The following is a 115343-nucleotide window of genomic DNA, read 5'->3' as shown; positions in this document are numbered from 1 at the left end:
ACTACGAATTTAAAGAAAAATCATTCGGTTCGAGTGATGCCAGCAATTGAGACCCTATTAAGGGATTGTGATACTAGTCCTAAGGAATTGACTAAAATTGTGGTCGCTCAGGGCCCTGGATCTTATACAGGGGTTAGGATTGGTGTGACAATTGCGAAAACATTGGCGTGGACGTTGAAAATTCCATTATCGGCTGTTTCTAGTTTAGAAGTTTTAGCTGCTAATGGACGTTATTTTAACGGGTTAGTTTCGCCCTTGTTTGATGCAAGAAGAGGCCAGATTTATACTGGATTATATGAAATAGAAAATAATGTGTTAAATACAGTCATGGAAGATTGCAATATTCTATCCTCTGAATGGGCAATTCGATTAAAGGAATTAAAGCGTCCTGTTTTATTTGTTGGTCAGGATGTAGAAATTCATCGGGAAGCGATTACGAAAGTGTTAGGGAATTTAGCAGCATTTTCTCCCGTACAGTTATTTAACTCTCGACCAAGCGAACTTGCATTTATTGGCCTGAACAAGAATGAAGTGGACATACACCAGTTTGTACCGAACTATATTCGTATGGCTGAAGCGGAAGCTAAGTGGCTCGAACAGCAGGGGAAATAAAATAATAGGAAAGCGACCGATTATTATGAGTAAAACATTGACGTTTCGAAAGATGAAAACGGAAGATATCGACCAAGTGTTAAACGTAGAAAAACAATCCTTTACTTTGCCTTGGAGCCGGGAAGCTTTTTTTAATGAATTAAATCATAATCAATATGCTGTTTACATGGTTATTGAAGATGAAGGGGAAATTGCTGGTTATTGCGGCGCGTGGATTGTCATTGATGAATCGCATATTACCAATATCGCTATTTTACCTGAATACCGAGGGCAAAAGCTGGGTGAAGCTCTGCTTAGAAAGATGATTGAAATCTCAATTAGCATGGGCGTTGTAAGGATGACGCTTGAAGTTCGTGTTAGTAATGCAGTGGCCATTTCACTTTATGAAAAACTAGGCTTTCAAAAGGGTGGAATTCGTAAAAATTATTATACAGATAATCAAGAAGATGCTTATGTTATGTGGGTGAATTTTTCATGAAAAAAGATCAACTTATATTAGGAATTGAAACCAGCTGTGACGAAACTGCTGCAGCTGTCATTAAAAATGGAACAGAGATATTGAGCAATGTCGTTGCTTCACAAATAGAAAGCCATAAGCGGTTTGGTGGTGTTGTACCTGAAATAGCGTCCCGGCACCATGTAGAGCAAATTACAATCGTGCTTGAAGAGGCTTTGCTTCAGGCTGGTGTGACGTACGAAGATTTGGACGCTATTGCTGTTACAGAAGGTCCTGGGCTAGTAGGGGCATTGTTAATAGGTGTTAATGCTGCTAAAGCGGTGGCATTCGCTCATGGAATCCCGCTTGTTGGAACGCACCATATCGCGGGCCATATATATGCAAATAGACTTGTTCAAGAAATTCAGTACCCAGCCCTCTCATTAGTCGTTTCAGGAGGCCATACGGAATTGGTGCTTTTAGAGGAGCCCGGTTCCTTTAAAGTAATAGGGGAGACGCGGGACGATGCAGCAGGAGAGGCATATGATAAAGTAGCTCGAACTTTAGGACTTCCTTATCCAGGCGGTCCTCATATCGATAGGCTTGCACAAGAGGGTTCACCATCTTTGAAACTGCCTCGGGCATGGCTGGATGGCAGCTATGACTTTTCTTTCAGTGGGTTGAAATCAGCTGTAATTAACACTTTGCATAATGCAGAACAACGTGGAGAAAAAATTGATCCTAAAGATTTGGCCGCAAGTTTCCAAGCAAGCGTCATAGAGGTACTTGTGACAAAAGCTGTAAAAGCTGCTAAGGAATATGATGTGAAACAGGTGTTACTTGCAGGTGGTGTTGCCGCTAATAAAGGCCTACGGGAAGCACTAACTGAAGCCTTTATGGATTTACCAATGGATATTTCTATTCCCCCTTTATACCTTTGTACGGATAATGCAGCAATGATTGGTGCAGCTGCAAGTGTTATGTTTGAAAAAGGAAAGCGCTCTGGGTTAGATTTGAACGGAAACCCCGGATTAGATTTAGAAGTTTTCTAACGATAAAAAAGGCAGGATACCAAACTTCGGTATCCTGTCTTTTTTACATGTTTTAAAAAAATAGAATATTCTGTGGATAACGTTTTTTTATTATTCAAACCCGCTGTGTATAACCAATTGTTATGTGGATAAGTGCATAAGTTTCTGTGGATACTGTGGATAAATTGATTGAGTAGCTATTGAGTAGCAACTTGTTTGTGTATAAAAATGTGGATAACTTTTAGTGGATCTTTTCAAAACATCATGTAAAGACCGAGTTAAATAACTCGGTCCGATTGTTTATTCTTCTAATTCAGCCCATTCTTCAAGATGCTGATCTAAAGTTTCCTGTGCTTTATCAAGCTTTGTCTGAACTTCCATTACCTTTTCATGGTCTTGGAAGACGTTTGGGTCACAAAGGAGCTCATTATACTCGTTTATTTCAGTTTCGAGTAGTTCCATGGCTGCTTCGATTTCCTCGATACGGCGTTTTCGCTGGCGTTCTGCTTTTTTTGCTTCTTTATCAATTTTGTAGTTTGTCTTTTCGACGATTAGTTCCACAGTGTTTGATTTATTTTGTTGTTCGAGTGCTTCAATTTCTGCTTGCTCTTGTTTCTTCTCTACATAGTAATCATAATCGCCGAGAAACTCTTCATTGCCGTCTTTGGATAGCTCAATGACCTTTGTTGCAATTCGATTAATAAAATAACGGTCATGTGAGACGAAAAGAATGGTTCCTGGATAATCTATCAAAGCGTTTTCAAGCACTAATTTGCTGTCGAGATCTAAATGGTTCGTTGGTTCATCAAGAATTAAAAAATTCCCTTTTTCCATCATCATTTTGGCTAAAGCAAGCCGTGCCTTTTCACCACCGCTTAGTGTCGAAACGGTTTTCAATACATCATCTCCACTAAAAAGGAAATTACCAAGTACTGTGCGGATATCTTTTTCCGGTTTAAGGGGATATTCATCCCATAGTTCATTTAGTACGCGTTTATTAGAAATCAAATTGGCCTGTTCTTGATCGTAGTAGCTGACCTCGACGTTCGTTCCAAAACGGAAATCGCCAGAAATTGCAGGCAGCTTGGATATAATCGTTTTTAATAACGTCGATTTACCAACGCCATTTGGACCGACAAGGGCAATACTTTCTCCTTTTGTCATCCGAGAGTTAATATTATTAGATACTGTTTCCCTTTCATAACCAATAGCTAAGCTTTGAAGATGAAGTACTTCGTTTCCGCTTTGCTTTTCAATTTGGAAGGAAAAATTAGCAGATTTTTCGTCACCTTGTGGCCTGTCCAATACGTCCATCTTTTCGAGCTGCTTGCGCCTGCTTTGCGCTCTTTTGGTGGTCGAAGCTCTTGTGATATTACGTTGAACAAAGTCACGCAGTTTTTCGATTTCACCTTGTTGTTTTTCGAATTGCTTCATGTCCCGTTCATAATCTTCCGCTTTTCCTTCTAAGTAAGAACTGTAATTACCATAGTACTTTTTCATATTATTTCTTGAAATTTCATACACCTGGTTTACAACTTTATCTAGAAAATAGCGGTCATGGGAAACAATAAGTACAGCACCTTGGTAACTTTGTAAATATTGTTCAAGCCAGGAGAGAGTTTCGATATCCAGATGGTTTGTTGGTTCATCGAGAATCAATATATCGGGCTTCTTTAAAAGCAGCTTTCCTAATGCAAGCCGTGTTTTTTGGCCTCCACTCAACGTGGAAATGAGAGTGGAATAGTCAAAGTCACCAAACTGAAGACCATGTAATACGGAACGGATATCTGCTTCATATTGATAGCCCCCCTTTTCTTTAAAGGCTACCTGTAAAGTGTCATATTCATTTAACACCTTTTGGTAAAGTATTTCGTTATCAAAAGTGTCAGGTTTGGCCATTTCGGCCTCAAGTCGGCGCAGTTCTTTCTCTTGCTCTATTAGGTCTTTGAATACAGTCTGCATCTCATTCCAAATGGAAAGTTCGGATTCTAAACCTGTATCCTGTGCCATATAGCCAATAGTGACGCCTTTGGGTTTGATGATCTCGCCGCCATCATGGGAAAGTTGTCCGGCTATGATTTTTAGCAGAGTTGATTTTCCAGCGCCGTTTCGGCCAACTAGGGCAATTCGATCTTTATTTTGAACTTCGAGCTTCATATTTGATAAAATAAGTTCAGCTCCGTAATATTTGGATAGTTGATTGATTTGTAATAAAATCATAAATTTTCACCTCAATTGATTATTGTTAGTGTAACGTATTATAGTAATTATCGGCAACAGCTGAGGTCTAAGCAAAAACAAGCTGTTACATAATGTGGAATAATAGTGTATGATTTAGGAGGGGTTATTAATGGGGGACTTAACGCATTTTAATGAACAAGGCAGAGCTAAAATGGTTGATGTGAGTGCGAAGCCTGAAACCATTCGGACGGCAACAGCTCAATCGAGTATCTTATTGAACGATGAAATATATGAAAAAATCACGAACCAGAAAATGAAAAAAGGTGATGTTCTGTCAGTTGCACAGGTTGCAGGCATCATGGCAAGCAAAAATACATCCAATATAATCCCGATGTGTCACCCTATTTCTCTACAAGGGGTCAATATAGCCTTTGATTGGGTAAAAGAAGAACAAGGTTATAGGCTTAAAATAGAAACAGAAGCCAAGACAAAAGGGAGTACAGGTGTTGAAATGGAAGCGTTAACAGCTGCATCTGTGACCGCTTTAACTGTCTACGATATGTGTAAGGCTATTGATAAAGGAATGGTAATCGGGCCTACATTTTTAGTGGAGAAAACAGGTGGGGTGTCTAGTAGCGATTACAAAAGACAGTTGAATCAAACAGATAAAGAAGAATAAGTTTGAAAAGCATGTGTGAAGGCGGGGAAGAACGATGAACCATGACCCAAAGATACCGCAGGCAACGGCCAAAAGGTTGCCCTTATATTATCGATTTTTAAAGAACTTACATTCCTCAGGTAAACAAAGAGTATCCTCGGCAGAGCTTAGCGAAGCTGTAAAAGTTGATTCGGCTACAATTCGCCGTGATTTTTCCTACTTTGGCGCGCTTGGAAAAAAGGGCTACGGCTATAATGTGAATTATTTACTATCCTTCTTCAGAAAAACACTAGATCAAGATGAATTGACAAAAGTCGCTTTAATTGGAGTAGGGAATTTAGGGACCGCTTTTTTAAATTACAATTTTTTGAAAAATAATAATACAAAAATTGAAATGGCATTTGAAGTTTCTGAAGATAAGGTTGGAAAGCGAATAGCTGATGTGCCAATCTATCATATGGACCAAATAGATACGCTTTTGCAGGAAAATAATATTACAGCAGCTATTTTGACAGTACCTGCCCAAGTGGCTCAAACGATAACCGATCGTTTAGTTAAAGCTGATATAAAAGGAATATTGAATTTCACTCCTGCTCGGCTGACTGTACCGCCGTCCATAAGAGTTCACCACATTGACCTGGCTGTAGAGCTTCAGTCCCTCATCTACTTTTTAAAGCATTATCCTGTGGTAGAAGAAGTTGCATTAGAGGAATAAAAAAACGCTGCGTCTTCGCAGCGTTTTTTATTTTTTCCTCTTATTGTTTGCGGATTTAATTTTAAAGTGCATCATGATCATACGTAACCCTGACCCAAAGTCAAGAGTTGCAATAAGTACGAGTATGTAGGCAAAGACTCCCCATCCTGATGAATTGACGGTTTGGATTGCGATAGCCGTAAAAAGAGCCCCTAAGCCTGCATAGATGATACCGATAAATAGTGGTGATTGACGACGTTTCATAATAAACCTCCGATAAAGGCCTGTGCAGTATCTAGCATCTTCTCAATATCATCTCTATAAAACACTTGAAGGATGATAACAAGGGTATTCATTGCAATATGTGCCACCATCGACACAAGGATACGACCGGTTTTCGCATAAAGAAATGCAAAGGTGAAGCCCATTGCTGAATATAAAAGAAGATGTTCGAGTTCACCATGCGCCAAGCCGAAAATAACTGAGCTAATTAAAGCAGAAATAAAGAAATTAAAGCGTTTATTAAGTGATCCGAAAATGATTTTCCGGAAAAGGATTTCTTCCAAAATAGGTCCAATTACTGAAGTCACGAAAATGACCATTGGGACTTCGTATATGAGTGAAATAAGATTCTGCGTATTTTCAGATTCAGACTTCACCCCGAGCATTTGTTCAATGCTTCCAGCTAAGCTTTGAGCAATAAGAGCCAGAAATACACCTGCTATCGCCCACAATATAGACGTAGGGATTGAAGCTTGATTACGTGTGTCTATCCGTTCCCTCATATCTTTTCTCATCAAAATTAAAATCAGTGTTAGAGCTGCGAGAAAGCTGAATACAATCCAGTATGCTGCTGCTTTAACTTTGAGTTCATCAGCAGGCATTTCGCTTAAAGATCCAATCAGCATGAAAATAGGCATCCCAACAATACTGGATAATTGCATGGCTATGTAAGTGATGATGACGAACCAATATTCTTTTTTCAAAAATGAAAACTCCTTTTATTTAGTCCGCCATTTCTCTTATTACGGTCCTGACATGGGGACAATCTCTAAACGTATACTCCAAAATGGTATCAAATAATGAGACATAACTCCACTTAAACGTACGCATAAGAGAACATTTCATCTCCTTTGTTAAAAGAAACATTATCCTAAAGTAGTATACCCGGAATTTATCAGAAATTAATAAAAAATTTTCGATAAGATACTTGCAAAAAAGGCTCGGTTTATTTAATATTATAAATGTGTTAGCACTCGATGATGAAGAGTGCTAATAATCACAAAGCAAATTATCAAGAGAATATGAGGAGGTTGTTTCACTTGTTAAAACCATTAGGTGATCGCGTTATTATTGAACTAGTTCAATCTGAAGAAAAAACGGCAAGCGGTATTGTTCTTCCTGATACTGCAAAAGAAAAGCCACAAGAAGGTAAGGTCGTAGCAGTTGGTACGGGCCGTGTTCTTGAAAATGGCGAACGTGTTGCTTTAGAGGTTGCCCAAGGCGATCTAATTATCTTCTCAAAATATGCTGGTACTGAAGTGAAATACGAAGATACTGAATACTTAATTTTACGTGAAAGCGACATTTTAGCTGTTATTGGCTAATTATACATCATACTTAACTGAACGAAAATTTTCTTAAAATTTTAGGGAGGTACTTATAAATGGCTAAAGAAATTAAATTTAGTGAAGAAGCACGCCGCTCAATGCTTCGTGGTGTGGACGCACTTGCAGATGCAGTTAAAGTAACGCTTGGACCAAAAGGTCGTAACGTGGTTCTTGAGAAAAAATTCGGTTCACCGCTTATCACAAATGACGGTGTAACAATCGCTAAAGAAATCGAATTAGAAGATGCATTCGAAAACATGGGTGCGAAATTGGTTGCTGAAGTAGCAAGCAAAACAAACGACGTAGCTGGTGACGGTACAACTACTGCAACGGTTCTAGCGCAAGCAATGATCCGTGAAGGTCTTAAAAACGTAACAGCTGGTGCTAACCCAATGGGTATCCGTAAAGGAATCGAAAAAGCGGTTAATACTGCGATTGCAGAATTAAAAGCCATTTCTCAACCTGTTGAAAACAAAGAATCGATTGCACAAGTTGCTGCTATCTCTTCAGCTGATGAAGAAGTAGGCCAACTGATTGCTGAAGCTATGGAACGCGTTGGTAACGACGGCGTCATCACAATCGAAGAGTCTAAAGGTTTCACAACTGAATTGGACGTTGTAGAAGGTATGCAGTTCGACCGTGGATATGCTTCCCCTTACATGGTTACTGATTCAGATAAAATGGAAGCTGTTTTAGACAATCCATATATCTTAATCACGGATAAAAAAGTAACGAATATCCAAGAAATCCTTCCTGTACTTGAGCAAGTTGTTCAACAAGGAAAACCACTATTATTGATTGCTGAAGATGTAGAAGGCGAAGCGCTTGCAACTCTTGTTGTGAACAAACTTCGTGGAACATTCAATGCAGTTGCGGTTAAGGCTCCTGGATTCGGTGATCGTCGTAAAGCAATGCTTGAAGACATCGCAGCTCTTACAGGCGGCGAAGTAATCACTGAAGAAATCGGACTTGATCTTAAATCTGCAACAATCGAATCTTTAGGACGTGCGTCTAAAGTGGTTGTTACAAAAGAAAACACAACTATCGTTGAAGGATCTGGAGATACAGCTCAAATTCAAGCTCGTGTAAACCAAATCCGTGTTCAATTAGAAGAAACAACTTCTGAATTCGACCGTGAAAAATTACAAGAACGCCTTGCTAAATTAGCTGGTGGTGTAGCAGTAATCAAAGTCGGTGCAGCTACTGAAACAGAATTAAAAGAACGTAAACTTCGTATTGAAGATGCATTGAACTCTACTCGTGCTGCTGTTGAAGAAGGTATCGTAGCCGGTGGTGGTACAGCTCTTCTAAACGTATACAATAAAGTGGCAGAAATTCAAGCGGAAGGCGACGTAGCAACAGGCGTGAAAATCGTTCTTCGTGCTATCGAAGAGCCAGTACGCCAAATCGCTCACAATGCTGGACTTGAAGGTTCTGTAATCGTAGAACGCCTTAAAGGTGAAGCAGTTGGAACTGGCTTCAATGCAGCTACTGGCGAATGGGTTAACATGATTGCATCTGGTATCGTGGATCCTACTAAAGTAACTCGTTCAGCTCTACAAAACGCTGGTTCTGTTGCTGCAATGTTCTTAACAACAGAAGCTGTTGTTGCTGACAAACCAGAACCTGCTGGCGCTGGTGGCATGGGCATGCCTGATATGGGTGGCATGGGCGGAATGGGCGGCATGATGTAATAAAGCCGTCAATCCCTTGATATATAAGGGTTTGAGAGTGAAATGGTAACATTTTGCTAACATTGAGGATTTTAACGGAAGCTTCTCATAAGTTGAACAAACTTATGGGAAGCTTCTTTTTTCATTTCTTGAGTTACATAGAGATATACATTCTTTGTAATCAGATCATCGGTATGACCAAGTCTGTCCATAATTTGTTCAAGTGAGACATCAGCTTCTGCAAGTAGAGAAGGTATGATTAATCCCAATAATAATATAGTGTAATATCAGTTGGTCACGCCCAAAGCGAAAAAATCTAGACGAAAGGTTGTGGTAGGTGAAGCGGTAATTAAACTATATATTGAGTAGCAAAAAGTAATACGCTTCAAATGATAAGTAATTTTCCGAATGGGTCTTTTATTGAAAGTGAAATCATCCAAATTCGAGCTAGAAAGATAGATAAAGATTACTAGACCTATTGTATATCCATATGTTTGAATTAAATTCCTAAATCTTGACCATATGTACGCATTAGTTCATCAATTAACTCTTTGGGATTGTCAGTTGCAGTTGAAGCAATTGTTACTCCTTCCACTTCCTTCCCTCCATTTCGATTGATTTTTTCTAATTAACTCCAATAGTCAACATACTAAAATAGGGCTGCGGGCTTAGTAAACAATTAGGCTTAAGTTGGTTTACCTAATAAATACCATTTTGTATGATTACTTTGTACTCTCAATAATTATTCAGGTCAAGTCTACTAAGAAATCAGCATGTATAGTTTTTCAAAGGTTATTGTTTAAGATTTTCAACATCCATGCTTAGTGCTTGTTCTGGAAATGAAAAAGTTATAGAAATGAAAAAAGTTCATTAAGAGCCTTATTAATTCGAAAGTTTACGGAAATTATTCCCCTGAAGAAATGAGCAAGATTGATAGAGGCAAGGATAAAATAGAAAAAATTATCTATGTAGAAGGAGGAAAAATATTGTTTTTAAAGATGGTAAGGAATGATTTTGTCAGACAGAAAATTGTAACAATTTCAGTATTTGTATTTATCGCTATGGCAGTTCTTTTGGGAGCTAGTGCAATAAATAACATTGCCAATCTGATTCAGTCGATGTCGGACCTGCAGGAACGTGCAGTACCAGCTGACATTACGCAGATGCATTCCGGAGAATTTGATCAGGCAGAAATCGATAAATTTACAGAAGAACAGCGTGAGAATATAGCGATGCAGGAGACGATGTTTCTTCTGACTTTGGATGGAAGTAATATTCATTTCGGCAATAATCAAACGATGGCTGGAACTGTACAGGATATTTCATTTGTTGTACAGAATAAAAAATTCGATTTTATATTGGATCTGGATAATAAAAAGCTGGATGTAACGGAAGGGGAAGTGGCGGTTCCCATCTATTTCATGCAACAATATGACTTAAAAATAGGTGATACGATTACGGTGAAAAGCGGAGAGTATGAGAATGAGTTTGTCATTTCAGATTATGCAAGAGATTATGAGATGAACTCTTCCCTTACTTCTTCGAAACGGTTTGTTATTAATCAGGCAGACTATAATGAAATGCTTTTAAAGCAGGCCGGGGAACTGGAATATCTGATCGAATTCAAACTGCATGAAAACGGTGATTCTCAAGGACTTCAGACTGCATATATCGAAGGAGGTCTTCCAGCAAACGGTCCTACAGTCGGAGGAAAGATATTTCTGATGTTTAATGCCATGTCAGATGCGGCAGTTGTGATGGTCATTATACTTATCAGTGTTCTGCTGATTATTATAGCTTCGCTCTGTATCAGACTTACGTTTCTGGCAACCATTGATGAAGATTTAAGAGAAATCGGTGTGATGAAAGCAATAGGAATATCCAAAAAAGATATAAAAAAGGTATATCTTAACAAATACAGAGTTATGTCAGTAGTAGCCGGTATAATAGGCTATCTGCTTTCCTTTGCCGTGGTAAATCTGTTTAACGGTAATATGAGACTTTACATATCTTCGGATTTATCAGGAAACTTAAAATATGTACTATCTCTAATAGCTCCATTATTGGTATATTTCATGATTGTGATGTATTGCAAGAAAGTACTGAAAAGAATCGATAAGATTTCTGCGGTAGAAGCCTTACGGAAAGATTCTATGGAGCGTGGAAAGAACCAAAAATACAGTTTTCCACTGCTTAAGAACAAATTCTTCAGCACCAATATTTATATGGGACTTAGGGATGTATGGAAACGATTCAAATTATACAGGTTACTGTTCTTTATTTTTATCGTATGTACGTTTATTGTAATACTTCCTATAAATATTTATAACACCATGAATTCACCGGAATTTTCCACATACATGGGAATAGGAAAGTCTGATATGAGAATCGATCTTCGAAGGACCGATAGTATTACAGAAGATTTTAAAAAGCTGCAGGAAGAGCTGAAAAATGATTCGGATATTGAAAAGTATGCGGCCTACATCACAAGTTCCTACCAGGTCAAAAATGCGGAATCCTGGGACTATATGAATATTGAAACCGGAGATTTTTCCGTATTTCCATTAAATTATCTGGAAGGAAGAACACCGGAGGGTGAAGGAGAAATATCACTTTCCTTTGCCAATGCGTCAAAAGACGGATTAAACAAGAAAGTAGGAGATGAAGTAGCAGTAAAGGTTGGCGGGGAAGAAAAGAATTTGAAAGTAACTGGTATTTATCAAGATATTACAAATGGCGGGAAAACAGCAAAGGCGCATACCAGTCTTGGAGTAAATGATGAGGCCGTTCTTTGGTATATTGTGTACATGGATGTGGCTCAAGGCGTTGATATTCGTGAGAAAATGGACTACTACCAGAATGCCTATGATTCTACGCAGGTCAATGATATCAAAGAATATACACGGCAGACTCTTGGAAATATCATTGATCAGATGAGTACAGTTGTGATAGGCGCATTCGCCATTGCAGTAATCATAGCTGTATTGATCACGGCACTATTCCTTCGGATGCTATTATCAAAGGATATGTCTCAGATTGCAATCATGCGAAGTATGGGATTAACTTCTAAAAATATTAAACATCAATATATGGCAGGAACTATGATGGTACTGATATTGGGAATCATAGTTGGAGTGCTGGCTTCTAATTATTTAGGGGAGTTACTTGTAAGTATGGCAATGTCCACTATGGGAGCTGCAAAAATTGAATTTGTTCATGTTGTATGGCAGACTTGGCTGTTATGTCCGTTAGTGCTGATTGTAGTAGTCGGCTTTACGATATTTGTGTCCTGTAAGGTAGCCGTAAAAGATGATTTATCTGTCGTTTTAAGAAGTTAGAAGTACTGAAAAAAAAGGTTCGGGCAGGAAGTGTATCTGCTAAGGCAGAAGAAGTCTCCTGTGTGAAGACCCCTATGCAGATAAGAATGCAGATTCCTGAAAAAAAGCATTCCGGGGCGCCTCTGTGGAAATAGACTTTGATTTTAATATTTGGCATTGGAGGAATATAGATGAGCAATATATTAGAAGCAATAAGTATGAACAAAAAAGTAGAATTAGGAAAAGATAATGAGCTTCATATCTTAAAGGATGTAAACTTGGATATAGAAGAAGGTGAATTCGTATCGGTCATGGGGCCATCCGGAAGCGGGAAATCAACACTTCTTTATAATGTAAGCGGTATGGATAGAATTACTTCCGGCAGTGTGAAATTTAAAGACTGTGAAATTGGCACACTAAAAGAAGAAGAATTGGCGAAGATTCGACTGAATCACATGGGATTTATCTTTCAGGATATTAATCTATTAAAAAACCTGTCATTGATTGACAATGTTATGTTTCCTGCTCTTGTATCAAAAGACGCGGATAAAAATACGGTGTATCAAAAAGCAAAAAAACTGATGGAAATGACAGGAATTGAAAAGCTTGCAGATAATACGATCACTCAAGGCTCTGGCGGCCAGCTGCAGAGAGTCGCCATCTGCAGAGCATTGATAAATGATCCGGATATCATTTTTGGAGACGAACCGACCGGAGCATTAGATTCCAAATCGTCAGCAGACATTATGTCTATTCTGGCAGAGATTAATAATGAAGGGACAACCATCATGCTCGTGACGCATGATGCAAAGGTGGCAGCAAAAACCGAAAGAATATTGTTTATGGTAGATGGAAATCTTGTTGCACAGAAGAAAATGAGTAAATACGATAACCAGCATGACGATATTAAGAAAAGAGAAGAAAGCATTATGAAATGGTTAGTAGAAAATGGATTCTAATTTTTCATTGGCATTCGCATAAAGTTCATATGGAAACTTTATTTGGTAAGTTCGATAGGAAAAATGAAGAATGTTTGTAAGGAAAGACACGCTAACAATTTGTTAACACAATCAAGCAGAATATTTTGAGTGGTATCGAACCTATGCATATGGTTAAAAAAAATCAACCTCATCAACAGGCAAAGTCTGCCCAAAATGAGGTTGAATTCATTCGTAAGTTGTTCGGAGTAGCTGCTTAATCCCAAAGTTAACAGGATATTACCATTCTATGTTTCTATTTCATTATTTTTGCACTAGAACCTTCTAAACTCCCAACAAACTTTGACTTATATTGATGAGAATCTAGTTACATTCAAAATGCTTGCATTATTCATTATTTTTATTATAATACTTGTATACAAGTGTACTTGAACTCTACAAGAAGGTGAATTTATGGCTGAATCAAAGGAATTTCTTTATCCTGTAAAATGGCTTTCAAAAGCTTCAGCTGGTGATCGTGTAACATCCGAGCTTAGAATGCGTATTATTTCGGGGATGATTGAAAGCGGTACCATCCTGTCTGAAAATAAATTAGCTGCTGATTTCGGTGTCAGTCGCTCACCAGTTCGAGAAGCGTTAAAAATACTGGCATCTGAAAATATCATCCGATTAGAAAGAATGGGTGCGGTTGTCATTGGTTTAACAGAAAAAAAATATGCAGAAATATATGATGTACGGATACTCATCGAGACGTTTGTATTTGAACGTCTAGTGAGGATGGACACGAATGAATTAGTAATGGAACTTAGTAAAATACTGGAAATTATGAAAATCTCCATAAAATACCGAGATGCTGATGAGTTTTCCTATCAGGATGTCCTATTCCACGAAACAATTATTCGGTCGATCAATCATTCCTACATTCTGATGATCTGGGATAATTTAAAACCTGTGATGGAAAGTTTGATTCTTCTATCCATGCGTTGTCGTTTTAAAGAAAAGTATGAAGACTTTACACGGATCATAAATAATCATCAACTTTATATTGATGCGATCAAAACAAAAGATCGAGACCTCATGATTAAGTCGTTACATGAAAACTTTGATGATGTTCAAGAGAAAGTTGATGACTTATGGATGTCTCAACAGATGCTTTCAAAAGGAGTCGAACAAGAAAATGACTAGCTATATGTTAGGTGTAGACATCGGAACAACAAGTACAAAAGCTGTATTATTTACGAAAAAAGGCGATGTCATTCAGCAAGAGAATATTGGTTATCCTCTTTACACACCGGATATGGCAACAGCGGAACAAGACCCTGAAGAGATTTTTCAGGCCGTTTTGAAAGCCTTTTCAAATATAACGAAACAGCATTCAGATAAAAAGATATCATTTATTTCATTTAGCAGTGCGATGCATAGTGTTATAGCTATGGATGAAAATGACCAGCCGCTAACCCCTTGTATCACTTGGGCAGATAATCGCAGTGAAGCTTTGGCCCATAAAATAAAAGATGAATTTGATGGGCATGAAGTTTACAAACGAACCGGAACACCGATTCACCCGATGTCACCATTATCCAAAATCACCTGGATCGTGAATGATCGCCCAGAGATCGCAACCAATGTTAAAAAGTATATCGGGATTAAAGAATATATCTTTAAAAAGTTCTTTGATCAATATGTTGTCGATTATTCCCTTGCTTCATCTATGGGCATGATGAATCTCAAAAACATGGATTGGGATGAGGAAGCCCTAAGAATTGCTGGAATAACGCGTGATCAATTATCTGAACTCGTACCAACAACAAAGATCTTTAACAACTGTGACCCGGATTTAGCCAAACAGATCGGGATTGATCCACAAACATCTTTTGTCATTGGGGCAAGTGATGGTGTCCTTTCAAATCTAGGTGTAAACGCTATCCGGAAAGGTGAAATTGCTGTCACGATTGGGACAAGCGGTGCGATTCGAACGATTATTGACGAGCCGAAAACAGACGAAAAAGGAAGAATCTTTTGCTATGCCTTAACGGAAAAGCATTGGGTGATTGGAGGGCCGGTAAATAATGGCGGGATGGTCCTTCGCTGGATTCGCGACGAATTTGCTTCTTCCGAGGTAGAAACAGCTAAAAGACTTGGAATCGACGCTTATGAAGTCTTAACCAAGATTGCCGAACGTGTAAGACCAGGCGCTGATGGATTGTTATTCCATCCATATCTTGCAGGTGAACGTGCACCATTATGGAATCCAGACGTACGGGGTTCATTTTTCGGATTAACACTATCACATAAGAAAGAACATATGATTCGAGCGGCTCTAGAAGGAGTCATTTACAATCTATACACCGTATTTTTAGCCTTAACCGAATGTATGGACGGTCCGGTGACCCGAATTCAAGCTACGGGAGGCTTCGCAAGGTCGTCTGTTTGGCGGCAAATGATGTCCGATATCTTCGAATCGGAAGTGGTGGTTCCAGAAAGCTACGAAAGTTCATGCCTGGGTGCTTGTATATTAGGATTATATGCCACCGGGGAAATTGATTCCTTCGAAGTAGTTTCTGAAATGATAGGCAATACCCACAAGCACACACCGAAATATGATTCTGTAAAAGAATACAGGCAACTACTGCCGATTTTTATTAACCTATCAAGGGTATTGGAAAACGAATATACTCAGATTGCGAATTATCAAAGAAACTTAATAAATGCTACAAAGTAAACACATGGAGGAATTACAATGCCATTAGTTATTGTCGCTTTAGGAATTGTCGCTTTATTAATTTTAATAATGGGCTTAAAATTAAACACCTTTATTTCCTTAATCATTGTATCGTTTGGAGTAGCTTTAGCACTTGGGATGCCACTTGAGGAAATTGTCAAAACCATTGAAGCTGGATTAGGCGGAACACTTGGTCACTTAGCGTTAATCTTTGGACTTGGAGCGATGTTGGGTAAGTTAATCGCAGATTCAGGCGGCGCGCAACGCATTGCCATGACCCTTGTTAAAAAATTCGGTGAAAAGAATATTCAATGGGCAGTAGTAGCAGCATCATTTATTATCGGTGTCGCGTTATTTTTTGAAGTGGGATTAGTATTATTAATTCCAATCGTATTTGCAATTTCAAGAGAATTAAAAGTTTCGATATTATATCTTGGTATTCCAATGGTAGCGGCATTATCCGTAACACACGGTTTCTTGCCGCCGCACCCAGGACCAACAGTTATCGCTGGTGAATATGGTGCAGACATTGGTCAAGTTTTACTTTACGGCTTCATTATTGCGGTCCCAACAGTTATTTTAGCTGGACCAGTATTTACGAAGATAGCTAAAAAACTCGTACCTGCATCATTTACGAAAACAGGCAGCATTGCCTCTTTAGGAAACCAAAAATCATTTAAACTTGAAGACACACCTGGATTTGGGATCAGTGTATTTACCGCTTTACTTCCCGTTATTTTAATGTCAATTGCTACGATTATCACTTTGATGCAAAAAACAATGGGCTTTGAAGATAATGGTTTACTAGCAGCTATCCGTTTTATTGGCGAAGCCGGTACTTCCATGTTGCTTTCCTTATTATTTGCGGTCTATTCAATGGGATTAGCAAGAAAGATTCCAATGAAAGATATTATGGAATCTTGTACATCAGCAATCTTGCATATTGGAATGATGCTATTAATCATAGGGGGCGGCGGACCTTCAAGCAAGTATTGATCAACGGCGGTGTAGGTGACTACGTAGCTGAATTATTCAAAGGAACATCATTATCACCAATCTTGCTTGCCTGGATCATCGCGGCAATCCTGCGTATTTCCTTAGGATCTGCTACCGTTGCTGCCTTAACAACAGCTGGTTTAGTTATTCCGATGTTAGGTCAGACGGACGTTAACCTTGCTCTAGTAGTACTTGCTACAGGCGCGGGAAGTTTAATCGCTTCACACGTTAACGATGCTGGTTTCTGGATGTTTAAAGAGTATTTTGGTTTAAGCATGAAAGAAACATTTGCAACGTGGACCTTGCTTGAGACGATTATTTCAGTAGCTGGATTAGGATTTATTCTATTACTAAGCTTATTTGTATAGGCCTTTCCCGGCAGTAAATCCCCCACTTATGTAGGGATTTACTGCCTATTATTCTTACATAAAAGGAGCAGAATTAAATGTTCAATAAAATTGGTGTCATAGGTTTAGGGGTAATGGGCAGTAATATAGCTTTAAATATGGCTAGTAAAGGGGAACAAGTAGCTGTCTATAACTACACAAGAGATTTAACGGATCAGCTTGTTGCTAAATTGGACAGTCAGTCGCTCCATTCGTATTACGAAATCCAGGACTTTGTTCAGTCACTAGAAACTCCAAGAAAGATTTTTCTAATGGTGACGGCGGGTAAGCCGATCGACTCGGTGATCAATTCATTACTTCCTCATCTTGAATCAGGCGATATTATCATGGACGGCGGTAACTCCCATTACGAAGATACTGAACGCAGATATGATGAATTGAAATCTAAAGGAATCAGTTATTTAGGAATTGGTATTTCTGGTGGAGAAGTAGGGGCGTTAAAAGGACCTTCAATCATGCCAGGTGGAGATAAAGAAGCCTATGAAAAAGTAGCTCCGATTCTGACAAAAATCGCAGCCAAAGTATATGATAACCCTTGCTGTACCTATATCGGTCCAAAAGGAGCAGGTCATTTTGTAAAAATGGTACATAACGGGATTGAGTATGCAGATATGCAATTAATCGCCGAAGCCTATACGTTTTTAAGAGAAAAGTTGCATTTAGAAGTTAATGAGATTGCTGACATCTTTGAAACATGGAATCAAGGCGAACTGAAAAGTTATTTAATCGAAATTACAGCCGGGATTTTAAGGAAAAAAGATGAAGTAACGGGCTTACCCTTGATCGATGTGATTCTTGATAAAGCAGGACAAAAAGGCACAGGTAAATGGACCAGCATGCAAGCTATTAATAACGGAATACCAGCATCAATTATTACAGAGTCTTTGTTTGCTCGTTACATTTCCGCTTTAAAAGAGGAACGGATTAATGCAGAAAATATTCTAACAGGCCCTGAGAACGTTCAGCAAAAATTAGATGAAAATGAGTGGATTGACTATATTAGACAAGCATTATATATGGGAAAAGTTTGTGCGTATGCGCAAGGTTTTACTCAATATAAAATGACTTCTGAACTTTACGGTTGGGATTTGCCTTTAAAGGATATTGCGCTGATTTTCCGCGGAGGTTGTATCATTCGTGCAGAATTTTTAAACGTCATTAGCGAAGCCTATCAAGAGCAGCCGAATCTGGCTAATTTATTAATCTCACCATATTTTGCTGAAAAGGTTACAGATTACCAGGTAGGATTGCGAAAGGTTGTCTGTGAAGGAATAAATTCTGGTATATCGTTTCCATGTTTAAGTGCTTCACTTACTTATTACGATAGTTATCGAACAGGCATCTCAAATGCAAACCTTTTGCAAGCACAACGTGATTATTTTGGTGCACATACCTATGAACGACGTGATTTAGCAGGAGTCTTTCACACAAACTGGCAGTGATAGAAAGTGACAAAAGAAACAGTCATTTTTCAATAACCGTTCATGAATTTGAGATTAAGAAATTTGATAAACTCTTAAAAAATCAGTAAAAAAGTATAATGATTTCTTAATTAATTTAAGCAGAAATATACATAGCCAATTCAATGACTTTGTATATTTCTGCTTTTCTTTACAACATAAAAACCTAATTTACTTATGATACGGTTCACCGAGCTTAATATTATACTTATCAATAAAACACAATCCAATCTTTTATCAACAATCTGGCCCTTAACATAAAGGGGTTCTGCCGACAAAACGCGGATAATATACGTTAAGACAATTTAAAAGCCTGTTTTTTTATCGGCTATAAATGACTTTACTTCCTTCAAATCAAGATCAGTAACTTCTCCATTCCCTATAACATGATCAAACCCACAAGCTGAAACATTCAACCCAAGTAATAAAACAAGACACCCATTAAGAACCCTTTGAAAGCTCTTTTATTAATCTCCTCTTAGTTTTATTATAATAATATTGCACCTTTCACAGTTTTGCTGGGAGATTCAAATTCATAGACATAAAAAATCAAATCTTCTGTTCCTTCTAAAATGCCATCTTTTTCTTTAAACTCATTTATGCGTTTCTTTAATAATGCAGACTTGAATTCGATTTAAGGACTTTTTAATTTTCATGATAATCTCCTTCCGGTATAATGAATTAGGTTTATTTAAAAAATATGTACTCTCTTTTAATAGGGTGGGGCTTTTTTCGAATTTTTCATATAGTAATTTATAAAAAATTAATTTAAAATGCTCACCTGACATTGAAATATCATGACATTAAGTGAAGTTGTTTTAGGTGGCTATGGCCAAAAACGTTGGTATCATTACCTTGTTACTTCCTATTAAATTATTAATTGAATGGGCGGCATGATGTAATCATTGCTTAAATCCCTTGAAATATAGGGATTTAACGAGGATTTAGAAATGGATGCTCACCTAACATGTAAATATTTTTATAGTGAAAGTGAAGGTCTTCCATCAGTTTATTGAACTGCTGGGAGGCCTTTTCTTTCATGTAGTCAGTCGTATGAGCATAGAAGTTCATCGGTGTTTGAATATCTGTATGTCCTAATCGTTGTTGAATTTCTATCAACCCCACCCATGCTTGGCACGGGGCAAGGCGCCAAGACCGACCAGATGTAACACAAACAATGGATAAGGATGGATAGGAGATAGCGGCGGCTATGCAAGAGAAGGAAGGTAAGCCAATAGATGATCTAAAACGTATATGGAAGTAGAAGAAAGGAAAAGGAAATTTTATCGGTATCCCTAATAATTTCTGGATAGTCTACACTTATCTAGACAGAAAATTTAAGGTCAGGTAGACTACAGATACAACTAGTTATAGAAAAGAGGTCCGATATGCGACGTGATATTCAACTGAATGAACGAGCTTTCTCTTCCAAGGAAGTGGCAGAAGAAGTGGGGATTGCAACTCCCACTGTTCGAAAGTATGGTCAAATCTTAGAGCGGAATGGATATGAGTTTTTGAAAGATGGAGATCGACGTATCTTTGTTCAATCTGACATCGGATCGCTTATAGCGCTACGCGATACGGACAAGCCCCTAGACGATACAGCTAAAGACCTTGTATATCAACAAAAAGAAAGATTAGAAGGATCCTATGAAACAGAGGTAGCGATACCCGATACATATGAAGAAAATTTACCCCAGGACCCCAATCAATTAAAAGAGGTCTTAATGTTTTTAGTCAATGAACTCGCAGCCACACGTGAAATGAATGTCCAACTGACAAACGATATGTCAGAGCTTAAAACAAAGGTTTCCCGGCTCCAGCAAGATCATCATGTTATAAGTTCTAGTATTGGAAATTCAGCGCAAAGAACTAATGCTAAAATTGAACAATTAACTGAACAACAAAATAACCATTACGAAACATTGCTACAACAAGAAAAACAAAAAAGTGAACTCTTACAAAAAGAAATACAAAATATGCGGGTCGAACAGAAAAAAGAATGGACTTCCCAAAATGAGTTTAATAAACGTTTAGAAGAAGCGATACAAAAACGTTCAGAAAAATGGTGGGGGCTTTTCTCCATATTCAGAAAATAAGGCGACCGTTAAGTTTTTTTGCCCAACTGTGTAATGATTCTTGGAAGCAAATTATTGATGTAGAAACATTTGATAAATCTTTTTTAAATATATAATGATGGATAAAAGCATTGAGATGCCAATCCACAAAACTTTAATAAAAACATAGAGCCATATGATTCGCGTAGCTGAAACACAGAATTTAAGAAAGAGTATTTTAACTTTACAGGATTTGGTACCTGCTATGTAAGAGCTCGGCGATACCAATGTATTGACGTTCTAAAGGCAAACGAAGGCTCAATTGAAATTCATTGGAGATTTGTTTAAGCGATATGCAACTAAAACAAAATACACAAGCAAGCAAAAAAGGCATGCTTGATAAAAAGGGAGTTGAGGAGGTTGAAAACTTGCATTCAAAAACAAGAGACCTCCTTAATAGTTGCTCCAGACAGGGGTTGACCGTCTCCTTTTTGTATGTTTCGTATCGCTGGGCGATATAACATGCAAATAAATTCAAAACCTATAGGTTTAATAGAAAATCTGGGTTAGATTTACAAACATGATATACATCCGAATGAACGAGTATTCTCTTCTAAGGCAGTGGCAGAAGAAGTGGGGATGCAACACCCACTGTTCAAAAGTATGGTCAAAACTTAGAACGAAACGGATATGAGTTTATAAGATGGTGATTCCTATCTTTATTCACTCCGACATCGAAGCGCTCATAGCGTTACGCGATACGGACAAGTCCCTATACGATATAGCTAAAGACCTTGTGTATCAACAAAAAGATAGATTAGAAGAAACTAATGAAACAGAGATAGCGATACCTGATAAATTTGACAATTCAATCCAAAATCCCGAACAATTAAAAGAGATTTTAATTGTTTTAATCAATGAACTCGCAGCTACGCGTGAAATGAATGGCCACTGACAAACGATATGCCTCAGCTTAAAACAACAGTTTCCCAGCCCCAGCAAGATCCATGTCCTTAATAATGTTCCTCAAGAAAGGGGCTGATCGGTTCTTTTGTGTGTTTCGTATCGCGGGGCGATATAACATGCAAATAAATCTACAGAACCTTCATCTTTAATAGAAAGAGGGAGCCGATATGCGACAGGATATACATCCGAATGAATGAGCATCCTCTTCCAAGGAAGTGGCAGAAGAAGTGGAGATACAAAATCCACTGTTTGAAAGTATGTTTAAAACTTAGAGCGATATGGATAGGAGCTGTTAAAAGATAGCGATTGGCATATCTTCGTTCAATCCGATATCGAAACGCTTATAGCGTTACGCGATACGGGCAATCCCCTAGACGATAGAGAGAAGAACCCTTGTATCAAGAAAAAGAAAGATTGGTAGGAACCAATGAAACAGAAATAGCGATACCCGATATATATGACAATTTATTTAACCCATGTTCCCATTCAATTAAAAGAGATCTTAATTTTTAACCAATGAACTCGCAGCTCCGCGTGAAATGAACATCTAACTGACAAACGATATGTCATAGCTTAAAACTGAACAACAAAGAACCCATTACGAAACATTACTGTAATAAGAAAAAGGTTTAATTACCTTTTTTTTAGTCTCCTTTACGATATTCAGGTGTTAATTTGCGTTAATAACTATTTAAACCTAAGGCAATCAAATCAAAAGTAGAAATTCCTTTGTTCCAACTATTCGGAATCACCAAATTCAAATTTCAACAATTTCCCGAGAAATATCTACAAATTCTGAGTAGATATCGACAAAATTAGAAGCTTTAAAAGAGATAACGATACCCGATATATATGACAATTTATTTAACCCATGTTCCCATTCAATTAAAAGAGATCTTAATTTTTAACCAATGAACTCGCAGCTCCGCGTGAAATGAACATCTAACTGACAAACGATATGTCATAGTTAAAACTGAACAACAAAGAACCCATTACGAAACATTACTGCAATAAGAAAAAGGTTTTATTACCTTTTTTTTAGTCTCCTTTACGATATTCAGATGTTAATTTGCGTTAATAACTATTTAAACCTAAGGCAAGCAAATTAAAAGTAGAGATTCCTTTGTTCCAACTATTCGGAATCACCAAATTCAAATTTCAACAATTTCCCGAGAAATATCTACAAATTCTGAGTAGATATCGACAAAATTAGAAGCTTCTAAATAGCGATTTGTTTTTGCTGATAAGTAGACATACTATAGAATTCAAACTCTACCGAGTGTTTTTTAATTAAAAGAAATAAACTCTTCTAAGGAAAGAGCTATTATAATAGTGCTAAAGATGAAAAAACACATGTTTAGTCTTCCTTCGCTGTAATAATAAATAACTTTTATTATTACAGATATGAGGGCAAAGGGTCCTCACACATTTAAAACAGATGCAAAAAAGTTTATAACCGCATATATATGGTACTATTTATTATTGTTTTTTCTTTTTTCTTTTTTGATACTAAACGTACCGAAAGTTTGCTATCAAAAAATGGTCAAAAACTCAAAAATAAACGTAAACCCCAATCAAAAGATTATAAGAGTGGGGGGCGCAGGGAGCTCCCCGCATGGATAAGGCAGACCGTGAGTAGCAACCTGAATAGTGAGTTTGCCAAAGGTTTGCCGTTATTTCATCAAGATACAGAGCTTTCCTTATGAGGAAGGAAGTCCTGATCCTGACTGACTTCGTAATGTTTTCGTTTTTTTGTAATAGAGTCTATGCCTAGGTTACCCGTATACATGGTATGCAGGGCAAAATCTGACCTGTCTTAAGGTATAGTTAAATGAACGATTAAAAATTATACTGTAAAAATATTTTAGATTATTCAAAATAGAGTTGACATTAGTAAAATTTGAATATATAGTGAGGAACATAATTAAATAAATACGTTATTTCTTATCAAGAGATGTGGAGGGACTTGGCCCTATGATACCTCGGCAGCGGGTTTTTACTTTTGTAAAAATACTGTGCTAATTCCAACGGACGAAAGTTTGAAAGATAAGAAGGAGCTTTTCTTAGATAATTAAATTAAGAGTTTACTCTTTTTTATTTCTAAAAGAGGCCTCTTCTGTCTGATGACGGAAGAGGCCTCTTTTGTTTATTCAGAATGTATATGGTTATTTGGAGAATTGGTGCAATTATTAGTAGGTTTCACGCACTAATCGTGAATTATAAGCAATTACTCGTGAGTTTGACAGATTAACTCGTGAGTTTCGCGCAATTACTCGTGAGTTTCGCGCAATTACTCGTGAGTTTCACGCATTTACTCGTGAGTTTCACACATTTACTCGTGAATTGTGAGCAATTACTCGTGAGTTTCGAAAATTTAACCCTATCATTATGAAACTTTGCAAAGCTCTTCTCTGGATAATGAATTCGTACAAATAAACAGCGTGGGGGGAGACAGAATGATTGAATTTCAAAATGTTAAAAAGGTATATAAAACAAAGAAACAGACTGTTGAAGCTTTGAAAGGAATTAATTTGACAGTTGAAAAAGGCGATATTTTTGGTGTTGTCGGTTATAGTGGAGCCGGAAAAAGTACGTTGATTCGGTTAGTCAATCTACTCGAACACCCTTCAGATGGACAGGTTATTGTTGGGGGGAAGGATTTAACCAAATTGAACCCGAAGGAATTACGGGCAGAAAAGAAAAAAATTGGCATGATTTTTCAACATTTTAACTTACTTAACTCAAAGACAGTTTTTGATAATATTGCCATGCCGCTAGTTTTATCGGGAACCCCTAGTAAAGAAATCAAAGAGCGGGTAGGCGAGTTGTTAGAGTTCGTTGGCTTATCAAGTAAAGCAAGGAGTTATCCGGAACAATTGTCTGGCGGTCAAAAGCAACGAATAGGGATTGCTAGAGCGTTGGCTACCAACCCATCGATTCTTTTGTGTGATGAAGCGACGTCAGCATTGGATCCACAAACAACTAGTGCTGTACTGCGACTCTTAAAAAAAATTAATAAAGAATACAATATTACCATTTTGCTAATCACTCATGAAATGTCTGTAATTAGGGAAATTTGCAATAAGGTTGCGGTCATGGAAGGCGGACGCGTGGTTGAACAAGGTTCGGTTTTCGAAGTTTTTGCGAAGCCCCAAACAGGTATCGCAAAAAACTTTGTACGAACTGTTATTCACGACGAGATCCCACAAAGTTTCCTGAAAAATACCGGATCATATATTCCGATTATTTGGAAAATTAACTTTATTGGTACTACATCAGGCAATCCTTTACTTTCAACCATCTCGAAAAAATATGATGTTCATTTAAGTGTTTTATCAGCTAATATTTCTGAAATTCAAGAAACACCTTTTGGAAATTTAATTATTGAAGTGACAGGGAACAAAAAAGAGGTGGACAAGGCTTATCAATATATTAAAGATGAGGGGATTCTCGTCCAGGAGGTGCAGATAAATGGGTAATACGCTTTGGGGAATGGAAATAACGGCAGACCAGCTGTCGACAGCTTTCGGTGACACACTTTATATGGTAGCCATCTCATTGATATTTTCCGGGCTGATTGGACTTCCGCTAGGAATCTTACTTGTCATTACAAGAAAGGGTCACATCCTGGAGAATAAATGGATCTTTAATGTATTGAACCCGGTCATCAATATATTGCGGTCGGTTCCTTTCATCATCTTGCTTGTAGCACTTATTCCGTTTACCAGAATGATTGTCGGCAGTGCGATCGGAACGAATGCGGCCATTGTTCCGCTAATCTTTTACGCGGCTCCTTATATTGCCCGGCTTGTGGAGAACTCCCTGTTGGAAGTGGACAAAGGGATCATCGAGGCAGCTCAGGCGATGGGGGCGACGACATGGCAAATCATTTATCGCTTTTTGATTCCCGAGGGACTTAGTTCGTTGATCCTTACATTTACAACAGCGACAATTGGCCTTGTTGGATCTACGGCCATGGCAGGTGCTGTCGGTGCAGGTGGGGTAGGAGATTTAGCCTTAGCTTACGGTTATCAAAGGTTCGATACGATGACGATGGTCGTCACAGTAGCGGCGCTCGTGATCATCGTTCAATTATTGCAATCCACCGGGAATTTTGTTTCAAGAAAAATCAGAAGAAGATAAAAATAACAGGAGGTAGGAGAAATGAAGAAAATCTTATTAACGATCATGGTATTGGCATTGGCCATTGTGGCTGCAGCATGCGGGAACGAAGAGGGTGCATCAGGCGGTTCGGATGATGTGAAAACAGTGAAAGTCGGTGTCAGCAGCGGGGATACGAGAACATGGGAATACATTGTTGACTTAGCGAAAAAGGATGGGCTGAATATCGAACTTGTTACTTTTAATGATTATATCCAACCGAACCTTGCGTTAAGTGAAGGAGAAATTGATGCGAATTCATTCCAAACAGTTGCCTACTTCGATGAATTTGTTAACGATCAAAATTTGAAATTAGAGGCCATCGGATCAACTGTTATTGCACCTATGGGCCTTTATTCGAAAAAACACAAAGATCTCAAAGATCTTCCAGATGGCGCTACGATAGCCGTTCCGAATGAAGCAACAAACTTTGGCCGTGCATTACTCCTTCTTCAAGAAGCTGGATTGATTACATTGAAAGAGGAATTCAATGGATCGGGATCATTGGAAATCATTAAGGAAAATCCGAAAAAATTGAAAATCAAACCTGTTGCTGCCGGCAATACGCCGCGTCTATTGGATGATGCCGATGCTTCAGCCATTAATAATAACTTTGCCATTGAAGCAGGCCTTACTTTAAAAGAGGCATTATTCCATGAAAGTAAAACGGCGAAACCATATATTAATATCATTGCGGTTAAAAAGGGAAATGCCGACCGTCCTGAGCTACAAAAATTAGTGGAGCTTTATCAATCGAAAGAAGTGGAAGCGTTCATTGAAAAAACGTTTAAAGGAAACACCATTCCTGCATATGTTTCTGTAGACGAATTAGTGAATTACCAAGATGCTTGGACAAAACCAGCCAATGAAAAATGATGAATAGAACAAAGTGAAGGAATGCCGGATGGATTCAAGGTGCCTGTCCGGCTTTTTAAACCAAAAGGGGAGTTAAGAATATGGCGAGAGAATTATTGCAGAAGCAGCATCAGCAGATCATTGAAGATCACATCGACCTTCATTCCGAATTATATATTGAAACGAGTCAAGCCATCCATGCAAACCCCGAAATTGGGAATCAAGAGTTCTTTGCTTCGAAAACGTTGACCAAATTACTTCAAGATGCAGGATTTGAAGTAACCCGTGATATAGCTGGGCATGAAACTGGCTTCATCGCCAAAAAGGCCTCCTCAAAGAAAGGCCCCAAAATTGCCTTTTTAGCTGAGTATGATGCATTGCCAGGTCTAGGACATGCTTGCGGCCATAATATCATTGGCACTACGAGTGTCGCAGCAGGAATTTCACTATCTCAAGTACTAGAGGAAACAGGCGGAGAGGTGATTGTTTTCGGAACACCTGCTGAAGAGGGAGGGCCAAATGGAAGTGCAAAAGGCAGCTTTGCGAAGCACGGTTTGTTTGATGAGGTAGATGCAGCCATCATTATCCATCCAGCTGGTCAAACTGGTGTAACAAGTCCATTTTTGGCTGTAGATCCACTTGATTTTCATTTTTACGGAAAATCAGCACATGCAGCTGCTGCGCCTGAGCAAGGTGTAAATGCTCTTGACGGGGTTATTCAGCTATTTAATGGCATTAGTGCTTTACGTCAGCAACTCCCATCTGAGGTCAAAATCCACGGAATAATAACCAATGGTGGAGAAGCACCTAACATCATTCCTGAATATGCTTCTGCCCGATTTTACATTAGAGCAACAACATGGAAGCTATGCCAGGATGTATCGCGTAAAATACGTGATGTTGCTGAAGGGGCTGCACTTGCCACAGGAAGCACAGTTAAAGTCGAACGTTTCCAAAATGAAGTGCTTGATTTTGTCATAAATCCAGTTCTTGATGAACTGTTAAAGGAAGAACTGACTCAGTTAGGAGAAACGGTAGCTCCTAGAAAAGATAGTGGTTTTGGTTCGACTGATGCGGGGAACGTAAGCCATATAGTTCCGACAGCCCATCCATATATAAAAATTGGACCAGATGATTTGATTGCCCATACAAATGAATTCCGCGACTGTGCTAAATCTCAAGAAGGAGACAAAGCCATCCTCACTGGTGCAAAATCTCTTGCTCTTACTGGCTACCGGTTGATTTCGGATAAAGATCTGTTGGATAAGGTTAAAACAGCTTTTCATGAAGCGAAGCAAAAGGAAATATAAATAAATCGGATAGCAATGGTAGTTGGTCTTCTCCAAATCTATAAAATAAGAAGTGCATTAGCTTAGACAAAACGATATATATAGGTCAGATAAAGAAAAACAGAAGCCCCTTGGCTTCTGTTTCAGACTGTAGACAAACTCGATGAAAATCGATTTTGTCTACAGTTTTTTTGAGGGGTTGTAAAAATTCGACGTTGATTTCCACTCCAGGCACTCGCTTTCCGCGGGCGGTCAGGGAGCCTCCTCGGCGCCTTTGCGCCTGTGGGGTCTCCCTTGGACACGCATTTCCCGCAGGAGTCTCGCACCTTCCGTTCCAATCAACTTTGTTTTAACAATTAGATATAACCACTTTTGCCTACAGTCCTTTTTGTTTTAATATAGAAGTATTAAAACTTGAGGTGATGACGATGCTTTCGAAACATAATTCTATTCAGCGAGATCAACTTGAAATGATTACTTTGGATCAACTGGTGCCAGCGAACCATTTGGTTCGTAAAATTGAGGGGGCCATTGACTTCACTTTCATTTATGACTTGGTGAAAGAGATGTATTCAGAGATAGGGCGCCCAAGTATTGATCCAGTTATATTAGTTAAATTGACATTCATTCAATATACCTTCGGTATTCGTTCGATGCGTAAAACGATTGAAGAAGTTGAAACGAATATGGCTTACCGTTGGTTTTTAGGTTACGGTTTCCATGATAAAGTACCTCACTTCTCAACGTTCGGGAAAAATTATGAGCGTCGCTTTAAAGATACAGACCTGTTTGAACGGATTTTTTATCGTATCTTAATGACAGCTTCAGAAAGAAAGTTAATAAGTGCAGAGCACGTATTCGTTGATTCAACACATGTGAAAGCCAGTGCGAATAAGCGAAAATTCGAAAAGAAAATCGTTCGTAAGGAAACACGAGCATATCAAGGACGCCTTCAAGAAGAAATAAATCAAGATCGTGAAAACAATGGAAAGAAGCCTTTTCCACCGGATAAATTTGATAAAGAAGAAACCAAAGAAATTAAAGAAAGTACAACTGACCCTGAGAGTGGCTACTATGTAAAAGATGAACGAACAAAACAGTTTGCCTATTCATTTCATGCGGCTGCGGACCGCAACGGTTTTGTGCTGGGGACGATTGTAACACCGGGAAATACGCATGATAGTCATATCTTAGAGCCTCTTGTTGAACAAGTGATTGAGAAAGTTGGAAAACCTGAAGCTGTTGCCGCAGATGCAGACTTACAAAACACCAGCCATTACAAGCTACCTTTTTGGGAAAGAAATCACACCAGCTTTACCCTATACACGTCCACGAACAAAAGAAGGGTTCTTTCGCAAGCATGACTATGTTTACGATGAACATTTTGATTGTTATCTCTGCCCATCGGGCGAGATTTTAAAGTACTCAACAACAAATAAAGAGGGCTATCGCGAGTACAAATCACCCAAACACACTTGTGCGACATGCTCATTTTTATCACAGTGTACAGTAAGCAAAGACCATCAAAAAGTGGTGACACGCCATATCTGGCAAAATTATATGGAAGAAGCAGATCATCTGCGTCATCACAAGGATGTAAAACCTATATATGCGAAACGTAAAGAAACAATAGAGCGTGTATTCGCAGATGCAAAAGAAAAGCATGGTATGCGTTGGACTACTTTAAGGGGACTTAAAAAATTGTCGATGCAGGCGATGCTTACTTTCGCTGCCATGAATTTAAAGAAGATAGCCAATTGGACATGGCAAGGTCCAAGAATGGCTTAATAAAGTGGGCTCGTAGAGGCCCAATCTCTTAATCTTGAGCAAAATTCAAAGGGAATTTCAAAAGGGGTCCGGAATTAAAACATTCCGAACCCCTTTTGTCTACAAACTGAAACAGAAGCCCCTTGGCTTCTGTTTTTGTTATTTCTAGCTTTTTGAGAAGCTTCCAGTAAATCGTCAAATGTGGAATCAGTCGTAGCTACCAATGCCTCAAATCACCTTCTTACCTTTTTTCACTTTTATTCCTCTCCCTAAAATGTATCAGCGTAGTTTATATGCGAAATGTCGGTGATACCCTAATTCAATGGTATAAAAAAAATCCCTATCTATATAAATGGGGATTCTTTTTTCATTTAAATGGAGCATCCCACTAAAAGGGTCAGAACCCTTATAAAGTTATTTAAGGAAAGTAAAAGAAGGTTTTTATCCGAAATGTTTCCATGATTATTAAAGGGTAATTACTGTTTTATTTCAATTTCAATAAAACATCTCTAAACATTCAGATTTATTTTATTATGACTATATAGGATTTATCATTAAAGGAGAGGTATATGAAAAAGTTTTTCTTTATCTTCATTTTGGCTTTAATCCCCTTCGCCTCTACGACTGTAAGTGCAGAATCAGACTTACCTCTCATTAGTGAAGCTGGGATCATTATTGATGCGAAAAGTGGGAAAGTGTTATACGAAAAAAACACAAATAAAAAAATGTATCCAGCCAGTCTAACGAAAGTTGCTACTGCTATATATGCTATTGAGCACGGGGATAAGAATGAACTAGTGACTGTTAGCAAAAAAGCGGCTGAGGCAGACGGCTCTTCGGTATTTATTGAACCTGGGGAGAAAATAGAGCTTTCCAAATTAATTGCAGGAATGCTCATCAACTCCGGAAATGATGCAGCTATCGCAATTGCCGAGCATATGTCTGGTAGTGAAAAACTGTTCATGGAGGATTTGAATGAGTTTTTAAGGAAAGAAGTAAACGTCACCGATACTCATTTTACGAACCCCCATGGATTGTTTGACAAAAACCATGTAACTACAGCCAGTGACCTTGCGAAAATTACCCAATATGCAATGAAAAATGAAATTTTCCGTGAATATTTTGGGAAGAAGGATTTACCATGGGAAGTGGAAACATGGGACACAACTCTAGTTACCCATCATAAAATTTTAAAAGGCGAACTCCCCTATAAGGGAATAACCGGTGGGAAAACAGGTTTTGTTAGTAAATCTGGCTACACCCTGATTTCTACTGCTACAAGAGGAGAACAGGACTTGATTGCGGTCACTCTTAAAGCTCCTTCAGACAAGGATGCCTACTCTGATACTGAGCTTCTATTCAGCTATGGCTTTGAAAACTTTAAATCAGCCAAAATTGATAAAAAAAGCATACTTTATTCAGCGGATCACTCTAAATCCTACACGCTGAACGAAGACTTATACTATACCCATCTAATTAGTGATGAACCTAGTCTAAAAACCAGTAATGATGGAATTCTCTCAATCATGAACCAAGAAGGGAGCACCATAGAATCCTTTGATCTTAAAACGGTCGCAGATGTTAGGAACACAGAAGTGCCGGCCTCGTTTAAAAAAGAAACAATCAATGAGGAAGCTAATAAATTTTCTGTCCCATCTCTAGGATGGGGAGGCTGTGTCATTCTTATCATTCTGATAACGGTTTTTCTAAAGAAAAGAAAAAAACGAAGTGATTTTAGAACTCGTTACTAAAGAAAAACCGACTGGCAACCAGAGGCGTTGTTGCCTTATACTTTTCCCTAAAATCAGCCACTAAGGGTGGCTTTAATTTAATAAATAGAACGAAGGAGCACACATATTATACATGACTAATATGTATACTCCTTTATTTTTAAAGGCTTTTTATGATTTAGGTATTGATAATTCCAGGACAGGGTTTTTCTTTTAGGGGTATATAGTTATGTTGATACTAATACATTGTTACTTCTTACGAATACTAGAGGACGACATCTTTAGGATATCGCCCTCTACATACACTACGATTTATATTGAACAAAATACTTCCTCTTTTTATTTATAATCAGTTGTCACTTATTTTAAAGCTAATGAATTTCTGCTCCATCATTTCTTCCATCGCATATTTGACGCCTTCTCTGCCAACACCGCTGTCCTTCCAGCCACCATATGGCATATTATCAATCCGATAGGTCGGAATATCATTAATGACGACTCCTCCCGTTTCCAAGCGTTCCGCCGCATAAAAAGCACGTTCTATGCTCGGTGTCATCACTCCTGAATTCAATCCGTAACGTGAATCATTTGCATCCTTGATAGCATCATCCAGCGTATCGAATGGAAATATACAGACAATCGGACCGAATACTTCGAAACGAAATACCTTTGAGTCACGATTTACATCTGTTAAGACGGTAGGTAAGAGAACATTGCCTTCCACTGTACCGCCACACTCAATTTTTGCTCCTTCCTGTACTGCCTCGTCGATCCAACTTTGTAACCGCTCCAACGATTTTTTCGAAATGACCGCAGTAATATTAGTGCTTTCCTCGAGAGGGGATCCAATGACAAGCCGTTTTGTCCTACTGACGAATCGCTCCAAAAATTGTTGGTACAGTGAACTGTGGACATAAATTCTTTGAATCGAGATACACACCTGCCCATTATTTGTAAAAGAGCCCATCACACTTCGTTCTATGACTTTATCGATGTCGACTCCTTCATCAATAATGAACGGCGAATTGGATCCGAGTTCAAGGGTAAGCTTACGAAAGCCTGCTTGCTGCTGGATAAGGTGTCCGACTTCCACACTGCCAGTAAAAGTCACTTTTTTTACATGAGGGTGGGTTGTCAAAGCTTCACTTAAGACATCCCCTTTGCCCGGAATGATGTTCAATACTCCTTCTGGAAGGCCTGCTTCTTTAAAAATTTCTGCAAGCACGAGTGAACTAAGAGGCGTTTGTTCGGCAGGTTTTAATACAATTGAATTTCCAGCCGCAATAGCTGGACCAACTTTATGGGCGACAAGATTAAATGGAAAGTTAAATGGGGTAATTGCCGTTACGACGCCAATCGGGGTACGAATTGTGAAGCCAAAACGGTTTACTCCACCCTGTGCCGCATCCATCGGAATTTGTTCTCCATAATTGTTCTTAGCCGCTTCTGCAGAAAAACGGTAGGTCTGAACTGTACGATTGATTTCCTCACGAGCATTTCGAATTGTTTTCGCAGCCTCTAGAGAAACGATTTTCGCAAGTTCTTCACTACGTTCTTCCATGATCGCAGCAGCTTTTACTAAAATTTCGGCTCGTGCGTGTGCCGGGTAGGATCGGTATTTCTGAAAAGCGGAATTTGCCTCAACAATTGCTTCAATGGCATCCGCTGGTTCAGCCTGTCCGATTTGTGCAATTTCTTCATTTGAATGGGGATTATATAACGGCTCATACGATTTAGCCTCACGCCATTTGCCACCGATCCACAATTGCCACTTTTGCTTCATCTGACATTCCTCCAATAATACATGGTTTTATAATTTACAAATATAATCACCCAGTGTTTTCGAAAGCTCTACATTTTCCGAGTAATCGACATCTACATCTATCAAGACAATCTCCTTACTCGCAACAGCTTCTTCTAATGTGTGAAGCAATTCATCGGAATGGGTTACTTTAACCCCTTTAACACCAAAACTTTTAGCGAATTCTAAAAAGTCTGGGTCTGTAAATTCAATCGCATTCGTACGATCAAACTTATTCAATTGCTTCCACTCGATTAGTCCGAATTTTGAATCATGAAAAATGACAATCACGAAGGCAAGACCCAGACGTTTAGCAGTTGCCAATTCAACACCATTCATCAGAAATCCACCATCACCTGTGACCGCAATGACAGGTTTATCAGGTTTTGCCAGTTTGGCCGCAATGGCACCGGGAACCGCAATACCCATTGATGCAAAGCCATTAGAAATGATGGTGTGATTAGGTTTTTCCGGCTGATACATCCGGGCAATCCATAATTTATGGGCACCCACATCCGAAATGACAATGGCTTCCCCTTTTTCCGCCTTTTTCAAATCGGCGATAATTCGCTGAGGGATGATAGGGCTTCCTGATACTTCATCTGAAGAATGAAGCTTTTCAATAATCTGAGACCTTAACCTTTTCACTTCTGGCCAAAGCTCTTTTTCTTCAACTTCAGTAGTCAAGGCTTCAAGTGACTCTGTAACATTACCGACCAATTCAGCTTGAAGAGGGTAATAAGCATCAATCTCAGCTGGTCTGGCATCAATATGAATAATCGGATTCATCGCCTCATCGTTCCAATATTTTGGCAAGTACTCGACGAAATCATAGCCAACGGTGATAATGAGATCGGCCAAATCAAACCCGCATAGAACATAATCCCTTGCTTGCATCCCTACTGTATAAAGGGTCAATGGATGGTCGGAAGGTAAAACCCCTTTGGCCATGAACGAATTCACAACTGGAATTTGCTTCGCTTCTGCAAATTTCCGCAAGGCCTCTGTAGCTCCATCACGGATCACGCCATTGCCAGCTAGAATAATCGGCTTTTTAGCGCGATTGATTAATTCTACGGCTTTTTTGATTTCTGCTTCGGCAGGGCGGGATCTTGGCATTGGTGTAACTGGTAGTGGTTCACCTTCTGTATCCATCATTGCCACATCTTCAGGGAGCTCGATATGAACAGCTCCTGGCTTTTCAATGACAGCTGTCTTAAATGCTTTACGGATAATTTCCGGAATCGTATGTGGCACCTTAATTTGTTGATTCCATTTCGTTACTTCCTCAAAAACTCCAATAATGTCCACATATTGATGCGACTCCTTATGAATGCGATCAAGGCCCGCCTGACCTGTGATGGCGACAACAGGTGAATAATCCAGATAAGCATTGCCTATCCCGGTTAATAAATTGGTTGCACCCGGTCCCAATGTGCCCAAACAAACACCTGGCTTTCCAGTTAGCCGACCATAGATGTCTGCCATAAAAGCAGCTGCTTGTTCATGATGAACTAAGATAAATTTAATATCAGAGCCTATTAGAGAATCAACTAAATCCGTATTTTCCTCACCAGGTATTCCAAAAATATACTTAACTCCTTCATTCTCTAAACATCGTACAAACAAATCTGATGCCTTCAAACTATTCCCTCCTCAACCAATTCAATTTCTTTCCTTATATGTTGGCACTGCTTATGAAATATTATGTACCTGAGTGTTTTAAAAACCATTTCGTCTATTTATGAATGCTTTGACAAATTCAGAAGCATCACGCCATACTACGGAATTACTCAGTACTAGGAAGATTAGTATTTTTCAGCAAAAATCGGTCCAGAAATGCGGCACTATTCTTTTAATGGTGATAATGAAGGGAAGCTGTTTTAAAGGAATTACTACAAAAATATCGTAAATGCTCAAAGTATATGTGAGAAGTAGTTACGCGTGGTTTTATTGATGAAGAAGCCCTTTTTATTGGAATGATAGGTCGCCAAAATTTGCCGAAGAAGAAAAAATACGATAGATAAACAAAGCTGATAACCAAAAGATATATCTTATTGAAGGATCCGCTTTTTTCGCAGTGCGAGGAAAATGGGGGGATGAGGAATCGTCTGCTTCCATATTGCATGTAGAAGCGTGCTAAAAATATCGCTTCAGGTAAGCTGTTCACCCCTGGCAGGTTTGTGATTGCTTTTCGATGGGAGCTGATCTCGTAAATATTGCGCGTGGATTCATGAAATCCGTTAGAAAATAGGTGTAAGTTAGTAAACAGTGAAATTAAATCATAATTTTTTTTCGCTGGAGAAAACTAAACGAGCAAGAATAGAAAGGGGAGAATAAGTATGAGTCGTGGTAAAAATTTTAATCACAAAGAAAAAGGACATCCTGGAAACTTACCTAATAATAGAATAAGCGAAGAGAAGGAACACAGTCGACAGTATGAACAGATTGAAGATATTGTTACACATGAAGCTTTTAAAAATCGGGAAAAAGAGGACGAGATGCCTTAATTTACTCAGCAAATTAATCGGGTGGAATACAATGGTTAGATATTTGTGGAATAATCGCTAATTAGATTGATAAAACAAGGCTTGTGTCCCATCAAAATATTTAGACTTTTAAATATTTCCCGTTCGTAAAAGTACAACTTTTTTGAACGGGTATTTTTGTTTAAAATAGGTAGATTTTACGTTCGTTAAAGTTGAGATACACTTTTGTATGCCTGTAGTTTTGTAAACATAGTGGCATCGCTCAGAACCTGCTTTTCTCCTAAAAAATCTTGATCTATTCTTATTCAAACGTTCCTTTTATTAGCGGAACCTGCTTTTCTACCATCACTTGTCCTCTTGCCATTACTGTGTCGATTGTCAATGTTTCCTTTTGCAAAAATACGATATCGGCATCCTTGCCGATTTGGATACTGCCCTTGCTCGAAAGCTTTAGCACTTGTGCGGGGTTCGTGGTGATGACCTTCAGAGCCGTTTCCAGCGGGATGCCTTCCTCTAAAACAGAATCACGCACTTCGTGATATAGCGACGATACTTTTCCTACTTGTAGGCCTGCATACTCCCCATGGCTGTTAAAGAAGGGAAGGCTTGCTTGCCCGTCTGAAGAGAAGGTGATGTGTCCGACGGGAACCCCTTCTTCAAGCATCATGCGCAAGCCCATACTGCACTTCACTTCGCCTTCCTCCAAAAATTGAGGAATGGTACTTGTGGTAAAGTCTACATATCCGCCTCGCTTCGCGTAATCAATTCCCGCCCTGAATAATTCTTCATTTCGATTGATATGTGTCGGATGGAGCTGCCGAATCGGAATGTCGGTTTTATCTGCAATTTCATGCAGCAAGGAAAGCTTTCCATCTCCGTCCCCTACATGAACTTCTAATATCCCAGCTTTTCCTGACAGGATACCGCCATTGCGTGCCGCAGCGGCGACTTTAGTCAGTTCCTCAAATGTGGGTTCTGATGATCTATGGTCGGAGATTGCAATCTCTCCAACACCGATAATTTTATCGATTAAAATAATATCGTCTTCGATTTTTCCCGTCAATGTTTTTACTGGCACTTGATAGGAGCCTGTATGAATAAAGCAGGAAATCCCCTCTTCTTCAAGCGCCCGCGCCTTGGCAAGAAGGCTTTCCATTCTACGGGTAGTTCCGTCCGTACCAAGTAAGCCGACCAGCGTTGTAATACCTGAAGTAGTAATATCAGTGAGCATCAGCTCGGGGGTGCGGGTTTTGAATCCGCCCTCGCCCCCTCCACCGATAATATGAACATGTGAATCTATAAAACCCGGAACAACCAAAAGATTAGTCGCATCAATGATTTGTATAGGGGCAAAGTTGTCAGGAATCTCGATTCTGTCATCTATAAATGCGATTTTATCGTTAGTAATCAATATGTCTTTCCGTCCTAAGTAATTGGGTGAGTATATCTCGCCATTTTTAATTAAAGTAAGCAATTCGGTTCTCCTCCTGTAAATACTGTTTCTTTCTTGTAAATACTGCTATCAGAATGGACCATACCCGATGAAGTGGGCTATGATAACAGCTATTAACCCGATGAGATATTGAATGAGCACCAGCGGTAAAATCCACTTCGCCCACTTTGTCCAAGGAATGCCTGCGATTGCTAATCCCGCCATTAAGGTGGTAGCGGTCGGGAAAATCATATTTCCGATTCCGTCCGCAAAAGAGAAAGACAACACTGCAGTTTGGCGCGTAATATCCAATAAGTCTGCGAGCGGCACCATAATTGGCATTGTCAGCATCGCATGACCGGTGCCGGACGCTAGTATAAAATGAATTAGAGTTTGGAAGCTGTACATGCCGGCAACGCTTAAAAAGGCCGGGATATGCTGGATAGATTCAGCTACTTGATGCAACATAGGGTCGACGATATGGCCCTCATTCAATACGACAAGAATGGCACGTGATACGCCGATTATCAAAGCGCCGCCGAGCAAGGCAGCAGATCCATTAGTAAAGGAGTTGACAATGTGATCTGCAGACAGTTTTCCGATGATTCCAATTACGATTGTCAATACAATGAATAAGGCAGCGATTTCTGTCATGTACCATTGGAACTTGATGACTCCAAACGCCAAGACGATATAGTTAATTAAAAAAGCTACTAAGATGAGCTTATGTCTCGCTGTTAACTTCGCACTTGATTGCAGCAGGTTTTTCGCTTCTTCTTTTGTATATTTTCCGTAGATTCCTATAGAAGGATTTGTCTTTACTTTCATTGCGTAACGATAGATATAAAGAACGGAAACCAGATAGACAATAACAAATAAAATAAGGCGGAACCCTATGCCTGAGAACATCGGCAATTCTGCGATTCCTTGGGCAAGTCCAACTGTGAATGGATTCATGACGGCAGTCGTAAATCCTGACATTACCCCTACTATGACAATGGCGGTTCCTGTAATTGTATCGAATCCCAGAGCCAACGCCAGAGGAATGATAAGTGGAAGGTAAGCCAGTGTTTCTTCTGCCATCCCCATTAAGGAGCCGCCTACAGCGAAAAACAGCATCACGACAGGAATCAATAGCTTTTCACGCGTCGCCAACTTCCGAGCCATTGTCCCGATAAGCACATCAACCGTACCTGTTGCTCTTAAAACACCGAAAAACCCTCCGATAATCAATAAGAAAAAGATAATATTTCCGGCTTCTACCATTCCTGTGTGAATAGCTTTTATCATATCGAACAATCCGACCGGTGCAGATTCTATCCATTTAAAAGAATTGGCGTCTACAGTTGCTCGTCCATCCGCTTCAATCCTTGCATATTCCCCAGCCGGCAAAATGTAAGTGAATAGAGTTGCTATTGCGAGAATGCAGAGCAGTAATACAAAAACATTGATTTTTCTCTCTTTTTTTCCCGCTGTTCCAAGCGAAACAATCTTTTCTTGTGATTGGCTCATACGTGTCTCTCCTTTGTCTTTAAAATAAATGCATGGAACTAAAACGCTTACAAAATAATTCCGGCCTAGAGACTATCAACTTTTTTTCTCGTATTCTGCTGTTTTCCTCCTTTTCAAATCCATAGGCACTTCACTGATTTTTATATGCAAAATCTGTGCCAATATTGGTAGATTGATTTTTATGAAAACTTTAGGGTTGGGTTATAGTTTAAGGTCATTATTGGTTCTTTTTGGTGATATAATAGAACCAATTTAAAGACAGGTAGGTGTTTTTATGTCGAAATCCTCACTTACTCTTATAGCGGGAAGTGCAAAAACAAAGCAAGCCTTGCAGGAACAGCTGGAACAATTGCTGGGAGACTATGTTCATGTTAAAAGCCATGCTACCGATGAGGGAATGCCACAGTCACTGGAAGATAGAATTATCTTGTATTCATCAGATACCGCTTATGATAATTCAAATGAAATGTATAGCGTAAATGCCGAGAAAATAATTGTGGGAAAGAGAACAGTTAATCATGAATACATTGACAAACTTTTAAGAATACCTGATGGTTCAGCAGTTTTGGTGGTGAATGATGATGATGATGCCACTATAAGTCTTATTGAATCCTTATATCAGCTTGGTGTCGATCATGTTCAATTTATCCCATTTCGGAAGGGGATATTGTTTTATGAGGATGTCCAAATTGCCGTTTCACCAGGGGAAATACATCTGTGCCCCTCTTACATAAAAGAAGTAATCGATATAGGCGTTCGTCTTTTTGATATAACAACAATTCTGGAAGTTGTAGAATGCTGCGGTTTGAACAAGGATATATCCTCTAAGATTTCAGAAAGGTATATTAGCAATATCATTGAATTACAACGTAAGCTGTTATTTGCGGAGCGGGATGCCAAGCAGATGAGCGAGCACATCCAAAATGTGTTGGGAACTGTCGATGATGGAATATTGGTCGTTAATGAGGAAGGACGGATTACGGTATTCAATAATCGGCTTGCGGCATTGTTTCATGTGGATGCACAAGATGTGGTTAATAAGTATTTAGAGCATGTAATGAATCGCCGGGATATTACCGATTTCATCATGGACGGTAGGGATGAAAGCAAGTTCTTCGACATAAACGGCGTGGACGTCGTAATTTTTCGGTTGCAAATGATGAAAGAAAATACAATTGTCGTAACCTTCAAGAGTGTACATCAAGCCTTTGAAATAGAAAAGACAGCACAAAGAGAAATGAGGAATAAAGGATTTTATACGAAATACTGCTTTGATGATATTATCGGTGAGGATGATGTAATGAAAGATCGTAAGCAGATTGCTAAGAAGCTTGCCTTGTCAGAGCATCCGATTTTGATTCAGGGTGAGACAGGAACAGGAAAAGAACTGTTTGCTCATGCTATTCATGAACATTCATTGCGAAAAAACGGGCCATTTCTGGCTGTGAACTGTAGCGCATTAACAGAAACTTTACTTGAAAGCGAATTGTTCGGCTACGAAGAGGGAACATTTACAGGAGCGCAAAGGGGAGGCAAGAAAGGTTTATTTGAATTGGCGGATAACGGGACTATCTTTTTGGATGAAATTGGCGACATAAGTCTCACAGTTCAATCACATCTGCTGCGCGTTTTGCAGGAGGGGGAAATCCGCAGAATTGGCGGCAGAAGAATTATACCCATTAATGTTCGAGTGATTACTGCAACGAATAAAGATCTTCAAGGAAAGATGCGTGACGGTTCATTCAGAACAGACTTGTTTTACCGGCTGAATGTACTCAATCTCTACATTCCGTCACTCAATGAGAGAAGAGCGGATATTCCGCTTTTGATAAAGCATCTCATCACAAAGAGTGGGAAGTGGGTAAAGGTAGAGCAAGACGTACTGGAGTATTTCATGCAATATAATTGGCCCGGCAACATAAGGGAACTGAAAAGCACAATTGATTACATGCTGACGGTTTGTGAGGGAAATGTTGTGACGAAAAGAGACCTTCCGTTCATGCACGGACAAGCGGGAGACAGTGTGACGTCCGAATATTCCGCATGTGAAAGTATGCTGGAAATGCAGGAGCGTGCTTTCATCTTGGAAGTAATCAAGCAATACAATGAAAAAGGAAAAACGGCGAGCAGAGAGCTAATATCAAGTCAAAGCAAAGAATCGGACTTTGTCTTGTCCCCTCAGCAGGTCCGTCGCCGCTTGGATATTTTAGAAGGCGAAGGATTTGTGGTCAAAGGTAGAGGACGGGCCGGCACGAAGATAACTGCTGCCGGAATAGAGTATTTATATTTTCTTAAGTCGAAGTGTTCAGTGTAGTGCTAAAGAAAAATGATTCCTGCATGTTGCTTTTGGATGAAAATGAGATAAACATCCATTAATTGATTGAGTTGGATATAACGATAGGCAGTGCAAATGAGATAGACATGAATCATAATTTAAAGGGACTGAGGCGTTTTGCTAAGAGAAAGCTGGCGTCAGTTGCCCTATACGATTTATGGCTGATGAGTTTAAGTCAGCGCAAGTATTAGGGGAATTCTCGTTGCAAGTAAAGGTCCGTCCTTTTGCTAGGGGAGAGTAAAAATCAGATGCTTCGGGGTTTCCTTTCCATAATATCAACACAATATAGTCAGGATGGAATTCTAAGACATTGGAAACTCAATTTTTTGATTCCATAAGTCTTATTTTGAAAAATTTGATATCTAAGAAATGTTGTAGAACGTGTCATTGCTTGATCAAAAAACGAGTACGATCCATGTTAGGATTGAAACCCTTTCGAGGGAAAACCTAAAAAAATAGCTTGGGGGACATCTCCAATATGTATTAATTATTTATATATCTCCTTCTTCTAGTTTTTTGTTTAAAACCATATAATCATTCTTGTTAAAGGATATCGTTACTCTATCTAGTCTATCTCCATTTGGATATAAAAATAATTGTTGATTGAATTTTATACCTAAAGGTACGACTGTTTGATAAATAAGATTTAAAATTTTAAAACATTCTAAATCTACTCCTTCTTTCAAATGATTTTTAACATGAATAATTACTACATCTTCAATATTTTCAAATCTAGGTTTTCGGGGAGAAATATTTTGAGCTTTACAAAGTCTTTTTAATAGATTTTGATAATAATCATGATTTTGTTTCAAATAAACCACCTCACATTTCATTTTATGTTATATAATTATATAATAAAAATACATAATATAGAAATATAGGGTAATTTTGTGAAAAAATATTATTTTATCAACACTTTGCATCCTTTTTTCTTTAGTTTTAGTTACTCCAACATTTGCAAGTGAAACATAAAACAACTTTTTCAACTTCGTGATTTCCTTTCCCAATTAAAATAGATATTTCACAAAAGCAAAAAAACTTCGCAAAAAAGAAATACGATGATTTCTTCATGCCAAGTTCCATTCTATACACTAATAACTAAATTGGATTCTTGTTTTATTTACTTGAGTATTCTAAAGTAACTCAAATATCTAGTAATTGAAAATTTCAAAATAATAATTCAAAAATCTTCAGATGAATTATACTTTTTTTCGGCCCGTATTTGTTCTATTCTTTCGGAAACAATTCTGAACATAAGATGCAGTGATACTCTTTTTTCTAATTCCAATTTAGGTATTTATAAATGTAAATCAGTCATTAAAGGCTGTGTTATCTGAAACTTCAGAATCGCCTAAAGTATAGCTATTGAATAAATAGTTGTCAACATCGTTATGTATGCGCTCACATGAGTATGGTCATATACAGATTGACAACTTATGTATCCTAAAGTATATACTTATTGAGTCTTAGGGAAAATAAAGGGGAGGGACATCTATGAATAATCAAGTTAGCCAGATCAATAATTTTTCTATGGGGAAATTAACTTCTTTATTGGTTCTCATGCATAATACTGAAATGGTAAAAGAAATTGAACAAGAACTTATATCTAGAGGGTGTCAGTATACAGTTGGAAAAGTTGGTGCCATGGATTTATCTAAAGTAGTTTCCGCGATTGAGACGAGTGCTAAAACAAACAATGTAATAAATTCTAATTCGTATAGAGAGGTTCATGCTCTTTATCATGCAATATTAGAGGCGATGCAAGGAGTAAGCAGAGGAACCCTACAATTAGGCGATATTTTGCGTACTGTTGGTTTAACATTTTCAATTGTTAGAGGAAATATTGACTTTTCTGGATACAATGGAGAATGGATTAGTGTATTTGTATATGGAACTATAGGTGCTCCAAAAAAAGGATTCGAACATGATGCATTAGGATTTGGATTTAATCATATATAAAAAAACGACCCAAATTATTTAAGTTTCAAATAATTTTTAATATTTTTAGAAAAACAATTGACAAAACATTCAGATAAGGCGATACTCTTATTAGGTGCCATACTAGTTATACTTTAAGTCGTACACCTTAAAGTATATAGTCATTTAGGTTTTATAGTTATTTAGGATTGATTTCAATGTTTAAACTTATAGTTAAAGCCCATAGTTAATAGATTATAGGGGGCTATATCAAAAGAGGAATACATTTCTCTTTTGATATAGCCCCTTTTATTTTCAAAAAGTAAGGTGATTTTATTATATAAAGGAGTGATGATAATGTTTATTCAAATAGACGGGAATTCATTAACGTATGATCAAATTCATCAAGTTATTCATGAGGGTTATTCCGTTAAAATTAGTAGTGATGCTCTAGAAAATATAAAGAAAAGCAGAAATATAGTTGAGGAAAGTATTATCAACAACAAAGTAATCTATGGTGTTAACACAGGATTTGGGAAATTTAGTGATACGGTAATTTCAAAGGATGATTTAGCTGACTTACAAATCAATTTAATTCGAAGTCATGCTTGTGCCCTTGGGGAGCCATTTTCTTTGGAGGTAAGCAAAGTTATGCTGCTTCTCAGAGCGAATGCATTAGCAAAAGGATTTTCAGGCATTCGTCTGGAAACTCTGCAGTTACTAATTGATTGTTTAAATCACAATATTGCTCCTGTTATTCCAAGTCAAGGGTCATTAGGAGCAAGTGGTGATTTGGCTCCTTTATCACATCTAGCATTACTATTAGTTGGAGAAGGCGAAGCTATTTACAATGGTGAAAAAATGCCAGGGGGAGAAGCACTAAAGCAAGCAGGTCTTGAACCGATAAAATTACAAGCAAAAGAAGGCCTAGCTTTAATAAATGGAACTCAAGCTATGACAGCTGTGGGTGTAGTTGCATATATGGAAGCTCAAGAGCTTGCTGATCTTGCAGATGGTATAGCTGCGTTAACATTAGAAGGCCTTCAAGGAATTGTTGACGCTTTCACTCCAGAATCTCATTCAGTAAGACCTTATCCAGAACAGCAAAAAGTAGCTGGAAGAATTCTTTCTTATCTTGAAGGTAGTCAATTAACAACCACTCAGGGACAAATTCGAGTACAAGACGCTTATTCATTACGATGCATACCACAAGTACATGGTGCTGTTCAACAAGTTTTAAATTATGTAAAAGAGAAACTAACCATTGAAATAAACTCGGCAACGGATAATCCATTAATATTCTCAGATAGTGGAAAGGTTATCTCTGGAGGCAACTTCCATGGCCAACCGATTGCTTTCGCAATGGACTTTCTTGGTATAGCAATGTCAGAAATAGCAAGTATTTCTGAAAGACGAATTGAACGATTGGTAAACCCTCAACTAAATGATTTACCAGCATTTTTAAGTCCAGATCCTGGTCTTCAATCAGGTTTAATGATTACCCAATATGCTGCTGCATCATTAGTTTCAGAGAATAAAACATTAGCTCATCCTTCTAGTGTAGATTCTATTCCATCCTCAGCTAACCAAGAGGACCATGTGAGCATGGGGACAACGGCTGCACGTCATGCTTACCAAATTATTCAGAATAGTCGTAAAGTCCTTGCTATAGAAGCCATTTGTGCTGCTCAAGCTGCAGATTTTAGAGGCTCAAATAAGTTAGCACCTGAGACAAAAAGAGTTTATTCAAAAATAAGAGAAGCTGTTCCAACTATTACACAAGATCGTATCTTCTCACTTGATATTGAAAGATTAGCTAAGTTACTAAAAGAGGACGTACGGGAAGTTAATTATCAATTGATGCATTAATAAAATTACATGGATATTTTTTTTATAGGGTTTCTCAAAGGGTAATTATGACACCTAAACATAAAATTTATAAAAAATGATGCTTTTTATGAATTGTGTCTCAGTATAGTTTTTTCTAAGAAATTATTAGTTTCTATAAATTCAAAGAATCTAGTTTCAGATATTTTCATGTTAATAGGGGAGGAAATATAAATGAAAACTGAACAAAGAGTAATTAGAGCACCTCGTGGAAAAGAACTAAACACTAAAGGGTGGGTGCAAGAAGCTGTTCTTCGTATGTTAATGAACAATTTAGATCCAGAAGTAGCAGAACATCCAGAAAAGCTAGTTGTATACGGAGGAATCGGAAAGGCTGCACGTAACTGGGAAGCATTTGATCGTATCGTGTCAACTTTAAAAGACTTAGAAGAAAATGAAACTTTATTAGTGCAATCAGGAAAACCTGTTGCTGTTTTCAAAACCCATAAAGATGCACCACGTGTCCTGTTAGCTAATTCAAATATTGTGCCAGCATTTGCTAATTGGGATAAATTCCATGAACTTGATAAAAAAGGATTAATGATGTACGGCCAAATGACGGCAGGAAGTTGGATCTACATTGGAAGTCAAGGAATTGTACAAGGTACGTATGAAACGTTTGCTGAATGTGCGAATCAACATTTTAATGGCGATCTAGCAGGTACTATTACCGTAACAGCAGGGTTGGGAGGCATGGGAGGAGCTCAGCCTCTAGCAGTTACGATGGCAGGCGGCGTAGTGATTGGCATTGATGTCGATCGATCACGCATCGAAAAACGGATTGAAACTCGTTATTGTGACGTCGTGTTAGAAAACTTAGATGAAGCGATTGCGTTAGCTGAAGAAGCAAAGGATGCAGGTAGACCTCTTTCGATTGGTTTAGTAGGGAATGCGGCCGAAGTTCTTCCAGAAATGCTTAAACGTAACTTTATCCCAGACATTGTGACAGATCAAACTTCTGCACATGATCCGCTAAACGGTTATTTACCAGTAGGGTTTACTTTAGAGCAAGGGGAAATTTTACGTAACAACAATTCAGAAGAGTATGTAAAAAAATCAAAAGCAAGTATGGCTCAACACGTGCAAGCCATTTTAGATATGCAAAAAAGAGGTTCAATCGCTTTCGATTACGGCAATAATATTCGTCAAGTAGCGCTTGATGAAGGAGTGAAGGATGCGTTCGATTTTCCAGGATTTGTGCCAGCCTATATCCGTCCTCAATTTTGTGAAGGAAAAGGACCTTTCCGATGGGTTGCCTTATCAGGAGATCCAGAAGATATTTACAAAACAGATGAAGTGATTCTACGCGAATTCTCATATAATACGCATCTTTGTAACTGGATCAAAATGGCGAGAGAAAAAATTGAGTTCCAAGGATTACCAGCACGTATTTGTTGGTTAGGTTATGGAGAACGAGCAAGATTCGGGAAAATTATTAATGACATGGTTGCATCTGGAGAGCTTTCAGCACCTATCGTCATTGGAAGAGACCATTTAGATGCCGGTTCTGTTGCTTCACCAAATCGTGAAACAGAAGCAATGAAAGACGGAAGTGATGCTGTATCAGATTGGCCTATTTTAAATGCATTAGTGAATACAGCAGCAGGAGCAAGTTGGGTATCTGTTCACCACGGTGGTGGTGTGGGTATGGGTTATTCTCTTCACGCTGGTATGGTAGTTGTAGCAGATGGAACGGAAGATGCTGCACAACGTCTGGAACGTGTCTTAACAACAGACCCTGGTATGGGTGTTGTTCGTCATGTTGACGCAGGCTATGATTTAGCGATTCAAACTGCAAAAGAAAAGGGTATGAACATTCCATCATTAGATTAAGAGGAGTGAAAGCATCGTGAAATCAATTACGTATATTAAACGTGCATCGCAAGTGGTGACGGTTAAGGGTGGCAGTAAGGAACCTAAGCGTGGCCAAGCCATGTCAGACATCGGTATCATTGAAAACGGAAGCGTTATTATAGAGGGTGGAACGATTACATTTGTTGGGTCAGATGTCGAAGCTGAACAATATATTTCAACTATAGATGGAAAAGTATCAACGATTGACGCCTCGGGGAAAGTCCTAACCCCGGGGTTGATCGATCCCCATACACATCTTGTATTTGCCGGAAGCCGTGAAAAAGAACTAGAAATGCGGTTAAACGGAGCGAAGTATATTGATATTTTAAAAGCCGGTGGAGGTATCCTTCAGACCACAACAAGTACAAGAGAAGCATCCGAAGAACAATTAATTGAAGAATCGTTGAAACGGTTGAATCGTTTTTTACAATATGGTGTTACGACTGTTGAATCTAAAAGTGGGTATGGATTGACACTTGAAGATGAATTGAAACAGCTTCGAGCAACGAAAAGGCTGAACGAGCAGCATCCAATTGACCTTGTTTCTACTTTTATGGGAGCTCATGCTATTCCGGTTGATTATAAGGAAAACCCAGATGAGTTTGTGCGTCTTGTGATCGAAGAAATGATTCCAAAGGTTGCCGAAGAAAACCTAGCTGAGTTTTGTGATGTTTTTTGTGAAGAAGGAGTCTTTACGATAGAGCAGTCTGAGCGAATTCTTGAGGCAGGAAAGAACTTCGGATTAAAGCCTAAAATACACGCTGATGAAATTGTCCAATTTGGTGGGGCTGAACTTGCAGCAAAGGTGGGAGCTGTTTCAGCAGATCACTTATTACAAGCTTCTACTGAAGGAATTAAGCAAATGGCTGAAAGTGGAGTGATTGCTGTCTTATTACCAGGAACTGCTTTCTTTCTTATGGAAAAGCCTGCAGATGCAAGAAAAATGATCGAATCCGGTGTACCTGTTACTCTTTCGACAGATCGCAATCCAGGATCATCTCCTACTGAGTCATTACCATTTGTCATGAACTTAGCATGTTTGACGATGAAAATGACACCAGCAGAAGTTTTAACGGCTTGTACGATTAATGCAGCTCATGCAATTGGAAGAGCTGATCAAATCGGAAGTATCGAAGTAGGAAAAAAGGCAGATCTTGTTTTATTTGATGCACCAAATTACCAAACGTTACAGTATAACTATGCAGTAAATCTAGTTGATACTGTTCTTAAAAGTGGAAAAGTGATCGTAGAAGGTGGAATTCTGCAAAACGTGCCCGTATCCACAACATAATTGCCCTTCTTTTCATTGACTGCGCTTGCCATTAGTTAGAACCGTATCATATTGAATAGGATACGGTTTTAACTAATTTATCTGTTTTAGCTTTAGGGTTTTATTCGTTTAAATAACTTATTGTACTAGGCGGATCACAAGGGCGTGAAACAGCTACCGCTAAAGGAGTCACTATTTGTATTGAAGAAGCAGCCAAGAGAAAAGGGATTGAGTTAAAAGGTGCACGTGTTACAAATGTATTCAATGCTATTAATATAGAAGTATCTGTTTCTTCATAAAAAGTAAAAACGAACTTCTAAAAGTGTAAGTTCGTTTTTTTTTGCCTGAGCGCTCTTTAGCTTCAAAACTCTTGCTTCATCTTCCATATTACACGCACAGAAATAACTACTTCACTTCATTGTTATTGATTCGTTTTTTATTTTCGGCCTTGAGTCTAACTTAGCCGACTCTTCTTTATGACTAGACGAAGGAGTGTAGGCAAGTAGTTGTTCTGGAGACACATAGGCGGATGAGGTCCATTGTGCACCCCTAAAGACCCTCTCAATACCCACTAGATTTATTTAACAGTGACCGCAAAGCGTCCCCATCGCTTGTGGGACAATTTCATTTTTTTAAAAAAGTTTGCAGGAAATTACTTTTGACGTTTCGGTAACGGCTTGAACCGTTGATAGATAAGGGTTTACAGAGGGTAGGTGGCCCTTTTATATGGGGCACCATTCTAACATGCATACGCTAGTTTTCCGCCCCACGTCATTTGAATTTCTATTCATTCTTTGTTAAGGTAATTAAGTACTTCAGGGGTTATATGTTTAGTCAAGTGCAAAGACTAAAGAAAACTCTAAGTGAAAAACCATTTATATTTCAGTTGGTATATGCTGTGTCTGCTAGTTTCCTCAGTTATAATTGTACCTCTTTTCCCTACTTGAAATGCTCAATTTATTAGACACATATTGAATTACTTATGGGAATATAAATTTTTTTCCTATGCGCTTTATGTTAAGTGAAAGCGTCACTTCCTCCTTTGTTTAGGTTATGAAGTACTTCAGGGGTTAGATGTTTAGTCCATTGATTGGATCAAAGAAAACTCTAAGTGAAAATCATTTATATTTCAGTTGGTATATGCTGTGCCTGCTAGTTTCCCCAGATGTGATTACACCTCTTTTCCCTACTTAAAATGCTCAATTAATCACACATATATGTTTCAAGCAATATACTTATGGGAATTATAAATTATTTTTTCGCACTTTGTGTCTAGTGCAAGCTGGCGATCATTAAACTGAGTCAAGTCCGCTTTTTTTTAAGAAAACTGATACGGGACAGAGAAAAATATAGGACGTATCGTTTATAGCCATTTTCATTTATTTCAAGGTACTTATGTTTTTATATTGATTACTCGCATAAAACGGGGGAATTCAGCAAAACTGAATATCATATGGGCAAATATTAGAATGAGGTGACTCGATGAAGCCGTATGTAGAAGTCAGAAATGTCTCGAAAATATTTGGCAAATCTCCAAAAGCAGCGACAGATTTATTGATGCAGGGTAAAACAAAGAAAGAAATATTGAAAGAAACAGGACAAACAGTCGGTGTTAATAATGTCAATTTTGAAATTTACCCTGGTGAAATTTTTGTCATTATGGGGCTGTCCGGAAGTGGGAAGTCAACTTTAATCCGCATGTTTAATCGTTTGATTGATCCAACAATTGGAGAAATCTTAATTGGGAATGAAGATATCGTGAAGATGAACGCTGCCCGATTAAGAGAAGTCAGGCAAAAGAAAATAAGCATGGTCTTCCAGAACTTTGCTTTATTTCCGCATAAAACGATATTGGAAAACGCTGAGTTTGGGCTCGAAATTCAAAAAGTAGATCCAACAAAACGTCAAGAAAAAGCGATGAAGGCTCTTGAAGCCGTTGGATTAAAAGGCTACGAAAATCAGCTTCCATCACAGCTTAGTGGCGGAATGCAACAAAGGGTTGGGTTAGCTCGGGCACTCGCAAGCGATACTGATATTCTATTGATGGATGAAGCCTTCAGTGCTCTTGATCCATTAATACGTAAAGATATGCAGGATGAATTGCTGGAAATCCAAGATCAGTACAAAAAAACGATCATTTTCATTACCCATGATCTTGATGAAGCATTAAGAATTGGAGATAGAATTGCTCTAATGAAAGATGGAAGTGTGATTCAATTGGGAACACCTGAACAAATCATGATGAATCCAGCCAATGAATTTGTCGAGAAGTTCGTTGAAGATGTTGATCTATCTAAGGTACTTACAGCCTCTCATGTGATGATACGGCCGGAGAAGATCGCAGTAGACAGAGGTCCGAGGGTTGCGCTGGAAATTATGCGTAAACAAGGGTATTCCAGCATTTTTGTTGTGGATAGAAAGAAGAAGTTATTGGGGGCCGTGACTGCTGAACAGGCTCGTCAGGCAATGAGCAATAACCAATCGATTTCTGAAGTAATGACAACTGATATCCCAACTGTTAAAGAGGATGAATTGCTTGGAAACCTTATGGATGTGATGGCAACTTCAAGTCTGCCAATATCAGTCATTGATGATGAGAATAGAATTAAAGGAATTCTTCTTCGTGGGGCCGTAATTGGCGCTTTAGCAGGTAATAAAGATTCCTTGAATGAAATGGAGAGTGAATAATTCAATGAATATTCCGAAAATCCCACTGGGAGCTTGGGTCGATTCTTTAGTGGATTGGATAACTATTGTATTTGCTGGATTATTTACACTTATTACGAATGGGATTGAGGGTCTATTGGATATCCTGGTCGATGTAATGAGTGCGGGACCATCCATCGTGTTAATCATCGTCCTAACCCTTCTGGTTACCTATACAAGCAGATGGCCATTAGGGATATTTACTTTTATTAGCTTACTATTAATCGATAATCTTGGTTATTGGGAATCGAGCATTCAAACACTGGCTATCGTTATATTGTCAGGATTCCTAACCATCCTTATAGGGATACCGATCGGAATATGGTGTGCCCAAAATAAAACGGTGCGCAAGGTCGTTACCCCAATCTTGGATTTCATGCAAACGATGCCTGCATTCGTTTATTTGATTCCTTCGATATTATTCTTTGGAATAGGGGTAGTGCCGGGGATCATTGCGTCATTCATTTTCGCAATCGCACCGACGATCCGTATGACCAATCTTGGGATTCAGGAAGTGCCCAATGATTTGATCGAGGCATCGGATGCTTTTGGTTCGACCAGCAGCCAAAAGTTATTCAAGGTACAAATACCATTGGCTACTCCAACAATCATGGCAGGCGTTAACCAAAGCATCATGCTGGCACTATCCATGGTAGTTACAGCTTCATTGGTTGGAGCACCCGGACTTGGGGCGGATGTCTACCGGGCTGTTAGCCAAATAAATGTTGGGCAAGGATTTGAAGCAGGTTTATCCATCGTGATCATTGCAATCATACTCGATCGTATCACGCAAAACCTTCGTAAACCAGCTTACGAACATATCGTTAGCCGGAAAATCATTTTTACAATACTGGCCCTACTAGTTGTGGGTACTGCACTATTCAGTACTTTTACAAAAGATACGGCTGTAAAAGGGGATAAAAATAGTTTTGCTGCCAAAGCCAATTATGAAATCATCGGAATTGAACCTGGAGCAGGATTGATGAAGTTGACTAAAACGGCTATAGATGATTATAAGCTGGATGATTGGAAGTTGGTTGAAGGGTCTTCAGCGGCAATGGTTGCTGAATTGAAAAAAGCGATTGATAAAAAAGAACCAATCGTGGTTACAGGATGGTCACCGCATTGGATGTTCTCGAAATATGACTTGAAATATCTCGAAGATCCGAATGAATCCTTTGGCGGGGCTGAAAATATTAACTCGATTGCCAGAAAAGGCCTTGAGCAAGATGCCCCAGGCGCTTATAAAATTCTTGATCAATTCTTCTGGGATACTAAAGATATGGAAGATGTAATGGTCAAAGTTACTGAAGGTATGTCTCCTTCAGAAGCAGCAGAAAAATGGATAAAAGAAAATCAGGACAAAGTATCCGAATGGACCAAAGGTGCTGAATCAGGAAATGGTGAAAAAATCAAACTGGTTTATGTTGCATGGGACACTGAAATTGCCAGCACAAATGTGATTGGCAAGGTTCTGGAACAGAATGGTTATGACGTAACATTAAGTCAAGTTGAAGTCGGACCAATGTTTGCCGGCGTTGCAAACGGAAGTGCGGACGCAATGGTGGCTGCATGGCTCCCGGGTACACATCTTGAATACTATAATAAGTATAAAGATGACATGGTTGACCTTGGACCAAATCTAAAAGGAACAAAAAATGGTCTGGTCGTACCAGATTATGTCGATATTGATTCAATTGAAGATTTGAAATAAGAAAAAACGAGGGATTTTCGGACATGAAAATTCCTCGTTTTTTTTGTGATAAAAATGTTTTAGGGAGGAAGTGAGCCTAAAATGTTGAATTAAAAGAGTTTAAACTTTAATAATTACATGCACTAATTAATGATTGCTGGCTAAAGGGAAGTGTATAAAGAGAAAAAGAATAAACGAATCCTAATTAATAGAAACAAATTTATTTTTCAATTCCTCTTCAGATACCACGATTTTACCTCGCAAATCTTCGGAAAGTAATACATAGCTTTTCACTCCTATGAACTCTGAATCGGAAATAATAAAGAACTTTGTTCCCTTTTTGTACGTAGAAGGATAATCTTCAATTAACTTTAACATCTTCATCTTTTTTCCACCTTGAATATCCATTAACTAATTAGAATGTAACAACTTTCTTTATACTGGTAACCTCATATTATCTATCTATTTATAGCCTTCAACTATTTGGCCTATTTTAAAAATGAAATCACGGATATTGAATTTAAATAAATATCTTTGAATTAATAATCCAATATAAGTATTTACTAGTCAAGAATACATTTAAGTAAATATCTTTAAATATTTTAAGAAATCAGATGAAAACCGGCAAGGTGAGGTTCACCAACTGGATCACCCAACAAGGTTGTACCATTTTGGATCATTTCTTTCATGTATTTACTGCTAAATTGTGGGGATTATCTGTTTTTCTTTTTAATTGTCTATTATAAATATTCTTAAACTTTCCGTGGAATAACCTTTAATTGAATGCTAAAATTTAGTTGGAAAACCGGTTTCTCTAATACATAAGAAAAGAAAAAATGGGATGTAACGGATGTAGATGTATCCAATCACTAGGGTGCTTCCAAAGTAACTGTATTGTAAGATCCAGTGTTTGTATAAGAAATTTTGTCAACGGTACTATCATCGTAATCCGTTTAAAAAGAAAGTGGGAAAATATATGAAACCAATAATATTTGATGTTGATACTGGGGTTGATGATGCCTTAGCGATGGCATACGCATTAAACTCTCCTGAATTGGACGTGCTAGGCTTTACAACTTGCTTTGGTAACGTGTCCGTAGCTGAATCGACTCGTAATACGCTGGCAGTTTTGGAAAAGGTAGAAAAGAATATTCCTGTTTATAAAGGAGCCAATCAAACATTGGTGCGTGGAATGAAGAAAAAGTATCCAAAGCATGTTCATGGAGAAGACGGTTTAGGAAATACACTTAAGAATGAACCAACTATTCAAGCATCACCGGGAAATGCAACCGATTTTATAATCAATCAGGTGAAAAGTCGCCCTCATGAAATAACGATTATTGCAGTTGGACCATTAACTAACATCGCTTTGGCCATTAAAAAAGCACCAGAAATTATTTCACTTGTTAAAGAGGTAGTGATAATGGGTGGTGCAGTAAAAGTACCAGGCAACGTAACGCCGTACGCTGAAGCCAATATCGTATCTGATCCTGAATCAGCTGATTATTTGTTTTCCTCAGGGATACCAGTCACCGTTGTGGGACTTGATGTAACACATCAAACGTTTTTACTAAGATCAAAGCTTGATGAATGGCGTTCGACTGGAAAAGGGACTGCCCAATTCTTTGCAGAAATGACCGAATTTTATATGAAGTCTTATGAAACTTTCAATCCAGGTATTGGAGGTTGTGCTCTTCATGATCCACTCGCAGTTGGAGTTGTGATTGATCCAAGTTTTGTGACTACAGAATGGATGAACGTTAAGGTTGTGACTGAAGGAGAAGAGACAGGTAGAACAATCGGTCAACATGAAGGTGTGGCAAGGATTCGCGTCTGTACAAAAGTAGATGCAGATCGATTTGTGAAACATTTCTTGGAACGAGTTATATAAGGACATGGACTCATGATGTGAGGCTCTAGCTTTGAACTTTAAAGAATATCGATTACTCTGCATGGGGATTACTAGTTAAGAGATATGCTCCGTTTGATACTTTTCAAAGTTAGCGGTTTTAACGTTTCATATTCACCTAAGGATCGTTTTAATCAACGGCTATAGGTAATAAATCAGCATTATATTTGCTGGAAAAAGGACATCCTTTCAATTGGATGTCCTTTTTCGATTTTCTTTCTGAAATGTTTTCATGAGCAGTTTCAAAATAAACATTTTTATGATCTAGAATTGATTACAGGTAACGCACAGTATTTTTAAGAGTGCGGGTGGAGTCCAACTTAATACTACAATCTCTTTAGGGAAAACACTTAAACGATATTGGCTTTTTTGTTTTTTTAAAATTAATCAATCGTTTGATTAATAAAATAATTGGAAGGATTAGTGAAAGTCTAAGGTTACTATTTTATGGGGAAAAGAAATGTATTTTCCATAATAGTCACGTATTCATGGGCATAAAGTTTTTATACTTATAAAACATGTAAAATAGTTGGCACTCGGGTGGTCTTCTTTTTTTGGAAAAAACAACAATGTAGTATAACGGAGCCTAAATAAAAAGGAAACCATTTAACTAAAGTTAAATGGTCCTTCGAAATAAATTTCAAAACTAATGTTTTTATAAGCTGTGTTTTTACTTTCAATGAAGTTCTCACATTGCTTTAAAAGGTATGTGAATACCTGTGTTCTTAAAACAGCCATACGGCTGTTTTTTTGCTACATACCTAGAAAGGTTTTAAGAATTCCTAAAAGAAGGGCGACTGCTAAGACCCATATAAAGAATTTTTTATACATGATCATTACCTCGAATTTTTTATGATTAGATTGCATTCATCTTAGCATAAAGATGAAAGAAGAGCAGGTGGTTCGTTATTTGCAAAGGGAGACCTTAAAAGAGAAATATAAGGGATTAGCGATGGAGGGCAGCTGCTCCAGGAGAGTGTGTGGTTGTAGTGATGGACTTAGGGAAGCAGAGGTAAAAAAGGAAAGGATGATCCAAGAACTTTGGAACATCCTTCTTTCGCATTATTTAAATAAGTCTGGATAAATGGTCTTTGCTGCGAGTTCTACAGCTTCACCAATCCTTGGCCCAGGACGTGACATAATATTTTCATCAAGTAGATAGACTTGATCATTTTTCACGGCGTTGATATCTTCCCAGCCTTTACGGGATTTAATTTCATCAACAGCATCATCTGCAAAGGTAGCAGTTGTAATGATAGCATTAGGGTTTCGTTTGACAATTTCTTCATCTGAAACTTTAACCCAGCCTTTTTGGTCGGCAAAGATGTTTTCAATGCCTGCAGTTTTTAGAATTTCTTGTTGGAAGGTTTCCGCTCCTGTTGTATAGATTTCTGGAGCTGGACTAATTTCAAAATAGGTTTGTTCCTTTTCATCTAATGTTTCAATTTTTTCCTCAACACTTGTAATTTGGGTTTGGATATCTTTCACCAATTCTTCGCCTTTTTCAGCTACGCCCATGACTTCAGCAATTTGCCCAATATCCCCATATACATCATCAAAATTTGTCGCGGATTTAATAATGAATACTGGGATTCCAGCATCTTCAAGTGGTTTCATCGTCGTTTCATCACCAATGGTATAAGCAATAATGGCATCTGGTTTTAAGGAAATAATTTTCTCTGCATTGATATTCACCGAATCGGAAACATGTTCAATATCCTTTGCTTCTTCTGGATAATTATCGAAGTCGGTCACGCCAACGACCTTATCTCCCAGCCCTAGTTCAAATAAAATTTCTGTATTACTTGGTTGAAGTGAAACTACTGTTTCCGGAACTTTATCAAATTTTATTTTCTTTCCAGTATCATCGGTAACGGTATAGGCTTTGACTTCTTCTGTCTTATTAGTGTCTTTCTTTTCCTTTGCCGTCTGGTCATCCGTTACTCCACATCCGGTAAGGAAAAGGGCAAGTATCAAGGTGGAAATCCAACTAAATCGTATGCTTCTCTTCATTATTTATTCCTCCGTTTTCTTCTTCATGGGTTTGGTTGGGTATGATTTACTGATAAAAGGAATCTCCTCAATACCATGTTGCTTATTGACGTAGACAGCCATCACGAATAGAACATTTGCAAGCAAATGGGCGTAATCAAAGAGAATTTCAGGGATTTCTATTTCTAAACTAACCTTGTGTAAAGCACGGACCGACTTTTTGGCTTCACTGCGGCAAGTATGCAGAACACAGGCGGCGGTTGAACCTTGCGGAAGCACGAATGTCTCAATATGCTCTTTAACTTCTGCGACATAATGGTCGTAGATGGCACTTAGACGTTTCAGATCATTGTCGGTAATGGCCAATTTCCCACGGACTGAACCATTTAAATGATAAGCCATCGGCAACAATTCCATTAAATCTCGGTATACATCCGGAACATCCTTTGTAAGCGAGGCGGCCAAGCCAATTTGTGTCGTCAAAGAGTCGGTACGTATTTCATAATCGACGGTAGACTCGGATTCGCGCATGTATGGATAGCATAAAAAACGAAAATCCTTTTTTGCCATAACTCTTCCTCCTCTTCATAGTTAGATGAATCACCTCAGTATCGCTTTTCTCAGCAAAAGAAAAAGCCGACCAAGGGCATTGGTCGGCATCAATCACCTATGTATCTGTAACAGAAAAAGATGGAAGATTGCCGTACAATCCTCCTATCTTCCGAAGAGCATAATACGATAAAAAAGGCAGGTCTCCTGGCCCGTGCGTCATTTTACTCTAAGAACCTTCCCATTTGAACAGGATGAATGGTTATCGATGTGAATCTTTATCCTCAAACAGTGGTATTTATCTTATTTCATTAGCACTTACAGTTGCGGAAACAGCTTCGGTTTTACACCAAATTCCCTATTAAGCTGACAAGTCAGCACCTTTTTCTGCAAGGTTTATATTCACTTAGCAACAGTTTACCATACCTTTTTCCTAAAGCAGTATGAATATTTTTAGAGAAATTCGTTTATGGTTTGCGAATTATCTAGTAAACTTACAATGTAAGGTTTAATTGGATGTTAATGTAAAACGCATATCGAGTATAAAGAATATATAATAGGTGTTATATAAGAGTAATAGGGTAATCTCAGGAGGTAGAGTATGATTTATAAGCAGGTAAATCAAAAACTGGAAAAGATTTTAGGGAATATTGAAAAAGTGATTATTGGAAAACGAGATATAGCAGAACTGAGCATCGTAGCACTTCTTTCTGGGGGGCATGTTTTATTGGAGGATGTTCCTGGTGTAGGTAAGACTGTCATGGTCAGAGCACTGGCAAGATCGATAGGCGCAAACTTTAAGCGTATACAATTCACACCTGATTTACTACCTTCAGATGTAACGGGTGTTTCAATTTTCAATCCAAAGGAACAAGAATTTATTTTTAGACCAGGACCAATCATGGGCCATATTATTTTAGCCGATGAGATAAACCGGACCTCGCCGAAAACACAATCTGCCTTGCTTGAAGCAATGGAAGAGGCAAGTGTGACGGTTGATGGGGTTACAAGGGGATTGGAGAAACCCTTTTTCGTTATGGCAACACAAAATCCCATTGAGTACGAAGGAACATACCCACTTCCAGAGGCGCAATTGGATCGTTTTCTATTAAAAATGAAAATGGGCTATCCGGGTGTTGACGAAGAAATTGAGGTTTTGCATCGAGCTCAATATGCCGCACCACTTGAAGAGTTAGAATCTGTGATTACTTTAGAGGAATTAATAGCTTTACAGGAAGAGGCTAAAGCAGTGATAGTGGATGACACGATAAAGCGGTATATTGTTAATTTGGCTAATCGATCTCGTACGCATGAGAGAGTATATTTAGGGGTGAGTCCACGTGGATCGATTGCATTGATGAAGGCGGCCCAAGCTTATGCACTTTTGCAGGGCAGAGATTATGTTCTACCGGATGATGTGCAATATTTAGTACCGTTCGTGTTTGCCCACAGACTTATCCTGAAGCCAGAAGCGAATTATGAGGGAGTGGATGCTGGCATGGTGATTCACGAGATTGTCGCGACGATTCAAGTGCCTGTGAAGAGAGCTGTGACCTAATGCGGAACTTGATCAGCATCTTAAAGGAAAACATGAGTGTGATTGGCTTGTTATTACTTATAGCGATTTCCTTTTCTTTTGCGATGTTTCAAGGCGGTTTTGTCAGTTGGTTTATTTTTTATACATTTTTGCCGTTCGCTGTGTACTCTACGATTCTACTTTTTTATCCGATTAATAACATTATCGTTGAGAGAAAGGTCAGTAAAAGAGAATGCCGAGCAGGCGATTCTGTAGAAATAGCTTTAACTGTTACCCGTAAAAACAGGCTGCCTCTTTTATATTTGATGGTAGAGGAAGAGTTGCCGAAGGAATTGGAAAATAGGGGGATGCAAAGAAAAACACTTGTCTTTCCTGGTTTCAGGCATACATTCAGTATGACATATACTTTGAACAATTTGCCACGGGGTGAGCATACATTTCAAACAATCCGTTTCAGGACAGGAGACTTTTTTGGCGTCTTTGAAAAGGAAGCGACATATAGTTCACCTTTAAAAATCACTGTTTTCCCTTCATATCATGAGCTTACCTACAGAGATCTTGAGCGTGTATTCAATCAGGGACAAGTGGGATCAACAAAAAAAACACAGCGAGAACAATCAGTAGTATCTGGAGTTAGAGAGTATCAGCCAGGTGATCAGTTATCCTGGATTAACTGGAAGGCAACGGCTAGAACAAGTGAAATCATGACAAAGGAATTTGAAGTTCAGAAAAACCGTGATGTGTTTATCATACTTGATAATCAGGAATCGCTTTTCTTCGAAGAAGCAATTGTAATGACGGCTTCCTTTGTACATGCCATGTTAAAAAAAGGCATAGAGATTGGTTTCGCTAGTACGGGATCGAGGCAAATCTTACCGACTGGAGGAGGCAATAACCAGAAACGAAAGATTTTTTACCGCCTTGCTAAAGAAAAACCGAGTAGGATAACCACTTGGAACGGGATCATAAGGAAGGAAATTCTGCCGGCCAACGCAGCTGTGATTTTCATTGTCTCGGAATTAACATTAGAAAAGGTAGAAGTATTGAGTGCATTCCGCGCTAATCAAGGATTAACGTTGTTTTGTGTGAAAAACCCAGCAGACTTTACAGATGAGGAAAAAAAATCAAGAGCCGCAGCAGTATCACGGGGAATAAAGGTTTGCTTTCTTGAACAGGGGTATCTGCAACACGACAGACGAGAGGTGATGATGAAATGAATGTTTCAACCCCCTTGTTGGAAAAGTGGATGCATGTTCTTCTGTATACCTTTGGTCTGTTGTTGATCACAGAATGGTTAAGGCCTGTTGAGAGACTCACGGATACAGGGAATATTGTTGTTTTTGTTCTGTTTGTGATTTTTTCCCTACTACTGCATTATTTCCACTTCCATTGGCTAATCCGCTGTACCCTCTTAAGTGTTTATATAATGATTTCAGTACAGTTTCTTCATTCGAAAACCGCTTTATTTGAATTTTCATGGTTTAAAGGCAATCTGCTTGATTTTACAGCCAATCTATCAAATATATACGATGGCAAATGGGAGTTACTTTCAAATCCATTTCGAACTTTTCTATTTTTCTTGCTTCTTTGGCTTGTGACATATTTGATTCATTACTGGGTGATGGTGAAGCAAAGTATCTTTTTCTTTTTTATGTTAACGGTGATTTTTATATCGATACTTGATACATTTACTCCCTATGATGGTGATAAGGCAATGATAAGAATCATCATAATTGGTTTTGCAATGCTCGGTCTGCTGGCCTTGATGAGTCTGTCCATTCAGGAGCAGCTTAGGTTTTCAAGGGCTCCTATCAAGAAATGGATCTTGATCCTAACGGTGATGATTTTGATAAGTGTCCTTTTCGGTTTTGGTGCCCCTAAGTTCTCTCCACAATGGCGGGATCCAGTTCCGTATATTACTTCTTATTCAGATAAAGTGATGAAAGAAGATAGTAGTTCCACAGACAAAAGGGTGGGGTATGATGAAGATGATTCGGAACTTGGCGGATCGATAGAGCCAGATAGTTCTATTGTCTTTTATAACAATGCTCCTGCAGGTCATTACTGGAAAGTGGAGAACAAAGATGTCTATACTGGAAAAGGATGGGTTTCCTTAGAGGGAATAGACTTTTTTACTTTTTCTAACGGCCAGGAAATGACTTCGTTAAATACTTACGATATTCCGGAGATAGTAAAAGCAGATGAAATGTCAGCGAGAGTATCCATGATGGAATTGTATTCTCATATTCTTCATCCGCAGTCAGGTTATTTAAAAAAGGTCAAGGGTAAAAAAGGAAAAGAGTTCAAGTTTTATAAGGATATGGACAAAATCATATCCGAAAAGGAAGACGGCGAAAGCCTTCTATTGAAAGAATATGAAATGACCTATGATATGCCGAGGTTTGATATGGCTAAGCTAAGGAAGGTCACAGAGCCGGATGAAACGATGGGTGTCTTAATGGATAAAAATACTCAGCTTCCAGAGGGCTTACCTAATCGAATATATGAATTGGCATCGCAGCTTACAATTAATGAAACAAATTGGTACGATAAAGCGAAAGCCATTGAAAATTATTTTGATGGTCCTGATTTTGTTTATTCAAAGGATGATGTTGCGTATCCGGAGGCAAATCAAGATTATGTCGATCAATTTTTATTCGAGACCCAGATTGGATATTGCGACAACTATTCAACTGCAATGGTCGTCTTACTACGTGCCGCCAATATACCGGCTAGGTGGGTAAAGGGTTATACTGAAGGAGAAAAATCAATTTATAAGGGTGAATCCGTTTATAAGGTAACGAATAATAATGCTCATTCCTGGGTAGAAGTTTATTTTTCTGGAATTGGCTGGGTTCCCTTTGAACCAACAAAGGGATTCACTGGAGAAGTTGAATTTTACAATTCGGACTTGAAACAGGATGATATAAAGAATTCGGAGACGGACACTCCAGCTAATGCAGAGCAGAAAAAGATGGAGACTAGTGAACGTCATGATACCCCTGATAAGGATACTCAATCATCTAGAGACAGGTTTGTGGGAAGCCAGGAAGGAATCTTGAAATGGACTTCTATCACTCTCATAAGTTTGCTGATGCTTGTGACAATTGGTTATTTCTCTAGAAGGAAGTGGATTCCGCACCTGCAGATTCTCCGCTATAAAAAGAAATCTGGCTCTCATTTTACGACGGCCTATGTATTATTATTGAAACAATTAAAACGTGCTGGTTTAGCACGTCCGGAAGGGCAAACATTAAGGGAGTACGCCGCATATGTGGATGCAGTGTACGGTACAGATGAGATGCAGAAGTTGACAGCTCGTTACGAATTAATAATTTACCGTGGAGACGTTGAAAATGGCGAATGGGAGCACTTACAAATCGGTTGGGAAAGCTTAATGAAAAAAACTAGCTCTTGACCAGCTTTTTATTATATTGATACAATAACTTAAACTAATATATCCTTCATATATCCTCGATAATATGGATCGAAAGTTTCTACCGAATCACCGTAAATGATTTGACTATGAAGGCGGATTTTAACTGGAAAGCTGAAAATCTGCCTTCGTCTGTACTTTTTGTGTATTTTTGAGGGTGGATTTTTAGTTTTTCTTTTTTTATGATAATATTTTTTATAAGAAACTATCACTCGATTTTTTGGGTGAATTACATTGATAGAGGTGACGTTTGTGCCGGGGAAAACAGAATTGCAAAAAAACCAGGAAATGATCGTAGTACTTGATTTCGGAAGCCAATATAATCAATTGATTACTCGTCGTATTCGTGAATTTGGTGTGTACAGTGAGCTTCATCCTCATACAATTACAGCAGAAGAAATTCTAAAAATGAATCCAACTGGGATTATTTTTTCAGGCGGTCCGAACAGTGTGTATGATGCATCTGCATTTGGGTGCGATGAGCGCATTTTCGAATTAGGTCTGCCGATTTTCGGTATTTGTTATGGTATGCAGCTAATGACGAAACATTTTGGCGGAAAAGTGGAGCCAGCTAAAAACCGTGAATACGGAAAAGCAACACTTGCCATTCAAAATGATTCTAAGTTATTCGGCGATCTGCCAAAAGAACAAATTGTCTGGATGAGCCATGGTGATTTAGTTGTCGAAACGCCTGAAGGTTTCACCATCGATGGAACGAACCCATCTTGCCCGATCTCAGCTATGAGTGATGAGTCACGTAAATTGTATGCAGTACAATTCCATCCAGAAGTACGTCATTCTGTATACGGAAATGATATTTTGAAAAATTTCGTATTTGGCGTTTGTGGCTGCAAAGGCGACTGGTCCATGGAAAACTTCATTGAAGTCGAAATGGAAAAAATCCGTCAAACGGTCGGAGATAAAAAAGTACTATGCGCTTTGAGCGGCGGAGTGGATTCATCCGTTGTTGCTGTATTGATCCATAAGGCAATTGGCGATCAGTTAACATGTATTTTCGTTGATCATGGATTGCTGCGTAAAGGGGAAGCCGAAGGTGTAATGAAAACATTCAGTGAAGGCTTTAATATGAACGTAATTAAAGTCGATGCAGCTGAGCGTTTCCTTTCGAAACTTGCTGGCGTTTCCGATCCGGAACAAAAACGGAAAATTATCGGTAATGAGTTCATCTACGTATTCGATGATGAAGCAACGAAGCTTGAAGGTATTGATTTCCTTGCACAAGGAACACTTTACACAGACATTATTGAAAGTGGTACGGCTACTGCACAAACAATTAAATCGCATCATAATGTTGGCGGTCTGCCGGAAGATATGCAATTTAAACTGATTGAGCCATTGAATACTCTATTCAAGGATGAAGTGCGTGCACTTGGAAGTGAAATGGGGATTCCAGATGAAATCGTTTGGCGTCAGCCGTTCCCTGGACCAGGTTTAGGTATTCGTGTATTAGGGGAAATATCGGATGAAAAACTTGAAATCGTTCGTGAATCTGATCATATCTTACGTGAAGAAATTAAAAATAATGGTTTGGAACGTGAAATCTGGCAGTACTTCACGGTGCTTCCTAATATCCGTAGTGTAGGGGTAATGGGCGATGCTCGTACGTATGATTACACAATTGGTATTCGTGCGGTTACATCCATTGACGGAATGACTTCAGATTGGGCTAGAATTCCATGGGATGTACTTGAAATCATCTCAACAAGAATCGTTAATGAAGTAAACCACGTAAACCGCGTCGTGTATGACATTACGTCTAAGCCACCTGCAACAATTGAGTGGGAATAGAATAAAAACATCTGATCAGTGAAGGGTTTAACCTTCACTGATTTTTTTATTTAAGTTAAGTTGCTCTATTTATCCAGTTTTAGCATGATTCGTTTATTAAAATAGGTTTCCTAGACTAGTGAAAAAGGGGAAGGATAGGTTGAATGCTTACATTTTACGTATGTTTATGGGTGTATAATCATTATAATTAGGACCAAAAGCGAACATTGTCTAAAATTACATATAAAATATTCGTTTAAGATATTGACGATTATTTTTGTGACTGGTACACTATACCTATAATAATAAAAAAACATAATTGTCGTATAATATTGGGGATATGGCCCAAAAGTTTCTACCAGGCTGCCGTTAACAGCTTGACTACGATGTGAATGAATTGGTGAGTTAGGATAACTGCCACTTCTTTACATATTAGTAGTCAAGCCCGATTCGGAAGCGAATGGGGCATTTTCCTTTTGGCTTACGATTCTATGATAGGGGAGACTCATAATGAAGAATTACTTTCGGTTTAATGAACTGGGAACTAATTATCGTCGGGAAATACTGGGTGGTTTAACAACGTTCCTTTCTATGGCGTATATCCTGGTTGTAAACCCTGTGATGTTAACTTTACAAAGCATCGAGGACTACCCAGATGAATTAAGAATGGATTACGGAGCAGTTTTTGCCGCGACAGCCTTAGCCGCTGCGATAGGTTCAATACTGATGGGGCTCATAGCCAGGTATCCAATATCTCTTGCTCCAGGTATGGGCTTGAATGCATTCTTTGCTTTTACCGTTGTACTTGGTTTTGGAATACCATGGCAGACAGCTCTAACAGGAGTTTTGATCTCAGGGATAATCTTCGTTCTACTGTCTCTATCAGGAATACGAGAGAAAATTATTAATGCAATTCCAGTTGAATTGAAATATGCCGTTGGAGCGGGTATTGGCTTGTTCATTACCTTTGTAGGGTTCCAAAATGCAGGAATTATTACGAATGATGATAGCGTGCTTGTCGGTCTAGGTGACCTAACATCAGGAAATACTTTATTAGCTGTGTTCGGGATTGTCGTAACTGTTATATTAATGACAAAAGGCGTAAAAAGCGGCGTGTTCATAGGGATGGTCATTACGGCTATCGCAGGAATGATATTTGGACAAGTGCCGGTTCCAGATAAAATAATCGGGGCAGTTCCAAGCATTGCACCAACATTTGGAGTTGCATTTGATGCATTCGGAAATCCAGGTGAGCTATTCACTGGTCAAATGTTAATCGTTATTTTAACCTTCTTATTTGTAGCGTTCTTTGATACAGCAGGTACGTTAGTGGCTGTTGCTCAGCAAGCAGGTTTGATGAAGGATAATATTCTTCCGAGAGTAGGTAAAGGGTTGCTTGCTGATTCTCTATCCATCGTTTCAGGTGCAATTCTAGGAACATCAACTACAACATCTTATGTAGAGTCAACATCGGGTGTTGCTGCTGGTGCCCGAAGCGGTTTTGCAGCTGTGGTTACAGGTTTGCTATTTGTCCTATCCCTTTTCTTCTTCCCGCTTCTTTCCGTTGTGACATCAGCGGTAACTGCGCCAGCGTTGGTTATAGTGGGTGTATTAATGGCATCCTCACTTAAAAACATTGACTGGCATAAGTTTGAAGTGGCAGTACCAGCCTTCTTCACAGTTATCATGATGCCGATGACATATTCGATTGCAACAGGGATTGCTTGTGGTTTTATCTTTTATCCCATCACGATGTCAATGAAAGGGAGAGCGAAAGAAGTTCATCCAATTATGTGGGGTCTTGGAGTCGTCTTCCTTCTATACTTTATTTTCTTGAAGTAATAATAAGAGCAAGTGAGAAGGGTCCCGTTTATGGGGCCCTTCTTTCATGTTGTAAGGGAAAGGTCAATTCGTGTATAGTAAAAGTACCAAGTATTTTATCCGGTATAGGACATATGGATGATTTTTCGAAAAAATGAGGGAGAATAATGAATGGTTTTATCGTTGAAAAGGTTTTGAACAATAACGTGGTAATTGCCACTCATTCGTCGTATGGTGAAGTCGTTTCAATTGGAAAGGGCATAGGATTCAACCGAAAGAAAGGCGAAGAATTAAGTCCAGATCTTGCAGAGAAAACGTTTGTTTTAAAAAATGTGAAAGAACAGGAAAGCTACAAAAAGCTTTTGCCAAAGATTGATCAAAATCTGCAAGCAGCAATAATAGAATCCATTCATCTTATTAACAATCGAGTGTCAGGGAAACTTAATGAACATATACATGTCGGATTAACCGATCATTTACTGTTCGCCCTTCAGCGTGTTTCACAAGGAATGACTATTAAAAACCCATTCTTAAAAGAAACGATAACCCTCTATCCTTTTGAACATGATATTGCAGTTGATGTCATTGACCTAATCGAAGATAAGACAGGTATAGGACTGCCACAAGGTGAAATTGGTTTTATTACGCTTCATATTCATAGTGCAATAGCGAATAAAGACCTCTCGGAAGTCAATCAGCACTCGCAACTAATTTATCATCTTATCCAAGTCGTTGAAGAACAGTTGGAAGTACAAATTAATAAGGATAGCGTTGATTATACGCGTCTGGTTCGTCATTTAAGGTTCATGATAGACCGTGTAATGGCAGGGGAAGAGGTAGACGAACCTGAAAAAATCGCATTGCTATTGAAAGAAGAATATCCATTGTGTTACAATATTTCATGGAAGCTAATAAAAATTATGCAACAGAAATTAGGCAAACCGGTTTTTGATGCGGAAGCTGTCTATCTAACGATGCATATTCAACGATTGCAAAAGAAAATTAAATAAAAATACATTAACTTACGTGTTACTGATTCGATCAGGCATAAGTGAGGAGAATGATTGTTCTGAAAGAGGGTATTATATACCTGAATTTTCATTTCAATCCTATCTTTGCTTATGCCTTTTTTGTATTCCAAAATCAGACACATAAGAGGATGAATTCAGTCATTATAATGTAAACGTTTTTATTAGCCTAAAAACAGTATAGAGGAGGAAAACCTATGTTTAAGAAGTTGTTTGGTGTTTTGCAAAAAATCGGAAAAGCTTTGATGCTTCCTGTGGCAATTTTACCAGCGGCCGGAATTTTGCTCGCGTTTGGTAATGCATTGCAAAACGAAACTTTGTTGGATATCGCTCCGTTTCTTGCAAGTGGTGGAGTAGAAATGGTCGCATCGGTTATGGAGAATGCCGGAAATATTATTTTTGGAAATCTTCCGCTATTGTTTGCTGTGGGGGTCGCAATTGGGTTAGCTGGTGGAGATGGTGTTGCCGGGCTGGCAGCGATCATCGGGTTCTTGATTATGAATGTAACAATGGGAACGGTACTTGGAATTGATGCTGCTGACATTGAGAACAATGGTGCTGTGTATAGCAATGTTCTTGGAATTCCAACTTTGGGAACGGGCGTCTTCGGCGGTATTATTGTCGGTGTCATGGCTGCAATAATGTATAATAAATTTTATGAAATTGAACTTCCTTCTTATTTAGGATTCTTTGCCGGTAAACGTTTTGTACCCATTGTAACAGCTGCAAGCGCAGTTGTACTTGGGTTGTTGATGATTTTGGTTTGGCCGACGATACAATCAGGGTTAAATGCATTTTCGGAAAATATGTTGGGTGCTAACCTAACTCTTGGAGCATTCGTGTTCGGAGTGGTAGAACGGGCGTTAATTCCGTTTGGATTGCATCATATTTTCTATTCCCCATTCTGGTTTGAATTTGGCAGCTATATCCCTCAAGCTGGTGGGAATCCAGTCAGAGGGGACCAAGCCATCTTCATGGCTCAAATTAAAGATGGAGTACAGAATTTAACAGCTGGTACCTTCATGACTGGTAAATATCCATTTATGATGTTCGGGTTGCCAGCAGCTGCTTTAGCTATTTATCATGAAGCTCGACCAGAACGAAGGAAAATAGTCGGTGGCTTGATGGCTTCGGCTGCACTTACATCGTTCTTGACTGGGATTACAGAACCACTTGAATTTGCATTCTTATTTGTAGCACCGATACTTTTCGGTATTCATTGTGTGTTTGCTGGTCTTTCTTTCATGACTATGCATTTACTAGATGTGAAAATCGGGATGACGTTCTCAGGTGGTTTAATCGACTACGTACTGTTCGGTTTGATTAATCCTCAAACGAATGCTTGGATTGTTATTCCGGTTGGATTAGTCTTTGCGCTTATCTATTACTTTGGATTCCGATTTGCGATTCGGAAGTTTAATCTTAAAACTCCTGGTCGTGAAGTGGAAGAAGAGGATGAAGAAGAAGGGTCTACAAGTACAGCTGGAAGTCTTCCTGGAGATATCTTAGATGCAATGGGCGGAAAAGAAAACATCGCTCACTTAGATGCATGTATCACCCGCCTGCGTGTGTCAGTAAATAACATTGATAACGTTGATAAAAATAGATTGAAGAAACTTGGTGCGGCAGGGGTACTAGAAGTAGGGAATAACATCCAGGCCATCTTCGGTCCTCGTTCTGAAACAATTAAAGGACAAATGAAAGATATAATTGATGGAAAAAGACCTCGTAAAGTTGAAGTGTCTCCTGAAAAGGGTGTAGAGGATCAAATTGAGGACATTGTTCCAAAACCATTACGGACAGATACTGGTTCTGAGGGTTTTATTTCACCTATTAAAGGAGAAATCAAACCGATTACCGAGGTGCCTGACGCGGTTTTTGCTGAAAAAATGATGGGTGACGGCTTTGCAATCGTACCGGAGGATGGGTTAGTTGTTTCACCTGTAGATGGAACGATCGTTAATCTGTTCCCGACTAAACATGCAATAGGCATTGTTTCTGATGCGGGACGTGAAATCTTAATACATGTGGGAATAGATACAGTTAAATTAGAAGGTAAAGGCTTCGAAGCACTTGTCGCTCAAGGAGATAAGGTGACAAGCGGACAGCCATTACTTAAAGTGGATATTGAGTATGTCAAAAATAATGCCACTTCTATAATCACGCCAATCGTCTTTACCAACCTTTCTGAAGGAGAAAGCGTGAAGATTGAAAAGAGTGGAAAAGTAGATAAAGAAGAAGCTAACATTATTTCTTTCAATAAATAAGGGTTATGGAACAGGGGGCAACAGTAATAAGTTGCCCCCTGTTTCAATTTATCCAGATTAACAGGATAAGTCTTTAAGGTTAAGATGAAAGATAGGAGATAAAAACCCGATAGTTTAACCTATTTACCTATAAAGAATGATATGGATTTTCATTATATATAGAAGAAGATGAGAGTCAATGAAATAAAATGAAGAAATATCCAAAATTAAATTGACTTGTCTGTATGCAGGTGCTAGTATATTAAATACACCGCTTGAGACAACGACGACAAGAAAGAAAAAAGATGAAACTTGTTGTTGACATGTTGTTTGAAAGGTGTTATGATAATAAAGTCGCTAACAGAGCGGCGAACATATTGCTCTTTGAAAACTGAACAAAACAAAGCGCCAACGTTAATTTTTAAAGTGAGCACACACTATCAAAAGCAAAATGAGCAAGTCAAACATTTCTTCGGAGAGTTTGATCCTGGCTCAGGACGAACGCTGGCGGCGTGCCTAATACATGCAAGTCGAGCGAATCGATGGGAGCTTGCTCCCTGAGATTAGCGGCGGACGGGTGAGTAACACGTGGGCAACCTGCCTATAAGACTGGGATAACTTCGGGAAACCGGAGCTAATACCGGATACGTTCTTTTCTCGCATGAGAGAAGATGGAAAGACGGTTTACGCTGTCACTTATAGATGGGCCCGCGGCGCATTAGCTAGTTGGTGAGGTAATGGCTCACCAAGGCGACGATGCGTAGCCGACCTGAGAGGGTGATCGGCCACACTGGGACTGAGACACGGCCCAGACTCCTACGGGAGGCAGCAGTAGGGAATCTTCCGCAATGGACGAAAGTCTGACGGAGCAACGCCGCGTGAACGAAGAAGGCCTTCGGGTCGTAAAGTTCTGTTGTTAGGGAAGAACAAGTACCAGAGTAACTGCTGGTACCTTGACGGTACCTAACCAGAAAGCCACGGCTAACTACGTGCCAGCAGCCGCGGTAATACGTAGGTGGCAAGCGTTGTCCGGAATTATTGGGCGTAAAGCGCGCGCAGGTGGTTCCTTAAGTCTGATGTGAAAGCCCACGGCTCAACCGTGGAGGGTCATTGGAAACTGGGGAACTTGAGTGCAGAAGAGGAAAGTGGAATTCCAAGTGTAGCGGTGAAATGCGTAGAGATTTGGAGGAACACCAGTGGCGAAGGCGACTTTCTGGTCTGTAACTGACACTGAGGCGCGAAAGCGTGGGGAGCAAACAGGATTAGATACCCTGGTAGTCCACGCCGTAAACGATGAGTGCTAAGTGTTAGAGGGTTTCCGCCCTTTAGTCGTTGCAGACTAACGCATTAAGCACTCCGCCTGGGGAGTACGGCCGCAAGGCTGAAACTCAAAGGAATTGACGGGGGCCCGCACAAGCGGTGGAGCATGTGGTTTAATTCGAAGCAACGCGAAGAACCTTACCAGGTCTTGACATCCTCTGACAACCCTAGAGATAGGGCGTTCCCCTTCGGGGGACAGAGTGACAGGTGGTGCATGGTTGTCGTCAGCTCGTGTCGTGAGATGTTGGGTTAAGTCCCGCAACGAGCGCAACCCTTGATCTTAGTTGCCAGCATTCAGTTGGGCACTCTAAGGTGACTGCCGGTGACAAACCGGAGGAAGGTGGGGATGACGTCAAATCATCATGCCCCTTATGACCTGGGCTACACACGTGCTACAATGGATGGTACAAAGGGTCGCAAACCTGCGAAGGTAAGCGAATCCCATAAAGCCATTCTCAGTTCGGATTGTAGGCTGCAACTCGCCTACATGAAGCCGGAATCGCTAGTAATCGCGGATCAGCATGCCGCGGTGAATACGTTCCCGGGCCTTGTACACACCGCCCGTCACACCACGAGAGTTTGTAACACCCGAAGTCGGTGAGGTAACCTTTATGGAGCCAGCCGCCTAAGGTGGGACAGATGATTGGGGTGAAGTCGTAACAAGGTAGCCGTATCGGAAGGTGCGGCTGGATCACCTCCTTTCTAAGGATAAATACGAGAGCGCTTTTGTTTTGTTCAGTTTTGAATGAGTAATTCATTCAGATTCGAAAGATCTCATCACGTTGTGATGAAGTTTTTTCTTCTTTGTTCCTTGAAAACTAGATAATAGATAGAAGGCAATTAATTTTTTCAAAGCATCAGTAAGATCTTTTTTAACGGTTAAGTTAGAAAGGGCGCACGGTGGATGCCTTGGCACTAGGAGCCGATGAAGGACGGGACTAACACCGATATGCTTCGGGGAGCTGTAAGTAAGCTTTGATCCGGAGATTTCCGAATGGGGAAACCCACTGTTCGTAATGGAACAGTATCTTTACCTGAATACATAGGGTACTGAAGGCAGACCCGGGGAACTGAAACATCTAAGTACCCGGAGGAAGAGAAAGCAAATGCGATTTCCTGAGTAGCGGCGAGCGAAACGGAATTAGCCCAAACCAAGAGGCTTGCCTCTTGGGGTTGTAGGACACTCAACATGGAGTTACAAAGGAACGGGGTAAATGAAGTGATCTGGAAAGGTCCGTCAAAGAAGGTAAAAACCCTGTAGTTGAAACTTCGTTCCCTCCTGAGTGGATCCTGAGTACGGCGGGACACGAGAAATCCCGTCGGAAGCAGGGAGGACCATCTCCCAAGGCTAAATACTACCTAGTGACCGATAGTGAACCAGTACCGTGAGGGAAAGGTGAAAAGCACCCCGGAAGGGGAGTGAAATAGATCCTGAAACCGTGTGCCTACAAGTAGTCAAAGCCCGTTAATGGGTAATGGCGTGCCTTTTGTAGAATGAACCGGCGAGTTACGATTTCATGCGAGGTTAAGTTGATAAGACGGAGCCGCGACGAAAGCGAGTCTGAATAGGGCGAATGAGTATGAGGTCGTAGACCCGAAACCAGGTGATCTACCCATGTCCAGGGTGAAGTTCAGGTAACACTGAATGGAGGCCCGAACCCACGCACGTTGAAAAGTGCGGGGATGAGGTGTGGGTAGCGGAGAAATTCCAATCGAACCTGGAGATAGCTGGTTCTCTCCGAAATAGCTTTAGGGCTAGCCTCAAGATGAGAGTATTGGAGGTAGAGCACTGATTGGACTAGGGGCCCCCAACGGGTTACCGAATTCAGTCAAACTCCGAATGCCAAATACTTATTCTTGGGAGTCAGACTGCGAGTGATAAGATCCGTAGTCGAAAGGGAAACAGCCCAGACCACCAGCTAAGGTCCCAAAGTATACGTTAAGTGGAAAAGGATGTGGAGTTGCTTAGACAACCAGGATGTTGGCTCAGAAGCAGCCATCATTTAAAGAGTGCGTAATAGCTCACTGGTCGAGTGACTCCGCGCCGAAAATGTACCGGGGCTAAACGTATCACCGAAGCTGTGGATTGACACCGTATGGTGTCGATGGTAGGAGAGCGTTCTAAGGGCGTTGAAGTCAGACCGGAAGGACTGGTGGAGCGCTTAGAAGTGAGAATGCCGGTATGAGTAGCGAAAGAAGGGTGAGAATCCCTTCCACCGAATGCCTAAGGTTTCCTGAGGAAGGCTCGTCCGCTCAGGGTTAGTCGGGACCTAAGCCGAGGCCGAAAGGCGTAGGCGATGGACAACAGGTTGATATTCCTGTACCACCTATACATCGTTTGAACGATGGGGGGACGCAGAAGGATAGGGTAAGCGCGCTGTTGGATATGCGCGTCCAAGCAGTTAGGCCGGAAACGAGGCAAATCCCGTTTCCATTAAGGCGGAGCTGTGATGGCGAGGGAAATATAGTACCGAAGTTCCTGATTCCACAGTCGCCAAGAAAAGCCTCTAGTGAGATGTAAGGTGCCCGTACCGCAAACCGACACAGGTAGGCGAGGAGAGAATCCTAAGGTGTGCGAGAGAACTCTCGTTAAGGAACTCGGCAAAATGACCCCGTAACTTCGGGAGAAGGGGTGCTTTTTAGGGTGAATAGCCCGGAAAAGCCGCAGTGAATAGGCCCAGGCGACTGTTTAGCAAAAACACAGGTCTCTGCGAAGCCGCAAGGCGAAGTATAGGGGCTGACACCTGCCCGGTGCTGGAAGGTTAAGGGGAGAGGTTAGCGCAAGCGAAGCTTTGAACCGAAGCCCCAGTAAACGGCGGCCGTAACTATAACGGTCCTAAGGTAGCGAAATTCCTTGTCGGGTAAGTTCCGACCCGCACGAAAGGTGTAACGATCTGGGCACTGTCTCAACGAGAGACTCGGTGAAATTATAGTACCTGTGAAGATGCAGGTTACCCGCGACAGGACGGAAAGACCCCGTGGAGCTTTACTGCAGCCTGATATTGAATTTTGGTACAGCTTGTACAGGATAGGTAGGAGCCTGAGAAGCCGGAGCGCTAGCTTCGGTGGAGGCGTTGGTGGGATACTACCCTGGCTGTATTGAAATTCTAACCCGCGCCCCTTATCGGGGTGGGAGACAGTGTCAGGTGGGCAGTTTGACTGGGGCGGTCGCCTCCTAAAGAGTAACGGAGGCGCCCAAAGGTTCCCTCAGAATGGTTGGAAATCATTCGTAGAGTGTAAAGGCACAAGGGAGCTTGACTGCGAGACCTACAAGTCGAGCAGGGACGAAAGTCGGGCTTAGTGATCCGGTGGTTCCGCATGGAAGGGCCATCGCTCAACGGATAAAAGCTACCCCGGGGATAACAGGCTTATCTCCCCCAAGAGTCCACATCGACGGGGAGGTTTGGCACCTCGATGTCGGCTCATCGCATCCTGGGGCTGTAGTCGGTCCCAAGGGTTGGGCTGTTCGCCCATTAAAGCGGTACGCGAGCTGGGTTCAGAACGTCGTGAGACAGTTCGGTCCCTATCCGTCGCGGGCGCAGGAAATTTGAGAGGAGCTGTCCTTAGTACGAGAGGACCGGGATGGACGCACCGCTGGTGTACCAGTTGTCTTGCCAAAGGCATAGCTGGGTAGCTACGTGCGGACGGGATAAGTGCTGAAAGCATCTAAGCATGAAGCCCCCTCGAGATGAGATTTCCCATAGCGCAAGCTAGTAAGATCCCTGAAAGATGATCAGGTTGATAGGTCAGAGGTGGAAGCGTGGCGACATGTGGAGCTGACTGATACTAATAGATCGAGGACTTAACCACGCTTTAAAAAATGAAATACCTTCTTATTATCTAGTTTTGAAGGAACAACGTTCCTTTATTGTTTGGTGGCGATAGCGAAGAGGTCACACCCGTTCCCATTCCGAACACGGCAGTTAAGCTCTTCAGCGCCGATGGTAGTTGGGGGTTTCCCCCTGTGAGAGTAGGACGCCGCCAAGCCATTTTGAAAAGATCAGCCATTCTGGCTGGTCTTTTTTTGCGTTTATATAATTTGAAAAGAGTATCTAGCAAAAAAATAAAGACTTTTATAAGGTCAGAATACAAGTGGGAATCATAAGGGCAAGACTAGCTTACCCCAGGAGCTGTTAAACTTAATAAGAAGACTTTTTATTGATCTTGTTTCTGAAAAGTTTAACTTAACACGATAGATAAACACTTTTACGAACCTAATATAGGTATTGTTTCTTCTTAATAAAGGGCATTCTTAATGGAGCTTAAAATAAAAATGATTTTTTTATATATAATGTGTTGACTTTAAGGTAGGAAAGGATTAATATAAATAAGCACCAAGTACGACAAACAAAAAACTTCATCCACTTTTGGTAGATTACTAAAAGAAATAATAACTGTTGACTTCTTATTATGAAAATGTTAAGATGAAATGGTCGCTGAAAAACACAGCGATTTAAAAAAAGTTAAAAACTTCGCAGAAGTTGACAACTAATCAATAGCGTGTTATGATGAATAAACAAGTTGTTCGAAAGAACGACGATAAAATTGCTCTTTGAAAACTGAACAAAACAAAGCGCCAACGTTAATTTTTTTAAGTGAGCACACACTATCAAAAAGCAAAATGAGCAAGTCAAACATTTCTTCGGAGAGTTTGATCCTGGCTCAGGACGAACGCTGGCGGCGTGCCTAATACATGCAAGTCGAGCGAATCGATGGGAGCTTGCTCCCTGAGATTAGCGGCGGACGGGTGAGTAACACGTGGGCAACCTGCCTATAAGACTGGGATAACTTCGGGAAACCGGAGCTAATACCGGATACGTTCTTTTCTCGCATGAGAGAAGATGGAAAGACGGTTTTGCTGTCACTTATAGATGGGCCCGCGGCGCATTAGCTAGTTGGTGAGGTAATGGCTCACCAAGGCGACGATGCGTAGCCGACCTGAGAGGGTGATCGGCCACACTGGGACTGAGACACGGCCCAGACTCCTACGGGAGGCGACAGTAGGGAATCTTCCGCAATGGACGAAAGTCTGACGGAGCAACGCCGCGTGAACGAAGAAGGCCTTCGGGTCGTAAAGTTCTGTTGTTAGGGAAGAACAAGTACCAGAGTAACTGCTGGTACCTTGACGGTACCTAACCAGAAAGCCACGGCTAACTACGTGCCAGCGACCGCGGTAATACGTAGGTGGCAAGCGTTGTCCGGAATTATTGGGCGTAAAGCGCGCGCAGGTGGTTCCTTAAGTCTGATGTGAAAGCCCACGGCTCAACCGTGGAGGGTCATTGGAAACTGGGGAACTTGAGTGCAGAAGAGGAAAGTGGAATTCCAAGTGTAGCGGTGAAATGCGTAGAGATTTGGAGGAACACCAGTGGCGAAGGCGACTTTCTGGTCTGTAACTGACACTGAGGCGCGAAAGCGTGGGGAGCAAACAGGATTAGATACCCTGGTAGTCCACGCCGTAAACGATGAGTGCTAAGTGTTAGAGGGTTTCCGCCCTTTAGTCTTGCAGACTAACGCATTAAGCACTCCGCCTGGGGAGTACGGCCGCAAGGCTGAAACTCAAAGGAATTGACGGGGGCCCGCACAAGCGGTGGAGCATGTGGTTTAATTCGAAGCAACGCGAAGAACCTTACCAGGTCTTGACATCCTCTGACAACCCTAGAGATAGGGCGTTCCCCTTCGGGGGACAGAGTGACAGGTGGTGCATGGTTGTCGTCAGCTCGTGTCGTGAGATGTTGGGTTAAGTCCCGCAACGAGCGCAACCCTTGATCTTAGTTGCCAGCATTCAGTTGGGCACTCTAAGGTGACTGCCGGTGACAAACCGGAGGAAGGTGGGGATGACGTCAAATCATCATGCCCCTTATGACCTGGGCTACACACGTGCTACAATGGATGGTACAAAGGGCTGCAAACCTGCGAAGGTAAGCGAATCCCATAAAGCCATTCTCAGTTCGGATTGTAGGCTGCAACTCGCCTACATGAAGCCGGAATCGCTAGTAATCGCGGATCAGCATGCCGCGGTGAATACGTTCCCGGGCCTTGTACACACCGCCCGTCACACCACGAGAGTTTGTAACACCCGAAGTCGGTGAGGTAACCTTTATGGAGCCAGCCGCCTAAGGTGGGACAGATGATTGGGGTGAAGTCGTAACAAGGTAGCCGTATCGGAAGGTGCGGCTGGATCACCTCCTTTCTAAGGATAAATACGAGAGCGCTTTTGTTTTGTTCAGTTTTGAATGAGTAATTCATTCAGATTCGAAAGATCTCATCACGTTGTGATGAAGTTTTTTCTTCTTTGTTCCTTGAAAACTAGATAATAGATAGAAGGCAATTAATTTTTTCAAAGCATCAGTAAGATCTTTTTTAACGGTTAAGTTAGAAAGGGCGCACGGTGGATGCCTTGGCACTAGGAGCCGATGAAGGACGGGACTAACACCGATATGCTTCGGGGAGCTGTAAGTAAGCTTTGATCCGGAGATTTCCGAATGGGGAAACCCACTGTTCGTAATGGAACAGTATCTTTACCTGAATACATAGGGTACTGAAGGCAGACCCGGGGAACTGAAACATCTAAGTACCCGGAGGAAGAGAAAGCAAATGCGATTTCCTGAGTAGCGGCGAGCGAAACGGAATTAGCCCAAACCAAGAGGCTTGCCTCTTGGGGTTGTAGGACACTCAACATGGAGTTACAAAGGAACGGGGTAAATGAAGTGATCTGGAAAGGTCCGTCAAAGAAGGTAAAAACCCTGTAGTTGAAACTTCGTTCCCTCCTGAGTGGATCCTGAGTACGGCGGGACACGAGAAATCCCGTCGGAAGCAGGGAGGACCATCTCCCAAGGCTAAATACTACCTAGTGACCGATAGTGAACCAGTACCGTGAGGGAAAGGTGAAAAGCACCCCGGAAGGGGAGTGAAATAGATCCTGAAACCGTGTGCCTACAAGTAGTCAAAGCCCGTTAATGGGTAATGGCGTGCCTTTTGTAGAATGAACCGGCGAGTTACGATTTCATGCGAGGTTAAGTTGATAAGACGGAGCCGCAGCGAAAGCGAGTCTGAATAGGGCGAATGAGTATGAGGTCGTAGACCCGAAACCAGGTGATCTACCCATGTCCAGGGTGAAGTTCAGGTAACACTGAATGGAGGCCCGAACCCACGCACGTTGAAAAGTGCGGGGATGAGGTGTGGGTAGCGGAGAAATTCCAATCGAACCTGGAGATAGCTGGTTCTCTCCGAAATAGCTTTAGGGCTAGCCTCAAGATGAGAGTATTGGAGGTAGAGCACTGATTGGACTAGGGGCCCCCAACGGGTTACCGAATTCAGTCAAACTCCGAATGCCAAATACTTATTCTTGGGAGTCAGACTGCGAGTGATAAGATCCGTAGTCGAAAGGGAAACAGCCCAGACCACCAGCTAAGGTCCCAAAGTATACGTTAAGTGGAAAAGGATGTGGAGTTGCTTAGACAACCAGGATGTTGGCTCAGAAGCAGCCATCATTTAAAGAGTGCGTAATAGCTCACTGGTCGAGTGACTCCGCGCCGAAAATGTACCGGGGCTAAACGTATCACCGAAGCTGTGGATTGACACCGTATGGTGTCGATGGTAGGAGAGCGTTCTAAGGGCGTTGAAGTCAGACCGGAAGGACTGGTGGAGCGCTTAGAAGTGAGAATGCCGGTATGAGTAGCGAAAGAAGGGTGAGAATCCCTTCCACCGAATGCCTAAGGTTTCCTGAGGAAGGCTCGTCCGCTCAGGGTTAGTCGGGACCTAAGCCGAGGCCGAAAGGCGTAGGCGATGGACAACAGGTTGATATTCCTGTACCACCTATACATCGTTTGAACGATGGGGGGACGCAGAAGGATAGGGTAAGCGCGCTGTTGGATATGCGCGTCCAAGCAGTTAGGCCGGAAACGAGGCAAATCCCGTTTCCATTAAGGCGGAGCTGTGATGGCGAGGGAAATATAGTACCGAAGTTCCTGATTCCACGCTGCCAAGAAAAGCCTCTAGTGAGATGTAAGGTGCCCGTACCGCAAACCGACACAGGTAGGCGAGGAGAGAATCCTAAGGTGTGCGAGAGAACTCTCGTTAAGGAACTCGGCAAAATGACCCCGTAACTTCGGGAGAAGGGGTGCTTTTTAGGGTGAATAGCCCAGAAAAGCCGCAGTGAATAGGCCCAGGCGACTGTTTAGCAAAAACACAGGTCTCTGCGAAGCCGCAAGGCGAAGTATAGGGGCTGACACCTGCCCGGTGCTGGAAGGTTAAGGGGAGAGGTTAGCGCAAGCGAAGCTTTGAACCGAAGCCCCAGTAAACGGCGGCCGTAACTATAACGGTCCTAAGGTAGCGAAATTCCTTGTCGGGTAAGTTCCGACCCGCACGAAAGGTGTAACGATCTGGGCACTGTCTCAACGAGAGACTCGGTGAAATTATAGTACCTGTGAAGATGCAGGTTACCCGCGACAGGACGGAAAGACCCCGTGGAGCTTTACTGCAGCCTGATATTGAATTTTGGTACAGCTTGTACAGGATAGGTAGGAGCCTGAGAAGCCGGAGCGCTAGCTTCGGTGGAGGCGTTGGTGGGATACTACCCTGGCTGTATTGAAATTCTAACCCGCGCCCCTTATCGGGGTGGGAGACAGTGTCAGGTGGGCAGTTTGACTGGGGCGGTCGCCTCCTAAAGAGTAACGGAGGCGCCCAAAGGTTCCCTCAGAATGGTTGGAAATCATTCGTAGAGTGTAAAGGCACAAGGGAGCTTGACTGCGAGACCTACAAGTCGAGCAGGGACGAAAGTCGGGCTTAGTGATCCGGTGGTTCCGCATGGAAGGGCCATCGCTCAACGGATAAAAGCTACCCCGGGGATAACAGGCTTATCTCCCCCAAGAGTCCACATCGACGGGGAGGTTTGGCACCTCGATGTCGGCTCATCGCATCCTGGGGCTGTAGTCGGTCCCAAGGGTTGGGCTGTTCGCCCATTAAAGCGGTACGCGAGCTGGGTTCAGAACGTCGTGAGACAGTTCGGTCCCTATCCGTCGCGGGCGCAGGAAATTTGAGAGGAGCTGTCCTTAGTACGAGAGGACCGGGATGGACGCACCGCTGGTGTACCAGTTGTCTTGCCAAAGGCATAGCTGGGTAGCTACGTGCGGACGGGATAAGTGCTGAAAGCATCTAAGCATGAAGCCCCCCTCGAGATGAGATTTCCCATAGCGCAAGCTAGTAAGATCCCTGAAAGATGATCAGGTTGATAGGTCAGAGGTGGAAGCGTGGCGACATGTGGAGCTGACTGATACTAATAGATCGAGGACTTAACCACGCTTTAAAAAATGAAATACCTTCTTATTATCTAGTTTTGAAGGAACAACGTTCCTTTATTGTTTGGTGGCGATAGCGAAGAGGTCACACCCGTTCCCATTCCGAACACGGCAGTTAAGCTCTTCAGCGCCGATGGTAGTTGGGGGTTTCCCCCTGTGAGAGTAGGACGCCGCCAAGCTATTCAAAAAGATCAGCCATTCTGGCTGGTCTTTTTTTGTGTTTATAAAATGGGAAAGAGTATCGAATAAAAAATCTTTAGAAATTTAATGGGTTAAGTAATTGATGGTTGGTAATAGTCCCGATTTTTTCATGGATTACATATATGCTGGGGTTCAGGGTAAATTCTGATTTTATTACAATAAAAAATTTGTGAATTCAATATTAGACCTTAAAGCCAGTAGAGCCTAAAATAGCAGGTGCCAAAATTTCAAAGGGTAAATGGTTTTTATCTATCACTGTAGAGTGGAAACACACTGCTCTGTCGCCTATGTAACTGAGATATTGATAAAAGAAAATATATGAGAAAAACATATTTAGAGTTAAAATTAGTCACAATACACACTTAATTATACATACGGAGTCCTGAGCCCATAGAAGACAAACCATCCTTAAGTGGGGCTCACTCGGTTAAGAATGTGTTGAGGAATAATCATCAACTCGAAGAATGGAGTTTTAGAGAGTTTAAAGAAGCATTCTTTAAAGAAACAGAATTTCCTTGAAATAGGCAAAGAGATTAAATGCCTAGCCTATGCAAATTTATGAATAGAGGGGACTGTTTCATAAGTTTGACACAATTTAATTAGCGCAGTATAATAACTTCAGTAGAACGATATACTAAATGTAGTTAAGTAAGTAACTCCAGTAAAGGGCATGGATTACAGCTGTGTGTTTACGTATTTAATTTGGACATACTGATTTCATTTTGAACAACATTAGACCCAATTAATTCTGCGGGGGAGTTCAAGTATTTAGTAGAACGATATACTAACTTTGATTTGAATATTAGTAGAACGATATACTAATTATCAAAATTTAAGTAGAACGATATACTAATGCATTAAAGTAGCTTATATTTATCGTTCGTTTTCTTAAATATACTGTGGCGCAAGGGGGAAGCTTTAAGAAAGAGCTTAATAACTAAGTTGCATTTCTGACAACTTTTGAATAACTAACATAGGGGTGTGTTTTATGAAAAATCCATATATAAAAATGGCAATAGGTTTATATATTAGTTACTTTATTTTAGGTATGATCAACATCATCATTGGGTCAAATATGGAGAATTTGTCCAACCAGTTAAATACGAGTACATCAGGAATTAGCTACCTGGTTTCAGCAATAGGTATTGGTAAGTTAGTTTCTCTGTTTTTTGCTGGAAGACTGTCGGATAAATTAGGAAGGAAGCCTTTTGTTGTATCGGCGTCTTTCATCTACCTGATTTTCTTAGTGGGAATACCATTGGCTCCTAACTATACATTAGCATTTATTTTTGCAATATGTGCTGGTATCGCTAACTCATTTTTAGACGCAGGGACGTATCCTGCACTTATTGAAGCTTTCCAAAAGAAAGCAGGCTCTGCAACTGTATTAATTAAAGCTTTTGTTTCAATTGGTGCAACAATTCTTCCATTTATTATGGCGTTTTTTATTGCTAGAGATCTATTTTACGGATATACATTCTTCTTGATGGCAGCTGTTTACCTTGTTAATGGATTTTTCTTACTTAGGGTATCATTCCCGAATCATAAAACTCCAAGTGATATCCAAAGTGAGGATAAAGTTGAAACAGCTGAACCACAATTTTTATCAAAACCAAAGTTTGGCCAAGAAGGATTGGCCGTTATTCTTCTAGGTTTTACATCAACTGCTCTATTCATGCTTGTACAAGTTTGGCTCCCTAAATTTGGACAAGAAGTATTAGGTCTAACACAGGCTAAATCTGTTCAATTGCTTAGTTACTATAGCATTGGGTCCCTTGTTTCAGTCATTTTACTAGCAGTTTTATTAAATAAAGTAATAAAACCTATAACAGTTATGATTATTTATCCGGTAATTGCCGCAATATCTTTATTGTCTCTTATTTATATTCAGCAACCATTCATGACTGTTTTGAGTGCTTTCTTTATTGGGTTATCAACTGCAGGTGTGTTCCAATTGGCCATGACAATTATTACCGAATTCTTCCCAGCTAATAAAGGAACCATTACATCTTATGTAAACATTGCAGCTAGTTCAGCTTTTATTATCATACCATTCATTACAGGTATGATTTCTAAGAGTGCAGGTCTAACTGCTGTATTCTTGTTTGATGTTGGAATTGCAATCGTTAGTATTTTATTGGCTGTTTTTGTTGCCTATCGTTATAAAAAGGTGATTAAAGTTCCATCTGTTTAAAAAAGTCATAAGTCAGGTCATAATCTTTTACAGGTTTTACTAACAAACATCAGTGAGGTTCGAAAGCCCTCACTGATGATAAAAAGGGGAAAAATCCATGCAAACGATTACCATCAAAAACGTTAAAATCGGAGAAGGCGTTCCAAAGATTATTGTTCCATTAATGGGGACAACTCAAGAAGAGCTACTTCAAGAAGTTGAAACGGTAAAATCTTTGGAGCCAGATATCATTGAGTGGCGAGTAGATGTGTATGAACATGTTGAAAGCTTAAACTCCGTTTCGGAAATGATTTCAAAACTAAGAAAAGCCTTACCGAGTACTCTTCTTCTTTTCACTTTTAGAAGTCATAAAGAAGGTGGCAACAAAGAAATTACGGATCAATATTATTTTGAATTACTTCATACAGCGATTCGAACAAAGAATATTGATCTTGTGGATGTAGAATTATTTTATGAAGAGTCAGATGTCAAGGCAACTGTAAAGGTTGCTGAGGAAAATGGTGTATACGTAATTATGTGTAACCACGATTTCCATAAGACACCAGCAAAAGAAGAAATCATTTACCGACTGCGTAAAATGCAGGAGTATGGAGCTCATATTCCAAAAATTGCTGTCATGCCTCAAAGTGTAGACGATCTACTTGTTTTATTAGATGCAACTCACACGATGAAAACTAAATATGCGGATCGTCCGTTTATTACCATGTCTATGTCGGGGACAGGCCTGGTTAGCCGGTTAACCGGTGCGGTATTTGGTTCAGCTTGTACATTTGGTGCTGGAAAAGAAGCATCGGCACCTGGACAAATTCCTGTATCTCAATTAAGAAGTGTTTTAGAAACTATTGATCAAAATATTTAATTCATTGGATTTCTTCCAAAAAAGAATTTATTTAAAATTTTATGAATCATACATCAGGGGGATTGAATCATGGAAAGTTTAGCACGTATTAATGGAAAAACAGAATTAGTAGGACTTTTAGCAACACCTATCGGACACTCTTTATCACCAGCTATGCACAATTTAGCATTTGATAAATTAGGATTAAACTGTGCTTATTTAGCATTTGAAGTTGGAAATGAATCATTGGAGGATGCTGTAAAAGGAATGCGAGCATTAAATGTAAAAGGTTTTAATGTATCAATGCCAAATAAAATGAAAATCCTTCCACACTTAGATGAATTGGCAGACAGTGCTAAATTTTCAGGAGCGGTTAATACAGTTGTCAATGTTGATGGGAAATTCGTCGGTCACAGTACGGATGGAATGGGATATACTCGCAACCTTAAAGAACATGGTATAGATATCAAAGGCAAAAAAATGACTCTTATCGGTTCTGGTGGCGCTGCTACACCTATTGCTATTCAATCTGCACTAGAAGGACTTGCTGAAATTAGCATTTTTGCGCGTGATGATGCTTTCTTCCCACAAGCAGAAGAAAACGTACGAATCATTAATGAAGATATGAAGCACTTAAATGTGAAAGCAAATGTGTATCCACTTGAGAACCTTGAACAATTAAGAGCTGAAATCGAAACTAGTGATATTTTGGCAAATGGAACAGGCGTTGGTATGAAACCACTTGAAGGCTTAAGTGTCATTCAAGACGAATCAATGCTACGCTCTGATTTAATTGTTACAGACGTTGTGTACATTCCACGTAAATCAAAACTTATGGAACAAGCTGAAGCTGCCGGGGCTACAGCGATTAATGGTCTTGGAATGATGCTTTGGCAAGGTGCTTTAGCATTTGAATTGTGGACAGGTCAACAAATGCCTGTTGATTATATTAAAGAGCAAATTTTTGCAGATTAATAAGCTTCCACTGTGGAGGTTGCTCTCCAGCTTATAGTAATAGAGGTTTTTTGCGACCCCTGCTGAACTCAATTGTTTTTTAGTGTTTGGTGTTAAGGAACTTACAGCATATGAATGCAATAGACCTCGGAGCTAAGAAAAACAGGGAGTGTACTTCCTGTTTTTCTTAGCTCTTTTTTTGAAAAATTGTTTTTAATTTTATGGGATATCATAATGGGGATTGAAAACTGTATTTTTATAAAAAAATACAGTAATTAAAAGATCAGATTAAGTTTTTTTAGAGATTTCATTTTTTCAAACTTTAGTGTTCTTTAATGGGAGAAAAATTACATCGTGATTTACTATGGGGGGGTAATTAATGAAATATCAGTATTTTAAAGCGGCATCAGGGATGTATATTAACTATTTTCTATTAGGGATGGTCAATATAATTCTCGCTTCGAACATGGTCGCTTTAACAGAACAGTGGGATACAGATTCAACTGGCATCAGTTATCTTATTGCTGCAATAGGTATTGGAAGATTGCTTACGTATGGTATAACAGGAATATTGTCAGATAGATTTGGAAGGAAACCGTTAATCATTGTCTCAACTATTGTCATGTTATTCTTTTTAGTGGGGATTCCATTTTCTCCAACTTATGAGATAGCCTTTGTGTTTGCGTTACTTGCGGGTGTTTCTAACTCTGCCATGGATGCGGGGACATATCCAGCGCTTACAGAAATGTTTCCGAAATCTGCTAGTTCCGCAAGCGTAATGGTTAAGGCTTTTGTTTCACTTGGCGCAACAGTTTTACCATTTATCATCTTGTTTCTTTCTGAAAACAATTTGTTTTATGGGTATGCTTTTTTATTACCGGCGGTTATCTATTTTTTAAACATGATATTTTTGTTTTTTACTTCATTTCAAAAAATCCAAGACGGTCATAATAGTAAAGAAGACGAATTGCAATTGAGTAAGTTTATAAGTGAACCTGAATTCTGGAAAGAAGGGCTAGCGCTTATTATTATTGGTTTTACATCTACTGCCTTGTTTACAGTCTCGCAAATCTGGTTACCGAGTTTTGGGCAAGAAGTCGCTGGAATGTCTGCTTCCAATTCGATTAAATTGTTAAGCTATTATAGCGTTGGATCCCTTATTTCTGTTCTGCTTTTATCCGTTTTGTTGAAAAAATGGCTGAAACCTGTGACGGTCATTTTGCTTTATCCAATGATTACTTTAATAGCTGTCATTGTTATTCTTACCGTTCATACACCACTTGTACTAAGCGTAACCTCTTTTTTCCTTGGAGCTTCTACAGCTGGAATTTTTCAATTAACCATTGCAATAATGGCTGAGCTTTTCTGGAAGAAAAAAGGAACTGTAACGGGAATCGTTTCAACTGCCTCTAGTTTAGCGAGTGTTGTCTTACCCATCGCAACAGGGTTAATCGCTAAAAGTGGAGATATATCGCATATATTCCTATTTGATTGTTTTATCGCAACTTTAGGGATTCTAGCTGCAGTTTTTGTGAATTATCGGTATAAAAAATTAACTAAACATCCGATAATACTTAAATAAGGAAAAGAGACTGATTACTCAAAACTCCATCTTCAAGAATTAGGATGGTGTTTTTTTTTGCAATAGTAAGGAATAGGGAAAACTTCTGTGTATATAGCATTAAAATTACTAATAAGCGGTGACTGAACTATGTACAATAAAGCAATTTATATTATGGGTATAATAATAACTACAACTATATTATTATTATAGTAAGAATTGATGATTATAATCAATACATCAAAAATACACTCAAGATGGTGATTGAACGATGAAACAACCCAAAAAAGGTCGAGTCACATTGCAACAGGTAGCGAAGCATGCTGGCGTATCTACGTCCACTGCTTCCCTTATCGTTCGTAATAACCCTCGAATTTCGGAAGCAACACGAAAAAAGGTTTTAAAGTCCATGCGTGAATTGGGTTACGTTTACGATAGAATTGCAGCAAATCTAAGGTCGCAGAGTTCCGATACTGTAGGAATAATTATTACTGATATTTCAAACACTTTTTTTTCTGAATTCCTGATAGGTGTACACGATGCATTAGAAGAGGTCGGATATACGGTCTTGTTGGGAACTACATTTGATTCAGTTACGAAGCAAGACCAACTCCTTTCAACTATGTTGGAACATAGAGTAGGCGGCTTAATTCTTTGTCCCGTCTCTGAAAGTACACAAGAAACGATTAATCGATTAAATGAGATTGACACACCATTTGTTCTTGCTGTTAGAGAATTACCTGAAGTAAATAGCGATTATGTAGGTATTAACTATCCAGAAGGAGCCCGAATAGCTGTTAATCATTTGATTGAAAAGGGACATAAAAGGATTGCATTCCTTGGAGGGATTAGGGAATCTTCTACTTGGATTGAGAGAATGGAGGGGTATCGCGAAGCCCTTACCAAAGCGGGCTTGGAAGTTGACGAATCGTTAATGATAGATAGTGCTCCGACACGAGAGGGAGGGTTAGAGGCTGTATTTAAAGTCCTTAATAATCCTGACCCCCCTACAGCAATTTTTTGCTTTAGCGACCTAATTGCTTTCGGCGTTATGCAAGGGTTAAGGATGAAAGGATTGATTCCTGGTCAAGATATAGACATCGTAGGATTCGATAATGTTCCAGTTGCAGAAATCTATCATCCGCCGTTAACGACTGTTTCTTCATTTCCTCAACGTATGGGAAAAGAAGCTGCGAATCTTTTGCACCAAAAAATGGTGAATATTGATCATGAACAACAGCGTATTATATTAAACCCCGAACTGATTATTAGAGAATCCTCCTAAAAAGAAAAAAAAGGTGATTAGTTTACAGGAAGAGGGAGTATCCCTTATCGCTGTATTCTTTTCATCTTTTCTATTATTCTTTTCTTAGGTTTTATAGGGCTTGGGCAATCAACTAGTGGAATTACTTAAGTGGTTCGTAAATATCCCAAGCCACTTTCAATGATTCAACAATATAATCTGCTACTTCTTCAACATCAAGGTCATTCGTATTCACTTTTGAGTGGTGATAGGAGTAAATTTCCTGTCTAGTATTAAAAAGTTCTTCTATTTCTTCAAGGCTTCGACTTTGTAACACTGGTCTACTATCAATAAGCAAGCCTATTCTCTCTTTCCAATATTCCCAAGATAAGTCAAGGTAGAACACAATACAATTAGAGAGACAAATTTTTCGTATATCCTCTTGTAAAAAAGCCCCTCCACCAACGGAAATAATTTTCAATTGCTGTTGGCTAAAGTAATCAATCATACTTTTTTCTTTTTCGCGGAAAGTCTTTTCCCCAAACTTCTTGAATATTTCTGTGGTGGGCATGTTAAATTCTCTTTCAATTTCTTGATCTATATCAATAAAATCCCTATATAATTTCCTGGCTACTTTTTGTCCGATTGTGGTTTTACCTACCCCCATAAAACCTATAAAAACGATACTTTGCATCCTCAAAGATGTGTTTTTATTAATCATTTATAAATCCCTCTCCCAACTATTTTTATAATGATTAAAAGTCTGTCCTCAATCTTTTAAAATAAATTTATTATAGTACATGACAGTAAATTTGTAAAAAAAATATTTTTCTAATATTTAGATAATATGTATATAGGATATCAGCTAATATTTCTTTAATATTTACTCATTTTTCAAGATTCGTTCAATGAGTGGTTGAATATGCATCACTCTGCTTTTTTACTAGAACTGAATCTAACACAAGTAATGATTCTTCAGACATGGATAAATGTGTTTTTTTGCTTCATAAAACTTGGTTTCAGACTTTTATCCAGTACGAGCATCAGTATCGATGGTAGATTGGAGCCTATTAATAGACAAAAGCTTTACATTTTCCACATTCTCTAAGAAAGAGTAGGTAAAGAGGGGAATTTACTATTTTAATAAAAATAATTGTTAACATTCGTATATAAAGGATAAAGCTACTTTCTTTGGTTTCATTGTCTATCTGTAGATATCTGTTGATAAAAATGTTTTGACTCTTTCACCTCTTTGGGTGAATCCTTTAATATGTCCAATGCGTCTGTATTAACCTTAACAGGTTTGCTAGGTTCTTACGTGTGCTTGAACATTGAGGTATTGTAATAGAAGCTATTCAATAACTATTTGTGAGTTAATTATGGATTTTGATTGAATATAGATGACCACGACTTTATCTTTCTTCCAAGTGCATCTTTCATGTATCATTCCCTGATAATTAGATTAGTCATTGCCCTCCGGAAGGATTTGTTTTTAGAAATTCACTTTACTGACTAATAGTTAGAGAGAGGACATTTAGATTTTTTAAGAATAGAATCATGAAAGGTTTAAATGTCTTTAGAGGAAAAGCCATAGTTTGAATTATTACTAGAACAAGCATTTATACTAAGTTAACACCTTTATATAATCTAATAAATGAATTAAAAAAGAAAAAAGATTCATAGCTAAAAATCAGTTGACTTTAAGGTAGGAAAGGATTAATATAAATAAGCACCAAGTACGACAAACAAAAAACTTCATCCACTTTTGGTAGATTACTAAAAGAAATAATAACTATTGACTTCTTATTATAAAAATGTTAAGATGAAATGGTCGCTGAAAAAAACAGCGATTTAAAATAAGTTAAAAACTTCGCAGAAGTTGACAACTAATCAATAGCGTGTTATGATGAATAAACAAGTTGTTCGAAAGAACGACGGCGAAATTGCTCTTTGAAAACTGAACAAAACAAAGCGCCAACGTTAATTTTTTAAAGTGAGCACACACTATCAAAAAGCAAAATGAGCAAGTCAAACATTTCTTCGGAGAGTTTGATCCTGGCTCAGGACGAACGCTGGCGGCGTGCCTAATACATGCAAGTCGAGCGAATCGATGGGAGCTTGCTCCCTGAGATTAGCGGCGGACGGGTGAGTAACACGTGGGCAACCTGCCTATAAGACTGGGATAACTTCGGGAAACCGGAGCTAATACCGGATACGTTCTTTTCTCGCATGAGAGAAGATGGAAAGACGGCCTCTAGCTGTCACTTATAGATGGGCCCGCGGCGCATTAGCTAGTTGGTGAGGTAATGGCTCACCAAGGCGACGATGCGTAGCCGACCTGAGAGGGTGATCGGCCACACTGGGACTGAGACACGGCCCAGACTCCTACGGGAGGCAGCAGTAGGGAATCTTCCGCAATGGACGAAAGTCTGACGGAGCAACGCCGCGTGAACGAAGAAGGCCTTCGGGTCGTAAAGTTCTGTTGTTAGGGAAGAACAAGTACCAGAGTAACTGCTGGTACCTTGACGGTACCTAACCAGAAAGCCACGGCTAACTACGTGCCAGCAGCCGCGGTAATACGTAGGTGGCAAGCGTTGTCCGGAATTATTGGGCGTAAAGCGCGCGCAGGTGGTTCCTTAAGTCTGATGTGAAAGCCCACGGCTCAACCGTGGAGGGTCATTGGAAACTGGGGAACTTGAGTACAGAAGAGGAAAGTGGAATTCCAAGTGTAGCGGTGAAATGCGTAGAGATTTGGAGGAACACCAGTGGCGAAGGCGACTTTCTGGTCTGTAACTGACACTGAGGCGCGAAAGCGTGGGGAGCAAACAGGATTAGATACCCTGGTAGTCCACGCCGTAAACGATGAGTGCTAAGTGTTAGAGGGTTTCCGCCCTTTAGTGCTGCAGCTAACGCATTAAGCACTCCGCCTGGGGAGTACGGCCGCAAGGCTGAAACTCAAAGGAATTGACGGGGGCCCGCACAAGCGGTGGAGCATGTGGTTTAATTCGAAGCAACGCGAAGAACCTTACCAGGTCTTGACATCCTCTGACAACCCTAGAGATAGGGCGTTCCCCTTCGGGGGACAGAGTGACAGGTGGTGCATGGTTGTCGTCAGCTCGTGTCGTGAGATGTTGGGTTAAGTCCCGCAACGAGCGCAACCCTTGATCTTAGTTGCCAGCATTCAGTTGGGCACTCTAAGGTGACTGCCGGTGACAAACCGGAGGAAGGTGGGGATGACGTCAAATCATCATGCCCCTTATGACCTGGGCTACACACGTGCTACAATGGATGGTACAAAGGGCTGCAAACCTGCGAAGGTAAGCGAATCCCATAAAGCCATTCTCAGTTCGGATTGTAGGCTGCAACTCGCCTACATGAAGCCGGAATCGCTAGTAATCGCGGATCAGCATGCCGCGGTGAATACGTTCCCGGGCCTTGTACACACCGCCCGTCACACCACGAGAGTTTGTAACACCCGAAGTCGGTGAGGTAACCTTTATGGAGCCAGCCGCCTAAGGTGGGACAGATGATTGGGGTGAAGTCGTAACAAGGTAGCCGTATCGGAAGGTGCGGCTGGATCACCTCCTTTCTAAGGATAAATACGAGAGCGCTTTTGTTTTGTTCAGTTTTGAATGAGTAATTCATTCAGATTCGAAAGATCTCATCACGTAGTGATGGAATTCTTTCTTCTTTGTTCCTTGAAAACTAGATAATAGATAGAAGGCAATTAATTTTTTCAAAGCATCAGTAAGATCTTTTTTAACGGTTAAGTTAGAAAGGGCGCACGGTGGATGCCTTGGCACTAGGAGCCGATGAAGGACGGGACTAACACCGATATGCTTCGGGGAGCTGTAAGTAAGCTTTGATCCGGAGATTTCCGAATGGGGAAACCCACTGTTCGTAATGGAACAGTATCTTTACCTGAATACATAGGGTACTGAAGGCAGACCCGGGGAACTGAAACATCTAAGTACCCGGAGGAAGAGAAAGCAAATGCGATTTCCTGAGTAGCGGCGAGCGAAACGGAATTAGCCCAAACCAAGAGGCTTGCCTCTTGGGGTTGTAGGACACTCAACATGGAGTTACAAAGGAACGGGGTAAATGAAGTGATCTGGAAAGGTCCGTCAAAGAAGGTAAAAACCCTGTAGTTGAAACTTCGTTCCCTCCTGAGTGGATCCTGAGTACGGCGGGACACGAGAAATCCCGTCGGAAGCAGGGAGGACCATCTCCCAAGGCTAAATACTACCTAGTGACCGATAGTGAACCAGTACCGTGAGGGAAAGGTGAAAAGCACCCCGGAAGGGGAGTGAAATAGATCCTGAAACCGTGTGCCTACAAGTAGTCAAAGCCCGTTAATGGGTAATGGCGTGCCTTTTGTAGAATGAACCGGCGAGTTACGATTTCATGCGAGGTTAAGTTGATAAGACGGAGCCGCGACTGAAAGCGAGTCTGAATAGGGCGAATGAGTATGAGGTCGTAGACCCGAAACCAGGTGATCTACCCATGTCCAGGGTGAAGTTCAGGTAACACTGAATGGAGGCCCGAACCCACGCACGTTGAAAAGTGCGGGGATGAGGTGTGGGTAGCGGAGAAATTCCAATCGAACCTGGAGATAGCTGGTTCTCTCCGAAATAGCTTTAGGGCTAGCCTCAAGATGAGAGTATTGGAGGTAGAGCACTGATTGGACTAGGGGCCCCCAACGGGTTACCGAATTCAGTCAAACTCCGAATGCCAAATACTTATTCTTGGGAGTCAGACTGCGAGTGATAAGATCCGTAGTCGAAAGGGAAACAGCCCAGACCACCAGCTAAGGTCCCAAAGTATACGTTAAGTGGAAAAGGATGTGGAGTTGCTTAGACAACCAGGATGTTGGCTCAGAAGCAGCCATCATTTAAAGAGTGCGTAATAGCTCACTGGTCGAGTGACTCCGCGCCGAAAATGTACCGGGGCTAAACGTATCACCGAAGCTGTGGATTGACACCGTATGGTGTCGATGGTAGGAGAGCGTTCTAAGGGCGTTGAAGTCAGACCGGAAGGACTGGTGGAGCGCTTAGAAGTGAGAATGCCGGTATGAGTAGCGAAAGAAGGGTGAGAATCCCTTCCACCGAATGCCTAAGGTTTCCTGAGGAAGGCTCGTCCGCTCAGGGTTAGTCGGGACCTAAGCCGAGGCCGAAAGGCGTAGGCGATGGACAACAGGTTGATATTCCTGTACCACCTATACATCGTTTGAACGATGGGGGGACGCAGAAGGATAGGGTAAGCGCGCTGTTGGATATGCGCGTCCAAGCAGTTAGGCCGGAAACGAGGCAAATCCCGTTTCCATTAAGGCGGAGCTGTGATGGCGAGGGAAATATAGTACCGAAGTTCCTGATTCCACGCTGCCAAGAAAAGCCTCTAGTGAGATGTAAGGTGCCCGTACCGCAAACCGACACAGGTAGGCGAGGAGAGAATCCTAAGGTGTGCGAGAGAACTCTCGTTAAGGAACTCGGCAAAATGACCCCGTAACTTCGGGAGAAGGGGTGCTTTTAGGGTGAATAGCCCGGAAAAGCCGCAGTGAATAGGCCCAGGCGACTGTTTAGCAAAAACACAGGTCTCTGCGAAGCCGCAAGGCGAAGTATAGGGGCTGACACCTGCCCGGTGCTGGAAGGTTAAGGGGAGAGGTTAGCGCAAGCGAAGCTTTGAACCGAAGCCCCAGTAAACGGCGGCCGTAACTATAACGGTCCTAAGGTAGCGAAATTCCTTGTCGGGTAAGTTCCGACCCGCACGAAAGGTGTAACGATCTGGGCACTGTCTCAACGAGAGACTCGGTGAAATTATAGTACCTGTGAAGATGCAGGTTACCCGCGACAGGACGGAAAGACCCCGTGGAGCTTTACTGCGACCTCGATATTGAATTTTGGTACAGCTTGTACAGGATAGGTAGGAGCCTGAGAAGCCGGAGCGCTAGCTTCGGTGGAGGCGTTGGTGGGATACTACCCTGGCTGTATTGAAATTCTAACCCGCGCCCCTTATCGGGGTGGGAGACAGTGTCAGGTGGGCAGTTTGACTGGGGCGGTCGCCTCCTAAAGAGTAACGGAGGCGCCCAAAGGTTCCCTCAGAATGGTTGGAAATCATTCGTAGAGTGTAAAGGCACAAGGGAGCTTGACTGCGAGACCTACAAGTCGAGCAGGGACGAAAGTCGGGCTTAGTGATCCGGTGGTTCCGCATGGAAGGGCCATCGCTCAACGGATAAAAGCTACCCCGGGGATAACAGGCTTATCTCCCCCAAGAGTCCACATCGACGGGGAGGTTTGGCACCTCGATGTCGGCTCATCGCATCCTGGGGCTGTAGTCGGTCCCAAGGGTTGGGCTGTTCGCCCATTAAAGCGGTACGCGAGCTGGGTTCAGAACGTCGTGAGACAGTTCGGTCCCTATCCGTCGCGGGCGCAGGAAATTTGAGAGGAGCTGTCCTTAGTACGAGAGGACCGGGATGGACGCACCGCTGGTGTACCAGTTGTCTTGCCAAAGGCATAGCTGGGTAGCTACGTGCGGACGGGATAAGTGCTGAAAGCATCTAAGCATGAAGCCCCCTCGAGATGAGATTTCCCATAGCGCAAGCTAGTAAGATCCCTGAAAGATGATCAGGTTGATAGGTCAGAGGTGGAAGCGTGGCGACATGTGGAGCTGACTGATACTAATAGATCGAGGACTTAACCACGCTTTAAAAAATGAAATACCTTCTTATTATCTAGTTTTGAAGGAACAACGTTCCTTTATTGTTTGGTGGCGATAGCGAAGAGGTCACACCCGTTCCCATTCCGAACACGGCAGTTAAGCTCTTCAGCGCCGATGGTAGTTGGGGGTTTCCCCCTGTGAGAGTAGGACGCCGCCAAGCTATTCAAAAAGATCAGCCATTTTGGCTGGTCTTTTTTTGTGTTTATAAAATGGGAAAGAGTATCGAATAAATAGGGTTGATAATCAGGGAGTCGACATGTGATTAACCAGGATGGCATATTTCCAGAAAAAATCTTTTTCTAGGTTGGAATTATTTTTGGAATTTTATAAGTATTCACTTATTAAAATGGCGATGGATTTCTTCGGGAATAAATCTTGCCTTTATCTGTTCTTTTCATTATACTATGAAGAATTTATTAATGAATATAAGCGAAGTATTGATGCGAAGGAAGGTAAACAATATAGAATTCGGGAAAGGAACGGTTTTGTGAGTAAGAAGAGTAAGGAAAAGTTTGAAGTAATAGATGGAGAAACAATTGATGCATGTCTAGATCGAATTAAAGCAGCAGGTTACTTTCCTGTAAGACGAACAGAAGAACCTATTTTTGCCGAAAGAATCGAGAATGGAAAGGTTCATTATGAGCCAGTTAATAGAAAAATCGTATTCGAAGCGAAATTAATCAAGTAAAACACGAACGATTTTTTGATATCCTGTAAAAATATTCGATTTTATCTTGACATTAAAATGGCGTGAAGGTAAGATGAAGTTAGATTAATACATCTCATATAATCCTGGGGATATGGCCCAAAAGTATCTACCTAATGACCGTAAATCATTGGACTATGAGAAAAGCATCTGACTAATTCGGACACTAGCCAAGTCTTTTTGTGTTTTTTTAAAGGCTTTCTTCCGGGCAGATTGCTTTCTCTATGAGGAAGCAGTCTGCCCGGTTTTTTAATTTGATATAGATAATTATAAGCGTCCATCTGCATACTCAGGACGTTTTAATATGAGTGTTGGAGGGAAAGATATGAAGCCGCAAGTTGGGGTTATTATGGGAAGTGTCTCAGATTGGGAAACGATGAAATATGCATGTGAATCATTGGAACAGCTCGAGATTCCATATGAAAAAAGAGTCGTTTCCGCCCACCGTACGCCGGATTTGTTATTTGAATATGCAGAGAGTGCAAAAGAGCGAGACCTTAAAGTGATTATTGCTGGTGCAGGTGGGGCAGCTCATCTTCCAGGTATGACGGCAGCGAAAACGATTGTCCCTGTGATTGGCGTGCCTATTCAATCGAAGGCGTTAAATGGTATGGATTCGTTATTATCGATTGTTCAGATGCCTGGTGGCGTACCGGTTGCGACGGTGGCAATTGGGAAAGCTGGAGCAGTCAATGCTGGTTTGTTTGCAGCTCAGATATTAGCTGCTTTCGATTCTAAAATTGCTGATAGATTAGAGGCTTTACGAGACGAAACCAGAGAAAAGGTGTTACAGAGCAGTGAACAACTTAAATAATACAATCATTTTACCGGGACAGACCATTGGAATTATTGGCGGTGGGCAATTAGGCAGAATGATGGCCTTGTCGGCTAAGGCATCGGGCTTTAGAATAGCAGTTCTTGAACCAACTACAGATGGCCCATGTGCGCAAGTGGCAGATATTGAAATCACTGGTGCTTATGATGATATCGATGCATTGAAAAGATTAGCGGATGTCAGTGACGTCATAACCTATGAATTTGAAAATATCAGTTCAGACGCTCTAGATTGGTTAAAGCAACATGCGTATCTTCCACAAGGGTCAGAATTATTAAAGCTTACACAGGATCGCTTGACTGAAAAAAAAGCCATATCGAATGCAGGAGCATCTGTTGCTCCATATGTAGAAATACAGGATATTTCAGAAATTTATCTTCATATAGAAAAAATAGGGTACCCTAGTGTGTTAAAAACGACGCGCGGCGGTTATGATGGAAAAGGGCAGTTGGTCATTAAGGAAGAAGCCGATATTAGAAAGGCAGAAACCCTGCTCCAAACAGGTGTATGTGTGCTAGAAGCCTGGATCCCTTTCGTAAAAGAAATCTCAATTATCGTGACGCGTAAAACAAATGGCGAGGTAAGTCATTTTCCGATTGCGGAAAATATTCATGTTGAAAATATTCTTCATAAAAGTATTGTACCTGCTCGTATCAGTAAGCAGGCTGAGAAGAAGGCGATTCAAGAGGCCTTACAGCTTGCTGAGAAACTTGGTTTGATAGGGACATTGGCTGTCGAGATGTTTTTAACCGATCAGGATGAGATCATCATTAATGAGCTTGCACCAAGGCCTCATAACTCTGGTCACTACACAATGGAAGCGTGTGAGACGTCTCAGTTCGAGCAGCATATACGTGCTGTATGCAATTGGCCGCTCGGAAATACGGCATTATTGAAACCAGTTTTAATGGTAAATATTCTAGGTGAACATATGGAACCTTTACTGGTTGAAATTCCAAAGCTTTCAGATTGGAAGGTTCATCTTTATGGAAAGAAAGAAGCCAAGCTGAAACGAAAAATGGGGCATGTGAATATTTTACGTCCAACAATTGAGGAAGCTCTTTTAGAAAGTAATCGAAGTAAAATATGGAATCAACAGGTTGAAACGGAGGAAGTAAAATGATTGAACGTTATACCCGCCCTGAGATGGGAAATATTTGGACAGAAACTAACCGCTTTAACGCGTGGTTGGAAGTAGAAATCTTAGCTTGTGAAGCATGGTCTGAACTTGGTGTAATTCCAAAAGAAGATGTACAACTTCTTCGTGAAAATGCAACGTTTAATGTGGATCGGATCAATGAAATTGAAAAAGATACACGTCATGATGTGGTTGCCTTTACGCGTGCCGTATCTGAAACATTAGGTGAAGAACGGAAATGGGTGCATTACGGATTAACTTCTACGGATGTAGTTGATACAGCCCTTTCATATGTGATTAAACAAGCGAATGATATCCTTTCGAAGGATTTAAATAACTTTGTTGAGATTCTGAAAAACAAAGCGAAAGAACATAAATATACGGTCCAAATGGGACGTACACATGGAGTTCATGCAGAACCGACTACTTTTGGTTTGAAACTTGCTCTTTGGTATCAAGAAATGAAACGCAATGTCGAACGTTTCGACGAAGCCAGAAAAAACATAGAGGTTGGAAAAATTTCTGGGGCTGTCGGAACATATGCAAACATCGACCCGTTCGTTGAAAAATTCGTTTGTGAAAAACTGGGCCTTGAAGCAGCGCCTATTTCAACACAGACATTGCAGCGTGATCGCCATGCTCACTATATGAGCACGTTGGCTCTAATTGCGACATCCATTGAAAAATTCGCAGTGGAAATTCGTGGCTTACAAAAAAGTGAAACACGTGAAGTCGAAGAGTTCTTTGCTAAAGGACAAAAAGGATCTTCGGCGATGCCTCATAAACGGAATCCAATCGGTTCTGAAAATATGACAGGAATGGCACGCGTAATCCGTGGTTACATGATGACAGCATATGAGAATGTAGCATTATGGCACGAACGTGACATTTCGCATTCTTCTGCTGAGCGTATCATCTTACCGGATGCAACAATTGCTTTAAACTATATGCTAAATCGCTTTAGCAACATCGTGAAAAACTTAACTGTTTATCCAGAAAATATGAAACGTAATATGGACCGTACACTTGGATTGATTTTCTCACAACGTGTGCTGCTATCCCTTATCGATAAAGGTCTTGTCCGTGAAGAAGCATATGACACGGTTCAACCGAAAGCGATGGAAGCATGGGAGCTTCAGGTGCCATTCAGAAGCCTGATTGAAAAGGATGATAAGATCACAAGCTTGCTTACAAAAGAAGAACTTGATGATTGTTTCGATGCTACACATCATCTGAAAAATGTTGATGTAATCTTTGATCGTTTAGGTTTATAAAAATAAAGGCGGCAAACATACCATCCCAAGCGGTTGATATGTTTGCCAAGCCTAACTAATAGCAAGAAGATTCATAATATTCACAATGTGGAGGTCTGGACAGATGGAAAAACGAGAATTGCTGTATGAAGGTAAAGCGAAACAGATTTATGCAACTGACAACAGTGAAATAGTATGGGTGGAATACAAGGATTCGGCAACAGCGTTTAACGGTGAAAAGAAGTCAGAGATTGCTGGAAAAGGTAAGTTAAATAATCAAATTACTAGCTTACTATTTTCAAAGCTCGCCCAAGAAAATATTCCATCCCATTTTATTGAAAAGCTTTCCGACCGGGAGCAGCTAGTTAAAAAGGTCTCTATTATTCCTCTGGAAGTGGTCGTTCGAAATACAGCTGCTGGCAGTTTTTCTAAAAGAACGGGCATTGAAGAAGGACAACCACTGAAGAAAACGCTCGTTGAGTTTTATTATAAAGATGATGAACTCGGTGATCCTCTGTTAACAGAAGACCATATTGAAGAATTAGAACTTGCAAGCAAGGAAGACGTAGCCATTTTAAAAGAAAAAGCTCAAGAAATTAATAAGGTTTTAACAACCTTGTTTAAAGAAATGGACATTAAATTGATTGACTTTAAATTGGAGTTCGGTAAAACATCGGATGGAGCCATTCTACTGGCTGATGAGATTTCACCCGATACGTGCCGGTTATGGGATGTAGCAACGAACGAAAAATTAGACAAAGACGTATTCCGTCGTGATTTAGGTAGTTTAACAGACGCTTATGGAAAAATTCTAGCAAAGTTGGAGGGTATTCAACATGTATAAGGTTAAGGTATATATCACATTACGCGAAAGTGTATTAGATCCACAGGGAGCAGCAGTTCAGCAATCACTTCACAGTTTAACTTATAACGAAGTAAGTGATGTACGCGTGGGGAAATACATTGAACTCACAATTGAAGATACGGACCGTGATTTGGATCAGCTGGTGAAGGAAATGTGTGAAAAACTATTAGCCAATACGGTAATTGAATCTTACCGTTATGATGTTGAGGAGGTTGTCACCCAATGAAATTTGCTGTCATAGTTTTCCCTGGTTCCAATTGTGATGTCGACATGTACCATGCGATAAAAGATGCACTCGGGGAAGAAGTGGAGTATGTTTGGCATTCCACAGACAATCTAGATGAATATGACGGGATTCTCCTTCCAGGCGGTTTCTCTTACGGAGACTATCTACGCACAGGTGCAATTGCCCGTTTCTCCAATGTAATGGCGGAAGTTGTAAAAGCAGCTCAAGCAGGAAAGCCTGTTCTTGGCGTCTGCAATGGTTTTCAGATTTTACTTGAAGCAGGCCTTTTACCTGGAGCGATGCGCCGTAATGATGGCTTGAAATTCATTTGCCGCAATGTAGGATTGAAGGTTGAAAATAATCAATCCATGTTTACAACAGGCTATTCATTACATGAAACGATTACGATACCAGTGGCTCATGGTGAAGGAAATTACTACTGTGATAATGAAACATTGGCTGCATTAAAACAAAATAACCGCATCTTGTTCACTTATGATGGTGAAAATCCAAACGGAAGCTTGGAGCAAATAGCGGGAATTACAAATGAACAAGGAAATGTCCTCGGAATGATGCCTCATCCCGAACGTGCTGTTGATTCGCTGCTTGGCAGTAAAGACGGCTTAAAGATTTTTCAATCCATCGTAAAAAACTGGAGGGAATCACATGTTATTACAGCTTGAACCAAGTCCGGAAAAAATTAAATTGGATCGTTTATATGCAAGTATGGGACTATCCGATGAAGAATTTGCAATGGTGGAGAAAATCTTAGGCAGACTGCCGAATTATACGGAAACTGGATTGTTTTCGGTTATGTGGTCAGAGCATTGTTCCTACAAAAATTCAAAACCCATCTTAAGGAAATTCCCGATTACAGGGGAGAAAGTGCTTCAAGGTCCTGGTGAAGGAGCAGGTATTGTCGATATCGGTGACAATCAGGCAGTTGTTTTTAAAATAGAAAGTCATAATCACCCATCGGCAATTGAACCTTATCAAGGTGCTGCTACTGGTGTCGGCGGTATTATCCGTGATGTTTTCTCCATGGGTGCCCGTCCCATTGCGATGTTGAACTCGCTTCGCTTCGGTGAGCTTGAGAATGATCGTGTGAAATATTTATTTAAAGAAGTGGTTGCTGGGATTGCAGGATACGGAAATTGTATCGGAATTCCAACTGTAGGCGGAGAAATTCAATTTGATCCATCTTATGAAGGAAATCCTCTAGTTAATGCAATGTGTGTCGGTTTGATCGATCATAAGGACATTAAAAAAGGCCAAGCGCATGGAGTAGGCAACACAGTGATGTATGTGGGTGCTAAAACAGGACGTGATGGTATTCATGGAGCAACATTTGCTTCTGAAGAGTTGTCGGAGTCTTCAGAAGAAAAACGGCCTGCCGTACAAGTAGGTGATCCATTCATGGAGAAACTTCTTTTAGAAGCATGCCTTGAATTAATTCAAAATGATGCTCTTGTTGGTATTCAGGATATGGGAGCAGCAGGTCTTACAAGCTCATCTGCTGAGATGGCGAGTAAAGCTGGATCAGGAATAAAAATGAACCTTGACTTGGTACCGCAACGTGAAACTGGAATGACAGCATATGAAATGATGCTTTCTGAATCACAAGAGCGGATGCTGATCGTTGTTACAAAAGGACGCGAACAGGAAATCGTTGACTTGTTTACGAAATATGACCTAGAAGCGGTTGCTGTTGGTGAAGTAACGGATGATAAAAACCTAACACTTTCTCATCAGGGTGAAATCGTTGCTGAGGTTCCAGTTGATGCATTGGCTGAAGAAGCACCAATTTATCACAAGCCATCTGCAGAACCGCAATATTTCCGTGACTTCCAAAGTATGACGGCAGAAGTACCAGACATTGAAGATTACAGAGAGACCCTTTTGGCATTATTGCAGCAACCGACAATTTCGAGTAAAGAATGGGTATACGACCAATATGATTACATGGTGCGTACGAATACAGTCGTTTCACCTGGATCAGATGCAGCAGTTGTACGTGTTCGAGGCACAAATAAGGCCCTTGCGATGACGACAGATTGTAACTCCCGCTATATTTACTTGGATCCTGAAACAGGCGGTAAAATTGCAGTTGCTGAAGCGGCTCGTAACATTATTTGTTCGGGTGCAGAACCTCTAGCAATTACAGATTGCTTGAATTTTGGAAATCCAGAAAAACCTGAAATCTTTTGGCAATTGGAAAAAGCGGCAGACGGGATGAGTGAAGCTTGTCGAAGTTTAAGTACGCCTGTAATTGGAGGAAATGTCTCTCTTTACAATGAAACGAATGGGGAAGCGATCTATCCAACACCAGTAGTTGGGATGGTTGGCCTAGTGAACGATCTTCAACATATCACAACGCAAACGTTCAAAAATGAATCAGATATGATTTATGTGGTCGGCGAAGCGAAAGTGGAATTTGGGGGCAGTGAGTTACAAAAAATGCTTGAAGGAAAAATATTTGGGCGTGCTCCAGAACTTGATTTAACTGTTGAACAAAAGCGTCAGCAGCAAATTCTTTCAGCGATTCAATCAGGACTTGTTTCATCAGCTCATGACCTCGCGGAAGGTGGTTTGGCTGTTGCTTTATCTGAATCTCTATTCGGAGCAAGTGACCTTGGAGCAAAAGTAAATTTATCTGGAGAACTCGTATCCGAACTGTTTAGTGAAACGCAATCACGCTTTTTACTATCTATAAGTCCTGAAAATCAAAAGGCTTTTGAAGCACTTGTTGAAGATGCCGTTTGTATTGGTTCAGTAACAGCAGATAATAAATTAGTAGTGACGGCAGGCGGCGATAACAAGATATTGGTAGCAGACGTTGTAGATTTACAAACAGCTTGGAAGGGAGCTATACCATGCTTGCTGAAATAAGAAGCCTAAATGAAGAGTGTGGCGTAGTTGGAGTCTGGGGACATCCCGATGCAGCACAGCTTGCTTATTACGGGTTGCATAGCTTGCAACATCGTGGTCAAGAGGGAGCAGGCATCGTTGTTACGGATGGTGAGCAGATGTCTATCTCGAAGGGTGAAGGTCTTGTCACTGAGATATTCACAGCTGAAAAAATGCAGGAACTTTCCGGTTCAGGAAAAGCCGCGATCGGACATGTCCGTTATACAACGGCAGGCGGCGGCGGGTATCAAAATGTTCAGCCTTTCTTGTTTAATTCACATACAGGGGGGCTGGCTCTCGCTCATAATGGGAATATCGTCAATGCTCGTCAGTTAAAAGCACAGCTAGAAGGACAGGGCTCAATCTTTCAAACGACATCGGATACGGAAGTTCTAGCACATTTGATTAAACGTTCTGGTTATTCCGATGTGAGAGATTCAGTGAAAAGCAGTTTAAGTATGTTGAAGGGTGCTTATGCATTCGTCGTCATGACAGAAAACCAAATGATCTTGGCAAGAGATCCGCATGGTTTCCGCCCACTTTCCCTAGGGAAAATAGGCGATGCGTATTTCGCTGCATCTGAAACATGCGCCCTTGATATAGTAGGAGCGGAATTCGTCCGTGATATTGAACCGGGTGAACTTGTGGTCATTAATGATGAGGGCATCACATCCGAATACTTTTCACTTTCAAGTCAACATGCAATGTGCACGATGGAATATGTGTATTTTTCCCGTCCAGATAGCAACATTGATGGAATTAATGTTCATACCGCTCGGAAAAATCTTGGTAAGCAAATGGCACTTGAAGCTAAGATTGAAGCAGATGTCGTCACAGGAGTTCCTGATTCAAGCATTTCTGCGGCAATTGGCTATGCTGAAGCTGCAGGTATTCCTTATGAAATGGGCTTAATTAAAAACCGTTATGTTGGCCGGACTTTTATTCAGCCGTCACAAAGTCTACGCGAACAAGGTGTGAAGATGAAACTTTCACCGGTAAGAGGGGTCGTAGAGGGTAAACGGGTCATTATGGTTGATGATTCAATCGTACGTGGAACAACGAGCAGAAGGATTGTTCGCATGCTAAAAGATGCAGGAGCAAAAGAAGTTCACGTTGTAATCAGCTCACCACCAATTAAAAACCCATGTTTCTATGGTATTGATACATCGAAAAAGGAAGAATTAATCGCGAGCTCTAAATCGGTGGAGGAAATACGTGAAATCATTGGTGCTGATTCATTAACTTTTTTAAGTGTCGAAGGTATGGTCGAAGCAATTGGTCGTCCGTTTCCTGGAGAAACGCGCGGTTCATGTCTAGCTTGCTTCACCGGAAATTATCCGACAGAAATTTATGATTACGAACGAGAAAAAGCAAAATGTTAATAATGTCGGAAATAAAGAGTGATTTTCGGAGGAGGATTTCAAATGGCTAATGCATATAAGCAGGCTGGTGTTGATATTGAAGCTGGTTATGAAGCAGTAAATCGAATGAAAAAACATGTAAAGCGCACATTTCGTCCGGAGGTAATGAATGGACTGGGCGGTTTCGGAGGAATGTTTGATTTGTCTTCCCTGAACCTTAAAGAGCCTGTGCTAATTTCAGGAACGGATGGAGTCGGGACAAAACTTCTGCTCGCGTTCATGATGGATAAACATGATACCATTGGGGTAGATTGTGTAGCTATGTGTGTTAACGATGTTGTCGTTCAAGGCGCTGCGCCTTTGTACTTTTTAGATTATATTGCCTGCGGTAAAGCGGATCCTGAACGAATTGAAATGATAGTCAAAGGTATTGCAGACGGCTGCGAGCAGGCAGGCTGCGCTTTAATCGGTGGTGAAACGGCGGAAATGCCAGGTATGTACGAAACGGAAGAGTATGATGTGGCTGGATTTACTGTTGGAGCTGTTGAAAAATCACGCTTAATTACGGGTGAGACAATTTCGGCGGGTGATGTTGTTATTGGGCTTGCTTCAAGTGGTATTCACAGTAACGGATATTCTCTAGTTCGTAAAATCCTCCTTGAAGATTCAGGAATGGATCTACATGAATTCGTACCGGAGTTTGACTGCAAGTTAGGCGATGAATTATTGAAACCGACAAAAATCTATGTCCAGTCTATTTTGTCCACACTTGAAAAGTTTGAAGTTAAGGGACTTGCCCATATTACGGGTGGAGGATTCATCGAGAATATTCCACGTATTCTTCCTGAAGGTTGCGGTGTTGAAATCGGGCTTGGAAGCTGGACAATTCCACCTGTATTCTCGTTCCTTGAAGAAAAAGGGAACCTTGTTCAAGAGGAAATGTTCAATATTTTCAATATGGGGATTGGCATGACTGCTGTAGTGAAAAAAGAGGATGCGGCCGCTGTGGTTGCTCATCTACAGTCATGCGGTGAACAGGCTTCAGTTATTGGAACAATTGTGGATGGAAATGGAGTGTCGTTTAAACAATGAAGCGACTCGCAGTCTTTGCATCAGGTAACGGAAGTAATTTCCAATCAATTGCTGACGCAATAAAAGATGGAGTTCTGAACGCGGAAATCTGCCTTGTTGTTTGCGATCGTGAAGATGCTTATGTGCTTGAAAGAGCTAGGCTTGAGAATATTAGAACCTTCTCTTTTTCAGCGAAAAAGTACTCAAGTAAGGTCGAGTTTGAAACGGAAATTTTAGAGATACTTCGTCAACTTGAGGTTGAATTTATTATTCTAGCTGGTTATATGCGTTTAATTGGGCCGACATTATTACAGGCGTATTCACACAGAATTGTTAACATTCATCCTTCACTTTTGCCTAATTTTCCAGGCAAGGATGCAATTGGGCAGGCTTTTGACGCAAGAGTGGAAGAAACCGGGGTCACGATTCATTATGTCGATGATGGTATGGACACGGGCCCAATCATTGCCCAAAAGACAGTACCGATTCTTGCAGGAGATACGAAAGACATTCTCCAAATAAGGATTCAGGAAACGGAACATGGCATGTATCCATCAGTTTTACAACAGCTATTCCAAAAGAAATAACATACATTATGGAGGGACCAACATACCATGAAGAAACGTGCTTTAATTAGTGTATCGGATAAAACAGGTATTGTAGAATTTGCTAAGGGATTAATAGAAGCAGGGTTTGAAATTATTTCAACCGGCGGTACGAAAAAAACGTTGCAGGATAATGGTGTAGACGTGATTGGAATCAGTGACGTCACTGGTTTCCCGGAAATTTTAGATGGACGCGTTAAAACGCTTCATCCGAATGTCCATGGAGCAGTTTTAGCAAAACATGGTGATGCAGATCACGCGGCACAGCTTGCAGAACATAATATTGAGCCTATTCAACTTGTCTGTGTAAACCTATACCCATTCCAAGCTACAATTTCTAAACCGGATGTTACTGTAGAAGATGCAATTGAAAACATTGATATCGGTGGACCGACAATGCTTCGTTCTTCTGCAAAAAACCACGAGTATGTGACGGTTATCGTTGATTCCAATGATTATCCAACCGTATTGGCTGAACTGAAAGACGGAGGAGTTTCAAAAACCACGAATCGCCGTCTGGCTGCAAAAGTCTTCCGCCATACAGCAGCATATGATGCTGTTATTTCTGAATACATGACAGAGCTTGCTGAAGAAGAGAATCCAGAATCATTGACTGTTACTTATGAATTGAAACAGTCGCTTCGTTATGGGGAAAATCCGCATCAAAAGGCAGCTTTTTATAAAAAACCGCTTGGTTCTGTTTTCTCAATTGCTGAAGCGAAGCAATTACACGGAAAAGAGCTTTCTTTCAACAACATTAATGATGCAGATGCTGCACTTCAAATTGTTAAAGAATTCAATGAGCCCGCAGCAGTAGCTGTCAAACATATGAATCCTTGCGGCGTCGGTGTCGGAACGACCATATTAGAAGCGTACGAAAAGGCATACGAGGCGGATTCTACTTCCATCTTTGGTGGAATCATTGCCCTGAACCGTGAAGTAGATAAAGCAACTGCAGAAAAGCTTCATGAAATTTTCCTTGAAATCATCATTGCTCCTGGGTTTACGGAAGAGGCAGTGGAAGTATTAACTAGCAAGAAAAACCTTCGCTTATTAACGATTGATTTCAACTCAGCTAAAAAACCTGAGCGTAAATTGACTTCAATTGAAGGCGGATTACTTATACAAGATCGTGATGCACATAGTTTGAAGGATGCAGAAGTAAAAGTAGCAACAAAACGCGAACCTACCCTTGAAGAGTGGAAAGCCCTAGAACTTGGCTGGAAAATCGTGAAGCATGTGAAATCAAATGCAATAGTGGTATGTAACGATCAAATGACATTAGGTGTTGGCGCTGGTCAAATGAACCGTGTCGGAGCTGCAAAAATTGCGCTAGAACAAGCCGGTGAAAGAGCAACAGGCAGTGCTTTGGCATCGGATGCTTTCTTCCCAATGGATGATACTGTTGAAGCGGCAGCGAAAGCAGGAGTTACGGCAATCATTCAACCGGGTGGCTCTGTAAAAGACCAAGATTCAATCAAGAAAGCTGATGAATATGGAATTGCAATGGTATTCACAGGGATTCGTCACTTTAAACATTAATCAAAGATGAGGTGCGATAATGAATGTACTAGTGATTGGCCGGGGTGGCAGGGAGCATGCTATTGCCCGCAAACTGTTTGAAAGTAAACGGGTGGAGAAAGTTTTTGCAGCACCAGGAAATCCGGGCATGACCGATGTAGCAAATCTGGTGCCCATTGAAGAAACAAATCATGAGGATTTGGTTGCTTTTGCAAAAGAAAATGCAGTTTCATTGACGGTAATTGGCCCAGAAACGCCATTATTGAATGGACTAGCTGACGACTTTGCTAAAGCGGGCCTACAGGTGTTCGGCCCAAATAGCAGGGCTGCGGTCATTGAAGGAAGTAAATCTTTCGCTAAGGATTTAATGAAGAACTACAGCATTCCGACAGCAGAATATGAAACGTTTACTGATTTTGATTCTGCAAAAGCTTATATTGAAAAAATAGGAGCGCCCATCGTTATTAAGGCAGATGGCTTGGCTGCAGGCAAAGGTGTCGTAGTCGCAATGACGATGGAAGAGGCGTTAGACGCCATCCACGATATGCTTGTCGGGGCTAAGTTTGGAGAAGCTTCTGCCAAAGTTGTTATTGAGGAATTTCTCGATGGTGAGGAATTTTCGTTGATGGCATTCGTGAATGGTGAAAAAGTGTATCCGATGGTTATCGCCCAAGACCATAAGCGCGTTTTCGACGGAGATCAAGGTCCGAACACAGGTGGAATGGGTGCCTATTCACCGGTGCCGCAAATTTCCGATGAAATGGTTCAGACAGCTGTCGAAACAATCTTGCAGCCGACAGTAAATGCGATGATTTCAGAAGATCGTCGTTTTACCGGTATTTTATATGCCGGATTAATTGCTACGGAAAAAGGTACAAAAGTCATTGAGTTCAATGCTCGTTTTGGAGATCCGGAAACGCAAGTTGTTTTACCGAGGCTAAAAACGGATTTCGTTGATACGCTTGAAGCGGTCCTATTAGGTAAGGATTTACAACTTGAATGGCATGAAGATGCAGTACTTGGTGTAGTAGTGGCAGCAGAGGGGTATCCTGGAGATTACAAAAAGAATTCAATCATTAAAGGGTTGGACAAGATTAATCCAGATGCTCATATTTATCATGCTGGAACTGCTAAAAATAGCGAGGGATCTTTTGTTTCAAACGGTGGCCGTGTGCTTCTGGTTGCTGCAAAAGGAAAAGATTTAGCCTCTGCTCAAGCTAAAGTATATAAAGAATTGAGTCATGTTGAAAAAGACGGATTGTTTTGGCGTACAGATATCGGTTATCGTGCCATTCAATACAATTTATCATGATAATTTGAAAGAAGCTGACTCTAAGAGAGTCAGCTTCTTCTTTAGAAAAAGATTTAATAAGAATCAGGTGAATTAAAATCATTTTCCGTTTTTTGTTCTTTTTTCATTAATGTTTGTCCATTCTCCATAGCGTCCACGATTGGACAATAGCGTAGAATGCCTTCACCAATTTTCATAGCTGATATCATGACGACAAATAAGTAAGATTGGTTTTTCCAAGGTTTTTTAACCATTTTTGCTGTTGCCCATGATAGAAAGGTAAAACCACAGGTAATCCGCATAAGTGCATTTATTATACTAATATTTTGTTTAAACTTCATAATAAGTCCATCCCTTCACAAAAAATTAACAATTTTTCAGTTAACATTACTGTGCTATTCTGGTAAGTATGTTAGTATGAAATAAAATTGGGTTTAAAATGGTTTTTTTATTGCATTTGTTTCAAAAAAATTATGGGGGAATGTTTATGCTTGAACAGCGCTATAGATGGAAAAATAAACATCTACGTGAACATATAGATGTGCTGGATGGCAATAGGGCACCACACATTCTGCTTAAAAATACGACTTATTTAAATCAGGCTTTACGAAAATGGGTGAAAGCGAATATCTGGATCTATGATGATCGCATAATCTATGTTGGCGAAAAGCTTCCTGAAAATATAGACCGCTGCGAAATGGTTGACTGTACAAATCAGTACCTGGTCCCGGGATATATTGAGCCGCATTCACATCCTTCTCAATTATATAATCCCCTTTCTTTTTCACGTTATGCATCTCATTTTGGGACAACGACATTAATCAATGATAACTTGCCATTTCTATTGCAGTTAGAAAAAAAGAAAGCGTTTTCTCTTTTGAAAGAACTTCGTAATATTCCTGTTACAATGTATTGGTGGAGTCGTTTTGATGGACAAACGGAATTAGTAGACGAGGATATGGTATTTTCACATGGTGCAGTTAAATCTTGGCTGGAGCACGATGCCGTACTACAGGGCGGCGAACTAACGGGATGGCCGAAGCTCCTCGACGGGGATGACATGATGTTGCACTGGATTCAGGAAGCAAAGCGGATGAGGAAGAAAATTGAAGGACACTTTCCGGGTGCGTCGGAGAAAACGTTGGCGAAGATGACGTTGTTTGGTGCTGATTGTGATCATGAGGCAATGACAGGCGATGAGGTCATGTCTCGTCTGCTACAGGGTTATTATGTTTCACTAAGGCATTCTTCTATCCGACCGGATCTTCCTAAGTTGATACAAGAAATACATGATATGGGCATCGATCATTATGACAAATTCTTTTATACAACAGATGGATCACCTCCGTCTTTTTATGAAGGTGGTTTTATAGACAGCTTAATCAAAATAGCAATAGAGCAAGGTGTTCCGGTCATTGATGCTTATAATATGGCAACTATTAATATCGCCCGCTATTATAATATTGAATATCTTCATGGTAATATTGCTACTGGAAGGGTTGCCAACATTAATTTTCTGACAGATATAAAGGAACCGGCACCAGTTTCTGTAATGGCAAAAGGGAAATGGGTGAAACGGGATGGTGAAGTAATTCCCGATTCTCAGGAAATCAACTGGAGCGATTTTGATTTTAAACCGCTTGAACTTGATTGGGATCTTAGTTTAAAGGAAGATTTTGAATTTTCTATGCCGTTTGGAATTGAACTGGTCAATAACGTAATCACGAAGCCATATTATCTTTCCAATGACGTTGGCCATGAAGAACTGACCTTTAAAGATGATGAATGCTTTTTCATGCTCATTGACCGTGAAGGTAAATGGCGCATTAATACGATATTAAAAGGCTTTGCCAATAAATTGTGTGGTTTTGCAGGTTCTTATACAAATACGGGTGACATAATCTTAATTGGTAAACGAAAACAGGATATGCATTTAGCATTTAACCGGTTGAAGGAAATTGGCGGTGGTATCGTTTTGACTGAACAAGGCCAGGTGATACATGAACTGCCTTTAAAATTAAAAGGAGTCATGTCCAATAAGGAGGTTCCTGAACTAATTAAAGAAGAGAATGAGTTGAAAAAGCTGCTACGTGAAAGGGGTTATCGCTTTGCTGATCCGGTGTATACCCTTTCATTCTTTTCAACAACTCATCTTCCCTATATAAGGGTAACCCAGCGAGGAGTATATGATGTAATGAATAAAACTATACTCTTTCCTACTATAATGCGTTAAAATATAAGAGAAGAAATGGTTAAAAAATCAGGGGAGTGGAAAGATGAAATTTAAGAGAGTTCTTTTCATCATTATTGCTATTTTTCTGCTAGCAGGCTGTTCGACTAAAGAAGAACCTGTACCAGATGACAGTAAGCCGAAAGATGCAGCTGTCATTAAAAATACAGATGTTAAAAACGAGCCTTCCAACATGTTTCCACTTACTGGTGTAGCCACGAATGAAGATACCGAGCAAAGGGCTGTAGCGGTGATGATTAATAATCATCCAAAAGCGCGTCCACAATCTGGTCTCTCAGATGCGGACATAGTCTATGAATTGCTGGCGGAAGGCGACATAACCAGATTTTTAGCTGTTTTCCAAAGTGAAATGCCGAACCAAATCGGACCGGTTCGGAGTGCAAGGGACTATTATATCGAAATGGCCAAAGGTTTGGACTGCATCTATGTGTGTCATGGGAATAGCCCAGAGGCAAAAACCATGCTAGACAAAGGATATATTGATAACTTGAACGGCCTATATTATGATGGTACTTTGTTTCAGCGCTCAACAGATCGAAACGCACCGCATAATTCCTACACTTCTTTTGATAATATTGAAAAGGGTGCGAAGGAAAAAGGATATGAGCTGACAGGTGCACCAGAGCCATTTACTTTCCTGACAGAGGAAGAGGCGGTTGGTCTGCAAGGAGAATCGGCTTTGAAAATTGAGATATCCTACGGATCGGCAGAGTTCAATGTAAAGTATGAATATGAAGGAACAGAAGAGAAATATAAACGTTATTCTAATGGTGAGCAAACAGTCGAGCATAAATCAAGCAAACCGATTTTACTGGATAATATATTCATCATTGAGACCACTCATCAAGTGGTTGATGATAAGGGACGCCTTAAAATTGATTTAAAAAGTGGCGGAAAAGGTTATTTACTTCAAAAGGGGAAGGTCAATGAAGTAGAATGGGTTAATAAAGATGGTCGAATTATACCAGTGAAAAACGATAAAGAAGTAGGGTTGATACCGGGGAAAACTTGGGTCAATATTATTCCGAATCAACCTGGTTTAGTAGAAGACGTCTCATTTTGATACCCATGAAAATTGAGGGGGAGAAACATGCAAATTGATAAGTTAAGAGGGAAAGAAACGGATCAGCTGTTTAAGTCGATACTTTCCTTGCGCGATTTAGACGAATGCTATCGATTTTTTGATGACTTATGTACAGTCAATGAAATTTCATCATTAGCACAGCGCCTTGAAGTAGCCCGTATGCTTGAAGAAGGTAAAACCTATCATAAAATCGAAAACGAAACAGGGGCTAGCACGGCCACGATTTCTAGGGTTAAACGCTGCTTAAACTACGGAAATGATGCCTATACCATGGCTCTTAACCGTATAAAGGAAAACGTTGAAGAAACAACGGAATCTTAATGAATTCGATTTTTTTATATTGTATGAAATAGAAAAAGCCGAGGAATTCGTTTCCCGGCTTTTTATTTTGAGCAAGCGTTTTCTATAGCAGCTACCGTCCAGTCGAAACCGTGTTATATTGGATTTTAGATTCAGAGGTTTCCAGTTGGTAAACATTTTATCGATACTTCTCTTTTTTAATGAAAAATCTTAATGCTATAATGGTGAAATGGGAAGTGTGAATGGAGGATTATAATGTACGATTTTCGCGAGTGGAAACATGTTTTCAAACTCGATCCAAATAAAGAAATAAGCGATGAGGCGTTAGAAAAAGTCTGTGAGTCTGGTACAGATGCAATTATGGTTGGAGGCACCGATGGAATTACGCTTGAGAATGTACTTCATTTGATGGCGCGAGTTAGGCGATATACAGTCCCATGTGTGATGGAGATTTCATCGGTTGAAACAGTGACGCCGGGATTCGATTTATATTTTATTCCGAGTGTCCTAAATAGCACCAATCCAGATTGGATGATGAAACTGCATCAGCAAGCAGTCAAAGAATACGGATACCTTTTGAATTGGGATGAAATTTTCGTAGAAGGATATTGCATCTTAAATCCTGAGTGTAAGGCGGCTCAATTGACGAAAGCCAATACGGATCTAGATATGGATGATGTGGGTGCATATGCAATGATGGCAGAAAAGATGTTCAAACTGCCGGTTTTTTATCTTGAATACAGCGGTGCTTATGGCGATGTCCAGATGGTGGAAGCGGCTAGAGAGAGTTTGGAGAATACTGTACTATTCTACGGCGGTGGGATTAAATCAGTAGAGCAGGCCAAAGAGATGGCGGAGTTTGCGGACGTAATCGTTGTTGGTAATGTGATCTATGAAGATTTGAAAACGGCGCTTGCAACAGTTGAGGCAGTTAAATGATAATTTGGCCAAAATGTAAATAGGGAAAAAATGTAGTATACTAAAACAGAAACGAATGTTCGTATAGGTGGTGTGATAATGCAATATTTAGCGGAAAAATTACTAATAGGTTTGAATGAACAGCAACAAAAAGCAGTAAAAGCAACAGATGGTCCACTTCTAATTATGGCTGGGGCAGGAAGTGGAAAGACGCGTGTGCTGACTCACCGTATTGCTTACTTGATGGTTGAAAAGGAGATAGCACCTTGGAATATCCTTGCAATCACATTTACTAATAAAGCCGCACGTGAAATGAAAGAAAGAATCCGTAGCATTCTGGGCGGTGCGTCCGAAGATATCTGGATTTCAACGTTCCACTCTATGTGTGTCCGTATTTTGCGAAGAGATATTGATCGGATTGGATTTAATAGGAATTTCTCAATTTTAGATACGACGGATCAGCAATCAGTCATTAAGCAAATTATGAAAGACCGTAATATGGATACAAAGAAATATGATTACCGGGCCATTTTAGGTAGTATCAGTTCAGCAAAAAATGAATTGGTCGGACCAGAAGAATACCTCAAAACTGCGTCAGATTATTTTACTAAAGTAACGGCAGATGTATATACAGAATACCAAAAACGTTTGCGGAAAAATTCAGCCCTCGATTTTGATGATTTGATCATGATGACGATTCAATTGTTCCAACTTATACCGGAAGTGCTAGAATATTATCAGCGGAAGTTTCAATACATTCATGTTGATGAGTATCAAGATACAAACCGGGCTCAATATATGCTTGTTAAACTGCTAGCTTCACGATTCCGTAATCTCTGTGTTGTAGGGGATTCAGATCAGTCGATCTATCGCTGGCGCGGTGCGGATATTGCGAATATCCTTTCATTTGAAAAAGATTATCCTAATGCCAATATGATTTTCCTTGAACAGAATTATCGTTCAACGAAAAAGATTCTTGAAGCGGCGAATAAGGTCATCGATAATAATCGAAACCGGAAGCCGAAAAATCTTTGGACTGAGAATGTAGATGGTAATAAGATTTTCTATTACCGTGCAGACAATGAACAAGGGGAAGCGCAATTTGTAGCAGGAAAGATAAATGAATTAGCTAAGGACGGTAGTAGAAAATATTCCGATATAGCAATCCTTTACAGAACAAATGCACAATCACGGGTAATGGAGGAAGTTCTGCTTAAATCCAATATTAACTATGCAATCGTCGGCGGCACTAAGTTCTATGATCGTAAAGAGATTAAGGATTTACTTGCCTATCTGCGTCTTATTGCAAATCCTGATGATGACATCAGTCTTCGCCGTGTAATAAATGTACCGAAACGAGGTATTGGTGCAACTTCAATGGACAAAGTAGCAGATTATGCAGATCAATATGATCTTTCCATTTATAAAGCACTTGAGTCCGTGGAAATGATTGGGATAAGCGGGAAGGCTACCAAAGCAGCAAGGGAATTCCACACGTTAATTACTAACTATACAAATCAGCAGGAGTACTTATCTGTGACGGAACTGGTGGAAGAAGTCATTAAAAAAACCGGTTACCGTGAGATGCTGCAAGCAGAAAAAACAATTGAATCACAAAGCCGTCTTGAAAATATAGATGAGTTTTTATCTGTAACGAAAGCATTCGAAAGTAACAGCGAGGACAAATCATTGATTGGCTTTTTAACTGACCTGGCGTTGGTTGCTGATATTGACCAATTAGATGAGAACTCCGAAGAAGCAACAAATACGGTAACGTTAATGACACTACATTCGGCGAAGGGATTAGAATATCCGGTAGTCTTTTTACTGGGCCTTGAAGAAGGAGTTTTCCCTCATAGCCGCTCGCTCATGGATGAGGAGGAGATGGAAGAAGAACGCCGTCTTGCTTATGTGGGGATTACAAGGGCTGAAAATGAGTTGTTCATCAGTAATGCCCAAATGCGGACACTGTATGGACGGACGAGCATGAATCCAGTCTCACGGTTCATCGGAGAAATACCCGAGGAACTTCTTGAAGATCTTAAACCGAAACCTGCTCCTAGATCCAAGCAGACTCCATTCAGTTCTCCGGCGAGAACAGGGAACACTGCGACGGCTTCCACAAGAAAAATGCCTACCTTTGGGCGAGCTGTTTCTGCCCCATCTGCAACAGGCGGTGAAGAGATTGGTTGGGCCGTTGGTGACAAGGCTTCCCATAAAAAGTGGGGGATTGGAACCGTGGTGAGTGTAAAAGGAGAAGGCGAAGGAAAGGAACTGGATATTGCATTCCCAAGTCCAATCGGCATTAAACGCCTATTGGCGAAATTTGCACCAATAGAAAAAGCATAAGCTATGAATATGCGTCTACTGGTGAAGAATAGGGATATCTGACTTAGACACCGCTCTTCTAAGATGAAGTGCGGTGGAGTCTTCTTTAGAAAGGATTGAACGTATGGACATACAAGCTGCAGAGAAGATTGTTCTTGAGCTGCAAACTTTATTGAACCAATATAGCTATGAATATTATGTGAAGGACCAGCCATCCGTACCTGATGCTGAATATGATCGGCTTTTACGTGAATTAATTGAGTATGAAGAGAAATTTCCCGAGCTGAAAACAGCCGATTCTCCAACACAGCGGGTCGGTGGGGCCATCCTGGATATGTTCGAAAAAGTGGAGCATACGACACCGATGCTTAGCCTAGGTAATGCTTTCAATGAAAGTGACTTACGCGATTTCGACAGAAAGGTCCGACAGGCTGTAGGTGACAATTTTTCCTATGTATGTGAATTGAAAATAGATGGACTTGCCGTCACACTTCAATATGAAAATGGATATTTCGTAAGAGGAGCAACCCGAGGAGACGGAACAATTGGTGAAGATATTACCGAAAACCTGAAAACAATCAAGTCAATTCCTTTGAAGGTACGGGAGCCTATCGCCATAGAAGTGCGTGGTGAGGCATTCATGCCAAAAAAATCATTCGAATCTCTAAATAAGGCGAAGGAAGAACGCGGGGAAGAACCTTTTGCAAATCCTCGTAATGCAGCTGCTGGCTCTTTGAGACAACTTGACCCAAAACTTGCTGCGAAACGGAACTTGGATGTATACCTTTATGCGATTGCTGATTTAGGTGAAACAGGGGTTCGTTCTCACAGCGAGGGTCTAGATTTATTGGATGAACTAGGGTTTAAAACAAATAAGGAACGAAAAACCTGTACGAATATAGAGGAAGTTCTTGCCTATATTGAAGAATGGACTGAACAACGTCCAAACTTGGCCTACGATATCGATGGAATTGTCGTAAAAGTGGATTCACTTGAACAGCAGGATGAACTAGGCTTTACGGCAAAAAGTCCGCGATGGGCGATTGCCTACAAATTTCCAGCCGAAGAAGTCATCACAACACTAAGAGGTATCGAGCTGAATGTTGGCCGTACGGGAGTGTTGACACCAACGGCTGTTTTGGACCCTGTTCGGGTAGCCGGAACGACTGTGCAACGAGCTTCGCTGCATAACGAAGATTTAATCCGTGAAAAGGACATCCGTATTGGAGATCAAGTGGTCGTGAAAAAAGCAGGCGATATCATTCCAGAGGTCGTCAATGTACTAGCAGAACGTCGTACGGGGGAAGAAGTCGAGTTCCAGATGCCGACTGAGTGCCCAGAATGTGATAGCGAGCTTGTCCGACTGGACGGGGAGGTCGCCCTGCGATGCATCAACCCGAAATGTCCGGCACAAATCCGAGAGGGCTTGATTCACTTTGTATCACGGACAGCAATGAATATCGACAGTTTAGGTGAAAAAGTCATTAGCCAGTTATTTAAGGAAGCGCTCATACAGGATGTAGCTGATATTTATAAGCTTACATACGATCAAGTGATAGCATTGGAACGGATGGGAGATAAATCCGTCAATAAACTCCTT

76 protein-coding genes, 9 rRNA genes, 4 pseudogenes and 5 riboswitches (2 of these 94 running past the window's edge) are annotated in these 115343 nt (G+C 40.4%); of the genes and pseudogenes, 74 read left to right on the top strand and 15 right to left on the bottom strand.

Annotated features, from left to right (window positions below; genetic code table 11):
* The 3 genes in view from tsaB to tsaD are tightly spaced (at most 25 nt apart) and all read left to right on the top strand, a layout consistent with a single transcriptional unit that may run on beyond the window.
* Positions 1-612: the 3' portion of a tRNA (adenosine(37)-N6)-threonylcarbamoyltransferase complex dimerization subunit type 1 TsaB gene (gene tsaB, locus JFU50_RS08320; RefSeq protein ID WP_201188339.1), read on the top strand. It extends 81 nt beyond the left edge of the window; the window shows 612 of its 693 coding nt (coding positions 82-693); the start codon falls outside the window, past its left edge; the stop codon is at positions 610-612.
* Between the two features lie 25 nt (positions 613-637).
* Positions 638-1090: a ribosomal protein S18-alanine N-acetyltransferase gene (rimI, locus tag JFU50_RS08315; protein ID WP_201188341.1), complete on the top strand. Its 453-nt coding sequence runs from the start codon at positions 638-640 to the stop codon at positions 1088-1090.
* Positions 1087-2100, top strand: a complete 1014-nt coding sequence (gene tsaD, locus JFU50_RS08310) for a tRNA (adenosine(37)-N6)-threonylcarbamoyltransferase complex transferase subunit TsaD (RefSeq protein WP_056523290.1) — start codon at positions 1087-1089, stop codon at positions 2098-2100. The genes rimI and tsaD overlap by 4 nt, the downstream gene beginning before the upstream one ends.
* 279 nt (positions 2101-2379) lie before the next feature.
* Here tsaD and JFU50_RS08305 read toward each other — a convergent pair whose 3' ends face one another.
* Entirely contained in the window at positions 2380-4299 is a 1920-nt protein-coding gene (locus tag JFU50_RS08305) for an ABC-F family ATP-binding cassette domain-containing protein (protein ID WP_201222384.1), read from the bottom strand.
* Positions 4300-4429: 130 nt separating this feature from the next.
* Between JFU50_RS08305 and moaC the strand changes: the two genes are divergently transcribed.
* Together moaC and JFU50_RS08295 are read left to right on the top strand one after the other, a co-directional pair.
* Complete coding sequence (moaC, locus tag JFU50_RS08300) at positions 4430-4939, top strand: cyclic pyranopterin monophosphate synthase MoaC (protein WP_053348958.1); 510 nt, start codon at positions 4430-4432, stop codon at positions 4937-4939.
* Between the two features lie 34 nt (positions 4940-4973).
* Positions 4974-5633 (top strand): redox-sensing transcriptional repressor Rex, encoded by a 660-nt coding sequence (locus JFU50_RS08295; protein ID WP_053348957.1) that lies wholly within the window; start codon positions 4974-4976, stop codon positions 5631-5633.
* Positions 5634-5660: 27 nt separating this feature from the next.
* Here JFU50_RS08295 and JFU50_RS08290 read toward each other — a convergent pair whose 3' ends face one another.
* A complete protein-coding gene (locus JFU50_RS08290) occupies positions 5661-5876 on the bottom strand; it encodes a YdiK family protein (protein WP_201222382.1) in 216 nt (71 codons plus the stop codon).
* A complete protein-coding gene (locus tag JFU50_RS08285; RefSeq protein ID WP_201222380.1) occupies positions 5873-6598 on the bottom strand; it encodes a CPBP family intramembrane glutamic endopeptidase in 726 nt (241 codons plus the stop codon). The genes JFU50_RS08290 and JFU50_RS08285 overlap by 4 nt, the downstream gene beginning before the upstream one ends.
* Positions 6599-6934: 336 nt before the next feature.
* Between JFU50_RS08285 and groES the strand changes: the two genes are divergently transcribed.
* Both groES and groL read left to right on the top strand, forming a co-directional pair.
* On the top strand, positions 6935-7219 hold the full coding sequence (groES, locus tag JFU50_RS08280) for a co-chaperone GroES (protein ID WP_053348954.1): 285 nt from the start codon (positions 6935-6937) through the stop codon (positions 7217-7219).
* A 59-nt stretch (positions 7220-7278) separates the two neighbouring features.
* Positions 7279-8916, top strand: coding sequence for a chaperonin GroEL (gene groL, locus JFU50_RS08275; protein ID WP_053348953.1), 1638 nt, complete (start codon positions 7279-7281; stop codon positions 8914-8916).
* A 71-nt stretch (positions 8917-8987) separates the two neighbouring features.
* Here the strand turns inward: groL and JFU50_RS08270 are convergent, their stop codons facing one another.
* Positions 8988-9164: a hypothetical protein gene (locus JFU50_RS08270; RefSeq protein WP_242486995.1), complete on the bottom strand. Its 177-nt coding sequence runs from the start codon at positions 9162-9164 to the stop codon at positions 8988-8990.
* 651 nt (positions 9165-9815) lie between these two features.
* Between JFU50_RS08270 and JFU50_RS08265 the strand changes: the two genes are divergently transcribed.
* The 7 genes and pseudogenes from JFU50_RS08265 to gnd all read left to right on the top strand — a co-directional run bounded on the left by JFU50_RS08265 (position 9816) and on the right by gnd (position 18717).
* Positions 9816-12233 (top strand): ABC transporter permease, encoded by a 2418-nt coding sequence (locus tag JFU50_RS08265; protein WP_242489035.1) that lies wholly within the window; start codon positions 9816-9818, stop codon positions 12231-12233.
* Between the two features lie 170 nt (positions 12234-12403).
* Positions 12404-13171: an ABC transporter ATP-binding protein gene (locus tag JFU50_RS08260; RefSeq protein WP_201222378.1), complete on the top strand. Its 768-nt coding sequence runs from the start codon at positions 12404-12406 to the stop codon at positions 13169-13171.
* Positions 13172-13293: 122 nt separating this feature from the next.
* Positions 13294-13410: pseudogene (locus JFU50_RS30690) on the top strand (IS6 family transposase); the annotation flags it as partial.
* A gap of 193 nt (positions 13411-13603) precedes the next feature.
* Entirely contained in the window at positions 13604-14335 is a 732-nt protein-coding gene (locus tag JFU50_RS08255; protein WP_201222376.1) for a GntR family transcriptional regulator, read from the top strand.
* Positions 14328-15872 carry a gluconokinase gene (gene gntK / locus JFU50_RS08250; RefSeq protein ID WP_201222374.1) on the top strand — a complete coding sequence of 515 codons (1545 nt, stop codon included), beginning with the start codon at positions 14328-14330 and terminating at the stop codon, positions 15870-15872. The genes JFU50_RS08255 and gntK overlap by 8 nt, the downstream gene beginning before the upstream one ends.
* An 18-nt stretch (positions 15873-15890) precedes the next feature.
* Positions 15891-17236: pseudogene (locus JFU50_RS08245) on the top strand (GntP family permease).
* Positions 17237-17313: 77 nt separating this feature from the next.
* Positions 17314-18717, top strand: coding sequence for a decarboxylating NADP(+)-dependent phosphogluconate dehydrogenase (gnd, locus tag JFU50_RS08240; RefSeq protein WP_201222372.1), 1404 nt, complete (start codon positions 17314-17316; stop codon positions 18715-18717).
* A gap of 951 nt (positions 18718-19668) precedes the next feature.
* Here gnd and JFU50_RS08235 read toward each other — a convergent pair.
* A complete protein-coding gene (locus tag JFU50_RS08235) occupies positions 19669-19854 on the bottom strand; it encodes a hypothetical protein (RefSeq protein ID WP_201222370.1) in 186 nt (61 codons plus the stop codon).
* 269 nt (positions 19855-20123) lie between these two features.
* Between JFU50_RS08235 and JFU50_RS08230 the strand changes: the two genes are divergently transcribed.
* From JFU50_RS08230 to JFU50_RS08185, 9 genes and pseudogenes are all read left to right on the top strand, one after another.
* Positions 20124-20834: a hypothetical protein gene (locus JFU50_RS08230; protein WP_201222369.1), complete on the top strand. Its 711-nt coding sequence runs from the start codon at positions 20124-20126 to the stop codon at positions 20832-20834.
* A gap of 661 nt (positions 20835-21495) precedes the next feature.
* The gene (locus JFU50_RS08220; protein WP_201222367.1) at positions 21496-21747 is read left to right on the top strand and encodes a hypothetical protein; all 252 of its coding nucleotides are present in this window, start codon (positions 21496-21498) and stop codon (positions 21745-21747) included.
* A gap of 1477 nt (positions 21748-23224) precedes the next feature.
* Positions 23225-23464: a hypothetical protein gene (locus tag JFU50_RS08215; protein ID WP_201222366.1), complete on the top strand. Its 240-nt coding sequence runs from the start codon at positions 23225-23227 to the stop codon at positions 23462-23464.
* 235 nt (positions 23465-23699) lie between these two features.
* Positions 23700-23811: riboswitch (SAM riboswitch) on the top strand.
* A gap of 403 nt (positions 23812-24214) precedes the next feature.
* On the top strand, positions 24215-25237 hold the full coding sequence (locus tag JFU50_RS08210) for a methionine ABC transporter ATP-binding protein (protein WP_201222365.1): 1023 nt from the start codon (positions 24215-24217) through the stop codon (positions 25235-25237).
* Positions 25238-25250: 13 nt separating this feature from the next.
* Positions 25251-25901: a methionine ABC transporter permease gene (locus tag JFU50_RS08205; RefSeq protein WP_098175930.1), complete on the top strand. Its 651-nt coding sequence runs from the start codon at positions 25251-25253 to the stop codon at positions 25899-25901.
* Positions 25902-25922: 21 nt separating this feature from the next.
* On the top strand, positions 25923-26795 hold the full coding sequence (locus tag JFU50_RS08200) for a MetQ/NlpA family ABC transporter substrate-binding protein (protein WP_201222364.1): 873 nt from the start codon (positions 25923-25925) through the stop codon (positions 26793-26795).
* 80 nt (positions 26796-26875) lie between these two features.
* Complete coding sequence (locus JFU50_RS08195) at positions 26876-28084, top strand: M20 family metallopeptidase (RefSeq protein WP_201188373.1); 1209 nt, start codon at positions 26876-26878, stop codon at positions 28082-28084.
* A 407-nt stretch (positions 28085-28491) separates the two neighbouring features.
* A pseudogene (locus JFU50_RS08190) lies at positions 28492-29851 on the top strand (IS1182 family transposase).
* A 548-nt stretch (positions 29852-30399) separates the two neighbouring features.
* Complete coding sequence (locus tag JFU50_RS08185) at positions 30400-31581, top strand: D-alanyl-D-alanine carboxypeptidase family protein (RefSeq protein WP_201188375.1); 1182 nt, start codon at positions 30400-30402, stop codon at positions 31579-31581.
* A 328-nt stretch (positions 31582-31909) separates the two neighbouring features.
* On the opposite strand, the gene JFU50_RS08180 is transcribed toward JFU50_RS08185, so the two are convergent.
* Together JFU50_RS08180 and JFU50_RS08175 are read right to left on the bottom strand one after the other, a co-directional pair.
* Positions 31910-33343 carry an aldehyde dehydrogenase family protein gene (locus JFU50_RS08180; protein WP_201188377.1) on the bottom strand — a complete coding sequence of 478 codons (1434 nt, stop codon included), beginning with the start codon at positions 33341-33343 and terminating at the stop codon, positions 31910-31912.
* Between the two features lie 27 nt (positions 33344-33370).
* Positions 33371-35005, bottom strand: coding sequence for an acetolactate synthase large subunit (locus JFU50_RS08175; RefSeq protein WP_201188379.1), 1635 nt, complete (start codon positions 35003-35005; stop codon positions 33371-33373).
* A 698-nt stretch (positions 35006-35703) separates the two neighbouring features.
* On the opposite strand from JFU50_RS08175, the gene JFU50_RS08170 reads away from it, so the two are divergent.
* On the top strand, positions 35704-35871 hold the full coding sequence (locus JFU50_RS08170) for a hypothetical protein (RefSeq protein ID WP_162878727.1): 168 nt from the start codon (positions 35704-35706) through the stop codon (positions 35869-35871).
* Between the two features lie 280 nt (positions 35872-36151).
* Here JFU50_RS08170 and iadA read toward each other — a convergent pair whose 3' ends face one another.
* Positions 36152-37324, bottom strand: coding sequence for a beta-aspartyl-peptidase (gene iadA / locus JFU50_RS08165; RefSeq protein ID WP_201222362.1), 1173 nt, complete (start codon positions 37322-37324; stop codon positions 36152-36154).
* Between the two features lie 48 nt (positions 37325-37372).
* Positions 37373-38794 (bottom strand): YfcC family protein, encoded by a 1422-nt coding sequence (locus JFU50_RS08160; RefSeq protein ID WP_201222360.1) that lies wholly within the window; start codon positions 38792-38794, stop codon positions 37373-37375.
* Between the two features lie 274 nt (positions 38795-39068).
* Here JFU50_RS08160 and JFU50_RS08155 point away from each other — a divergent pair, with 274 nt between their 5' ends.
* Positions 39069-41108 carry a sigma 54-interacting transcriptional regulator gene (locus JFU50_RS08155; RefSeq protein ID WP_201222358.1) on the top strand — a complete coding sequence of 680 codons (2040 nt, stop codon included), beginning with the start codon at positions 39069-39071 and terminating at the stop codon, positions 41106-41108.
* Between the two features lie 512 nt (positions 41109-41620).
* On the opposite strand, the gene JFU50_RS08150 is transcribed toward JFU50_RS08155, so the two are convergent.
* Positions 41621-41941: a hypothetical protein gene (locus JFU50_RS08150; RefSeq protein ID WP_201188387.1), complete on the bottom strand. Its 321-nt coding sequence runs from the start codon at positions 41939-41941 to the stop codon at positions 41621-41623.
* A gap of 682 nt (positions 41942-42623) precedes the next feature.
* On the opposite strand from JFU50_RS08150, the gene hutP reads away from it, so the two are divergent.
* The 7 genes and pseudogenes from hutP to JFU50_RS08115 all read left to right on the top strand — a co-directional run bounded on the left by hutP (position 42624) and on the right by JFU50_RS08115 (position 52477).
* Positions 42624-43088: a hut operon transcriptional regulator HutP gene (gene hutP / locus JFU50_RS08145; RefSeq protein ID WP_053348919.1), complete on the top strand. Its 465-nt coding sequence runs from the start codon at positions 42624-42626 to the stop codon at positions 43086-43088.
* 315 nt (positions 43089-43403) lie between these two features.
* On the top strand, positions 43404-44915 hold the full coding sequence (hutH, locus tag JFU50_RS08140) for a histidine ammonia-lyase (protein WP_201188389.1): 1512 nt from the start codon (positions 43404-43406) through the stop codon (positions 44913-44915).
* A gap of 192 nt (positions 44916-45107) precedes the next feature.
* On the top strand, positions 45108-46766 hold the full coding sequence (gene hutU / locus JFU50_RS08135) for a urocanate hydratase (RefSeq protein WP_201188391.1): 1659 nt from the start codon (positions 45108-45110) through the stop codon (positions 46764-46766).
* A 13-nt stretch (positions 46767-46779) separates the two neighbouring features.
* A complete protein-coding gene (hutI, locus tag JFU50_RS08130) occupies positions 46780-48078 on the top strand; it encodes an imidazolonepropionase (RefSeq protein ID WP_201225040.1) in 1299 nt (432 codons plus the stop codon).
* Between the two features lie 119 nt (positions 48079-48197).
* Positions 48198-48308, top strand: a pseudogene (locus JFU50_RS08125) (hypothetical protein); the annotation flags it as partial.
* 1231 nt (positions 48309-49539) lie between these two features.
* Positions 49540-50745 carry a quaternary amine ABC transporter ATP-binding protein gene (locus JFU50_RS08120; RefSeq protein WP_201188395.1) on the top strand — a complete coding sequence of 402 codons (1206 nt, stop codon included), beginning with the start codon at positions 49540-49542 and terminating at the stop codon, positions 50743-50745.
* 4 nt (positions 50746-50749) lie between these two features.
* Entirely contained in the window at positions 50750-52477 is a 1728-nt protein-coding gene (locus tag JFU50_RS08115; RefSeq protein WP_201225039.1) for a glycine betaine ABC transporter substrate-binding protein, read from the top strand.
* A gap of 180 nt (positions 52478-52657) precedes the next feature.
* Here JFU50_RS08115 and JFU50_RS08110 read toward each other — a convergent pair whose 3' ends face one another.
* The gene (locus tag JFU50_RS08110; protein WP_056523237.1) at positions 52658-52840 is read right to left on the bottom strand and encodes a hypothetical protein; all 183 of its coding nucleotides are present in this window, start codon (positions 52838-52840) and stop codon (positions 52658-52660) included.
* 592 nt (positions 52841-53432) lie between these two features.
* Here JFU50_RS08110 and JFU50_RS08105 point away from each other — a divergent pair.
* Both JFU50_RS08105 and JFU50_RS30420 read left to right on the top strand, forming a co-directional pair.
* The gene (locus tag JFU50_RS08105) at positions 53433-54347 is read left to right on the top strand and encodes a nucleoside hydrolase (protein ID WP_201188399.1); all 915 of its coding nucleotides are present in this window, start codon (positions 53433-53435) and stop codon (positions 54345-54347) included.
* A gap of 901 nt (positions 54348-55248) precedes the next feature.
* Positions 55249-55449: a hypothetical protein gene (locus tag JFU50_RS30420; RefSeq protein WP_207198788.1), complete on the top strand. Its 201-nt coding sequence runs from the start codon at positions 55249-55251 to the stop codon at positions 55447-55449.
* Here the strand turns inward: JFU50_RS30420 and JFU50_RS08100 are convergent.
* Together JFU50_RS08100 and JFU50_RS08095 are read right to left on the bottom strand one after the other, a co-directional pair.
* Entirely contained in the window at positions 55428-56378 is a 951-nt protein-coding gene (locus tag JFU50_RS08100; RefSeq protein ID WP_201188401.1) for an ABC transporter substrate-binding protein, read from the bottom strand. The two genes, JFU50_RS30420 and JFU50_RS08100, sit on opposite strands and share 22 nt — an antisense overlap.
* Positions 56379-56381: 3 nt before the next feature.
* A complete protein-coding gene (locus tag JFU50_RS08095) occupies positions 56382-56888 on the bottom strand; it encodes a hypothetical protein (RefSeq protein WP_242486089.1) in 507 nt (168 codons plus the stop codon).
* 198 nt (positions 56889-57086) lie between these two features.
* Positions 57087-57306: riboswitch (cobalamin riboswitch) on the bottom strand.
* A gap of 201 nt (positions 57307-57507) precedes the next feature.
* Between JFU50_RS08095 and JFU50_RS08090 the strand changes: the two genes are divergently transcribed.
* The 18 genes from JFU50_RS08090 to JFU50_RS08005 all read left to right on the top strand — a co-directional run bounded on the left by JFU50_RS08090 (position 57508) and on the right by JFU50_RS08005 (position 86411).
* Positions 57508-58464 carry an AAA family ATPase gene (locus tag JFU50_RS08090; RefSeq protein ID WP_053348904.1) on the top strand — a complete coding sequence of 319 codons (957 nt, stop codon included), beginning with the start codon at positions 57508-57510 and terminating at the stop codon, positions 58462-58464.
* Positions 58464-59660, top strand: coding sequence for a DUF58 domain-containing protein (locus JFU50_RS08085; protein WP_201222357.1), 1197 nt, complete (start codon positions 58464-58466; stop codon positions 59658-59660). The genes JFU50_RS08090 and JFU50_RS08085 overlap by 1 nt, the downstream gene beginning before the upstream one ends.
* A complete protein-coding gene (locus JFU50_RS08080) occupies positions 59657-61861 on the top strand; it encodes a DUF4129 domain-containing transglutaminase family protein (protein ID WP_201222356.1) in 2205 nt (734 codons plus the stop codon). Before JFU50_RS08085 ends, JFU50_RS08080 begins: the two co-directional genes overlap by 4 nt.
* A gap of 26 nt (positions 61862-61887) precedes the next feature.
* Positions 61888-61989, top strand: a riboswitch (purine riboswitch).
* Positions 61990-62167: 178 nt separating this feature from the next.
* A complete protein-coding gene (guaA, locus tag JFU50_RS08075) occupies positions 62168-63688 on the top strand; it encodes a glutamine-hydrolyzing GMP synthase (RefSeq protein ID WP_201188434.1) in 1521 nt (506 codons plus the stop codon).
* Positions 63689-63969: 281 nt separating this feature from the next.
* Positions 63970-64071: riboswitch (purine riboswitch) on the top strand.
* A gap of 106 nt (positions 64072-64177) precedes the next feature.
* A complete protein-coding gene (locus tag JFU50_RS08070) occupies positions 64178-65509 on the top strand; it encodes an NCS2 family permease (RefSeq protein ID WP_053348900.1) in 1332 nt (443 codons plus the stop codon).
* Positions 65510-65655: 146 nt separating this feature from the next.
* Positions 65656-66498 (top strand): glucose PTS transporter transcription antiterminator GlcT, encoded by an 843-nt coding sequence (gene glcT, locus JFU50_RS08065; RefSeq protein ID WP_201188409.1) that lies wholly within the window; start codon positions 65656-65658, stop codon positions 66496-66498.
* 215 nt (positions 66499-66713) lie between these two features.
* On the top strand, positions 66714-68783 hold the full coding sequence (ptsG, locus tag JFU50_RS08060) for a glucose-specific PTS transporter subunit IIBC (protein ID WP_201222355.1): 2070 nt from the start codon (positions 66714-66716) through the stop codon (positions 68781-68783).
* Between the two features lie 448 nt (positions 68784-69231).
* Positions 69232-70784 (top strand): 16S ribosomal RNA (locus tag JFU50_RS08055).
* Positions 70785-70959: 175 nt separating this feature from the next.
* Positions 70960-73892, top strand: a 23S ribosomal RNA gene (locus JFU50_RS08050).
* A 61-nt stretch (positions 73893-73953) separates the two neighbouring features.
* Positions 73954-74069, top strand: a 5S ribosomal RNA gene (gene rrf / locus JFU50_RS08045).
* A 652-nt stretch (positions 74070-74721) separates the two neighbouring features.
* Positions 74722-76272: ribosomal RNA gene (locus JFU50_RS08040) — 16S ribosomal RNA — on the top strand.
* A gap of 175 nt (positions 76273-76447) precedes the next feature.
* A 23S ribosomal RNA gene (locus JFU50_RS08035) occupies positions 76448-79380 on the top strand.
* A 61-nt stretch (positions 79381-79441) separates the two neighbouring features.
* Positions 79442-79557, top strand: a 5S ribosomal RNA gene (gene rrf, locus JFU50_RS08030).
* The 16S, 23S and 5S rRNA genes sit together here, the layout of an rRNA operon.
* A gap of 1010 nt (positions 79558-80567) precedes the next feature.
* Positions 80568-81773, top strand: coding sequence for an MFS transporter (locus tag JFU50_RS08025; RefSeq protein WP_201222354.1), 1206 nt, complete (start codon positions 80568-80570; stop codon positions 81771-81773).
* A 97-nt stretch (positions 81774-81870) separates the two neighbouring features.
* Positions 81871-82632, top strand: a complete 762-nt coding sequence (gene aroD / locus JFU50_RS08020) for a type I 3-dehydroquinate dehydratase (RefSeq protein ID WP_116821329.1) — start codon at positions 81871-81873, stop codon at positions 82630-82632.
* Positions 82633-82701: 69 nt separating this feature from the next.
* Positions 82702-83586 (top strand): quinate/shikimate dehydrogenase, encoded by an 885-nt coding sequence (locus JFU50_RS08015; protein ID WP_098178045.1) that lies wholly within the window; start codon positions 82702-82704, stop codon positions 83584-83586.
* A gap of 358 nt (positions 83587-83944) precedes the next feature.
* Positions 83945-85147 (top strand): MFS transporter, encoded by a 1203-nt coding sequence (locus JFU50_RS08010; protein ID WP_201222353.1) that lies wholly within the window; start codon positions 83945-83947, stop codon positions 85145-85147.
* Positions 85148-85397: 250 nt separating this feature from the next.
* A complete protein-coding gene (locus tag JFU50_RS08005) occupies positions 85398-86411 on the top strand; it encodes a LacI family DNA-binding transcriptional regulator (protein ID WP_201222351.1) in 1014 nt (337 codons plus the stop codon).
* 121 nt (positions 86412-86532) lie between these two features.
* Here the strand turns inward: JFU50_RS08005 and JFU50_RS08000 are convergent, their stop codons facing one another.
* A complete protein-coding gene (locus JFU50_RS08000) occupies positions 86533-87090 on the bottom strand; it encodes a shikimate kinase (RefSeq protein ID WP_201183247.1) in 558 nt (185 codons plus the stop codon).
* Positions 87091-88406: 1316 nt separating this feature from the next.
* Here JFU50_RS08000 and JFU50_RS07995 point away from each other — a divergent pair.
* The 16 genes from JFU50_RS07995 to purD all read left to right on the top strand — a co-directional run bounded on the left by JFU50_RS07995 (position 88407) and on the right by purD (position 106883).
* A 16S ribosomal RNA gene (locus JFU50_RS07995) occupies positions 88407-89958 on the top strand.
* A 175-nt stretch (positions 89959-90133) separates the two neighbouring features.
* A 23S ribosomal RNA gene (locus JFU50_RS07990) occupies positions 90134-93066 on the top strand.
* A 61-nt stretch (positions 93067-93127) separates the two neighbouring features.
* Positions 93128-93243: ribosomal RNA gene (gene rrf / locus JFU50_RS07985) — 5S ribosomal RNA — on the top strand.
* A gap of 144 nt (positions 93244-93387) precedes the next feature.
* On the top strand, positions 93388-93771 hold the full coding sequence (locus tag JFU50_RS31955; RefSeq protein ID WP_446728137.1) for an NETI motif-containing protein: 384 nt from the start codon (positions 93388-93390) through the stop codon (positions 93769-93771).
* Positions 93772-93845: 74 nt separating this feature from the next.
* Positions 93846-93947, top strand: a riboswitch (purine riboswitch).
* 167 nt (positions 93948-94114) lie between these two features.
* A complete protein-coding gene (gene purE, locus JFU50_RS07975) occupies positions 94115-94603 on the top strand; it encodes a 5-(carboxyamino)imidazole ribonucleotide mutase (protein WP_053344200.1) in 489 nt (162 codons plus the stop codon).
* Positions 94587-95747 (top strand): 5-(carboxyamino)imidazole ribonucleotide synthase, encoded by a 1161-nt coding sequence (purK, locus tag JFU50_RS07970; protein WP_201183245.1) that lies wholly within the window; start codon positions 94587-94589, stop codon positions 95745-95747. Before purE ends, purK begins: the two co-directional genes overlap by 17 nt.
* Positions 95744-97036, top strand: coding sequence for an adenylosuccinate lyase (purB, locus tag JFU50_RS07965; protein ID WP_056522797.1), 1293 nt, complete (start codon positions 95744-95746; stop codon positions 97034-97036). Before purK ends, purB begins: the two co-directional genes overlap by 4 nt.
* Before the next feature lie 103 nt (positions 97037-97139).
* A complete protein-coding gene (gene purC, locus JFU50_RS07960; protein WP_201183243.1) occupies positions 97140-97859 on the top strand; it encodes a phosphoribosylaminoimidazolesuccinocarboxamide synthase in 720 nt (239 codons plus the stop codon).
* Entirely contained in the window at positions 97852-98106 is a 255-nt protein-coding gene (gene purS / locus JFU50_RS07955; RefSeq protein ID WP_053344204.1) for a phosphoribosylformylglycinamidine synthase subunit PurS, read from the top strand. Before purC ends, purS begins: the two co-directional genes overlap by 8 nt.
* Positions 98103-98789, top strand: a complete 687-nt coding sequence (gene purQ / locus JFU50_RS07950) for a phosphoribosylformylglycinamidine synthase subunit PurQ (RefSeq protein ID WP_201222349.1) — start codon at positions 98103-98105, stop codon at positions 98787-98789. Before purS ends, purQ begins: the two co-directional genes overlap by 4 nt.
* Positions 98773-100995: a phosphoribosylformylglycinamidine synthase subunit PurL gene (gene purL, locus JFU50_RS07945; RefSeq protein ID WP_201222347.1), complete on the top strand. Its 2223-nt coding sequence runs from the start codon at positions 98773-98775 to the stop codon at positions 100993-100995. The genes purQ and purL overlap by 17 nt, the downstream gene beginning before the upstream one ends.
* A complete protein-coding gene (gene purF, locus JFU50_RS07940; RefSeq protein ID WP_053344207.1) occupies positions 100980-102395 on the top strand; it encodes an amidophosphoribosyltransferase in 1416 nt (471 codons plus the stop codon). Before purL ends, purF begins: the two co-directional genes overlap by 16 nt.
* A gap of 42 nt (positions 102396-102437) precedes the next feature.
* Complete coding sequence (purM, locus tag JFU50_RS07935) at positions 102438-103466, top strand: phosphoribosylformylglycinamidine cyclo-ligase (RefSeq protein ID WP_201183241.1); 1029 nt, start codon at positions 102438-102440, stop codon at positions 103464-103466.
* The gene (purN, locus tag JFU50_RS07930; protein ID WP_053344209.1) at positions 103463-104032 is read left to right on the top strand and encodes a phosphoribosylglycinamide formyltransferase; all 570 of its coding nucleotides are present in this window, start codon (positions 103463-103465) and stop codon (positions 104030-104032) included. Before purM ends, purN begins: the two co-directional genes overlap by 4 nt.
* Positions 104033-104059: 27 nt before the next feature.
* Positions 104060-105592, top strand: a complete 1533-nt coding sequence (gene purH, locus JFU50_RS07925) for a bifunctional phosphoribosylaminoimidazolecarboxamide formyltransferase/IMP cyclohydrolase (RefSeq protein ID WP_201183240.1) — start codon at positions 104060-104062, stop codon at positions 105590-105592.
* Positions 105593-105611: 19 nt separating this feature from the next.
* Positions 105612-106883, top strand: coding sequence for a phosphoribosylamine--glycine ligase (gene purD / locus JFU50_RS07920; protein WP_053344211.1), 1272 nt, complete (start codon positions 105612-105614; stop codon positions 106881-106883).
* 53 nt (positions 106884-106936) lie between these two features.
* On the opposite strand, the gene JFU50_RS07915 is transcribed toward purD, so the two are convergent.
* The gene (locus JFU50_RS07915; RefSeq protein ID WP_056522785.1) at positions 106937-107203 is read right to left on the bottom strand and encodes a YgaP-like transmembrane domain; all 267 of its coding nucleotides are present in this window, start codon (positions 107201-107203) and stop codon (positions 106937-106939) included.
* A 146-nt stretch (positions 107204-107349) separates the two neighbouring features.
* On the opposite strand from JFU50_RS07915, the gene JFU50_RS07910 reads away from it, so the two are divergent.
* The 6 genes from JFU50_RS07910 to ligA all read left to right on the top strand — a co-directional run.
* Positions 107350-109095 carry an adenine deaminase C-terminal domain-containing protein gene (locus JFU50_RS07910; protein WP_056522784.1) on the top strand — a complete coding sequence of 582 codons (1746 nt, stop codon included), beginning with the start codon at positions 107350-107352 and terminating at the stop codon, positions 109093-109095.
* Between the two features lie 43 nt (positions 109096-109138).
* A complete protein-coding gene (locus JFU50_RS07905) occupies positions 109139-110176 on the top strand; it encodes a DUF3048 domain-containing protein (protein ID WP_053344214.1) in 1038 nt (345 codons plus the stop codon).
* A gap of 27 nt (positions 110177-110203) precedes the next feature.
* The gene (locus tag JFU50_RS07900; protein ID WP_053344215.1) at positions 110204-110518 is read left to right on the top strand and encodes a YerC/YecD family TrpR-related protein; all 315 of its coding nucleotides are present in this window, start codon (positions 110204-110206) and stop codon (positions 110516-110518) included.
* Between the two features lie 234 nt (positions 110519-110752).
* Entirely contained in the window at positions 110753-111436 is a 684-nt protein-coding gene (locus JFU50_RS07895; RefSeq protein ID WP_053344216.1) for a heptaprenylglyceryl phosphate synthase, read from the top strand.
* A 78-nt stretch (positions 111437-111514) separates the two neighbouring features.
* The gene (pcrA, locus tag JFU50_RS07890; RefSeq protein WP_056522781.1) at positions 111515-113764 is read left to right on the top strand and encodes a DNA helicase PcrA; all 2250 of its coding nucleotides are present in this window, start codon (positions 111515-111517) and stop codon (positions 113762-113764) included.
* A gap of 103 nt (positions 113765-113867) precedes the next feature.
* On the top strand, positions 113868-115343 hold the 5' portion of the coding sequence (ligA, locus tag JFU50_RS07885; RefSeq protein WP_201222345.1) for an NAD-dependent DNA ligase LigA. It continues 531 nt past the right edge of the window; the window shows 1476 of its 2007 coding nt (coding positions 1-1476); its start codon is at positions 113868-113870; the stop codon falls past the right edge of the window.

The organism is Peribacillus sp. TH14, assembly GCF_016651145.1.
GTDB lineage: Bacteria > Bacillota > Bacilli > Bacillales > DSM-1321 > Peribacillus > Peribacillus butanolivorans.
Note: the sequence above shows the minus strand (reverse complement) of the source record. Positions and strands in the feature narration are given on the sequence as shown.

Bases quoted from the DNA above. Each gene is read 5' to 3' on its own strand.
- purN (WP_053344209.1), top strand. From the start codon at position 103,463: ATGAAGCGACTCGCAGTCTTTGCATCAGGTAACGGAAGTAATTTCCAA.
- JFU50_RS08095 (WP_242486089.1), bottom strand. From the start codon at position 56,888: ATGCGCGAATCCGAGTCTACCGTCGATTATGAAATACGTACCGACTCT.
- JFU50_RS08155 (WP_201222358.1), top strand. From the start codon at position 39,069: ATGTCGAAATCCTCACTTACTCTTATAGCGGGAAGTGCAAAAACAAAG.
- purH (WP_201183240.1), top strand. From the start codon at position 104,060: ATGAAGAAACGTGCTTTAATTAGTGTATCGGATAAAACAGGTATTGTA.
- JFU50_RS08265 (WP_242489035.1), top strand. From the start codon at position 9,816: ATGAGCAAGATTGATAGAGGCAAGGATAAAATAGAAAAAATTATCTAT.
- JFU50_RS08295 (WP_053348957.1), top strand. From the start codon at position 4,974: ATGAACCATGACCCAAAGATACCGCAGGCAACGGCCAAAAGGTTGCCC.
- JFU50_RS08220 (WP_201222367.1), top strand. From the start codon at position 21,496: ATGGTGATTCCTATCTTTATTCACTCCGACATCGAAGCGCTCATAGCG.
- purE (WP_053344200.1), top strand. From the start codon at position 94,115: ATGAAGCCGCAAGTTGGGGTTATTATGGGAAGTGTCTCAGATTGGGAA.
- purB (WP_056522797.1), top strand. From the start codon at position 95,744: ATGATTGAACGTTATACCCGCCCTGAGATGGGAAATATTTGGACAGAA.
- JFU50_RS08005 (WP_201222351.1), top strand. From the start codon at position 85,398: ATGAAACAACCCAAAAAAGGTCGAGTCACATTGCAACAGGTAGCGAAG.
- JFU50_RS08200 (WP_201222364.1), top strand. From the start codon at position 25,923: ATGAAGAAAATCTTATTAACGATCATGGTATTGGCATTGGCCATTGTG.
- purC (WP_201183243.1), top strand. From the start codon at position 97,140: ATGGAAAAACGAGAATTGCTGTATGAAGGTAAAGCGAAACAGATTTAT.
- purL (WP_201222347.1), top strand. From the start codon at position 98,773: ATGTTATTACAGCTTGAACCAAGTCCGGAAAAAATTAAATTGGATCGT.
- purF (WP_053344207.1), top strand. From the start codon at position 100,980: ATGCTTGCTGAAATAAGAAGCCTAAATGAAGAGTGTGGCGTAGTTGGA.
- JFU50_RS08305 (WP_201222384.1), bottom strand. From the start codon at position 4,299: ATGATTTTATTACAAATCAATCAACTATCCAAATATTACGGAGCTGAA.
- JFU50_RS08025 (WP_201222354.1), top strand. From the start codon at position 80,568: ATGAAAAATCCATATATAAAAATGGCAATAGGTTTATATATTAGTTAC.
- JFU50_RS08085 (WP_201222357.1), top strand. From the start codon at position 58,464: ATGCGGAACTTGATCAGCATCTTAAAGGAAAACATGAGTGTGATTGGC.
- JFU50_RS07905 (WP_053344214.1), top strand. From the start codon at position 109,139: ATGAAATTTAAGAGAGTTCTTTTCATCATTATTGCTATTTTTCTGCTA.
- JFU50_RS08115 (WP_201225039.1), top strand. From the start codon at position 50,750: ATGAATATTCCGAAAATCCCACTGGGAGCTTGGGTCGATTCTTTAGTG.
- rimI (WP_201188341.1), top strand. From the start codon at position 638: ATGAGTAAAACATTGACGTTTCGAAAGATGAAAACGGAAGATATCGAC.
- purS (WP_053344204.1), top strand. From the start codon at position 97,852: ATGTATAAGGTTAAGGTATATATCACATTACGCGAAAGTGTATTAGAT.
- moaC (WP_053348958.1), top strand. From the start codon at position 4,430: ATGGGGGACTTAACGCATTTTAATGAACAAGGCAGAGCTAAAATGGTT.
- hutU (WP_201188391.1), top strand. From the start codon at position 45,108: ATGAAAACTGAACAAAGAGTAATTAGAGCACCTCGTGGAAAAGAACTA.
- JFU50_RS08160 (WP_201222360.1), bottom strand. From the start codon at position 38,794: ATGAGCCAATCACAAGAAAAGATTGTTTCGCTTGGAACAGCGGGAAAA.
- purM (WP_201183241.1), top strand. From the start codon at position 102,438: ATGGCTAATGCATATAAGCAGGCTGGTGTTGATATTGAAGCTGGTTAT.
- JFU50_RS08230 (WP_201222369.1), top strand. From the start codon at position 20,124: ATGCGACGTGATATTCAACTGAATGAACGAGCTTTCTCTTCCAAGGAA.
- JFU50_RS08120 (WP_201188395.1), top strand. From the start codon at position 49,540: ATGAAGCCGTATGTAGAAGTCAGAAATGTCTCGAAAATATTTGGCAAA.
- JFU50_RS08100 (WP_201188401.1), bottom strand. From the start codon at position 56,378: ATGAAGAGAAGCATACGATTTAGTTGGATTTCCACCTTGATACTTGCC.
- JFU50_RS30420 (WP_207198788.1), top strand. From the start codon at position 55,249: ATGAAAGAAGAGCAGGTGGTTCGTTATTTGCAAAGGGAGACCTTAAAA.
- JFU50_RS08260 (WP_201222378.1), top strand. From the start codon at position 12,404: ATGAGCAATATATTAGAAGCAATAAGTATGAACAAAAAAGTAGAATTA.
- JFU50_RS08210 (WP_201222365.1), top strand. From the start codon at position 24,215: ATGATTGAATTTCAAAATGTTAAAAAGGTATATAAAACAAAGAAACAG.
- JFU50_RS08215 (WP_201222366.1), top strand. From the start codon at position 23,225: ATGGTACTATTTATTATTGTTTTTTCTTTTTTCTTTTTTGATACTAAA.
- gnd (WP_201222372.1), top strand. From the start codon at position 17,314: ATGTTCAATAAAATTGGTGTCATAGGTTTAGGGGTAATGGGCAGTAAT.
- JFU50_RS07900 (WP_053344215.1), top strand. From the start codon at position 110,204: ATGCAAATTGATAAGTTAAGAGGGAAAGAAACGGATCAGCTGTTTAAG.
- JFU50_RS07915 (WP_056522785.1), bottom strand. From the start codon at position 107,203: ATGAAGTTTAAACAAAATATTAGTATAATAAATGCACTTATGCGGATT.
- glcT (WP_201188409.1), top strand. From the start codon at position 65,656: ATGAATGGTTTTATCGTTGAAAAGGTTTTGAACAATAACGTGGTAATT.
- JFU50_RS08110 (WP_056523237.1), bottom strand. From the start codon at position 52,840: ATGAAGATGTTAAAGTTAATTGAAGATTATCCTTCTACGTACAAAAAG.
- JFU50_RS08290 (WP_201222382.1), bottom strand. From the start codon at position 5,876: ATGAAACGTCGTCAATCACCACTATTTATCGGTATCATCTATGCAGGC.
- hutH (WP_201188389.1), top strand. From the start codon at position 43,404: ATGTTTATTCAAATAGACGGGAATTCATTAACGTATGATCAAATTCAT.
- pcrA (WP_056522781.1), top strand. From the start codon at position 111,515: ATGCAATATTTAGCGGAAAAATTACTAATAGGTTTGAATGAACAGCAA.
- hutP (WP_053348919.1), top strand. From the start codon at position 42,624: ATGAATAATCAAGTTAGCCAGATCAATAATTTTTCTATGGGGAAATTA.
- JFU50_RS08255 (WP_201222376.1), top strand. From the start codon at position 13,604: ATGGCTGAATCAAAGGAATTTCTTTATCCTGTAAAATGGCTTTCAAAA.
- groL (WP_053348953.1), top strand. From the start codon at position 7,279: ATGGCTAAAGAAATTAAATTTAGTGAAGAAGCACGCCGCTCAATGCTT.
- JFU50_RS07910 (WP_056522784.1), top strand. From the start codon at position 107,350: ATGCTTGAACAGCGCTATAGATGGAAAAATAAACATCTACGTGAACAT.
- JFU50_RS08080 (WP_201222356.1), top strand. From the start codon at position 59,657: ATGAATGTTTCAACCCCCTTGTTGGAAAAGTGGATGCATGTTCTTCTG.
- aroD (WP_116821329.1), top strand. From the start codon at position 81,871: ATGCAAACGATTACCATCAAAAACGTTAAAATCGGAGAAGGCGTTCCA.
- JFU50_RS08010 (WP_201222353.1), top strand. From the start codon at position 83,945: ATGAAATATCAGTATTTTAAAGCGGCATCAGGGATGTATATTAACTAT.
- ptsG (WP_201222355.1), top strand. From the start codon at position 66,714: ATGTTTAAGAAGTTGTTTGGTGTTTTGCAAAAAATCGGAAAAGCTTTG.
- gntK (WP_201222374.1), top strand. From the start codon at position 14,328: ATGACTAGCTATATGTTAGGTGTAGACATCGGAACAACAAGTACAAAA.
- guaA (WP_201188434.1), top strand. From the start codon at position 62,168: ATGATCGTAGTACTTGATTTCGGAAGCCAATATAATCAATTGATTACT.
- purD (WP_053344211.1), top strand. From the start codon at position 105,612: ATGAATGTACTAGTGATTGGCCGGGGTGGCAGGGAGCATGCTATTGCC.
- JFU50_RS08070 (WP_053348900.1), top strand. From the start codon at position 64,178: ATGAAGAATTACTTTCGGTTTAATGAACTGGGAACTAATTATCGTCGG.
- JFU50_RS08015 (WP_098178045.1), top strand. From the start codon at position 82,702: ATGGAAAGTTTAGCACGTATTAATGGAAAAACAGAATTAGTAGGACTT.
- JFU50_RS08185 (WP_201188375.1), top strand. From the start codon at position 30,400: ATGAAAAAGTTTTTCTTTATCTTCATTTTGGCTTTAATCCCCTTCGCC.
- JFU50_RS08180 (WP_201188377.1), bottom strand. From the start codon at position 33,343: ATGAAGCAAAAGTGGCAATTGTGGATCGGTGGCAAATGGCGTGAGGCT.
- JFU50_RS08090 (WP_053348904.1), top strand. From the start codon at position 57,508: ATGATTTATAAGCAGGTAAATCAAAAACTGGAAAAGATTTTAGGGAAT.
- JFU50_RS08195 (WP_201188373.1), top strand. From the start codon at position 26,876: ATGGCGAGAGAATTATTGCAGAAGCAGCATCAGCAGATCATTGAAGAT.
- JFU50_RS08205 (WP_098175930.1), top strand. From the start codon at position 25,251: ATGGAAATAACGGCAGACCAGCTGTCGACAGCTTTCGGTGACACACTT.
- JFU50_RS08170 (WP_162878727.1), top strand. From the start codon at position 35,704: ATGAGTCGTGGTAAAAATTTTAATCACAAAGAAAAAGGACATCCTGGA.
- JFU50_RS08105 (WP_201188399.1), top strand. From the start codon at position 53,433: ATGAAACCAATAATATTTGATGTTGATACTGGGGTTGATGATGCCTTA.
- tsaD (WP_056523290.1), top strand. From the start codon at position 1,087: ATGAAAAAAGATCAACTTATATTAGGAATTGAAACCAGCTGTGACGAA.
- JFU50_RS08000 (WP_201183247.1), bottom strand. From the start codon at position 87,090: ATGATTAATAAAAACACATCTTTGAGGATGCAAAGTATCGTTTTTATA.
- JFU50_RS07895 (WP_053344216.1), top strand. From the start codon at position 110,753: ATGTACGATTTTCGCGAGTGGAAACATGTTTTCAAACTCGATCCAAAT.
- purQ (WP_201222349.1), top strand. From the start codon at position 98,103: ATGAAATTTGCTGTCATAGTTTTCCCTGGTTCCAATTGTGATGTCGAC.